The organism is Klebsiella sp. KP20-425-1 (assembly GCF_025813515.1).
GTDB classification, from domain to species: domain Bacteria; phylum Pseudomonadota; class Gammaproteobacteria; order Enterobacterales; family Enterobacteriaceae; genus Klebsiella; species Klebsiella pneumoniae.
The window spans coordinates 1,865,107-1,977,300 of record NZ_CP109614.1; the positions used below are offsets into that span (position 1 = coordinate 1,865,107).

112 protein-coding genes and 4 pseudogenes (2 of these 116 cut by a window edge) are annotated in these 112,194 nt (G+C 57.9%); 66 read left to right on the top strand and 50 right to left on the bottom strand.

Annotated elements, in window-relative coordinates; all coding sequences use genetic code 11:
- Positions 1 to 445, bottom strand: partial view of an MFS transporter gene (locus tag OHJ17_RS09070; protein ID WP_004148871.1) — the 5' end (the start) only. It extends 977 nt beyond the left edge of the window; only the first 445 of its 1,422 coding nucleotides appear in the window; it begins with the start codon at positions 443 to 445; its stop codon lies off the left edge, out of view.
- 150 nt (positions 446 to 595) lie between these two features.
- On the opposite strand from OHJ17_RS09070, the gene OHJ17_RS09075 reads away from it, so the two are divergent.
- On the top strand, positions 596 to 847 hold the full coding sequence (locus OHJ17_RS09075; RefSeq protein WP_002911524.1) for a DUF2766 family protein: 252 nt from the start codon (positions 596 to 598) through the stop codon (positions 845 to 847).
- Between the two features lie 37 nt (positions 848 to 884).
- Here OHJ17_RS09075 and OHJ17_RS09080 read toward each other — a convergent pair whose 3' ends face one another.
- A complete protein-coding gene (locus tag OHJ17_RS09080) occupies positions 885 to 2,396 on the bottom strand; it encodes an MFS transporter (RefSeq protein ID WP_002911522.1) in 1,512 nt (503 codons plus the stop codon).
- 65 nt (positions 2,397 to 2,461) lie between these two features.
- On the opposite strand from OHJ17_RS09080, the gene OHJ17_RS09085 reads away from it, so the two are divergent.
- Positions 2,462 to 2,620, top strand: coding sequence for a succinate dehydrogenase (locus OHJ17_RS09085; RefSeq protein WP_004148869.1), 159 nt, complete (start codon positions 2,462 to 2,464; stop codon positions 2,618 to 2,620).
- A gap of 70 nt (positions 2,621 to 2,690) precedes the next feature.
- Here OHJ17_RS09085 and OHJ17_RS09090 read toward each other — a convergent pair whose 3' ends face one another.
- Positions 2,691 to 3,200 (bottom strand): non-heme ferritin-like protein, encoded by a 510-nt coding sequence (locus OHJ17_RS09090; RefSeq protein WP_004175413.1) that lies wholly within the window; start codon positions 3,198 to 3,200, stop codon positions 2,691 to 2,693.
- A 386-nt stretch (positions 3,201 to 3,586) separates the two neighbouring features.
- Positions 3,587 to 3,730 carry a hypothetical protein gene (locus OHJ17_RS09095; protein WP_020956669.1) on the bottom strand — a complete coding sequence of 48 codons (144 nt, stop codon included), beginning with the start codon at positions 3,728 to 3,730 and terminating at the stop codon, positions 3,587 to 3,589.
- A 361-nt stretch (positions 3,731 to 4,091) separates the two neighbouring features.
- Here OHJ17_RS09095 and OHJ17_RS09100 point away from each other — a divergent pair, with 361 nt between their 5' ends.
- The 5 genes from OHJ17_RS09100 (at position 4,092) to otsA (ending at position 9,993) form a co-directional block, all read left to right on the top strand.
- Positions 4,092 to 5,072: an arabinose ABC transporter substrate-binding protein gene (locus OHJ17_RS09100; protein ID WP_002911518.1), complete on the top strand. Its 981-nt coding sequence runs from the start codon at positions 4,092 to 4,094 to the stop codon at positions 5,070 to 5,072.
- Between the two features lie 62 nt (positions 5,073 to 5,134).
- Entirely contained in the window at positions 5,135 to 6,649 is a 1,515-nt protein-coding gene (araG, locus tag OHJ17_RS09105) for an L-arabinose ABC transporter ATP-binding protein AraG (protein WP_002911516.1), read from the top strand.
- Between the two features lie 14 nt (positions 6,650 to 6,663).
- Positions 6,664 to 7,644, top strand: a complete 981-nt coding sequence (gene araH / locus OHJ17_RS09110; RefSeq protein ID WP_002911507.1) for an L-arabinose ABC transporter permease AraH — start codon at positions 6,664 to 6,666, stop codon at positions 7,642 to 7,644.
- 161 nt (positions 7,645 to 7,805) lie between these two features.
- The gene (gene otsB, locus OHJ17_RS09115; RefSeq protein WP_002911505.1) at positions 7,806 to 8,594 is read left to right on the top strand and encodes a trehalose-phosphatase; all 789 of its coding nucleotides are present in this window, start codon (positions 7,806 to 7,808) and stop codon (positions 8,592 to 8,594) included.
- Positions 8,569 to 9,993: an alpha,alpha-trehalose-phosphate synthase gene (gene otsA, locus OHJ17_RS09120; protein ID WP_004175414.1), complete on the top strand. Its 1,425-nt coding sequence runs from the start codon at positions 8,569 to 8,571 to the stop codon at positions 9,991 to 9,993. Before otsB ends, otsA begins: the two co-directional genes overlap by 26 nt.
- A 23-nt stretch (positions 9,994 to 10,016) precedes the next feature.
- Here otsA and uspC read toward each other — a convergent pair whose 3' ends face one another.
- A complete protein-coding gene (gene uspC, locus OHJ17_RS09125) occupies positions 10,017 to 10,445 on the bottom strand; it encodes a universal stress protein UspC (RefSeq protein WP_004175415.1) in 429 nt (142 codons plus the stop codon).
- Between the two features lie 352 nt (positions 10,446 to 10,797).
- Between uspC and OHJ17_RS09130 the strand changes: the two genes are divergently transcribed.
- Together OHJ17_RS09130 and OHJ17_RS09135 are read left to right on the top strand one after the other, a co-directional pair.
- Positions 10,798 to 12,381, top strand: coding sequence for an MFS transporter (locus OHJ17_RS09130; protein WP_002911499.1), 1,584 nt, complete (start codon positions 10,798 to 10,800; stop codon positions 12,379 to 12,381).
- A gap of 4 nt (positions 12,382 to 12,385) precedes the next feature.
- Positions 12,386 to 13,525 carry a beta-galactosidase BglB gene (locus OHJ17_RS09135; protein ID WP_004184668.1) on the top strand — a complete coding sequence of 380 codons (1,140 nt, stop codon included), beginning with the start codon at positions 12,386 to 12,388 and terminating at the stop codon, positions 13,523 to 13,525.
- A gap of 61 nt (positions 13,526 to 13,586) precedes the next feature.
- Here the strand turns inward: OHJ17_RS09135 and argS are convergent, their stop codons facing one another.
- The gene (gene argS / locus OHJ17_RS09140; RefSeq protein WP_023157960.1) at positions 13,587 to 15,320 is read right to left on the bottom strand and encodes an arginine--tRNA ligase; all 1,734 of its coding nucleotides are present in this window, start codon (positions 15,318 to 15,320) and stop codon (positions 13,587 to 13,589) included.
- A 235-nt stretch (positions 15,321 to 15,555) separates the two neighbouring features.
- Here argS and OHJ17_RS09145 point away from each other — a divergent pair, with 235 nt between their 5' ends.
- Both OHJ17_RS09145 and cutC read left to right on the top strand, forming a co-directional pair.
- Positions 15,556 to 16,125, top strand: a complete 570-nt coding sequence (locus OHJ17_RS09145) for a VOC family protein (protein ID WP_002911491.1) — start codon at positions 15,556 to 15,558, stop codon at positions 16,123 to 16,125.
- Between the two features lie 76 nt (positions 16,126 to 16,201).
- Positions 16,202 to 16,945 (top strand): copper homeostasis protein CutC, encoded by a 744-nt coding sequence (cutC, locus tag OHJ17_RS09150; RefSeq protein WP_032412571.1) that lies wholly within the window; start codon positions 16,202 to 16,204, stop codon positions 16,943 to 16,945.
- Positions 16,946 to 17,026: 81 nt separating this feature from the next.
- Here the strand turns inward: cutC and cmoB are convergent, their stop codons facing one another.
- The 5 genes from cmoB to OHJ17_RS09175 are packed head-to-tail and all read right to left on the bottom strand — an operon-like array spanning position 17,027 to position 20,640.
- Positions 17,027 to 18,031: a tRNA 5-methoxyuridine(34)/uridine 5-oxyacetic acid(34) synthase CmoB gene (cmoB, locus tag OHJ17_RS09155; RefSeq protein WP_039817831.1), complete on the bottom strand. Its 1,005-nt coding sequence runs from the start codon at positions 18,029 to 18,031 to the stop codon at positions 17,027 to 17,029.
- On the bottom strand, positions 18,028 to 18,771 hold the full coding sequence (cmoA, locus tag OHJ17_RS09160; protein ID WP_004175417.1) for a carboxy-S-adenosyl-L-methionine synthase CmoA: 744 nt from the start codon (positions 18,769 to 18,771) through the stop codon (positions 18,028 to 18,030). Before cmoA ends, cmoB begins: the two co-directional genes overlap by 4 nt.
- A 39-nt stretch (positions 18,772 to 18,810) precedes the next feature.
- On the bottom strand, positions 18,811 to 19,206 hold the full coding sequence (locus tag OHJ17_RS09165; RefSeq protein WP_002911484.1) for an MAPEG family protein: 396 nt from the start codon (positions 19,204 to 19,206) through the stop codon (positions 18,811 to 18,813).
- 52 nt (positions 19,207 to 19,258) lie between these two features.
- On the bottom strand, positions 19,259 to 20,077 hold the full coding sequence (locus tag OHJ17_RS09170) for a DUF72 domain-containing protein (RefSeq protein ID WP_002911483.1): 819 nt from the start codon (positions 20,075 to 20,077) through the stop codon (positions 19,259 to 19,261).
- On the bottom strand, positions 20,074 to 20,640 hold the full coding sequence (locus tag OHJ17_RS09175; RefSeq protein WP_004145564.1) for a hydrolase: 567 nt from the start codon (positions 20,638 to 20,640) through the stop codon (positions 20,074 to 20,076). The genes OHJ17_RS09170 and OHJ17_RS09175 overlap by 4 nt, the downstream gene beginning before the upstream one ends.
- A gap of 267 nt (positions 20,641 to 20,907) precedes the next feature.
- Between OHJ17_RS09175 and aspS the strand changes: the two genes are divergently transcribed.
- The 6 genes from aspS (at position 20,908) to ruvB (ending at position 26,174) form a co-directional block, all read left to right on the top strand.
- The gene (gene aspS / locus OHJ17_RS09180; protein ID WP_002911479.1) at positions 20,908 to 22,695 is read left to right on the top strand and encodes an aspartate--tRNA ligase; all 1,788 of its coding nucleotides are present in this window, start codon (positions 20,908 to 20,910) and stop codon (positions 22,693 to 22,695) included.
- A 1-nt stretch (position 22,696) separates the two neighbouring features.
- Positions 22,697 to 23,140 (top strand): dihydroneopterin triphosphate diphosphatase, encoded by a 444-nt coding sequence (gene nudB, locus OHJ17_RS09185; RefSeq protein WP_002911477.1) that lies wholly within the window; start codon positions 22,697 to 22,699, stop codon positions 23,138 to 23,140.
- A gap of 27 nt (positions 23,141 to 23,167) precedes the next feature.
- Complete coding sequence (locus OHJ17_RS09190; RefSeq protein ID WP_002911459.1) at positions 23,168 to 23,908, top strand: YebC/PmpR family DNA-binding transcriptional regulator; 741 nt, start codon at positions 23,168 to 23,170, stop codon at positions 23,906 to 23,908.
- A gap of 34 nt (positions 23,909 to 23,942) precedes the next feature.
- Positions 23,943 to 24,464 (top strand): crossover junction endodeoxyribonuclease RuvC, encoded by a 522-nt coding sequence (ruvC, locus tag OHJ17_RS09195; protein ID WP_002911456.1) that lies wholly within the window; start codon positions 23,943 to 23,945, stop codon positions 24,462 to 24,464.
- A 79-nt stretch (positions 24,465 to 24,543) separates the two neighbouring features.
- The gene (gene ruvA, locus OHJ17_RS09200; protein ID WP_002911454.1) at positions 24,544 to 25,155 is read left to right on the top strand and encodes a Holliday junction branch migration protein RuvA; all 612 of its coding nucleotides are present in this window, start codon (positions 24,544 to 24,546) and stop codon (positions 25,153 to 25,155) included.
- An 8-nt stretch (positions 25,156 to 25,163) separates the two neighbouring features.
- Positions 25,164 to 26,174 carry a Holliday junction branch migration DNA helicase RuvB gene (ruvB, locus tag OHJ17_RS09205; RefSeq protein ID WP_004148860.1) on the top strand — a complete coding sequence of 337 codons (1,011 nt, stop codon included), beginning with the start codon at positions 25,164 to 25,166 and terminating at the stop codon, positions 26,172 to 26,174.
- A 63-nt stretch (positions 26,175 to 26,237) separates the two neighbouring features.
- On the opposite strand, the gene znuB is transcribed toward ruvB, so the two are convergent.
- Complete coding sequence (gene znuB, locus OHJ17_RS09210; protein ID WP_002911451.1) at positions 26,238 to 27,023, bottom strand: zinc ABC transporter permease subunit ZnuB; 786 nt, start codon at positions 27,021 to 27,023, stop codon at positions 26,238 to 26,240.
- A complete protein-coding gene (znuC, locus tag OHJ17_RS09215) occupies positions 27,023 to 27,742 on the bottom strand; it encodes a zinc ABC transporter ATP-binding protein ZnuC (protein ID WP_004197828.1) in 720 nt (239 codons plus the stop codon). The genes znuB and znuC overlap by 1 nt, the downstream gene beginning before the upstream one ends.
- Before the next feature lie 111 nt (positions 27,743 to 27,853).
- Between znuC and znuA the strand changes: the two genes are divergently transcribed.
- The 3 genes from znuA to lpxM all read left to right on the top strand — a co-directional run bounded on the left by znuA (position 27,854) and on the right by lpxM (position 31,225).
- Positions 27,854 to 28,798, top strand: coding sequence for a zinc ABC transporter substrate-binding protein ZnuA (znuA, locus tag OHJ17_RS09220; protein WP_004180437.1), 945 nt, complete (start codon positions 27,854 to 27,856; stop codon positions 28,796 to 28,798).
- A gap of 15 nt (positions 28,799 to 28,813) precedes the next feature.
- On the top strand, positions 28,814 to 30,133 hold the full coding sequence (gene mepM / locus OHJ17_RS09225; protein ID WP_004148858.1) for a murein DD-endopeptidase MepM: 1,320 nt from the start codon (positions 28,814 to 28,816) through the stop codon (positions 30,131 to 30,133).
- A 117-nt stretch (positions 30,134 to 30,250) separates the two neighbouring features.
- Entirely contained in the window at positions 30,251 to 31,225 is a 975-nt protein-coding gene (gene lpxM / locus OHJ17_RS09230) for a lauroyl-Kdo(2)-lipid IV(A) myristoyltransferase (protein ID WP_004175421.1), read from the top strand.
- Between the two features lie 40 nt (positions 31,226 to 31,265).
- On the opposite strand, the gene pyk is transcribed toward lpxM, so the two are convergent.
- Both pyk and OHJ17_RS09240 read right to left on the bottom strand, forming a co-directional pair.
- Positions 31,266 to 32,708, bottom strand: coding sequence for a pyruvate kinase (gene pyk, locus OHJ17_RS09235; RefSeq protein ID WP_002911440.1), 1,443 nt, complete (start codon positions 32,706 to 32,708; stop codon positions 31,266 to 31,268).
- Positions 32,709 to 32,833: 125 nt separating this feature from the next.
- On the bottom strand, positions 32,834 to 33,739 hold the full coding sequence (locus OHJ17_RS09240) for a MurR/RpiR family transcriptional regulator (RefSeq protein ID WP_004145555.1): 906 nt from the start codon (positions 33,737 to 33,739) through the stop codon (positions 32,834 to 32,836).
- A gap of 159 nt (positions 33,740 to 33,898) precedes the next feature.
- Here OHJ17_RS09240 and OHJ17_RS09245 point away from each other — a divergent pair, with 159 nt between their 5' ends.
- The 4 genes from OHJ17_RS09245 (at position 33,899) to OHJ17_RS09260 (ending at position 38,248) form a co-directional block, all read left to right on the top strand.
- Positions 33,899 to 34,048, top strand: a complete 150-nt coding sequence (locus OHJ17_RS09245; protein WP_004145554.1) for a hypothetical protein — start codon at positions 33,899 to 33,901, stop codon at positions 34,046 to 34,048.
- Positions 34,049 to 34,058: 10 nt separating this feature from the next.
- Entirely contained in the window at positions 34,059 to 35,534 is a 1,476-nt protein-coding gene (gene zwf, locus OHJ17_RS09250; protein ID WP_002911427.1) for a glucose-6-phosphate dehydrogenase, read from the top strand.
- Positions 35,535 to 35,756: 222 nt separating this feature from the next.
- Complete coding sequence (gene edd / locus OHJ17_RS09255; protein WP_002911425.1) at positions 35,757 to 37,568, top strand: phosphogluconate dehydratase; 1,812 nt, start codon at positions 35,757 to 35,759, stop codon at positions 37,566 to 37,568.
- A 38-nt stretch (positions 37,569 to 37,606) separates the two neighbouring features.
- Complete coding sequence (locus OHJ17_RS09260) at positions 37,607 to 38,248, top strand: bifunctional 4-hydroxy-2-oxoglutarate aldolase/2-dehydro-3-deoxy-phosphogluconate aldolase (protein ID WP_002911423.1); 642 nt, start codon at positions 37,607 to 37,609, stop codon at positions 38,246 to 38,248.
- Between the two features lie 56 nt (positions 38,249 to 38,304).
- Here OHJ17_RS09260 and purT read toward each other — a convergent pair whose 3' ends face one another.
- A complete protein-coding gene (gene purT, locus OHJ17_RS09265) occupies positions 38,305 to 39,483 on the bottom strand; it encodes a formate-dependent phosphoribosylglycinamide formyltransferase (RefSeq protein WP_002911418.1) in 1,179 nt (392 codons plus the stop codon).
- A gap of 144 nt (positions 39,484 to 39,627) precedes the next feature.
- Between purT and OHJ17_RS09270 the strand changes: the two genes are divergently transcribed.
- The 3 genes from OHJ17_RS09270 to ptrB all read left to right on the top strand — a co-directional run bounded on the left by OHJ17_RS09270 (position 39,628) and on the right by ptrB (position 42,955).
- Positions 39,628 to 39,975, top strand: coding sequence for a YebG family protein (locus tag OHJ17_RS09270; RefSeq protein WP_002911410.1), 348 nt, complete (start codon positions 39,628 to 39,630; stop codon positions 39,973 to 39,975).
- 139 nt (positions 39,976 to 40,114) lie between these two features.
- The gene (locus tag OHJ17_RS09275) at positions 40,115 to 40,774 is read left to right on the top strand and encodes a tellurite resistance TerB family protein (protein ID WP_004145550.1); all 660 of its coding nucleotides are present in this window, start codon (positions 40,115 to 40,117) and stop codon (positions 40,772 to 40,774) included.
- Between the two features lie 120 nt (positions 40,775 to 40,894).
- Positions 40,895 to 42,955, top strand: coding sequence for an oligopeptidase B (ptrB, locus tag OHJ17_RS09280; protein ID WP_004151449.1), 2,061 nt, complete (start codon positions 40,895 to 40,897; stop codon positions 42,953 to 42,955).
- Positions 42,956 to 42,958: 3 nt separating this feature from the next.
- On the opposite strand, the gene exoX is transcribed toward ptrB, so the two are convergent.
- Both exoX and OHJ17_RS09290 read right to left on the bottom strand, forming a co-directional pair.
- Positions 42,959 to 43,618 (bottom strand): exodeoxyribonuclease X, encoded by a 660-nt coding sequence (gene exoX, locus OHJ17_RS09285; protein WP_002911407.1) that lies wholly within the window; start codon positions 43,616 to 43,618, stop codon positions 42,959 to 42,961.
- Positions 43,619 to 43,696: 78 nt separating this feature from the next.
- Positions 43,697 to 43,927 (bottom strand): DNA polymerase III subunit theta, encoded by a 231-nt coding sequence (locus OHJ17_RS09290; protein WP_002911406.1) that lies wholly within the window; start codon positions 43,925 to 43,927, stop codon positions 43,697 to 43,699.
- A gap of 112 nt (positions 43,928 to 44,039) precedes the next feature.
- Here OHJ17_RS09290 and yobA point away from each other — a divergent pair, with 112 nt between their 5' ends.
- From yobA to OHJ17_RS09305, 3 genes are read left to right on the top strand one after another with little or no spacing between them, the layout of a single operon-like run.
- Positions 44,040 to 44,414, top strand: a complete 375-nt coding sequence (gene yobA, locus OHJ17_RS09295) for a CopC domain-containing protein YobA (RefSeq protein WP_039819395.1) — start codon at positions 44,040 to 44,042, stop codon at positions 44,412 to 44,414.
- A gap of 3 nt (positions 44,415 to 44,417) precedes the next feature.
- Positions 44,418 to 45,287 carry a copper homeostasis membrane protein CopD gene (gene copD / locus OHJ17_RS09300; RefSeq protein ID WP_004175431.1) on the top strand — a complete coding sequence of 290 codons (870 nt, stop codon included), beginning with the start codon at positions 44,418 to 44,420 and terminating at the stop codon, positions 45,285 to 45,287.
- Between the two features lie 16 nt (positions 45,288 to 45,303).
- Complete coding sequence (locus OHJ17_RS09305) at positions 45,304 to 45,642, top strand: YebY family protein (protein ID WP_002911404.1); 339 nt, start codon at positions 45,304 to 45,306, stop codon at positions 45,640 to 45,642.
- 636 nt (positions 45,643 to 46,278) lie between these two features.
- Here the strand turns inward: OHJ17_RS09305 and OHJ17_RS09310 are convergent.
- Together OHJ17_RS09310 and OHJ17_RS09315 are read right to left on the bottom strand one after the other, a co-directional pair.
- Entirely contained in the window at positions 46,279 to 46,422 is a 144-nt protein-coding gene (locus tag OHJ17_RS09310; protein ID WP_038431282.1) for an Ecr family regulatory small membrane protein, read from the bottom strand.
- A gap of 104 nt (positions 46,423 to 46,526) precedes the next feature.
- On the bottom strand, positions 46,527 to 47,495 hold the full coding sequence (locus OHJ17_RS09315; RefSeq protein WP_014907334.1) for a VirK/YbjX family protein: 969 nt from the start codon (positions 47,493 to 47,495) through the stop codon (positions 46,527 to 46,529).
- Between the two features lie 156 nt (positions 47,496 to 47,651).
- Between OHJ17_RS09315 and pphA the strand changes: the two genes are divergently transcribed.
- Positions 47,652 to 48,305 (top strand): protein-serine/threonine phosphatase, encoded by a 654-nt coding sequence (gene pphA, locus OHJ17_RS09320; RefSeq protein WP_024622748.1) that lies wholly within the window; start codon positions 47,652 to 47,654, stop codon positions 48,303 to 48,305.
- Here pphA and OHJ17_RS09325 read toward each other — a convergent pair.
- The 5 genes from OHJ17_RS09325 to yebS form a co-directional block, all read right to left on the bottom strand.
- Positions 48,302 to 48,493, bottom strand: a complete 192-nt coding sequence (locus tag OHJ17_RS09325) for a YdfD/YebW family protein (protein ID WP_002911395.1) — start codon at positions 48,491 to 48,493, stop codon at positions 48,302 to 48,304. The genes pphA and OHJ17_RS09325 overlap by 4 nt on opposite strands.
- 97 nt (positions 48,494 to 48,590) lie before the next feature.
- Positions 48,591 to 48,830, bottom strand: a complete 240-nt coding sequence (locus tag OHJ17_RS09330; protein ID WP_002911393.1) for a YebV family protein — start codon at positions 48,828 to 48,830, stop codon at positions 48,591 to 48,593.
- A gap of 115 nt (positions 48,831 to 48,945) precedes the next feature.
- Positions 48,946 to 50,379, bottom strand: coding sequence for a 16S rRNA (cytosine(1407)-C(5))-methyltransferase RsmF (rsmF, locus tag OHJ17_RS09335; RefSeq protein WP_004148845.1), 1,434 nt, complete (start codon positions 50,377 to 50,379; stop codon positions 48,946 to 48,948).
- Positions 50,380 to 50,502: 123 nt separating this feature from the next.
- Positions 50,503 to 53,136: a PqiB family protein gene (locus tag OHJ17_RS09340; RefSeq protein ID WP_002911388.1), complete on the bottom strand. Its 2,634-nt coding sequence runs from the start codon at positions 53,134 to 53,136 to the stop codon at positions 50,503 to 50,505.
- Positions 53,105 to 54,388 (bottom strand): membrane integrity lipid transport subunit YebS, encoded by a 1,284-nt coding sequence (yebS, locus tag OHJ17_RS09345; RefSeq protein ID WP_002911387.1) that lies wholly within the window; start codon positions 54,386 to 54,388, stop codon positions 53,105 to 53,107. Before yebS ends, OHJ17_RS09340 begins: the two co-directional genes overlap by 32 nt.
- Positions 54,389 to 54,520: 132 nt before the next feature.
- Between yebS and OHJ17_RS09350 the strand changes: the two are divergent.
- The 4 genes and pseudogenes from OHJ17_RS09350 to htpX all read left to right on the top strand — a co-directional run bounded on the left by OHJ17_RS09350 (position 54,521) and on the right by htpX (position 58,981).
- Positions 54,521 to 55,034: pseudogene (locus tag OHJ17_RS09350) on the top strand (GAF domain-containing protein).
- An 81-nt stretch (positions 55,035 to 55,115) separates the two neighbouring features.
- Positions 55,116 to 55,793: an RNA chaperone ProQ gene (gene proQ, locus OHJ17_RS09355; RefSeq protein WP_002911385.1), complete on the top strand. Its 678-nt coding sequence runs from the start codon at positions 55,116 to 55,118 to the stop codon at positions 55,791 to 55,793.
- A 19-nt stretch (positions 55,794 to 55,812) separates the two neighbouring features.
- Positions 55,813 to 57,861, top strand: coding sequence for a carboxy terminal-processing peptidase (gene prc / locus OHJ17_RS09360; RefSeq protein ID WP_004145536.1), 2,049 nt, complete (start codon positions 55,813 to 55,815; stop codon positions 57,859 to 57,861).
- 235 nt (positions 57,862 to 58,096) lie between these two features.
- Positions 58,097 to 58,981, top strand: coding sequence for a protease HtpX (gene htpX / locus OHJ17_RS09365; RefSeq protein WP_002911381.1), 885 nt, complete (start codon positions 58,097 to 58,099; stop codon positions 58,979 to 58,981).
- A 65-nt stretch (positions 58,982 to 59,046) separates the two neighbouring features.
- On the opposite strand, the gene OHJ17_RS09370 is transcribed toward htpX, so the two are convergent.
- Positions 59,047 to 60,417 carry an MFS transporter gene (locus OHJ17_RS09370; protein ID WP_002911379.1) on the bottom strand — a complete coding sequence of 457 codons (1,371 nt, stop codon included), beginning with the start codon at positions 60,415 to 60,417 and terminating at the stop codon, positions 59,047 to 59,049.
- A 177-nt stretch (positions 60,418 to 60,594) separates the two neighbouring features.
- Between OHJ17_RS09370 and kdgR the strand changes: the two genes are divergently transcribed.
- Complete coding sequence (kdgR, locus tag OHJ17_RS09375; RefSeq protein WP_002911378.1) at positions 60,595 to 61,386, top strand: DNA-binding transcriptional regulator KdgR; 792 nt, start codon at positions 60,595 to 60,597, stop codon at positions 61,384 to 61,386.
- 57 nt (positions 61,387 to 61,443) lie between these two features.
- Here the strand turns inward: kdgR and OHJ17_RS09380 are convergent, their stop codons facing one another.
- A complete protein-coding gene (locus OHJ17_RS09380) occupies positions 61,444 to 61,683 on the bottom strand; it encodes a YobH family protein (protein ID WP_004145533.1) in 240 nt (79 codons plus the stop codon).
- 159 nt (positions 61,684 to 61,842) lie between these two features.
- On the opposite strand from OHJ17_RS09380, the gene mgrB reads away from it, so the two are divergent.
- The 6 genes and pseudogenes from mgrB (at position 61,843) to rlmA (ending at position 66,100) form a co-directional block, all read left to right on the top strand.
- On the top strand, positions 61,843 to 61,986 hold the full coding sequence (gene mgrB, locus OHJ17_RS09385; RefSeq protein ID WP_002911375.1) for a PhoP/PhoQ regulatory lipoprotein MgrB: 144 nt from the start codon (positions 61,843 to 61,845) through the stop codon (positions 61,984 to 61,986).
- 74 nt (positions 61,987 to 62,060) lie between these two features.
- Positions 62,061 to 62,351 (top strand): YebO family protein, encoded by a 291-nt coding sequence (locus OHJ17_RS09390; protein ID WP_002911374.1) that lies wholly within the window; start codon positions 62,061 to 62,063, stop codon positions 62,349 to 62,351.
- 590 nt (positions 62,352 to 62,941) lie between these two features.
- Positions 62,942 to 63,013, top strand: a pseudogene (locus OHJ17_RS09395) (DUF2627 domain-containing protein); the annotation flags it as partial.
- Between the two features lie 85 nt (positions 63,014 to 63,098).
- Complete coding sequence (gene cspE, locus OHJ17_RS09400; protein ID WP_001062678.1) at positions 63,099 to 63,308, top strand: transcription antiterminator/RNA stability regulator CspE; 210 nt, start codon at positions 63,099 to 63,101, stop codon at positions 63,306 to 63,308.
- 187 nt (positions 63,309 to 63,495) lie between these two features.
- Positions 63,496 to 65,244, top strand: a complete 1,749-nt coding sequence (ftsI, locus tag OHJ17_RS09405) for a peptidoglycan glycosyltransferase FtsI (RefSeq protein WP_002910924.1) — start codon at positions 63,496 to 63,498, stop codon at positions 65,242 to 65,244.
- Between the two features lie 61 nt (positions 65,245 to 65,305).
- Complete coding sequence (gene rlmA / locus OHJ17_RS09410; RefSeq protein ID WP_015958653.1) at positions 65,306 to 66,100, top strand: 23S rRNA (guanine(745)-N(1))-methyltransferase; 795 nt, start codon at positions 65,306 to 65,308, stop codon at positions 66,098 to 66,100.
- A gap of 3 nt (positions 66,101 to 66,103) precedes the next feature.
- On the opposite strand, the gene mntP is transcribed toward rlmA, so the two are convergent.
- The 5 genes from mntP to manX all read right to left on the bottom strand — a co-directional run bounded on the left by mntP (position 66,104) and on the right by manX (position 70,302).
- Positions 66,104 to 66,670 (bottom strand): manganese efflux pump MntP, encoded by a 567-nt coding sequence (gene mntP / locus OHJ17_RS09415; protein WP_002910921.1) that lies wholly within the window; start codon positions 66,668 to 66,670, stop codon positions 66,104 to 66,106.
- Positions 66,671 to 67,088: 418 nt separating this feature from the next.
- Complete coding sequence (locus OHJ17_RS09420; protein ID WP_020801810.1) at positions 67,089 to 67,547, bottom strand: DUF986 family protein; 459 nt, start codon at positions 67,545 to 67,547, stop codon at positions 67,089 to 67,091.
- Positions 67,548 to 67,609: 62 nt separating this feature from the next.
- Entirely contained in the window at positions 67,610 to 68,461 is an 852-nt protein-coding gene (locus OHJ17_RS09425; protein ID WP_004145526.1) for a PTS mannose transporter subunit IID, read from the bottom strand.
- A gap of 12 nt (positions 68,462 to 68,473) precedes the next feature.
- Entirely contained in the window at positions 68,474 to 69,274 is an 801-nt protein-coding gene (locus OHJ17_RS09430) for a PTS mannose/fructose/sorbose transporter subunit IIC (RefSeq protein WP_002910918.1), read from the bottom strand.
- Between the two features lie 56 nt (positions 69,275 to 69,330).
- Positions 69,331 to 70,302: a PTS mannose transporter subunit IIAB gene (gene manX, locus OHJ17_RS09435; protein ID WP_002910917.1), complete on the bottom strand. Its 972-nt coding sequence runs from the start codon at positions 70,300 to 70,302 to the stop codon at positions 69,331 to 69,333.
- A gap of 446 nt (positions 70,303 to 70,748) precedes the next feature.
- On the opposite strand from manX, the gene yoaE reads away from it, so the two are divergent.
- The gene (gene yoaE, locus OHJ17_RS09440; RefSeq protein WP_004145524.1) at positions 70,749 to 72,308 is read left to right on the top strand and encodes a CNNM family cation transport protein YoaE; all 1,560 of its coding nucleotides are present in this window, start codon (positions 70,749 to 70,751) and stop codon (positions 72,306 to 72,308) included.
- A gap of 33 nt (positions 72,309 to 72,341) precedes the next feature.
- Here the strand turns inward: yoaE and OHJ17_RS09445 are convergent, their stop codons facing one another.
- From OHJ17_RS09445 to pabB, 4 genes are all read right to left on the bottom strand, one after another.
- Complete coding sequence (locus OHJ17_RS09445) at positions 72,342 to 73,919, bottom strand: EAL domain-containing protein (protein WP_039819491.1); 1,578 nt, start codon at positions 73,917 to 73,919, stop codon at positions 72,342 to 72,344.
- A gap of 182 nt (positions 73,920 to 74,101) precedes the next feature.
- On the bottom strand, positions 74,102 to 75,466 hold the full coding sequence (gene sdaA / locus OHJ17_RS09450; RefSeq protein ID WP_004151445.1) for an L-serine ammonia-lyase: 1,365 nt from the start codon (positions 75,464 to 75,466) through the stop codon (positions 74,102 to 74,104).
- 162 nt (positions 75,467 to 75,628) lie between these two features.
- A complete protein-coding gene (locus OHJ17_RS09455) occupies positions 75,629 to 76,207 on the bottom strand; it encodes a CoA pyrophosphatase (RefSeq protein WP_032412549.1) in 579 nt (192 codons plus the stop codon).
- Positions 76,208 to 76,210: 3 nt separating this feature from the next.
- The gene (gene pabB / locus OHJ17_RS09460; RefSeq protein ID WP_032412547.1) at positions 76,211 to 77,566 is read right to left on the bottom strand and encodes an aminodeoxychorismate synthase component 1; all 1,356 of its coding nucleotides are present in this window, start codon (positions 77,564 to 77,566) and stop codon (positions 76,211 to 76,213) included.
- 88 nt (positions 77,567 to 77,654) lie between these two features.
- On the opposite strand from pabB, the gene OHJ17_RS09465 reads away from it, so the two are divergent.
- Positions 77,655 to 77,840, top strand: a complete 186-nt coding sequence (locus tag OHJ17_RS09465) for a YoaH family protein (RefSeq protein ID WP_004145519.1) — start codon at positions 77,655 to 77,657, stop codon at positions 77,838 to 77,840.
- Here the strand turns inward: OHJ17_RS09465 and OHJ17_RS09470 are convergent, their stop codons facing one another.
- Positions 77,841 to 78,185, bottom strand: a complete 345-nt coding sequence (locus OHJ17_RS09470) for a RidA family protein (protein WP_002910910.1) — start codon at positions 78,183 to 78,185, stop codon at positions 77,841 to 77,843. It lies immediately after the preceding gene.
- Positions 78,186 to 78,316: 131 nt separating this feature from the next.
- On the opposite strand from OHJ17_RS09470, the gene OHJ17_RS09475 reads away from it, so the two are divergent.
- From OHJ17_RS09475 to rnd, 5 genes are all read left to right on the top strand, one after another.
- Positions 78,317 to 80,227, top strand: coding sequence for an ATP-dependent DNA helicase (locus OHJ17_RS09475; RefSeq protein WP_004175456.1), 1,911 nt, complete (start codon positions 78,317 to 78,319; stop codon positions 80,225 to 80,227).
- Between the two features lie 145 nt (positions 80,228 to 80,372).
- The gene (gene tsaB, locus OHJ17_RS09480) at positions 80,373 to 81,068 is read left to right on the top strand and encodes a tRNA (adenosine(37)-N6)-threonylcarbamoyltransferase complex dimerization subunit type 1 TsaB (protein WP_004151443.1); all 696 of its coding nucleotides are present in this window, start codon (positions 80,373 to 80,375) and stop codon (positions 81,066 to 81,068) included.
- A 38-nt stretch (positions 81,069 to 81,106) separates the two neighbouring features.
- Positions 81,107 to 81,688, top strand: coding sequence for a Slp family lipoprotein (locus OHJ17_RS09485; RefSeq protein WP_002910905.1), 582 nt, complete (start codon positions 81,107 to 81,109; stop codon positions 81,686 to 81,688).
- Positions 81,689 to 81,893: 205 nt separating this feature from the next.
- The gene (gene fadD, locus OHJ17_RS09490; RefSeq protein WP_002910904.1) at positions 81,894 to 83,579 is read left to right on the top strand and encodes a long-chain-fatty-acid--CoA ligase FadD; all 1,686 of its coding nucleotides are present in this window, start codon (positions 81,894 to 81,896) and stop codon (positions 83,577 to 83,579) included.
- Positions 83,580 to 83,660: 81 nt separating this feature from the next.
- Positions 83,661 to 84,776: a ribonuclease D gene (rnd, locus tag OHJ17_RS09495; protein ID WP_072196991.1), complete on the top strand. Its 1,116-nt coding sequence runs from the start codon at positions 83,661 to 83,663 to the stop codon at positions 84,774 to 84,776.
- 77 nt (positions 84,777 to 84,853) lie between these two features.
- Here the strand turns inward: rnd and minE are convergent, their stop codons facing one another.
- Genes minE through minC form a run of 3 tightly spaced genes read right to left on the bottom strand, consistent with a single transcriptional unit; the run spans position 84,854 to position 86,661 of the window.
- Positions 84,854 to 85,123: a cell division topological specificity factor MinE gene (gene minE, locus OHJ17_RS09500; protein WP_002910902.1), complete on the bottom strand. Its 270-nt coding sequence runs from the start codon at positions 85,121 to 85,123 to the stop codon at positions 84,854 to 84,856.
- Between the two features lie 3 nt (positions 85,124 to 85,126).
- Positions 85,127 to 85,939 (bottom strand): septum site-determining protein MinD, encoded by an 813-nt coding sequence (gene minD / locus OHJ17_RS09505; protein ID WP_002910900.1) that lies wholly within the window; start codon positions 85,937 to 85,939, stop codon positions 85,127 to 85,129.
- 23 nt (positions 85,940 to 85,962) lie between these two features.
- Positions 85,963 to 86,661: a septum site-determining protein MinC gene (gene minC, locus OHJ17_RS09510; RefSeq protein ID WP_002910899.1), complete on the bottom strand. Its 699-nt coding sequence runs from the start codon at positions 86,659 to 86,661 to the stop codon at positions 85,963 to 85,965.
- 125 nt (positions 86,662 to 86,786) lie between these two features.
- Between minC and OHJ17_RS09515 the strand changes: the two genes are divergently transcribed.
- The 3 genes from OHJ17_RS09515 (at position 86,787) to OHJ17_RS09525 (ending at position 88,285) form a co-directional block, all read left to right on the top strand.
- Positions 86,787 to 87,068 carry a YcgL domain-containing protein gene (locus OHJ17_RS09515; protein ID WP_002910898.1) on the top strand — a complete coding sequence of 94 codons (282 nt, stop codon included), beginning with the start codon at positions 86,787 to 86,789 and terminating at the stop codon, positions 87,066 to 87,068.
- A gap of 16 nt (positions 87,069 to 87,084) precedes the next feature.
- Entirely contained in the window at positions 87,085 to 87,744 is a 660-nt protein-coding gene (locus OHJ17_RS09520) for a fumarylacetoacetate hydrolase family protein (RefSeq protein ID WP_004189297.1), read from the top strand.
- Between the two features lie 94 nt (positions 87,745 to 87,838).
- Positions 87,839 to 88,285 (top strand): YcgN family cysteine cluster protein, encoded by a 447-nt coding sequence (locus tag OHJ17_RS09525; protein ID WP_002910896.1) that lies wholly within the window; start codon positions 87,839 to 87,841, stop codon positions 88,283 to 88,285.
- Positions 88,286 to 88,291: 6 nt separating this feature from the next.
- Here the strand turns inward: OHJ17_RS09525 and OHJ17_RS09530 are convergent, their stop codons facing one another.
- The 3 genes from OHJ17_RS09530 to nhaB form a co-directional block, all read right to left on the bottom strand.
- Positions 88,292 to 88,636: a TehB family protein gene (locus tag OHJ17_RS09530; protein ID WP_002910895.1), complete on the bottom strand. Its 345-nt coding sequence runs from the start codon at positions 88,634 to 88,636 to the stop codon at positions 88,292 to 88,294.
- 150 nt (positions 88,637 to 88,786) lie between these two features.
- Positions 88,787 to 89,317 carry a disulfide bond formation protein DsbB gene (gene dsbB / locus OHJ17_RS09535; protein WP_039819489.1) on the bottom strand — a complete coding sequence of 177 codons (531 nt, stop codon included), beginning with the start codon at positions 89,315 to 89,317 and terminating at the stop codon, positions 88,787 to 88,789.
- Between the two features lie 128 nt (positions 89,318 to 89,445).
- The gene (gene nhaB, locus OHJ17_RS09540) at positions 89,446 to 90,996 is read right to left on the bottom strand and encodes a sodium/proton antiporter NhaB (protein ID WP_004151442.1); all 1,551 of its coding nucleotides are present in this window, start codon (positions 90,994 to 90,996) and stop codon (positions 89,446 to 89,448) included.
- A 36-nt stretch (positions 90,997 to 91,032) separates the two neighbouring features.
- On the opposite strand from nhaB, the gene OHJ17_RS09545 reads away from it, so the two are divergent.
- Complete coding sequence (locus OHJ17_RS09545) at positions 91,033 to 91,164, top strand: hypothetical protein (protein WP_004163532.1); 132 nt, start codon at positions 91,033 to 91,035, stop codon at positions 91,162 to 91,164.
- Positions 91,165 to 91,244: 80 nt separating this feature from the next.
- A complete protein-coding gene (gene fadR, locus OHJ17_RS09550; protein ID WP_002910890.1) occupies positions 91,245 to 91,964 on the top strand; it encodes a fatty acid metabolism transcriptional regulator FadR in 720 nt (239 codons plus the stop codon).
- A gap of 73 nt (positions 91,965 to 92,037) precedes the next feature.
- Here fadR and OHJ17_RS09555 read toward each other — a convergent pair whose 3' ends face one another.
- Positions 92,038 to 93,570 carry a SpoVR family protein gene (locus tag OHJ17_RS09555; protein WP_002910889.1) on the bottom strand — a complete coding sequence of 511 codons (1,533 nt, stop codon included), beginning with the start codon at positions 93,568 to 93,570 and terminating at the stop codon, positions 92,038 to 92,040.
- 76 nt (positions 93,571 to 93,646) lie between these two features.
- On the opposite strand from OHJ17_RS09555, the pseudogene OHJ17_RS09560 reads away from it, so the two are divergent.
- The 3 genes and pseudogenes from OHJ17_RS09560 to dadX all read left to right on the top strand — a co-directional run bounded on the left by OHJ17_RS09560 (position 93,647) and on the right by dadX (position 96,271).
- A pseudogene (locus OHJ17_RS09560) lies at positions 93,647 to 93,794 on the top strand (hypothetical protein).
- Between the two features lie 98 nt (positions 93,795 to 93,892).
- On the top strand, positions 93,893 to 95,191 hold the full coding sequence (locus OHJ17_RS09565) for a D-amino acid dehydrogenase (protein WP_004175465.1): 1,299 nt from the start codon (positions 93,893 to 93,895) through the stop codon (positions 95,189 to 95,191).
- Between the two features lie 9 nt (positions 95,192 to 95,200).
- Positions 95,201 to 96,271 carry a catabolic alanine racemase DadX gene (dadX, locus tag OHJ17_RS09570; RefSeq protein ID WP_039819488.1) on the top strand — a complete coding sequence of 357 codons (1,071 nt, stop codon included), beginning with the start codon at positions 95,201 to 95,203 and terminating at the stop codon, positions 96,269 to 96,271.
- Positions 96,272 to 96,287: 16 nt separating this feature from the next.
- Here the strand turns inward: dadX and OHJ17_RS09575 are convergent, their stop codons facing one another.
- On the bottom strand, positions 96,288 to 98,021 hold the full coding sequence (locus OHJ17_RS09575) for a potassium/proton antiporter (RefSeq protein WP_002910885.1): 1,734 nt from the start codon (positions 98,019 to 98,021) through the stop codon (positions 96,288 to 96,290).
- 92 nt (positions 98,022 to 98,113) lie between these two features.
- On the bottom strand, positions 98,114 to 99,028 hold the full coding sequence (gene ldcA / locus OHJ17_RS09580; RefSeq protein ID WP_002910883.1) for a muramoyltetrapeptide carboxypeptidase: 915 nt from the start codon (positions 99,026 to 99,028) through the stop codon (positions 98,114 to 98,116).
- 175 nt (positions 99,029 to 99,203) lie between these two features.
- On the opposite strand from ldcA, the gene emtA reads away from it, so the two are divergent.
- Positions 99,204 to 99,815, top strand: a complete 612-nt coding sequence (gene emtA / locus OHJ17_RS09585; protein WP_002910846.1) for a membrane-bound lytic murein transglycosylase EmtA — start codon at positions 99,204 to 99,206, stop codon at positions 99,813 to 99,815.
- 41 nt (positions 99,816 to 99,856) lie between these two features.
- Here emtA and OHJ17_RS09590 read toward each other — a convergent pair whose 3' ends face one another.
- Both OHJ17_RS09590 and OHJ17_RS09595 read right to left on the bottom strand, forming a co-directional pair.
- On the bottom strand, positions 99,857 to 101,977 hold the full coding sequence (locus OHJ17_RS09590; protein WP_014907348.1) for a TonB-dependent siderophore receptor: 2,121 nt from the start codon (positions 101,975 to 101,977) through the stop codon (positions 99,857 to 99,859).
- 251 nt (positions 101,978 to 102,228) lie between these two features.
- Positions 102,229 to 103,974, bottom strand: coding sequence for an alpha,alpha-trehalase (locus tag OHJ17_RS09595; protein ID WP_039819486.1), 1,746 nt, complete (start codon positions 103,972 to 103,974; stop codon positions 102,229 to 102,231).
- A gap of 184 nt (positions 103,975 to 104,158) precedes the next feature.
- Between OHJ17_RS09595 and OHJ17_RS09600 the strand changes: the two are divergent.
- From OHJ17_RS09600 to OHJ17_RS09630, 7 genes and pseudogenes are all read left to right on the top strand, one after another.
- Positions 104,159 to 104,287, top strand: a pseudogene (locus OHJ17_RS09600) (biopolymer transporter TonB); the annotation flags it as partial.
- A gap of 71 nt (positions 104,288 to 104,358) precedes the next feature.
- Positions 104,359 to 105,798, top strand: a complete 1,440-nt coding sequence (locus tag OHJ17_RS09605; RefSeq protein WP_004180417.1) for a circularly permuted type 2 ATP-grasp protein — start codon at positions 104,359 to 104,361, stop codon at positions 105,796 to 105,798.
- Positions 105,792 to 106,721: an alpha-E domain-containing protein gene (locus tag OHJ17_RS09610; protein WP_004184646.1), complete on the top strand. Its 930-nt coding sequence runs from the start codon at positions 105,792 to 105,794 to the stop codon at positions 106,719 to 106,721. The genes OHJ17_RS09605 and OHJ17_RS09610 overlap by 7 nt, the downstream gene beginning before the upstream one ends.
- Entirely contained in the window at positions 106,718 to 107,533 is an 816-nt protein-coding gene (locus OHJ17_RS09615; protein WP_002910832.1) for a transglutaminase family protein, read from the top strand. Before OHJ17_RS09610 ends, OHJ17_RS09615 begins: the two co-directional genes overlap by 4 nt.
- A gap of 16 nt (positions 107,534 to 107,549) precedes the next feature.
- Positions 107,550 to 108,296, top strand: coding sequence for a proteasome-type protease (locus tag OHJ17_RS09620; protein ID WP_002910830.1), 747 nt, complete (start codon positions 107,550 to 107,552; stop codon positions 108,294 to 108,296).
- Positions 108,297 to 108,734: 438 nt separating this feature from the next.
- On the top strand, positions 108,735 to 109,721 hold the full coding sequence (locus OHJ17_RS09625; protein ID WP_004211065.1) for a fatty acid desaturase: 987 nt from the start codon (positions 108,735 to 108,737) through the stop codon (positions 109,719 to 109,721).
- The gene (locus tag OHJ17_RS09630) at positions 109,714 to 110,514 is read left to right on the top strand and encodes a phosphate/phosphite/phosphonate ABC transporter substrate-binding protein (protein WP_029602073.1); all 801 of its coding nucleotides are present in this window, start codon (positions 109,714 to 109,716) and stop codon (positions 110,512 to 110,514) included. The genes OHJ17_RS09625 and OHJ17_RS09630 overlap by 8 nt, the downstream gene beginning before the upstream one ends.
- A 37-nt stretch (positions 110,515 to 110,551) precedes the next feature.
- Here OHJ17_RS09630 and OHJ17_RS09635 read toward each other — a convergent pair whose 3' ends face one another.
- Complete coding sequence (locus OHJ17_RS09635) at positions 110,552 to 110,674, bottom strand: nitrilotriacetate monooxygenase component A (protein WP_004211068.1); 123 nt, start codon at positions 110,672 to 110,674, stop codon at positions 110,552 to 110,554.
- Between the two features lie 297 nt (positions 110,675 to 110,971).
- On the bottom strand, positions 110,972 to 111,115 hold the full coding sequence (locus OHJ17_RS09640; RefSeq protein WP_004219597.1) for a hypothetical protein: 144 nt from the start codon (positions 111,113 to 111,115) through the stop codon (positions 110,972 to 110,974).
- A gap of 176 nt (positions 111,116 to 111,291) precedes the next feature.
- Here OHJ17_RS09640 and tdcA point away from each other — a divergent pair, with 176 nt between their 5' ends.
- Positions 111,292 to 112,194: the 5' portion of a transcriptional regulator TdcA gene (gene tdcA / locus OHJ17_RS09645; RefSeq protein WP_023287775.1), read on the top strand. The gene runs 39 nt beyond the window's last position; 903 of the gene's 942 nt are visible here — the first part of the coding sequence; its start codon is at positions 111,292 to 111,294; its stop codon lies off the right edge, out of view.

Genomic DNA, 112,194 nt, shown 5'->3' on the forward strand with positions numbered 1-112,194 from the left:
GCGCCGGCCAGGTCAGGGTGGCGATGGCCTTGATCAGCTGGTGTTTCGGCGTGGTGCGTAGCACCGCAAGGCGACCAACGGGGACCATCAGCGCGCCGCCGACTCCCTGAAGGATACGCATGGCGACAAAGATATGCACCTCGGTGGAGAGGCCGCAGAAGACCGAGGCAAGGGTAAAGATCGCCAGGGCGAGAGTAAAAATAGCCCGGGCGCCGAAGCGATCGGCGATCCAGCCGCTGGCCGGGATCAGGACCGCCAGGGTAATCAGATAGGCGCTGATGCCGATATTCAGTTCGACCGCGGTGACGCCAAAATCCCTCGCCATATCGGGCAGGGCGGTGGCGATCACCGTCCCGTCGAGAAACTCCATAAAAAAGGCACCGGCCACCAGCAGCGCCGGCGCTGAAAAAGCACGTTCATCGCGGGAAGAGATCGCGGTATTCATGTTGTCACTGCCATCAAGAGTGTGATCCTGTGCAAAGCGGCAGGAGACGACCCGCCAGCCAGTAGGGTAGATAAAAAAACCTGCGACGGCAGGTTTTATTATCGTTAACGATTTAGGGTACTATTACGCTCCTGAAAAAAGGAGTAATTAATGTCTCAACATCTTACCGAACACGACGAGCTGGTATCCGATGTGGTTGCCTGCCAGCTGGTTATCAAACAGATCCTCGATGTCATTGACGTCATTGCGCCGGTGGAAGTGCGTGAAAAAATGACCACTCAGCTGAAAGCTATCGACTTCGCCAGCCATCCGGCTTCTGCCGATCCGGTGACCCTTCGCGCGGTGCAAAAAGCGATCGCGTTGATTGAGCTGAAGTTTACTCCACAGGAAGAAACGCATTAATACCAGGCCTCGCCGGATACCGGCGGGGCCTTCTTCTTTAATGGGAAACGACGGTCTGCGCAGGCGCAGGGGCAGCATCTTTGAACAATTTGCTGTTGCCCCAGCACTCTTCGTAGCGATGGCCGACCAGATCCTCCACGATAACCCGCACGTCCGGCGCAATATCGCTAATTTTGCCGCCCGCTTTTATCCGCGCGACTTCCTGCAGCACCACCAGATGGGCCTTCCGGTCCAGCTTCATCTGCTTGCTGAAGACGATGGCGGCCAGGGCTAATGCGATCACCCCGACGCAGAATACCACTGCGATAGCGGTCACCGCGCTTTCCGGTTGGCTGTGCGCTTTTGACTGGAAACCGTAGAAGCTCAGGATCGCCCCCATCGAGAACACCACAATCGAGCGCAGAATTTTTCCTGAGAAGGTCATGGCGCCGGCATAGATCCCTTCCCGCCGGCGTCCGGTGTAGATCTCATCGACATCGGCCAGGAAGGTGTAAACGGTCCAGGGTATATAGTAAACCCCGCCGGTACCCAGGCCGAACAGCACGGTAATGCCGAACATCAGCACTGTCGCCAGGCCGGACGGTAGATGGAAAAACCACAGCGAGGTATACAGCAGAACCGCGAAAATCACGATCCCCAGCGCCAGGATATAGGGTTTGCTGAAGCCCTTTTTCACGCACAGGCCGATAAACAGCGCCGTAGAGATCAGCTGCAGAATCGAGTTCAGGCTGTTCAGCCCGGCCACCATCGCTGGATCGTGTTGTAGAACGAAGATCACGAAATAGGTGAAGATGGAGGCAAACAGCCATTCCGCGCCAAAGCCGCACAGGTACATACCAAGATGTTTGCGGAATACGCGTAGATAAAAAGTCGAACGCATATCTTTCGCCAGCGACAGCAGGGTGCTCAGCAGTCCTTTTTTCGCGCTGGTTTCCACCTCTTCCCCGCGCTCACGCTCCCAGCTGCACAACCACAGGCAGGAAATAGCGACGATCAGGATCGCGCCATAGGTCAGACCGGTGAGGAAGAAAGGGGTGGCAGAATCTTTGCCATACAGCAGAATGAACTGGCCGGGAATAAACGCCGCGAGGAAGTTGGCCAGCTTACCAAAGATAGCTTTATAGCCGGTCAGTTTTGAACGCAGTGAGAAATCATCGGTCATCTCTGTCGCCAGCGTTTCATAAGGCACCATGATAGAGGTGTAGATGATCTCAAACACCACATAGGTGCTAAGGTAGTACCAGAAACTCAGGCCTTCCACCCACAGCAGCGGGTAGAACATCATCAGCGGAATACCGATTAGCAGAAAGAAACGCCGGCGGCCGAAGCGCTTGCCCAGGCGCGTTTTGCCAAAATTATCCGTCAGATAGCCCATCAACGGGTTGCTGATAGCGTCAATGATGCTGGCGACGGAGAAGATAAATGAGGCCTCGATCAGCGTCAGGCCGCAAAAGGTCGTATAAAAATAGAGTAGCCATGCGCCGCTTATCGCCAGTGCGCCGCTCCCTAACAGATTTCCGCCGCCGTAGGCTAACTGATGGCGTAACAAGATCGGTCTTCCCTGCAGCCCTTCAGAGGCTGAAGCCGTGTATCTAGCCATAAAAAATAAACCTCGTGTTTTATATTTTTGAAACACTGTTTTTATATTTCTTTATGGTCCGTCAAAAAGTGACCGCGCTCACTAATCCCCCTTATGGGGTAACGGTGATGAGGGAATGGGATCGAGTTAAAACTTTTTTATTCTTGAAAGGAATAATAGGGGAGAAAAAATAGACGTAATGGATTAATAAACCGGGCGGGGCAGCGCAGACGCGCTCCCCCTGGCAGAGCGATAAAGGCTTGATTAATGCGCTTTCTGCGCTTCTCCAACGATAGCCATCAGACGCCGATCGGTCTGCTCCATCCCGAGACCGGCTTTATCGGCATTACGAATTTCCTCAAGCACGCTTTGCAATAGCAGGCCATCCTGCTGCTGCTCTTCCGCCAACAGCGTGAGAAACCGCCAGGTACTGTCATCGCTTTGCGCTTTGGCTTCCTGAGCGAGACCGCTCAGCAGACGACTGCGCTGTTGGTAATCGCTCAGGGTTTGGGTAAACAGATCTTCCAGCGAGGTGCACTCAGGGTTACAGGCGTGGTCGGGATTGACGATCGGCCAGCTGCCGGCTTTTTTCAGGTAGTCAAATACGCGCATGGTGAGGGTGATGCTGCTTTGCGCGCGGGTGCGCAGAAACGTCGCGGCGCCGTCGAAGCGATGCCGGGCGCACCACTCACTTAAGTTTAGGTAAACGTTAGAGGCGTGAAACTCAAGATTCATTTGGGTGTTTAGCTTTTGTGCCATTCCTGGAACTGCCATAAAAAATATCCTTATTAACCGGGAAGGGGTTACTGGTGCGCGTCAGCGGATCCTGCGGATAACTACAAGATAAAATAGTGACACGCGGCACTGTTGCAGAATAATAAAACTCTACACATTCCGTATGAGTCGGGTATTTTTTCCATTTGCCGACGATTTAAGAATACTCGCTCAACGAAATTAAGAAAACTCTCAAGCGCGGTAATTTACGTTTTGTTACACCATTATTTGTGCAAACTACCAGGGCTGAGATTGTGCGCCGTTGGCAGGGGCTCGCTGGTTTCAGATTGGTTATAAGATATAAGTATTTGACTACGAGATTCGTCGTAGAAGAGAACGGAATAAGTTATTTCATTAGTAATGTTTCAGGTTGATGATCATTATTTTTATTTTTTGTTGCAGGCGCTTTTATCAAGAGGAATATATTTTTTCTTTTCGGAATAAATTACGCCAAAGATCCGTTTTTTCGCGATATTAAGCGGGCCATGTGGCTCAGCGGTGCGAGGTGGGTTGCCATTTGAGTGGCGCACAGGCGATCGCCCGTAGCAACGCCGTCAATCGCTGATGATAACAGTGCTGTAACCCACCGTTAAACATCCTCTGACAACACAAGGATAAGCCTGCTGATGGTATAGATGATCCTGCTATGCCCCGGTAAAATTGTATGACAATTGTGTCATTTTTTATGTCATTTTTTGCTAAATGTATGTACGCAATTACTGTAATTCCGCGATGTGATAATGCTCTCGTATGGAGAAATAATTTCCGGGTATTACTACTCTAACAACGGCAGTGGGGAATGCGATTTTTCTAATGCCTTGTTTTGATGCCGATTAAATTGTTAATTCCGATTTTTCCCTACATGAAAGCGAATTAAAGCTGGAGTTTACCATGCACAAATTTACTAAAGCGCTGGCGGCCATTGGTCTCGCTGCGGTTATGTCACAATCAGCTATGGCGGAAAATCTTAAACTGGGTTTTCTGGTGAAACAGCCGGAAGAGCCATGGTTTCAGACTGAGTGGAAATTTGCTGATAAAGCAGGAAAAGATTTAGGCTTTGACGTTATTAAAATTGCGGTCCCGGATGGGGAGAAAACCCTGAATGCCATTGACAGCCTGGCGGCCAGCGGCGCGAAGGGCTTTGTCATCTGTACCCCCGATCCCAAGCTCGGGTCGGCGATTGTCGCCAAAGCGCGTGGCTATGACATGAAGGTGATTACCGTCGATGACCAGTTCGTCAATGCGAAGGGCAAACCGATGGAGAGCGTACCGCTGGTGATGATGGCGGCGAGCGAAATTGGCGCCCGTCAGGGGCAGGAACTCTATAAAGAGATGCAAAAGCGCGGCTGGGATGTCAAAGACACCGCCGTAATGGCGATCACCGCCGATGAGCTGGATACCGCGCGCCGTCGCACCACCGGCTCCATCGATGCCCTGAAGGCGGCCGGCTTCCCGGACGCGCAAATCTACCGCGTGCCGACAAAATCCAACGATATCCCGGGAGCGTTCGACGCCGGTAACTCGATGCTGGTCCAGCATCCGCAGGTTAAACACTGGCTGATCGTCGGGATGAACGACAACACCGTCCTCGGCGGCGTGCGCGCGACCGAAGGTCAGGGCTTTAAAGCTCCCGATGTGATTGGCATCGGCATCAACGGCGTGGATGCCGTCAACGAACTGTCGAAGGCGCAGCCGACCGGCTTCTATGGCTCTCTGCTGCCAAGCCCGGATATCCACGGCTACAAAACCAGCGAAATGCTCTACAACTGGGTCACCAAGGGCGTCGAGCCGCCGAAGTTCACGGCGGTGACCGATGTGGTGCTGATTACCCGCGATAACTTCAAAGAAGAGCTGGCGAAAAAAGGGCTGTAACAGCCTGATTAAACTGGCCCCCGCCGCGGCGCGGGGGCTGAGTGCAGAAGAGCGGAGTCGTTATGCAACAGTCTACCCCTTATCTCTCATTTCGCGGCATCACCATGACGTTCCCTGGCGTAAAGGCCTTGTCCGATATCAGTTTTGACTGCTACCCGGGACAGATCCACGCGCTGATGGGCGAAAATGGCGCAGGCAAATCGACGCTGTTGAAAATTCTCAGCGGCAACTATATCCCGACCGCGGGCCATTTGCAGATCGGCGGCCAGCAGATGGCATTCGCCAATACCATGGAGGCGCTGAACGCCGGCGTGGCAATTATCTACCAGGAGCTGCATCTGATCCCGGAGATGACCGTCGCCGAAAATATCTATCTCGGTCAGCTGCCGCACAGAGGCGGCATCGTCAATCGCTCGCTGCTCAACTATGAGGCCCGCCTGCAGCTGGAGCATCTGGGTCTGGATATCGACCCGGAGACGCCGCTGAAATATCTCTCCATTGGTCAATGGCAGATGGTGGAGATTGCCAAAGCGCTGGCGCGTAACGCCAAGATTATCGCGTTCGATGAGCCGACCAGCTCGCTCTCCGCCAGAGAGATCGACAACCTGTTTCGCGTCATCCGCGAGTTGCGGGAGGAGGGAAGGGTCATCATCTATGTTTCACACCGGATGGAAGAGATTTTTGCCCTCAGCGATGCCATCACCGTCTTTAAAGATGGCCGCTACGTTTGCACCTTTGACGATATGCCGAGCGTCAGCCACGACGCCCTGGTCCAGGCAATGGTAGGCCGCAATCTGGGCGATATTTATGGCTGGAAGCCTCGCCCCTATGGCGAGGAGCGGCTGCGCCTGGAGGAGGTCAAAGCGCCGGGCGTGCGCACGCCGGTTAGTCTCTCGGTGCGCAGCGGTGAAATTGTCGGTTTGTTCGGACTGGTGGGTGCCGGGCGCAGCGAACTAATGAAAGGCCTGTTTGGCGGCACGCAGATAACCGGCGGTCAGGTGTATATCGATGGCCAGCCCGTCTCCATTCGCAAACCGGCCCAGGCCATCCAGGCCGGGATGATGCTGTGCCCGGAGGATCGTAAAGCGGAGGGGATTATTCCGGTGCATTCCGTGCGCGATAACATCAATATCAGCGCCCGGCGCAAGCATATTCACGCTGGCTGCCTGATCAACAACGCCTGGGAGGCGGACAACGCCGATCAACATATCCAGTCGCTGAATATTAAAACGCCGGGCCCGGAACAGCTGATTATGAACCTGTCGGGCGGCAACCAGCAGAAAGCGATCCTTGGCCGCTGGCTGTCGGAAGAGATGAAGGTGATCCTGCTTGATGAGCCAACCCGCGGCATCGACGTCGGCGCCAAACATGAAATTTACAATGTGATCTATGGCCTCGCCGCCTCCGGTGTCGCCGTGGTGTTTGCCTCCAGCGACCTGCCGGAAGTGCTGGGCGTCGCTGACCGCATCGTGGTGATGCGCGAAGGACAAATCGCCGGCGAACTGCTGCATGAAGAAGCCAATGAACAGCAGGCGTTAAGCCTTGCGATGCCAACAGTGAGCCAGGCTGTCGCCTGAGTAAGGAGTAAATGATGTCATCAGTGACTACGTCCGGGGCTACCCGCTCAACCTTTAGCTTTGCCCGCATCTGGGATCAGTTTGGCATGCTGGTGGTGTTTGCGGTGCTGTTTATCGGCTGTGTGATTTTTGTGCCCAACTTTGCTTCATTCGTCAATATGAAAGGGCTGGGGCTGGCGATCTCGATGTCCGGGATGGTGGCCTGCGGCATGCTGTTTTGCCTGGCCTCCGGCGATTTTGACCTGTCGGTGGCGTCGGTTATCGCCTGCGCCGGGGTCACCACCGCGGTGGTGATTAATCTCAGCGAAAGCCTGTGGCTGGGGATCGCCGCAGGCCTGTTGCTGGGGGCGCTTAGTGGCCTGGTTAACGGCTTTGTCATTGCGCGCCTTAAGATCAACGCGCTGATCACCACGCTGGCCACCATGCAGATTGTCCGCGGCCTGGCCTATATTATCTCCGACGGCAAAGCGGTGGGGATCGAAGATGAACGTTTCTTCACCCTCGGCTACGCCAATTGGTTTGGTTTGCCGGCGCCGATCTGGCTGACCGTCGCCTGCCTGGTGGTTTTCGGATTATTACTAAACAAAACCACCTTTGGCCGTAATACGCTGGCTATTGGCGGCAATGAAGAGGCGGCGCGCCTGGCCGGCGTCCCGGTGGTGCGCACCAAGATTATTATCTTTGTGCTCTCCGGTCTGGTATCTGCCGCAGCGGGGATCATTCTGGCGTCGCGCATGACCAGCGGCCAGCCGATGACCTCGATTGGCTATGAGCTGATTGTTATTTCGGCCTGCGTGCTGGGCGGGGTGTCGCTGAAGGGCGGGATCGGCAAGATCTCCTACGTGGTGGCCGGGATCCTGATCCTCGGAACCGTGGAAAATGCGATGAACCTGCTGAATATCTCGCCATTCTCACAATACGTCGTGCGCGGGGTGATCCTGCTGGCGGCGGTGATCTTCGACCGCTACAAACAAAAAGCCAAACGTGCGGCCTGAATTTAAACCGAACTTTTTAGTTTACAGAGTAATTGCCGCCAGCGCCCGTTTCGCTGGCGGTAACTATCAAAAATGGCGAGGTTGGTCACACTGTCTATACTTACATGGCTCACATATAATTAACAACCAGCTTCGGCTGGCCATGATAAGGAGGAAACAGGGTGGATAACCAGATATCTGTACCGCCTGCGCTAACCGGAAACTACGCTTTTTTCTTTGACCTCGACGGTACTCTTGCCGATATCCAGCCGCACCCCGATCAGGTGGTGATACCCGACAGCACGCTGCAGGCGCTCAATGCGCTGGCTCAGCAGCAGGGGGGCGCGGTGGCATTGATTTCAGGGCGCTCAATGGCTGAACTTGACGCGCTAACCCATCCCTGGCGGCTACCGCTGGCCGGCGTTCACGGGGCCGAGCGCCGTGATATCAATGGTAAAACCTACATCGTCTCTCTGCCGACAGCGCTGCGCGATGAGATCGCGGCTGAGCTGACGTCGGCGCTGGAAGCGCTCCCGGGATGTGAGCTGGAGAGTAAAGAGATGGCTTTCGCGCTCCACTATCGCCAGGCCCCGCAGCAGCAGAGCGCCGTGCTGGAGCTGGCGCAGCGGATTGTTCAGCGCTATCCGCTGCTGGCGTTACAGCTTGGCAAGTGCGTGGTGGAGATTAAACCCCGCGGCGTCAACAAAGGGGAGGCGATTACCGCGTTCATGCAGGAGGCGCCATTCGCCGGCCGCGAACCGGTTTTTGTCGGCGATGATTTGACCGACGAGGCGGGATTCAGCGTCGTTAATCAACTGCAGGGAATGTCGGTAAAAGTTGGCGCCGGGGAAACTCAGGCGCACTGGCGGTTGGCGGATGCCGCCGCTGTAAGGACGTGGTTGCAACATCTGGCGTATGACGCGCAAACCGAAAGGAGGGATGACCATGAGTCGTTTAGTCGTAGTCTCTAACCGTATCGCCTTACCGGACGATAAAAAATCGAGCGCTGGCGGTCTGGCCGTCGGCATCCTGGGGGCACTGAGAGCGGCGGGGGGTCTGTGGTTTGGCTGGAGCGGCGAGATTGGCGATGACCAGCAGCCGCTCAAGCAGGTCTCCCGCGGGAATATTTCCTGGGCGTCGTTCAACCTTAATGAACGGGACCATGATGAATACTACAACCAGTTCTCTAACGCCGTGCTGTGGCCGGCTTTCCACTATCGCCTTGATCTGGTCAGCTTTCAGCGCGAAGCCTGGGAGGGATATCTGCGGGTTAACGCCATGCTGGCGGACAAGCTTCTGCCGCTGATTGAGCCAGACGATACGCTGTGGATCCATGATTACCATCTTCTGCCCTTCGCCAGCGAGCTGCGCAAGCGCGGGGTGAACAATCGCATCGGGTTTTTCTTACATATTCCGTTCCCGACGCCGGAGATTTTTAACGCTCTGCCGCCGCACGCTGAGCTGCTGGAGCAACTGTGCGATTACGATCTGCTGGGCTTCCAGACCGAAAGCGACAGAACCGCTTTTCTCGACAGCATTGCTATGCAGACTCGCCTATCCGACCTCGGCGATAAACGCTATCAGGCATGGGGTAAGGCGTTCAGTACCGAGGTTTATCCGATAGGGATCGATCCGGACGAAATTACGCGCAACGCTAAAGGTCCGCTGCCGCCGAAGCTGGCCCAGCTGAAGAACGAGCTGAAAAATGTGAAGAATATCTTCTCCGTGGAGCGTCTTGACTATTCGAAAGGGTTGCCGGAGCGATTCCTCGCCTACGAGACGCTGCTCGAGAAGTACCCTCAGCACCACGGCAAAATCCGTTATACCCAGATCGCGCCGACCTCCCGCGGCGATGTGCAGGCCTATCAGGATATCCGCCACCAGCTGGAAACCGCAGCCGGACGCATCAACGGACAGTTTGGTCAGCTTGGCTGGACACCGCTCTACTATCTGAATCAGCATTTTGATCGTAAGCTGCTGATGAAGGTCTTCCGCTACTCTGACGTCGGGCTGGTGACGCCGCTACGCGATGGTATGAATCTGGTGGCGAAGGAGTACGTCGCGGCGCAGGATCCGGATAACCCTGGCGTACTGGTCCTGTCGCAGTTTGCCGGGGCGGCGCAGGAGCTGACCAGCGCCCTGATCGTCAATCCTTACGATCGCGACGAGGTTGCCGCCGCGCTGGATCGCGCGCTCAGCATGCCGCTGGCGGAACGTATCGCCCGTCATTCAGCGATGCTGGACGTGATCAGAGAAAATGATATTCATAACTGGCAGGCGCGCTTTGTCGAGGATCTGCAGCATATTTCACCGCGCAGCGAGGAGAGCCGTCTGCGGGGGAAGATAGCCACCTTCCCTAAACTGGCCTAGTTCAGGAAAAGGGCTAACCGGCGTTAGCCCTTTTCAAGGGAAACCAACAGGACATCAACGCCGCAGCTGCCGACGATATTTTTCGCCGAGCAGGTGGCGCGTGAGAAGAGGGAATGGTTGTGATTGCCGCAGATCACCAGATCAACACGGTGTGACCGGCAGAAGTCCTTAATATGATGGCCTAGCTCGCCGCAGGCGATGGTCATTCTTTCTATTGGGTAGTCCGCGTGGCGAGCCAGCTCATTGAGAAACTCCCGCGTCTCTTCCTGCATCACTTCGCGCAGATTTTCCATCATCGGTGCGGCGAACTGGTTATACAGCTCCGGATCCGTAGCGAGAGTGATTAAGCTCACTTTCGCGTTAACGGGGCGGGCTATCGACACCGCTTTTTTAATTAATACCTGACTCTCCGGCGTTGGCGCGACGGCAACCAGCAGATGGGTATAAGGCATCTGGCCTCCTTGAGATACGCGGAATAACCCTTTCTTCCATTCTTTACTCCTGTTTCCCCGACTGCGCAAGGGCCGATCCCGGGATTTGCGAGCCTGTTCGTCAGTCGGCGACCTTCCAGCCAGATCACATCAATGAACCTGTCTTTTGATTAAAAAGAAATGCTGTTTTATAAATGAGTGAAGTGGCGACGTCATCTCTTTGTCATTTTGCCACCGGCGACTGTTCCGTGGCAAAAGTACAAAGGTAACCTCCTTTCACAGCTTTTAGTGTAGCCAGGTACCCACTCCCTTCCGGTGGCAAATCCGGAACGATTGTCGGCGTTCTTTTAAAAAAAGACACAGGATCACGGCGATGAAAACACGAAAAATTGGACTGGCTAACTATCTGGCCTACGGCGCGGGCGATTTTCTCGGCGCCGGCACGACGGCGCTAACCGCCGCATGGCTGCTCTACTTTTACACGACCTTTTGCGGACTGACCCCGATTGAGGCCACGCTTATTTTTGCTGCCGCCCGCGTGCTGGACGCGGTGGTAAGCCCGCTGATGGGCTTTCTCACCGATAACTTTGGCACCACCTGGCTTGGTAAGCGCTTCGGCCGCAGAAAATTCTTTATTCTGCTCGGCATCCCCTGCGTATTCAGCTATTCAGCGATGTGGGTCGGCGAGATGGGCTTCTGGTACTACCTGGCGACCTATCTGCTGTTTGATATGGTCTATACCATGATTCTGGTGCCCTATGAGACGCTGGTGCCGGAGATGACCGATGACTTTAAACAGAAAACCAAATTCTCCGGCGCGCGCATTTCGATGGCGCAGATGTCGGCGATTTTAGCCTCCTTCCTGCCGGGGATCCTCCTCTCCTGGCTCGGCAAAGATAATGCCAGCTCGTTCTTCTATGCCAGCCTGGTGTTCTCGGTGCTGTGCGCGGTGATGCTGACTCTGGTCTGGTGTTTCACCTGGGAACGACCGCGGGAGGCGTGGTCGGAAGCGGCCCTGCGGGCGGAAGCGGAAAAACAAAACTTAACCCTTGCTCAGAGCCTCAATCGCCTGGTGATTGAGCTGAGTTCTACGCTGCGGATAAAAATTTTCCGCCAGCACCTCGGCATGTATCTGGGGGGCTATATCGCCCAGGACGTCTTCAATGCCGTGTTTACCTATTACGTGGTCTTTGTTTTGATGCAGGAAGCCGCCGTCGCCTCGAACCTGCTGGGGACGATGGCCATCTTCCAGTTTATTGCGGTAATCGCCATGATCCCGCTGTGCATTCGTTTTGGCCCCGCGCCGTCGTACCGCATGGTGGTGGTCCTGTTTGGCCTGAGCTCACTCTCCTACGCGCTGCTCTATTACGCCGGACTGAGCGACGTCTATTCCTTATTGCTGCTCATCTCTGCTGTCGCCGGACTGGGACGCGGCGGGATAAATTACGTACCGTGGAATACCTACACCTATATTGCCGACGTCGACGAAGCGATCACCGGCCAGCGCCGGGAGGGGATTTTTGCCGGCATCATGACTCTGACCCGCAAAGCCTCGCAGGCGGGGGCGGTGATGCTGGTGGGGATCATTATGCAGTTGTCGGGGTTTGTTTCCGGGCAAAAAATACAGCCTGAAGGGGTCAGCCATACCATTCTGCTGATCCTCAGCGTCGGCACTCTGGTGGTGTTAGCCTGCGGCTTCCTCGTCTCGCTGCGCTTCAAACTCAACCTGCACACCCACAGCGTCCTGCGCAGCGAGACCCTCAGAATGCGCGAGCTCGGCTACGCTCAGTCGGAACAGACCAGTGCGGAACACCGTGCGGTGGTCGAGCTGCTGGCGGGGATGCCTTACGACTGTCTGTGGGGCAATAACAATATTGGCTATCTGAATCGTCATAAACCTGCTGCCCCGGCGCTCATTAAGGGCGGCGCTTTGAATTCGACATATACCCGAGGTTAACAACATGAAAGTTTGGCCGGTCAAACATAGCCCATTACTGCGTCAGCCTGAACGTTTTATCGCCCGCAGCGAACTGCAGGCGCTGATCCGCAACGTGACGCAAAACCTGGTGAATATTAAGGATGAGAGCGGGCAATTTTTACTACGCCTGGATGACGGGCGCGTGATCGATACCAAAGGCTGGGCCGGCTGGGAGTGGACCCACGGCGTTGGGCTGTACGGCATCTATCAGTATTACCAGCAAACCGGCGATATCGAGATGCGTGATATCATCGATCGCTGGTTTGCCGACCGCTTCGCCGAGGGGGCAACGACCAAAAACGTCAATACTATGGCCCCGTTTCTGACCCTGGCTTACCGCTTTGAAGAGACCGGCCGTATGGCGTATCTGCCGTGGCTGGAGAGCTGGGCGGAGTGGGCGATGCACGAGATGCCGCGCACCGAGCAGGGCGGTATGCAGCACATGACTCTGGCGGAGGAGAACCATCAGCAAATGTGGGATGACACGCTGATGATGACCGTGTTGCCGTTAGCCAAAATTGGCAAGCTGCTTAACCGCCCGCAGTATGTGGAGGAGGCAACCTACCAGTTCCTGCTCCATGTGCAGAACCTGATGGACCGGGAGACCGGGCTGTGGTTTCACGGCTGGAACTATGAGGGGCGGCATAACTTTGCCCGGGCGCGTTGGGCGCGGGGCAACAGCTGGCTCACCATGGTGATCCCGGATTTTCTGGAACTGGTGGATCTCCCCGAGGGGAACGCGGTACGGCGCTATCTGATTACAGTCCTCGACGCACAGATTGCCGCCTTGGCAAAATGCCAGGACGACAGCGGCCTGTGGCATACCTTGCTGGACGACCCGCACTCTTATCTTGAGGCCTCGGCGACCGCCGGCTTTGCCTACGGCATTCTCAAAGCGGTGCGCAAGCGTTACGTCGGGCAGCACTACGCCGGGGTGGCTGAAAAAGCGATTCGCGGGATTGTGCAGAATATTTCGCCGCAGGGGGAGCTGCTGCAGACCTCATTTGGCACCGGGATGGGGTCAGACCTCGACTTTTATCGCCAGATCCCGCTTACCTCGATGCCCTACGGTCAGGCGATGGCGATCCTTTGTCTGACGGAGTATCTACGCAAGTACTTCTGAGCAGGGCGCCCCGCTGGCGAGGCGCCGAATAAAACTAACCCGGCTTTCGCCGGGTTGCTTGTTACATACGCTCGACGGTTTCGATACCGAGGGTATCAAGACCCAGCTTGAGGGTTTTCGCCGTGAGCAGCGCCAGCTTCAGACGGCTGTTGCGGGTCTCTTCGCTTTCCGCGCTGAGGATCGGGCAGTGCTCGTAGAAGCCGGAGAACAGGCCCGCCAGATCGTAGAGGTAGGCGCACATCACGTGCGGCGTCCCTTCGCGAGCGACCACGGAGAGGGTCTCTTCAAACTGCAGCAGGCGCGCGGCCAGCTGAGCTTCGCGATCTTCGGCGATGACCACCGGCGCGTCGATCATCGCGTTTTCGTTGATGCCGGCTTTGCGGAACACGGAGAGCACGCGGGTATAGGCATACTGCATATACGGCGCGGTGTTGCCTTCGAACGCCAGCATATTATCCCAGTCGAAGACGTAGTCGGTGGTGCGGTTTTTCGACAGGTCGGCATATTTAACCGCGCCGATACCCACCACTTTCGCCAGATTTTCCAGCTCGTCAGCCGACATATCCGGGTTCTTCTCGGCCACCAGGCGACGGGCGCGCTCCAGCGCTTCGTCCAGCAGATCCGCCAGCTTCACGGTACCGCCGGCGCGGGTTTTAAACGGCTTGCCGTCTTTCCCCAGCATCATACCGAACATATGGTGCTCCAGCGGCACGGAGTCCGGCACGTAGCCTGCCTTGCGCACGATGGTCCACGCCTGCATCAGGTGCTGGTGCTGACGAGAGTCGATGTAGTAGAGCACGCGGTCGGCGTGCAGCGTTTCATAGCGATACTTCGCACAGGCGATATCGGTGGTGGTATAGAGGTAGCCGCCATCCTTTTTCTGGATGATGACGCCCATCGGTTCGCCTTCCTTGTTTTTGTACTCATCAAGGAAGACCACGGTAGCGCCTTCGCTCTCAACCGCCAGCCCTTTGGCTTTCAGATCGGCGACGATCCCCGGCAGCATCGGGTTGTACAGGCTCTCACCCATCACGTCATCGCGGGTCAGGGTGACGTTCAGGCGATCGTAGGTGATCTGGTTCTGCGACATGGTGATGTCGACCAGCTTACGCCACATCTGCAGGAAGTACTCATCACCGCCCTGCAGCTTAACCACGTAGCTGCGCGCGCGCTCGGCGAAGGCTTCGTCTTCGTCATAGTGCTTTTTCGCTTCGCGATAGAAACCTTCGAGGTCGGCCAGGGCCATTTCGCCGGCGTTTTCCTGCTGCTGTTTTTCCAGATACGCGATCAGCATCCCGAACTGGGTGCCCCAGTCGCCGACGTGGTTGGCGCGGATCACCTTATGACCCAGGAACTCCAGGGTACGGACTGAAGCATCGCCAATGATGGTCGAACGCAGATGGCCGACGTGCATCTCTTTCGCTACGTTGGGTGCCGAGTAGTCGACGACGATAGTCTGCGCCTGCGGTTTCGTGACGCCCAGGCGCTCAGACTGCAGCGCGCGGTTGACGTTGTCCGCCAGAAACGCGGGGTCGAGGAAAATATTGATAAAGCCCGGCCCGGCGATTTCAACCTTGTTGGCAATGCCGTTGAGGTCAAGATGAGACAGTACCTGCTCTGCAAGTTGTCGCGGCGCCATACCCAGCTTTTTGGCGACAGCCATCACGCCGTTGGCCTGATAGTCGCCGAACTGAACTTTTGCTGACTGGCGGACCTGGGGTTCGCAATCGGCAGGCGCGCCTGCCGCGATCAGGGCCTGGCTGACTTTTTCTGAGAGAAGAGCCTGAATATTCACCGGAATACCTTACGTGTAATGCGCCTGCCCCCGAGGGAGGCGGCGCCATAATGTGGACAAATTAGGGCGGGAGTATACTGCATTTGTCCCCGTCCGTCAGCATTGCGCGCGGCGCGGCGGCGTGCGCAATCCATCGCCGGTCAGTTGCCCATCAGCGGGGCGGCGGTTGGTCCGCAGGCCGAAACACGGTAAATTACCTTTTCATTACTGACGAGCATTATTGACGAGCAAACCCATGGCAAACTGGCAGCAAAATGAACAACTGGCCGATATTACGGCGGATCTCCCGCGATTTTCCGATGCGCTTCAGCGCTTCACTGCGCGACTGGGACTGGAGATCGCCGGGCTCGACGCCGACCATATCTCCCTGCGCTGTCATCAGAATACCACTGCGGAACGCTGGCGCCGCGGTCTGGAGCAGTGCGGCACCCTGCTGTCGGAGAATATGATCAACGGCCGGCCCATTTGCCTGTTCAAACTGGCGGAGCCGGTCTGCGTGGCGCACTGGCGCTTCCATATCGTTGAGCTGCCGTGGCCGGGTGAAAAGCGTTATCCCCATGAAGGCTGGGAGCATATCGAAATCGTCCTGCCCGGCGATCCGGCAACCTTAAATGCCCGCGCGCTGGCGCTGCTGGCCGATGACGGACTCAGCCAGCCGGGGATCGTGGTCAAAACCAGCTCGCCGAAAGGGGAGCATGAGCGCCTGCCGAACCCCACCCTGGCGGTGACCGACGGCAGCGTGACGGTCAAATTTCATCCGTGGTCTATTGAACAAATCGTCGCCAGCGAGCAAGCCGATACGTAACAGTGTGAAGCCGCGCGGCGTCTGCCGCGTGAAATCGTGCCATGCTGCAAAGGTTGTCTGGATCAGGGAGAGAGGAATGGCGGTACTGGAAGTGTGTTGCTACAGCGTGGCGTGCGCCCGGGAGGCTGAGCGCTGCGGCGCCGATCGTATTGAACTCTGCGCCGCGCCGCAGGAAGGGGGATTAACCCCCTCTTATGGGGTGCTGGTCTCGGCCCGCGAGGCGATTACCCTCCCGGTGCATCCGATCGTTCGCCCGCGCGGCGGCGATTTCTGCTACACCGAGGAAGAGTTCGCCGCGATGCTTAACGATATTCGCATGGTGCGGGATCTGGGCTTTCCCGGGCTGGTGACCGGCGTGCTGGATGCTGATGGCCAGGTCGATATCCCGCGGATGAAAAAAATAATGGCCGCGGCCGGGCCGCTGGCGGTGACCTTTCATCGCGCGTTCGATCTGTGCGCTGACCCGCGTCAGGCCTGGAAAACGCTGGGGACGCTGGGGGTCAAACGTATCCTGACTTCCGGTCAGCAATCCTCGGCGGAGAAAGGTATTTCATTAATTACGGAACTTATTGCCGCAGGGGATACTCCAATCATTATGGCCGGTGCGGGAGTCCGCGCCGCGAACCTGCCGCTGTTTCTGCAGGCGGGGGTGAAAGAGGTCCATAGCTCGGCTGGTCACTGGTTGCCGTCGGAAATGCGCTTTCGTCATCCGGGCGTTTCGATGTCAGCCGATCCCGATGCCGATGAATACAGACGCTACGCCGTGAATGGCGCAGCGGTGGCGGAGATGAAAAGGATTATCTCCGCCAGGAGAAGTTAAACGGTTTTTTGCTGCACATCATGTCGCCCAATATGATGATTGCCCGTACCAGGCCCCTGCCCATTAAACAGGGGCCTTTTTTTATCTCGCCTTTTTCGCCAGCGACTGCTGGGTTTCCGGTTTGGTGGCAATGATCACAGCTCGTAATGGCGCCGGATGGCCTTCCACCGTTTTGCGCTGATCCTGTGGGTCGAGGAAATCGGCCAGCGATTCGGTCGTCATCCATTCGGTGCGTCGCTGCTCCTCTGTCGAGGTGACGCAGGCGTCGACGATGCGCACGTCAATAAACCCGCACTTCTCCAGCCACATTTTCAGGGCCGCCGCCGAGGGGATAAAATAGACGTTGCGCATTTGCGCATAGCGGTCGCCCGGTACCAGGACCGTATTTTCATCTCCTTCAACCACCAGCGTCTCCAGCACCAGCTCGCCCCCTGGCGCCAGCTGATCTTTCAGCTGCCACAGATGGTCCAGCGGCGAGCGGCGGTGGTAGAGCACCCCCATCGAGAACACGGTGTCGAAGGCCTCCAGCGCCGGCAGCTGCTCGATGCCCAGCGGCAGCAAATGCGCCCGCTGGTCGTTACCGAGCAGCTTACGCACCGCTTCAAACTGGCACAGGAACAGCTGGGTGGGATCGATACCGACCGCCAGATGTGCGCCGGCGCCGATCATCCGCCACATGTGATAGCCGCTGCCGCAGCCCACGTCGAGGATAGTCCGGCCAGTGAGATCGGACAGGTGCGGCAGAACGCGCTCCCATTTCCAGTCGGATCGCCATTCGGTATCGATATTGATGCCGTACAGCGAATAAGGGCCTTTGCGCCACGGCATCAGGTTTTTAAGCAGATTTTCGATCCGCCGCTGATGGCCTTCGCTGAGCGGCGTTTCGCTCTCGGCGGTGACGCTGTGCAGAAGATCCAGACGCCAGGGCGTTAGCTCCGGCAGAAATTCTACGGCGCGCTCCCATTCACGAAACTTGCCGTGCAGGGCATCGCGCTGCCAGGCGGCTACCTGGGCAGGCAGCGTCTCCAGCCAGTGAGACTGCGGGCTTTTGGCGATCAGCTGATAGAAGTTACTGAAGTCGATCATGCCTGCTCCCCGGCTTTCACGGCCACCAGCGAGCCAAAGTTAAAGCACTGGAACCACAGTTCGGCATGTTCAAACCCAGCCTGACGCAGGCGGGCTTTATGGGTTTCGACAGAGTCCGTCAGCATCACATTTTCCAGCATGCTGCGTTTCTGGCTGATCTCCAGTTCGCTGTAGCCGTTGGCGCGCTTAAAGTCATGATGCATATTGAACAACAGTTCGCCAACGTGGGCGTCTTCGAAGCTGAATTTTTCCGAGAGCACCAGCGCGCCGCCCGGATTCAGCCCCTGATAGACTTTATTGAGGATCGCCTGGCGATCGCCCGGCTCAAGGAACTGAATAGTAAAGTTCAGGATCACCAGCGAGGCGTTTTCAATGGTCACGTCGCGGATATCCCCTTCAATCACTTCGACCGGCGTCGGCGCTTTATAAGCGTCAATATGGCGACGGCAGCGCTCCACCATCGCGGGCGAGTTATCGATGGCGATAATGCGACAGTCCGGATGGCTAATATTGCGGCGCACGGAGAGGGTGGCGGCGCCCAGCGAACAGCCAAGATCGTAAACCTGAGTGTTGGGCTGAACGAAGCGCTCGGCCAGCATGCCGATCATCGAGATGATATTGGAGTAGCCGGGCACAGAACGCTGGATCATATCGGGGAAGACTTCAGCAACCCGTTCATCAAAGGTCCAGTCGCCGAGGCTGGCAATCGGCGCGGAAAAAAGCGTATCGCGGTGAGACATAACGTTAAACCCGAAAAAACGAAAACGGCGTATTGTGCGCTAACGGAGGGAGAAAACCAACTCCCAGGGCATATACCAGAGATTGGCCAGCACCATTAGCAACAACGCGCACCAGGTGGCGCTCATGCCGGAGCGGCGCCAGTAGTAGACGCGGTGATGAAAGCCCCAGGAGTGCATCAGTCGCCCGACAATCAATAAAATCCCGCAAACGTGCACCATCCAGGTCTGAGCGCCGTTCATCTCCATAAATAACAGCAAAATGAGGCCAATCGGCACATATTCGACGGCATTGCCGTGAACGCGGATGGCAACCTGCAGCTCGCTAAAGCCGCCGTCACCGTAGCCTACATGGTATTGGGTGCGCAGACGCACCACGTCAAATGAGAACTTCACTAACAATAACGCACCTAAAACGGCATACAGCGCGCTGACCATACGAAAACTCCCTTTAACTCTGGCAGATGGCTCCGGATATGATAGCAGGATATCAGAAAAGAGAAGATTGCTGCGGAATCGACGGCGCATTTCCTGCCGCCGGCAGGGCAGCGCGCAGGTCACCCCACAGGGTATCCACCAGCGCCGGGGCGAAAGCAATGTCCGGGGTATGCAGGAACAACCACGGGGTCCCCGACTGATGCCACTTCGCCAGGGTCTGCAGCCAGACGCGAAACAGTTCCCGGTTATGGGCCATATCGTCACCGCCGATAAAGCGCACCATTGGCTGCCGGGCGGTCATCACCGCATGTACCGGCACCTTCGGTTTCTTTTGTTGGGCATCGATCATCGCCGGACTGGTGGCCGCAGCGCTATGGACCGGGCGGCTGTCGAGGATCACGCGGTTGACGTTACGCTCGTGCAGCCCGCGGTTGAGCTGCTGTTCCGCTTCCCCTTTGGCGAAAAACTCGGGATGACGAACTTCGACGCCGTAGGTGAAATCCTTCGGCAGTCCGTCGAGAAAATGCCATAGCGCGGGGAGATCGCGAGGACCGAACGTCGCCGGCAGCTGCAGCCAGTACTGGCCGATGCGCGAGGCCAGCGGCGCCAGGCGGGCAAAAAATTCACTGCTTAACTCGTCGCAATGGCGCAGGGCGGCCTGGTGCGAGATGGTGGCCGGAAATTTGAAGCAGAAGCGGAAGTCATCGTGAGTCTGTTCGTACCAGCGGGCGACAATCTCCGGCTTTGGTAGCGCATACAGGGTGGTGTTGCCCTCCACACAGTTAAAGTGGCGGGCGTACTCTTCAAGGCTGGTGATGCCAAGGCGCACCCATTTCGGGTGCGACCACTGGGGAAGCCCAATATAAATCATAGCGCCGTGAGGATCTCCTCGGTACTGCGCACCCGGCCGATGCGCGGGAAAATATGCGTCATACTGCCCTGATGCTGCTCGGCGGAGGCGGCGCTGCAGGCATCTTCGGCGATGACCAGGTTAAAACCCAGCTCCCAGGCATTGCGGGCGGTGGATTCGACGCCGATGTTGGTGGAGATGCCGCAGAGAATAATGGTGTCGATCCCGCGGCGGCGCAGCTGAAGCTCAAGGTCGGTGCCATAGAACGCGCCCCACTGGCGTTTGGTCACTTCGATATCGCTCTCCTGCTTACCCAGCGTGGCCGGGTAGGTCCACCAGTTTTCGGGCAGCGTATGCGCCCCGGCCTGAGCGTCGACAGGCTGTTTCAGCGCTTCGGCGAAATCGGCCGACCAGCCAACGCGGACCATGATGACCGGCGAACCCTGTTGCCGGCACTTGTCTGCCAGGCGAGCGGCGCGCGCCACCACCTCGTCAGCCCGATGCGGGCCGCCGGCGAAAGGCAGAATGCCTTCCTGCAGATCGATTACCACCAGCGCCGTGTTTTTTGCATTGAGTTCTAACATGGTATCCCCGTATCTTCATCTGTTGTCAGGCGGCTACAATACCTTTGCGGCTTCAGCAAAAGAGTAACAAATTTTGTTAATTTATGTGAGTGTGGACGTTAAGCGCGCAGCAAAGCAGCGTACATCGTGCGTCGGACTTATCGAACGACAGAATTTCCAGTATAATAGCCGCCTTTTTTCATTCAGTTGTGACATCAGCTAAAGCTGCGACCTCGTCGCCTGCAGGGCAGACGACAATCCGCCGACGGCTAAGTTAAGGGATATCTCATGCGTACAGAATATTGCGGACAGCTTCGACAGTCCCACGTTGGGCAGCAGGTGACTCTGTGTGGTTGGGTCAACCGCCGTCGCGATCTCGGTAGCCTCATTTTTATCGATATGCGCGACCGCGAAGGCATCGTTCAGGTGTTTTTCGATCCGGATCGTGCGGATGCGTTGAAGTTAGCCTCTGAACTGCGTAATGAGTTCTGCATTCAGGTCACTGGCACCGTTCGCGCGCGTGAAGAGAAAAACATCAACGCGGACATGGCCACCGGCGCTATCGAAGTGCTGGCTTCCGATCTGACGATCATTAACCGCTCAGAATCGCTGCCGCTGGACTCCAATCACGTCAACACCGAAGAAGCGCGTCTGAAATACCGCTACCTCGACCTGCGTCGTCCGGAGATGGCGCAGCGCCTGAAAACCCGCGCGAAAATTACCAGCTTTGTGCGCCGCTTTATGGACGACCATGGCTTCCTCGACATCGAAACCCCGATGCTGACTAAAGCCACCCCGGAAGGCGCCCGCGATTACCTCGTGCCTTCCCGCGTGCACAAAGGCAAATTCTACGCGTTGCCGCAGTCGCCGCAGCTGTTCAAACAGCTGCTGATGATGTCCGGCTTCGATCGCTACTATCAGATCGTCAAATGCTTCCGCGATGAAGACCTGCGTGCCGACCGTCAGCCTGAATTCACCCAGATCGACGTGGAAACCTCCTTTATGACCGCGCCGCAGGTGCGTGAGATCATGGAGGCGATGGTGCGTCAGCTGTGGCTGGAAGTGAAAGGCGTCGACCTGGGCGAGTTCCCGATCATGACCTTCGCCGAAGCCGAACGTCGCTATGGCTCCGATAAACCGGATCTGCGTAACCCGATGGAGCTGGTGGACGTCGCCGACCTGCTGAAGTCTGTGGAATTCGCGGTCTTTGCCGGCCCGGCCAACGATCCGAAAGGGCGCGTGGCGGCCCTGCGCGTCCCGGGCGGGGCCTCTCTGACCCGCAAGCTGATTGACGAATACGGCAACTTTGTGAAGATCTACGGCGCGAAAGGGCTGGCCTATATTAAAGTGACCGAGCGTGCCAAAGGCATGGACGGGATCAACAGCCCGGTGGCCAAATTCCTGACCGCTGAAATCGTGGAAGCGATCCTTGACCGCACCGGCGCGCAGGATGGAGACATGATCTTCTTCGGCGCCGACAACAAGAAAGTAGTGGCCGACGCGCTGGGCGCGCTGCGTCTGAAGCTGGGTAAAGACCTGAGCCTGACTGACGAGAGCAAATGGGCGCCGCTGTGGGTGATCGACTTCCCGATGTTCGAAGACGACGGCGAAGGCGGCCTGACGGCGATGCACCATCCGTTCACCTCGCCGAAAGATATGACCGCGGATGAGCTGAAAGCCGCCCCGGAAGAGGCCGTGGCCAACGCCTACGATATGGTCATTAACGGTTATGAAGTCGGCGGCGGTTCGGTGCGTATCCACCGCGGCGAGATGCAGCAGACCGTATTTGGTATTCTGGGCATTAACGAACAGGAACAGCGTGAGAAATTCGGCTTCCTGCTGGATGCGCTGAAGTACGGTACGCCGCCGCATGCAGGTCTGGCCTTCGGTCTTGACCGTCTGACCATGCTGCTGACCGGTACCGATAACATCCGCGACGTTATCGCTTTCCCGAAAACCACCGCGGCCGCCTGCCTGATGACCGAAGCGCCAAGCTTCGCCAATCCTGCGGCGCTCGGTGAACTGGGTATTCAGGTTGTGGAGAAAGAGGCAAAAGCGTCTCTGGAGAACAAGTAATATGTCATTTAAGCTGCCCGTTTCGGTGCTGGTGGTGATTTACGCCGAAGATACGAAACGGGTGCTGATGTTGCAGCGGCGCGACGATCCCGCGTTCTGGCAGTCGGTCACCGGCAGCCTGGAAGCTGGAGAGACCGCGCTGCAGGCCGCCGCGCGTGAAGTAAAGGAAGAGGTCGCCATTGACGTTGCCTGCGAGCAACTGACCTTAATCGACTGTCAGCGCACGGTGGAGTTCGAGATATTTTCTCATTTGCGTCATCGCTATGCGCCGGGTGTAGAGCGCAATACGGAATTCTGGTTCTGTCTTGCGCTGCCTCATGAGCGGGAGATTACTTTCACCGAACATCTGGCCTATCGCTGGGTCAGCGCGACGGAAGCCGCTGCGCTGACCAAGTCGTGGAGCAACCGGCAGGCGATTGAAGAATTTGTAATTAACGCCGCCTGAAAGGGCGCGCTTTTTGGAGAGTTTTTTATGGCAGGTCATAGTAAATGGGCCAACACCAAACACCGCAAAGCGGCACAGGATGCCAAACGCGGTAAAATCTTTACGAAAATCATTCGCGAGCTGGTCACCGCCGCGCGTCTGGGCGGCGGCGATCCGGCTTCCAACCCGCGTCTGCGTGCGGCCGTTGATAAAGCGCTGTCTAACAACATGACTCGCGACACCCTGAACCGCGCCATCGCGCGCGGCGTCGGCGGCGATGAAGACGCGAACATGGAAACCATCATTTATGAAGGCTACGGTCCTGGCGGCACCGCGGTGATGGTGGAATGTCTGTCCGACAACCGTAACCGTACCGTTGCGGAAGTGCGTCACGCCTTCACCAAAACCGGGGGTAACCTCGGCACCGATGGTTCCGTCTCCTACCTGTTCAGCAAGAAAGGCGTTATCTCCTTCGAGAAAGGCGATGAAGACACTATCATGGAAGCGGCGCTGGAAGCAGGCGCAGAAGACGTGGTGACCTATGACGACGGCGCCATCGACGTCTACACCGCCTGGGAAGAGATGGGCGCTGTGCGCGACGCGCTGGAAGCCGCCGGCCTGAAAGCCGACGCTGCCGAAGTCTCAATGATTCCGTCCACCAAAGCGGATATGGATGCCGAGACGGCGCCGAAGCTGCTGCGTCTGATCGATATGCTCGAAGACTGCGACGACGTGCAGGAAGTGTACCATAACGGCGAGATCTCCGACGAGGTCGCAGCCACCCTGTGATGCAGCCGCATCCACGGTTAACCGGAGGCGCGTGATGGCTATTATTCTCGGCATTGACCCGGGGTCGCGCGTTACCGGTTATGGCGTGATCCGCCAGGTTGGGCGGCAGCTGAGCTACCTGGGCAGCGGATGCATCCGCACCAAAGTGGACGATCTGCCGTCGCGGCTGAAGCTGATCTACGCCGGGGTGACGGAGATCATCACCCAGTTCCAGCCCGACTATTTCGCCATTGAGCAGGTCTTTATGGCCAAGAATGCCGACTCGGCGTTAAAGCTCGGGCAGGCGCGCGGGGTGGCGATCGTCGCAGCGACCAATCAGGCGCTGCCGGTGTTTGAATACGCCGCCCGTCAGGTCAAGCAGACCGTGGTCGGGATTGGCAGCGCCGAAAAGAGCCAGGTCCAGCATATGGTGCGCACCTTGCTCAAGCTGCCCGCCAATCCGCAGGCGGATGCGGCGGATGCGCTGGCGATTGCCATCACCCATTGCCATGTCAGCCAGAATGCCGCTCAGATCAGCGAGACCCGGCTCAATCTGGCGCGGGGGCGCTTACGATAATCGCAAATCAGGCTGGATATCTATCCAGCCTTTTTTTATGATACCGCCAGATACTTAGACCATAACGCAGGAGCCCCACGTGATAGGCAGACTCAGAGGCATCATTCTCGAAAAACAACCCCCGCTGGTGTTGCTGGAAACGGCGGGCGTCGGCTATGAAGTGCATATGCCAATGACCTGCTTCTATGAGCTGCCGGAGGCCGGGCAGGAGGCGATCGTCTTCACCCACTTTGTGGTGCGTGAAGATGCCCAGCTGCTGTATGGGTTTAACAACAAACAGGAACGTACCCTGTTTAAAGAGTTGATTAAAACCAACGGCGTGGGGCCCAAGCTGGCGCTGGCGATCCTCTCCGGCATGTCGGCGCAGCAGTTCGTCAACGCCGTTGAACGGGAAGAGGTCGCCTCGCTGGTGAAGCTGCCGGGGATTGGCAAAAAAACCGCTGAACGTCTGATCGTTGAGATGAAAGATCGCTTCAAAGGGCTGCACGGCGACCTGTTCACCCCGGCGGCCGATCTGGTGCTGACCTCGCCGGCAGGCCCAACGGCGGACGATGCCGAGCAGGAAGCGGTTGCCGCGCTGGTCGCGCTGGGCTATAAACCGCAGGAGGCCAGCCGGATGGTCAGCAAGATCGCGCGTCCGGACGCCAACAGTGAAACGCTAATTCGCGAAGCGCTGCGCGCTGCGTTGTGAGGTAAGGGATGATTGAAGCAGACCGGCTGGTATCGGCAGACAGCAGCGGCTTTGAAGAGGCCGCTGACCGCGCCATCCGCCCAAAATTGCTGGCAGAGTATGTCGGCCAGCCGCAGGTGCGTTCGCAGATGGAGATCTTTATCCAGGCGGCGAAGCTGCGCGGCGACGCCCTCGATCACCTGCTGATTTTTGGCCCGCCAGGGTTGGGGAAAACCACCCTGGCCAATATCGTCGCCAATGAAATGGGGGTGAATCTGCGTACCACCTCCGGCCCGGTGCTGGAGAAGGCGGGCGATCTCGCCGCGATGCTCACCAACCTCGAACCGCACGATGTTCTGTTTATCGATGAGATCCATCGCCTCTCGCCGGTGGTGGAAGAGGTGCTCTATCCGGCAATGGAAGATTACCAGCTGGATATTATGATTGGCGAAGGTCCCGCGGCGCGTTCCATCAAGATCGATCTGCCGCCGTTTACCCTGATCGGCGCCACCACCCGCGCCGGTTCGTTGACCTCGCCGCTGCGCGACCGCTTTGGCATCGTGCAGCGTCTGGAGTTCTATCAGATCCCCGATCTGCAGCATATTGTCAGCCGCAGCGCCCGCCATATGGGGCTGGAGATGAGCGACGAGGGCGCGCTGGAAGTAGCCCGCCGTTCACGCGGCACGCCGCGTATTGCCAACCGTCTGCTGCGCCGGGTGCGTGACTTTGCGGAAGTGCGCCACGACGGCACCATCTCCGCCGATATTGCCGCCCAGGCGCTGGATATGCTTAACGTCGATGCGGAAGGGTTCGACTATATGGACCGTAAGCTGCTGCTGGCGGTGATAGATAAGTTCTTTGGCGGCCCGGTGGGGCTGGATAACCTCGCCGCCGCGATTGGCGAAGAGCGGGAAACCATTGAAGATGTACTGGAGCCCTACTTAATTCAGCAGGGCTTTCTGCAGCGTACGCCGCGGGGAAGAATGGCGACGGTGCGCGCCTGGAATCATTTCGGGATTACGCCGCCGGAAATGCCGTAGCGCGTTGCGGTTGAGCAGTTCATGGTGAAGCCCGGTCAGCAGCGTGACCGGGCTTTTTCATTTTCAGCTGGCGGCTTTTTTCGTCATGCTGAGAATAAACAGCACCGCGGCGCAGAGCACCACCGACGGCCCGGCCGGGGTATCATAGAAAGCCGAGAAGGTTAACCCGCCGGTAACGGCCAGCATGCCCACGCCCACCGCCACGGCGGCCATCTGCTCCGGCGTACGGGCAAAACGGCGGGCGGTGGCGGCCGGGATAATCAGCAGGGAAGTAATGATCAGCGCCCCGACGAACTTCATCGCCACGCCGATAGTCAGGGCGGTGACCAGCATCAACAGCAGCTTGACCCGCTGCAGCTTCACGCCGTCGACAAACGCCAGGTCCGGACTGATGGTCATCGCCAGCAGATTCCGCCACTGCCAGAGCAGAATGCCAATCACAATCACCACGCCAGTGGCAATGGCGATCAGGTCCTGCGGCGTAACCGCCAGCAGATCGCCGAACAGATACGCCATCAGATCGACGCGGACGTTAGACATCAGACTGACCACCACCAGCCCCAGGGACAGCGCGCTGTGCGCCATGATGCCCAGCAGGGTATCGATCGCCAGATGCGGTCGTTTTTCCAGCCACACCAGCCCGCCAGCCAGCAGCAGGGTCACGGCGATCACCGCATAGAACGGATTGACGTTAAGCAATAAACCGAAAGCGACGCCGAGCAGAGACGCATGCGCCAGCGTGTCGCCGAAATAAGACATGCGGCGCCAGACCACAAAGGAGCCCAGCGGACCAGCGGCGCAGGCCAGCATCATCCCGGCAAGCCAGCCAGGTAACAGAAGTTCAATCATTAGCGGCTGTTTCCCCGACGCAGTACAATTCGCCCCTGAAGGTCGTGGCGGTGATTATGGTGGTGGCGGTATATCCCCAGCTGTTCCGCGCCGCGCGGGCCGAACATGGAGATAAACTCCGGGTGCATGGAGACCACCTCCGGTGCGCCAGAGCAGCAGATATGCTGGTTCAGGCACAAAACTTCGTCGGTTTTGGCCATCACCAGATGCAGATCGTGGGATACCATTAGCACCGCGCAGTCCAGTTCATGGCGCAGCTGGTTGATAAGATCGTAGAGCGCCACCTGGCCGTTGACGTCAACACCCTGGGTCGGTTCATCCAGCACCAGCAGCTGCGGACGGTTGAGCAGGGCGCGGGCCAGCAGTACGCGCTGCGTTTCGCCGCCGGAGAGCTTTTGCATCGGCGCATCGATCAGATGCCCCGCCTGCACGCGCTTCAGCGCCGGCAGGATGTCGTCTTTACGGGTGCCCGGGCGCAAACGCAGGAAGCGGCTAACGGTCAGCGGCAGCGTGGCGTCCAGATGCAGTTTCTGCGGCACATAGCCGATGCGCAGGCGTGCGTCACGCTTGATAACACCCTCTGTCGGTGCTACCAGCCCGAGAACCACCCGCACAAGGGTCGATTTGCCGGCGCCGTTGGGGCCCAGCAGGGTTAAGATTTTGCCTGGCGTGAGAGCCAGCGAGATGTCAGACAACACGCGGCGTTGGCCAAAGGCCACCGAGACATTTTCCAGCGTTACAAGGTTTGTCATAGTAATTTAGGGGTTGCACAAGCTAGTGAATGTTATAATATCACATCACACTCACTTATTTCGATGACTAGACGCATTATGTTACATAAAAATACGCTTCTTTGCGCTGGACTTGGCGCTGTTTTTTTGTTCGCGCAGGTACCGCTGGCCAGCGCCGCCGTGGTGACTTCTATGAAACCGCTGGGCTTTATCGCGGCGGCCATCGCCGATGGGGTGACCGAGACCCAGGTGCTGCTGCCCGATGGCGCCTCCGAGCATGATTATTCCCTCCGTCCTTCTGATGTAAAACGCTTACAGAACGCAGACTTAGTGGTGTGGATTGGTCCGGAAATGGAAGCCTTTATGGATAAGTCGACGCAAAGCATTGCGGCGAATAAAAAGGTGACGATTGCCGAGCTGGATGGGGTCAAACCGCTGCTCATCACCGGGGCGGACGACGATGACGATCACCATGGTCATGACCATGGCGCAGCAGAAAAAGGTGACGGCGATCACCATCACGGTATTTACAATATGCATCTGTGGTTATCCCCAGAGATAGCGCGGCTTTCGGCGGTTGCAATCCACGATAAATTATTGGAACTTATGCCGCAGAGTCGAGCCAAACTCGACAGCAACCTGCAGCAGTTCGAGACCGCGCTGGCGGCGACCGACAAGCAGGTGAGCAATGAGCTGGCACCGCTGAAAGGGAAGGGCTATTTCGTTTTTCATGACGCCTACGGTTACTTTGAAAAACACTACGGTTTGACCTCGCTGGGGCACTTTACCGTCAACCCTGAAATACAGCCCGGTGCGCAGCGTTTACACGAAATCAGAACACAACTGGTTGAGCAGAAAGCCACTTGCGTTTTTGCTGAGCCACAGTTCAGGCCAGCGGTTATCGAAGCTGTTGCCCGGGGCACGTCTGTGCGCATGGGGACCCTGGATCCACTGGGGACAGGAATTACGCTGGGTAAAACGAGTTACCCGCAATTCCTCACCCAACTGGCGAATCAGTATTCGAGCTGCCTGAAAGGAGATTAACGAGGAAGTGAATACGTGCAACAGATAGCCCGCGCTGTCACTCAGGCATTCAACAATTTGCCACGACCTCATCGCGTCATGCTGGGGTCGCTTAGCGTTCTTACCTTAGCGGTCGCCGTCTGGCGACCCTACATTTACCACCCGGAATCCGCCCCCATCGTCAGAACCATTGAACTGGAAAAAAGCGAGATCCGCTCCCTGCTGCCGGAAGCCTCCGAGCCGATCGATCAGGCCCCACAGGAAGAAGAAGCCATTCCTCAGGATGAGCTCGACGAAAAAGCCGATAGCGATGCCGGCGGGCACGAATACGTGGTGTCGACCGGCGATACGCTCAGCAGCATCCTGAACCAGTACGGTATCGATATGGGCGATATCGCCCAGCTTTCCTCCGCCGATAAAGAGTTGCGCAACCTGAAGATTGGCCAGCAGCTCTCCTGGACCCTGACCGCCGACGGCGATCTGCAGAGCCTGACCTGGGAGATGTCCCGCCGCGAGACCCGCACCTATACCCGTGTGGATAACGGTTTTAAAATGAGCAGCGAGCTGCAGAAAGGCGATTGGGTCAACAGCGTGCTGAAGGGCACCGTCGGCGCCAGCTTTGTCTCCAGCGCGCGTGATGCCGGGCTGACCAGCACGGAAATCAGCGCGGTGATCAAGGCCATGCAGTGGCAGATGGATTTCCGTAAGCTGAAGAAAGGCGACGAATTCTCGGTATTGATGTCGCGCGAAATGCTCGACGGCAAACGTGAGCAAAGCCAGTTACTCGGCGTGCGTCTTCGCTCTGACGGTAAGGATTACTATGCCATCCGCGCCGAAGACGGCAAATTCTACGACCGCAACGGGACGGGTCTGGCGAAGGGCTTTATGCGCTTCCCAACGGCGCGTCAGTTCCGCGTCTCCTCTAACTTTAATCCGCGTCGTCTGAACCCGGTCACCGGCCGCGTCGCGCCGCACCGTGGCGTCGATTTCGCGATGCCGCAGGGAACGCCAGTGCTGGCGGTGGGCGATGGTGAAGTAGTCGTGGCCAAACGCAGCGGCGCTGCCGGGTATTACGTCGCGATCCGCCACGGCCGCACCTATACCACTCGCTACATGCACCTGCGTAAGCTGTTAGTGAAGCCGGGGCAGAAAGTGAAGCGCGGGGATCGCATTGCGCTGTCGGGGAATACCGGACGCTCTACCGGGCCACACCTGCACTACGAAGTGTGGATCAACCAGCAGGCGGTCAACCCGCTGACGGCTAAGCTGCCGCGTACCGAAGGGCTGAGCGGTTCTGACCGGACCGACTATCTGGCGCAGGTCAAAGAGGTCGTTCCGCAGCTGCGGTTTGACTAACCACCGGTCAGTGGAAAGCCGGTGCCCCAGGGCGCCGGCTTTTTCTTTTGTAGGATACCCGACGTCTCGCTACACTATCCCATTATCTTGATTAAGCAGTCGATCTGCGGATTGGGCATGGAAACGAAAAAAAATAATATTGAGTTTATCCCTAAGTTTGAAAAATCCTTTTTACTGCCGCGCTACTGGGGCGCCTGGCTGGGGGTCTTTGCCTTCGCCGGTATTGCGCTGACGCCGCCATCCTTTCGCGATCCGCTCCTCGGCAAACTCGGTCGTCTGGTAGGGCGTCTGGCGAAAAGCTCGCGCCGCCGGGCGCAGATTAATTTGCTGTACTGCTTCCCGGAAAAAAGCGAGTACGAGCGGGAAGCGATTATCGACGCCATGTATGCCTCGGCGCCGCAGGCGATGGTGATGATGGCCGAGCTGGGCCTGCGCGATCCGCAGAAAATCCTTGCCCGCGTCGACTGGCAGGGGAAAGCGATCATCGACGAGATGCAGCGCAATAATGAGAAGGTGATTTTTCTCGTTCCGCATGCATGGGGTGTGGATATCCCGGCGATGCTGATGGCCTCCGGCGGGCAGAAGATGGCGGCGATGTTCCATAACCAGGGTAACCCGGTGTTCGATTACGTGTGGAATACCGTGCGTCGTCGTTTTGGCGGGCGTATGCACGCGCGCAACGATGGGATCAAACCGTTTATTCAGTCGGTGCGCCAGGGCTACTGGGGCTACTATCTGCCCGATCAGGATCACGGCGCCGAACACAGCGAGTTTGTGGATTTCTTTGCTACCTACAAGGCCACGCTGCCGGCGATTGGCCGCTTAATGAAAGTGTGCCGCGCCCGCGTCGTACCGCTGTTCCCGGTCTACGATGGTAAGACGCACCGCCTGACGGTGCTGGTGCGCCCGCCGATGGACGATCTGCTGGACGCTGACGATACGACCATCGCCCGGCGGATGAACGAAGAAGTGGAAGTGTTTGTTAAGCCGCACACCGAGCAGTATACCTGGATCCTGAAGCTGCTGAAAACGCGCAAGCCGGGTGAAATTGAGCCCTACAAACGCAAAGAGCTGTTCCCGAAAAAGAAATAAAAAAAGCCTCCGTCAGGAGGCTTTTTTATCTCTACCGTGCTTACTCGACGGTGAGGATACGGGTGGTGTTGGTGCTGCCGATGGTGCTCATCACGTCACCCTGGGTCACGACCACGAGGTCGCCGGAGACCAGATAGCCTTTGTCCCGCAGCAGATTGACGGCGTCGTGCGCGGCGGCCACCCCGTCATTCTGGCTGTCGAAGAACACCGGCGTCACCCCGCGGTAGAGGGCGGTCAGGTTCAGGGTGCGCTCGTGGCGGGAGAGGGCGAAAATCGGCAGACCGGAGCTAATGCGCGAAGTCATCAGCGCGGTACGGCCCGATTCGGTCATGGTGATGATGGCGGTGATGCCTTTCAGGTGGTTGGCGGCATACATCGCCGACATGGCAATCGCTTCTTCCACGTTGTCGAACTGGACGTCCAGACGGTGTTTGGAGACGTTGAGGCTAGGGATTTTTTCCGCGCCCAGACACACGCGCGCCATCGCGGCCACGGTTTCCGAAGGATACTGACCGGCAGCGGTCTCCGCGGAGAGCATCACCGCATCGGTACCATCCAGCACGGCGTTGGCCACGTCCATCACTTCCGCGCGAGTCGGCATCGGGTTGGTGATCATCGACTCCATCATCTGGGTGGCGGTAATGACGGAACGGTTCAGCTGACGGGCACGACGGATCAGCGCTTTCTGGATGCCCACCAGCTCAGGATCGCCGATCTCGACGCCGAGGTCGCCACGGGCAACCATTACCACATCGGAGGCGAGGATCACGTCGTCCATCGCATCCTGATCGCAAACCGCTTCGGCACGCTCAACTTTGGCGACGATTTTCGCATCGCAGCCGGCATCGCGCGCCAGGCGACGGGCGTAGTTCAGGTCTTCGCCGCAGCGCGGGAAAGAGACGGCCAGGTAGTCGACGCCGATTTTAGCGGCGGTGACGATATCAGCTTTATCTTTGTCGGTCAGCGCTTCGGCAGACAGGCCGCCGCCCAGCTTGTTGATCCCTTTGTTGTTGGACAACGGGCCGCCGACGGTCACTTCAGTGAACACTTTCATCCCCTGAACTTCGAGGACTTTCAGCTGCACGCGACCATCGTCGAGCAATAAGATATCGCCCGGCACGACGTCCGCCGGCAGGCCTTTATAGTCGATCCCGACTTTCTCTTTGTCGCCTTCGCCTTTGCCAAGGTTTGCGTCGAGCAGGAATTTATCGCCGACGTTGAGGAAAATTTTGCCTTCTTTGAAGGTCGATACGCGAATTTTTGGTCCCTGGAGGTCGCCGAGGATGGCCACATGACGGCCCAGTTTTGCCGCAATCTCACGCACTTTGTCGGCACGGAGCTGATGATCTTCCGGGGTGCCGTGAGAGAAGTTCATACGTACTACGTTTGCGCCCGCGGCGATAACCTTTTCCAGGTTGTTATCGCGGTCAGTTGCCGGGCCTAAGGTAGTAACGATTTTGGTTCTGCGAAGCCTTCTGGACATGTAATACTCCGTTGACTGATACAACTTTGGTGTTGCGTGAACATGGATTCGGTAGCGCCAGCCTGCAACGTCGCACAGCCGGATCGTTATCGAAGGTGTAATGGGGTACTGCTTGTTATCAACTTTTATTGATTATCACTGGGTACGAATGGTTCTTTATCAAAACGCGATTCCTTCAGCGCTTCCTTGACCCTCTTCAAGTTATCTCTGAATTTTGCCCCCCGACGCAAGGTAAAGCCAGTCGCCAACACGTCAATGACGGTCAACTGGGCCAAACGGGAGACCATCGGCATATAGATGTCGGTATCTTCCGGCACATCAAGGGTAATGGCGAGCGTGGCTTCCCTGGCTAGCGGCGTACCGGCGGAGGTGAGCGCGATCACCATGGCATCGTTTTCACGAGCCAGCTGCGCCAGCTCCACCAGGCTCTTGGTTCTTCCGGTATGCGAGATAATCACCACCACATCATCGTCATCGCAATTCATACAGCTCATCCGTTGCAGGACAATGTCGTCGGAATAGATGACCGGCACGTTAAAGCGGAAAAATTTGTTCATCGCGTCGTGAGCGACCGCCGCTGAGGAGCCGAGGCCGAAAAAGGCGATTTTTTTGGCCTGAGTCAGCAGATCCACCGCGCGATTTACCGCCGACATGTCGAGAGAATGGTGCACCTGATCTAAACTCGCCATGGCCGATTCGAATATTTTTCCCGTGTATGACTCAACGCTGTCGTCTTCATCGACATTCCGGTTAACATAGAGCGTGCCGTGCGCAAGGCTCTGGGCCAGATGCAGTTTGAAGTCAGGGAATCCGCGGGTTTCGAGACTACGGCAGAAGCGATTGACGGTCGGTTCGCTAACCCCGGCCTCAAGGGCGAGGGCGGCGATGCTCGAATGAATGGCCTGCTCGGGGGTGGCGAGGATCACTTCCGCCACTTTGCGTTCAGATTTGCTAAGGTGTTCCAGTCGGGACTGGATTTTTTCCAGCATGTTCATTAGTAACAGGGCGCTCATCAATGGAAACGATTTCATTAATGGGTGAAATCATTGGGCGTTTTAGCAAGAATATACCCCTCCGCAAGCGCAAGCGGTGAGGAATGACGTGAAATGATGTTGTTTTTTTTCATTACATGATCAGGGTCGTATTTTACTGACCTGAACCAGGTACAAACAACGAACAATAACGGCCGAATGCCCAAATCATCGCCGAATGTTTTCACCCTGTGCGGTTTTACCGCCGCAAACGAAGGGGAAGGCTTTCGGGAAATACGTAAACACAGTACAGTGCAGTGTAAGAAAATTACAAATATAGCCTGGCAAAAGCACCAGACTATCAACTGAGGAGAATGACATGGCGGTAACGCAAACGGCCCAGGCATGCGACCTGGTCATTTTCGGCGCGAAGGGCGACCTGGCGCGGCGTAAATTGTTGCCTTCCCTGTATCAGCTTGAAAAGGCGGGCCAGATCCACGCTGACACCAGAATCATTGGCGTCGGCCGTGCGGACTGGGATAAAGCGGCTTATACCAAAGTCGTGCGCGAAGCGCTGGAAACCTTCATGAAGGAAAAAATTGATGAAGGTTTGTGGGATACCCTGAGCGGACGCCTGGAGTTCTGTAATCTTGACGTCAATGACACCAGCGGCTTCACCCGCCTGGGTGAGATGCTGGATCAAAAGAACCGTGTCACCATCAACTATTTCGCTATGCCGCCGAGCACCTTTGGCGCGATCTGTAAAGGGCTGGGCGAAGCGAAGCTTAATGCCAAGCCTGCGCGCGTAGTCATGGAAAAACCGCTCGGCACCTCGCTGGAAACCTCCCGTGAAATCAACGACCAGGTCGGCGAGTTTTTTGAAGAGTGTCAGGTCTACCGTATCGACCACTATCTCGGTAAAGAGACGGTCCTCAACCTGCTGGCGCTGCGCTTCGCCAACTCCCTGTTCGTCAATAACTGGGACTGCCGCACCATCGATCACGTCGAAATCACCGTCGCGGAAGAGGTGGGTATTGAAGGGCGCTGGGGTTACTTCGACCAGGCCGGGCAGATGCGCGACATGATCCAGAACCACCTGCTGCAGATCCTGTGCATGATTGCCATGTCACCGCCGTCCGATCTCAGCGCCGACAGCATCCGTGATGAAAAGGTCAAGGTGCTGAAATCCCTGCGCCGTATTGACCGCTCCAACGTGCGCGAGAAAACCGTTCGCGGCCAGTATACCGCCGGCTTTGCCCAGGGCAAAAAAGTGCCTGGCTATCTCGAAGAGGAGGGGGCCAACAAGACCAGCAACACCGAAACCTTCGTGGCGATCCGCGTCGATATCGATAACTGGCGCTGGGCTGGCGTACCGTTCTATCTGCGCACCGGCAAACGTCTGCCGACCAAATGCTCAGAGGTAGTGGTTTACTTCAAAACCCCGGAACTGAATCTGTTTAAAGAGACCTGGCAGGAGCTGCCGCAGAACAAGCTGACCATTCGCCTGCAGCCGGACGAAGGGGTAGATATCCAGGTACTGAACAAAGTGCCGGGCCTCGATCATAAACATAACCTGCAGATCACTAAACTGGATCTGAGCTACTCCGAAACCTTCAACCAGACGCATCTGGCCGATGCCTATGAACGTCTGCTGCTGGAGACCATGCGTGGCATCCAGGCGCTGTTCGTTCGCCGCGACGAAGTAGAAGAGGCGTGGAAATGGGTTGACTCCATTACCGAAGCCTGGGCAGCCGACCGCGATGCGCCGAAACCGTATCAGGCCGGGACCTGGGGACCGGTTGCGTCGGTGGCCATGATCACTCGCGACGGTCGTTCATGGAACGAGTTCGAGTAAGGCTGGAGGCTAATCCGTCAGGGTTATTTTACCGGTAACATGATCTGACGCAGAAAGTCGCACGCTTTTTAATCTTTTAAGCCCCGTGAGGATTCACCCACGGGGCTTTTTTTATTACACTGCCTGCAGACATTTTGCCCCTGAGCGCTGGTGTTTGTGGCCTTTACCACGTCAACACGTCATCACGCAGCGGCCGGACAGATAAAAATTTGAGGAGCCTTTATGAATTCGACAATGTTACGGGTAACAAATCGCATTATCGAACGGTCGCGTGACACCCGCGCGGCTTACCTCGCAAGGATTAACCAGGCCAAAACCGACACCGTGCATCGTGCGCAACTGGCCTGCGGCAATCTGGCTCACGGATTCGCGGCCTGCCAGGCTGACGACAAAGCCTCCCTGAAGAGCATGTTGCGCAACAACATTGCCATCATCACCTCCTACAACGACATGTTGTCCGCTCACCAGCCCTATGAACACTACCCGGAGATCATCCGCAAAGCGCTGCACAGCGCCAATGCGGTCGGCCAGGTCGCCGGCGGCGTGCCGGCGATGTGCGACGGCGTAACGCAGGGGCAGGACGGGATGGAGCTTTCACTCCTGAGCCGCGAGGTGATCGCTATGTCCGCCGCCATCGGCCTGTCGCATAACATGTTCGACGGGGCCCTGTATCTCGGGGTCTGCGATAAAATTGTTCCCGGTCTGACCATGGCGGCGCTCTCATTTGGCCATCTGCCGTCGGTCTTTATTCCCTCCGGTCCGATGGCCAGCGGCCTGCCGAATAAAGAGAAGGTTCGCATTCGCCAGCTGTATGCAGAAGGGAAAGTTGACCGTATGGCGCTCCTGGAGTCCGAAGCCGCCTCTTATCACGCGCCGGGGACCTGTACTTTCTACGGAACGGCAAACACCAACCAGATGGTGGTCGAATTTATGGGCATGCAGCTGCCGGGCTCGTCCTTTGTCCATCCGGATGCTCCGCTGCGGGAAGCGCTGACCGCCGCCGCCGCGCGCCAGGTCACCCGCATGACCGGCAACGGCAATGAGTGGATGCCGCTGGGCAAAATGTTTGACGAAAAAGTGGTGGTCAACGGCATCGTGGCGCTGCTGGCGACCGGTGGCTCCACCAACCACACTATGCACCTGGTGGCGATGGCCCGCGCGGCGGGAATTATCATTAACTGGGACGATTTCTCCGACCTGTCAGACGTGGTGCCGCTGCTGGCGCGCCTCTATCCCAACGGCCCGGCGGATATCAACCACTTCCAGGCGGCAGGCGGCGTTCCGGTACTGGTGCGCGAGCTGCTGAAAGGCGGCCTGCTGCATGAGGATGTTCACACCGTGGCCGGCTTTGGCCTGTCGCGCTACACCCTGGAGCCATGGCTGAATAACGGCGAGCTGGACTGGCGCGAAGGGGCGACAGCGCCATTGGACGACCAGGTCATCGCGACCTTTGAAAAACCATTCTCCCGCCACGGCGGCACCAAGGTGCTGAGCGGCAACCTGGGACGCGCGGTAATGAAAACTTCGGCGGTCCCGGTGGAGAACCAGGTGATTGAAGCGCCGGCGGTGGTATTCGAGAGCCAGCACGACGTGTTGCCGGCCTTTGAAGCGGGGCTGCTGGACAAAGACTGCGTGGTGGTGGTCCGTCATCAGGGGCCAAAAGCGAACGGGATGCCAGAATTACATAAACTTATGCCGCCACTTGGTGTATTATTGGACCGCCGTTTCAAAATAGCGCTGGTGACCGATGGCCGACTCTCTGGCGCCTCCGGTAAAGTCCCGTCAGCCATTCACGTCACGCCTGAAGCGTATGATGGCGGCTTGCTGGCGAAAGTGCGCGATGGCGATCTTATTCGCGTGAACGGACAGACGGGGGAACTGACGCTGCTGGTGGATGAGGCCGAACTGGCGGCGCGTCAGCCGCATATCCCTGACCTCAGCGCATCGCGCGTGGGAACCGGTCGGGAGATGTTTGGGGCGCTGCGTGAGAAGCTCTCTGGCGCGGAGCAGGGCGCAACCTGCATCACTTTTTAAGACGATTTAATTTCTAGATCTGGCGAGAGAAAATCCTGATGAAAAACTGGAAAACAACAGCAGAAGCAATCCTCACCTCCGGTCCGGTTGTCCCGGTTATCGTAGTGAAAAAGCTGGAACACGCGGTACCGATGGCGAAAGCGCTGGTGGCGGGCGGCGTTCGCGTGCTGGAAGTTACCCTGCGCACCGAGTGCGCCCTGGAGGCGATCCGCGCGATTGCCAAAGAAGTTCCGGACGCGATTGTCGGCGCGGGCACGGTTACCAACGTTGAGCAGTTGAAAGCGGTAACGGAAGCCGGCGCGCAGTTCGCTATCAGCCCGGGTCTGACCGAATCCCTGCTGAAAGCGGCGACCGAAGACGGCACCATCCCGCTGATCCCGGGGATCAGCACGGTATCTGAGCTGATGCTGGGTATGCAGTATGGCCTGAAAGAGTTTAAATTCTTCCCGGCGGAAGCCAACGGCGGCGTGAAAGCCTTGCAGGCGATTGCGGGTCCGTTCGGCCACATTCGTTTCTGCCCGACCGGCGGTATCTCTCCGGCCAACTACCGTGACTACCTGGCACTGAACAGCGTACTGTGCATCGGCGGTTCCTGGCTGGTGCCAGCCGACGCCCTCGAAGCCGGCGACTACGATCGCATCACCACCCTCGCGCGAGAAGCGGTGGAAGGCGCGAAATAAACCACGCCTCCAGGTCAACAACCCGGTCTGCGGCAACGCGACCGGGTTTTTTGTCTTTACCCTTCGACGATGACCGCCGCGGCGGCGGCTTTAGCGCGCGCCACGGCCTCCTCAACCGAATCGGCGACGGCGAGGGTTACCCCCAGGCGGCGGGTACCGTCAATCTCCGGCTTGCCGAACAGACGCAGCTGCAGGCCAGCCCCGACGGCCGACTGCAGCTGGCCAAAGCTGACGTTCTGGCTGGACAACTGCGGAAGGATCACCGCGGAGGCGGCCGGACCATACTGGCGGATAGCGCCGACGGGTAGCCCGAGGAAGGCGCGAACGTGCAGGGCGAATTCCGAGAGATCCTGGGAGATAAGCGTCACCATCCCGGTGTCGTGTGGTCGCGGGGAGACTTCGCTGAAGATCACCTCGTCGCCGCATACGAACAGCTCCACGCCAAACAGACCATAACCTCCCAGCGCCAGCACCACCTCGCGGGCGATGGCCTGGGCACGCTCGAGGGCCAGGTCGCTCATCTGCTGCGGCTGCCAGGACTCGCGGTAATCGCCGTCTTCCTGACGATGGCCAACCGGAGCGCAGAAATGCACGCCATCGACAGCGCTGACGGTGAGCAGGGTGATTTCGAAATCGAAGTTCACCACCCCCTCGACGATCACCCGTCCGGCGCCAGCGCGGCCGCCCTGCTGCGCATAGCGCCAGGCTTCGCTGAGCTGGTCAGCCGAGCGGATAAAGCTCTGGCCTTTGCCGGAGGAGCTCATCACCGGTTTAACGATGCATGGCAAACCGATCTCGGTAACCGCCGCGCGGAAGCCTTCTTCGCTGTCGGCAAAACGATAGCGGGAGGTGGGAAGCTGCAGCTCTTCCGCCGCCAGGCGGCGAATGCCTTCGCGGTTCATGGTGAGCTTTGCCGCCCGCGCCGTGGGGACCACTTTCTGCCCGGCCTGTTCCAGTTCGACCAGGGTGTCGGTAGCGATAGCTTCGATCTCCGGCACGATATAATCAGGTTTTTCCTGTTCAATCAGGGCGCGCAGGCTCTCGCCGTGCAGCATATTGATGACGTGGGCGCGGTGGGCGACCTGCATCGCCGGGGCATCGGGGTAGCGGTCTACGGCGATGGTTTCAATGCCCAGACGCTGACATTCAATAGCGACTTCTTTACCCAACTCGCCGGAACCTAACAGCATAACTTTGGTGGCTGCCGGGCGCAGCGCGGTGCCTAATACAGTCATAACTCTCATCCGCAGTAAAAAAAGATGGCAGCGATTATAAACGAAAACGTTTGCGTATGTCTTTACGCGCGTAACGCGCGTGAGTTGAGTCCGGGAGGGAAATTTGCTATACTGTATAAAAATACAGTGTTGAGAGGCTGCAGTATGGCGGTTGAAATTAAATATGTGGTGATCCGCGAAGGTGAGGAAAAAATGTCTTTTGCCAGCAAAAAAGAGGCCGACGCTTACGACAAAATGCTCGATCTGGCAGAGGTGCTGAATGACTGGCTGGTGGCATCGCCGCTGGAGATGGATGACGTCCAGCGCGATACCATGGCGATGTGGCTGGCGGAGCGTAAAGAAGCGCTGCAGCATATCCTGCGAGTTGGCCGACTGCCGGAGCAAGAGACGCCCGCACAGGACGCCTCCGCGCCGTCGGCTACCGCCGAGACTTCTCCGGCGGGTGATGACGCCGTGCCGGCGGCCAAAGCGCGCAAAGCCAGGGCAGCCTGAACGCTGGCGGTCAGTCACTGGTCGGTCGGCTCCGATGCTGCCGTCGCACGTACCTTTGCGCATCTTTAGCCATATCTAACATTTCCTGACATCGCGTCGTTTAGGCTGATAACAGTGTTTGTCACCTGAGAGGAAAACCATGGCTAACTGGCTACATCAACTGCAGTCGCTGCTCGGGCAGCAGGGTGCGTCACCGTCCGGCGAGTCGTCAAAAGGGAGCGGCCTGCTGCCCGGCGCCATCGGTGGGCTGGCCGGATTGCTGGTGGCCAGCAAATCGTCACGCAAATTGTTGGCGAAATATGGCACTAGCGCGCTGCTGGCAGGCGGCGGGGCGGTGGCGGGCACGGTGTTATGGAACAAGTATCAGCAGAAAATGCGCGCGCAGAATACGTCCGCCCAGGCGCCTGAGACGGCAGCGGCGCCGACGGATGTCGATCCGCGCAGCGTGCGGCTGATCACGGCCCTGGTATTTGCCGCGAAAAGCGACGGTCATATTGATGACCACGAGCGGGCAAATATTGAAACTCAGCTGCGGGCGGCCAATATTGACGTTCAGGCCCGGGTGCTAATTGACCAGGCGCTAGCCCAGCCGCTGGATCCGCAGCGTCTCGCCGAGGGCATCATCGACCCGCAGGAGGCGCTGGAGATCTACTACGTCAGCTGCGCGGTGATTGATATCGACCATTTTATGGAGCGTAGCTACCTTAATGCGCTGGGAGACGCCCTGGCGCTGCCGAAAGATGTCCGGGCCGATATAGAACAGGATATCCAGTCACAAAAACAAGCGCTAAGCGTCTAAATCATCACGTTTCGCTTGCATCGCTCGCGTCTTTTGCCACCCTTATAGACACGTCATCATTCAGGCGCCACCCTGCGGCCTGAATGCTCTTGTGTCACGATTAAGCAGCAGAAGAATAACATGCCACCTAAAGCTAAACGGATCCCTCACGCCATGACCTTGCATGGCGATACACGCATCGATAATTATTACTGGCTGCGCGACGATGAGCGCGCGCGACCTGACGTGCTGGAGTATCTGCACGCGGAGAACGCTTACGGCAAGCAAGTGATGGATTCGCAGCTCAGCCTGCAGGAGCGTCTGCTGAAGGAGATTATCGACCGCATTCCGCAGCGGGAAGTCTCTGCCCCCTACAGTAAAAACGGCTTTCGCTACCGTCAGGTGTATGAGCCGGGCTGCGAATACGCTATCTACCAGCGGCAGTCGGTGCTGAAAGAAGAGTGGGATGAGTGGGAGATCCTGCTCGATGCCAACCAGCGGGCGGCGAAGAGCGAGTTCTACACCCTGGGCGGACTGGGCATTGCGCCCAACAACCAGCTAATGGCGGTGGCGGAAGATTACCTTTCCCGCCGCCAGTACGGCCTGCGCTTTTGCGACCTCAGCAACGGCGAGTGGTACCCGGAAATCCTCGAAAATGTCACCTCCGGCTTTGCCTGGAGCAACGATTCACGCTTTGTTTGGTATGTGCGTAAACATCCCACCACGCTGCTCCCTTATCAGGTCTGGCGCCACACCGTCGGGACACCGGCGCAGAGCGACGCGCTGGTCTACGAGGAAAAAGATGAGACCTTCTACGTCAGCGTGCATAAAACCACCTCCCAGCAGTTCGTGGTAATTTATCTCTCCAGCGCCACCACCAGCGAAGTGCTGCTGCTCAACGCCGAACTGCCAGACGCCGAGCCGGTCTGCTTTCTGCCACGGCGTAAAGATCATGAATACAGTCTTGATCACTATCAGCACGCTTTCTATCTTCGTTCCAACCGGGAGGGGAAGAATTTCGGCCTCTACCGTACCGTGCTGCGTGATGAAGAACAGTGGACCACGCTGATCCCGCCGCGTCACGACGTGATGCTCGAAGGATTTACCCTGTTTACCGACTGGCTGGTTGTGGAAGAGCGCCAGCGTGGCCTGACCAGTCTGCGGCAAATTAACCGCAAGACCCGGGAGGTGGTGGGGATCGCTTTTGACGATCCGGCCTATGTCACCTGGCTTGCCTATAATCCGGAGCCCGAAACGTCGCGACTGCGCTACGGCTATTCCTCCATGACTACGCCGGATACGCTGTTTGAACTGGATATGGATACCGGCGAACGAAGAGTGATCAAACAGCAGGAGGTAAAGGGGCTGGATACGAGCTGCTACCAGAGCGAACACCTGTGGGTGACTGCCCGCGATGGCGTCGAAGTCCCGGTCTCTCTGGTCTACCATCGCGAACATTTTCGCAAAGGGAGCAACCCGCTGCTGGTCTATGGCTATGGCTCATATGGCGAGAGTATCGATGCCGATTTCAGCGCCAGCCGGCTGAGCCTGCTCAACCGCGGCTTTGTCTACGCCATCGCCCACGTCCGCGGCGGCGGCGAGCTGGGTCAGCAATGGTATGAAGACGGTAAATTCCTGTGTAAGAAAAATACCTTCAACGACTATCTGGACGTCTGTGACGCGCTGCTTGCCCAGGGGTACGGCGATCCGCGGCTTTGCTACGGCATGGGGGGCAGCGCCGGCGGAATGCTGATGGGCGTGGCCGTGAATGAACGGCCAGAGCTGTTCCATGGCGTGATAGCCCAGGTGCCGTTCGTCGATGTGGTGACCACCATGCTGGATGAAACTATTCCGCTGACCACCGGTGAATTTGAAGAGTGGGGAAATCCGCAGGATGAAACCTATTATCATTATATGAAAAGCTACAGTCCCTATGACGGCGTGAGGGCGCAGGCGTATCCCCACATGCTGGTGACTACCGGTCTGCATGATTCCCAGGTGCAATACTGGGAGCCGGCTAAATGGGTGGCGAAACTGCGGGAACTAAAAACCGACGATAACCTGCTGCTGCTCTGCACCGATATGGATTCCGGACATGGCGGAAAATCCGGGCGCTTCAAAAGCTATGAAGGGGTGGCGCTGGAGTACGCCTTTTTCATCGCCCTGGCGCAGGGGACACTGCCGGGAAAAGCGGCAGTGTAGGGGCTATTCCCCGAGGTAATGCCTGAGCGTCAGGCGCAGTTCGGGGCTCATGCGGTCGAGATTGTTGAATAACCAGCGCAGATAGCCTGGATCGTTTTCAGCAATCTCGGCGACGGCCTTACCCCGGTATTTGCCGAAGGTAAAAGTAGTCAGCAGCGCCGGCCGACCGGTGATATCGGCCATTTCGTCAGGGGTCCAGCCGGAAACATTGATGATATCCAGCAGTAGCGCGGCGGTGATATAGCAGTCATACAGCGCCCGGTGGTGATGCAGTCCCGGCGGCGTAGTCACGTTCAGCTTACGTGATTTATATAACCCCATATTGCTGTATTTGATTCCCGGCCACAGGCGTCGGGCCAGCTTCATCGTACAGATCCACTCGCCGTGCATCTCCGGCAACACCCGGCGATCGAAGCTGGCGTTATGCGCGACGTACCACGGGCTGCCATGATAGTGCGGAATAATCTCCTCAATCCACGGCTTATCGGCGACCATCTCTTCCGTGATCCGGTGGATAGCCATTGCCTGCGGGCTGATGGGCCGATCGGGACGCACCAGATGGCTCATGGGATTGGTAATTTGCCCGTCGACTATATCGACCGAGGCGATTTCAACGATGCCCCCCTGCAGGCCGCAGGTTTCGGTATCAATGACGCGCAGCATGGCTCGCTCCAGAGCAAAACAATAAGCGTAATGGAATTGGCCGGGCTTGCCAACCGACGGGGAGGAGGCGAGCGCGCATTATTTCTGTTTCGGCTCCCACGGTAGTCGCGAAAGGGAGACGGAGGCCAGCCGATGGGCGATCAGTCGTTCACGGAACCAGTCGCGCAGATGTGCAGGCTGTTCACGCTCGACTAAATCAGCGACCACCGGCATATTGTACCGCTCCTTAAAAGCAACGCCGGCGGCGGCGAGATCGACATTGACTTTATCCATCTCATCTTGCGAAATTTTGGCCAGATTTCTTTCCATCATCCACTCCACTCTGCTTATAAATCCGGTCAGGGCCAGATGCCTGGCTCGACTCTGGCATTATACAGGGTTATTCTCTGTGCTACAGACATAACAAAAGGGAATGACGAATATGCGACTTCTTGCTGGACGCGCGTTGCGTCTCTCCGTTGCGCTTGCCGGGATGTTAACCGCGGCGGGCGCCTTCGCCCACGCTCACCTGCAGCAGCAGATCCCGACCGCCGGGGCGCAGCTTTCAGCTTCCCCACAGACGTTGACGCTCAGTTTTTCCGAAGGTATTGAACTCGCATTCAGCGGCGTGACCGTCACCGGTCCGCAGCAGCATGCGGTGGCTACCGGAAAACTGACCCGCAGCGCCGATAATCCGGCCGAGGTCACGTTACCTTTGGCGGAAGCCTTGCCGCCGGGAGAGTACACCGTGGCATGGCATGTGGTCTCGGTGGATGGTCATAAAACCAAAGGGCAATATACCTTTAGCGTGAAGTAAGCGATGCTGACCGGGCTCTATATTACCCTGCGCTTTGGGCACTTTATCTCCCTGATGCTGGCTTTTGGCTGCGTGCTGTATGGCGCCTGGTGGGCGCCGGTACCGCTGAGACGCGTGCTGATGCTGCGCTTTTATCCACTACTGCGCCCGCTGCTGCTGATCGGCGCGATCTCTACGCTGGCGCTGTATCTCCTGCAGGGAGGAATGATGGGCGAGGGCTGGACGGATGTCTGGCGACCCGCCGTGTGGCAGGCGGTGGCCGGGACCCGCTTTGGTGGAGTGTGGATCTGGCAGATCCTACTGGCGTGGATCGCACTCGCGGTAGTGTGGATCCGTCCCCGTCACGGCGCCCGCCAGCTGGTGGCCCTGCTGGCGGCACAGCTGCTGCTTTCCGCCGGGGTAGGGCACGCCGCTATGCACGATGGTCTCACCGGCGTACTGCAGCGGACAAACCACGCTGTGCATCTCTTCTGCGTCGCCAGCTGGTTCGGCGGTCTGTTGCCCTTTATCTATTGCCTGCGCCTGGCGCAGGGGCGCTGGCGGCCGGCCGCGGTCTATACCATGGCGCGCTTTTCACGTTACGGGCATCTGGCCGTCGCCGGCACGATTGCCAGCGGAGCGCTCAATGCGCTGTTGATCCAGGGAGGATTGATTGGCGCATCGCCGTGGGGACGCATGTTGTTGATCAAATGTGCGCTGGTCGCCGGGATGGTGGTAATTGCGTTAGTGAACAGGTATGTTCTGGTACCGCGCATGTCGGCAAGCGGTTCGCGGGCGGAAAGCCTGATCCTGCGAACCACGCAGGCTGAAATAGGGCTGGGCGCGCTGGCGCTGCTGGCCGTCAGTCTGTTTGCCACCTGGGAACCTTATTGAATTAACTGGCAAAATCATGAAAAAAATTGTTCTGACCATGTTGTTACTGGCAAGCTCCGGGGCTGCTCTGGCAGCGCCGCAAATTATCACCGTGAGCCGTTTTGAGGTGGGGAAGGAGAGCTGGGCGTTCAACCGGGAAGAGGTTATGTTGACCTGTCGACCGGGTAACGCGCTTTACGCCATCAACCCGAGCACGCTGGTTCAGTATCCGCTCAATGAGGTGGCTGAGCAGCAGGTCAAAGCCGGCAAAACCACCGCGCAGCCGATCTCAGTGATCCAGATCGACGATCCGCAGCATCCGGGACAAAAAATGAGCCTCGCGCCCTTTATCGAGCGAGCGCAGAAGCTCTGCTAAACTTTCTCGCTATCCTGCTGTAATAACATTAAAAAAACCGCCCTTGCCGGACAACGGCAGTGGCGGTTTTTTCGCTGGCAGGGGCCCCCTTTCCAGGAATTATGCAGCCACTTTGGCCGCGGACTGGAAAAGCTGACGCGTTAAACTATTCTTATAGTGCAAGGCGACTTAGCCTGCATTAATGCCAACTTTTAGCGCACGGCTCTCTCCCAAGAGCCATTTCCCTGGACCGAATACAGGAATCGTATTCGGTCTCTTTTTATCTTTATCTGTCTTCTTTCCCAAGAGCCAGCGACATCCTGTCAGTCAAACACCCGCTGGCCTCTGGATGTCCCGTTATAGCACACCGTTTTTAGCATACACAATTCATTTACACATAAATCGCATCCTGTGGAAGGGGGAGGTGGCAAAGGTGGAACCGTAAACGAGGGCGGAGAAAAGAAAAAACCTGCACCTAAACAGGCCCGGCGTGCAGGTTAACTGGCGGGCCAACATCGGAAGCCTGCTAGTATACATATTTGTATGATAAATAAAATAAGCAAAATCTAAACGATTTGGCAATTCATGCGATTACACCTCGCCGGCTGACGAGGTGGCATAAATAATAAGCACGAGCACTTTTGCGGGCGGCAAATATTATTGCGGAACGCTGAATGTAGGGTATATCTGTCTTTCCAGATAGCAGAGCAATAGCCAAATTTCATCGCTGAAAATAAACCATATGCTCCCGAGCAGAATGACCGCCAGAATAATCAGCAGAAAAATTTCGGTTTTACTCATTATGCAAGCGACTATCCGGTGGCCTTCAGGGACCCTGATAGTAGCGAAATATTGACATAATAAGCAAACGCCATGTTGTAATTCGGCTTCACCGACAGCGCAATTTAGTCACCGGCATGCCGCTGCGTCAATATTGCCACCTGCTCCGTCAGCTGATCCAGCAGCTGGAATCGCCGCCGATATTCAGCCCGTTTTTTACTGGCGATACTCTCCAGCGATTTTCTTTCCAGGCATAGCGGTAGCCGCCAGCGCCAGGGGCTTTCCGGGTGGCCGTCGATAGACTGCCAGAACTCGTCGTAGCTGGCGTGGAAATGGCGGCCTTTGCTCAGGCGATAGCGCAGGGCGCGGAACACGTGACCATTATCGCTGACGCCGTAAATAGCCGCGATTTGGCTGCGCGCGGCCAGCTGCCAGATAAACTCCAGCAGCAGGCGCTTCGGAAACAGGCCGTAGCAGGCGCGAGTCGCCTGCTTAATCACCTCATGAGAAACGTGACGTCGTGGCCCCTGCAGACCGCCGATAACCAGCTGCCAGGCATCGTGATCACGGGTTACGCTGAAGGTGGCGCTGGCCAGCAGGGTGTGGTCGCTGTCGCGCAGCCACAGAGTGGTTTCACCCTCACGTTCGGCTTTGCCTGCCGAGGAGGCATAAAGAGTAAACCGGCGGTCCTCTTTTCCGTTTAACGTCAGCAGCGGGACCTCAGACACCGCGGTCATAGCGTGCGCCAGCCGCGATCCGCGTAGGGTGTCGATATAGCGATAATGGTTGATTACCGCCACCGCCCGCTGCCAGGCGTTGAGATCGCGGGTCAGATATTGACGGTGTACTTTGCCCGGCAGCGTAGCCTGCGCGGCCAGCAGCTGATTAAAATCATCCCGAGCGCTGAGCGCTTCCAGCATCGCTCTGGTGGCGTTATAAAATAGGGCCGTGCGCAGCAAAAACTTAAAGCGGTAATTTTTTTGCCGCCAGATGGGGGCAGGTGTCAATCTGCCCATCACCAGATCGGCAATAAGATGCGAGCGCGGCGCTAGCACGCCGGATGAATGCAGGCTATTGTCTGTCACGATAAACACCTCGTTGTGATTTCCCCCTATTTTAAAGCGAGCCACTGACAAGCTTAATCCTCTGGCGGACTATATTTGCCGTCTGTTTAAAATTGATTGAGGTGTAAATTAAATTCCGTGGACCTTTGCTGGAATTACCTATAATTACCGCTGAGAGGTAATTATATGTATCAACGTATTAACGGCAGCGACTGGCGTAATATCTGGCTGATGGGCGATCTGCATGGCTGCTTTGCGCTGCTGATGAATCGCCTGCGTCAGCTGCGTTTTGATCCCTGGGCCGATCTGCTGATCTCGGTGGGCGATCTGATCGATCGCGGGCCGCAGAGCGCCGATTGTCTTGGCCTGTTGCGCTGTCGCTGGTTCAGGGCCGTTCGGGGGAATCATGAGCAGATGGCGCTGGAGGCGCTGGAGAGCGGAGATATGCGGCTCTGGCAGATGAACGGTGGCGACTGGTACGTCAAGGGCGATGCGCGGCAGCGGGCCGACGTCGATCGGCTGCTGGCGCACTGTCGGCGGCTACCGTTGATTATTGAAGTGGAATGCGGGAAAGCGCGGCATGTGATCGCCCACGCCGATTACCCGGCGCCGGTCTATCGCTGGCAGCAGCCGGTGGATCCCCAACGGGTACTATGGAGCCGCCATCGTCTGAGTGAACACCTGGCGGGGCGCCATGGCGCTATTGGCGGCGCAGACCATTTCTGGTTTGGCCATACGCCGCTTCAGGCGCGTTATGACCACGATAATCAACACTATATTGATACGGGCGCTGTGTTTGGTGGGACGCTGACGCTGGTGGCGCTGCAGTCGGCAGGCTAAAAGTCGCTGTATTCGCTGGCGGGTTGCCAGAAGCCATCAATAAAATCTTCTATCGGGTAGCAGCCACCGTGGCGGATCCGCTGATCCTCCATCGCCACTAAGCACTGCGTTTCCTCGCGGTAGACGTCAACCACAATGTCCTCGCAGCCGCCATCCAGATAGCAAATAAACAACACTAAGGCAAACATCCTGGCCTCATGCTCGGGTTCACATACTATTTAGTGTAGGGGATGACGGCGGGACGGGGAAATAAATAACCCGTCTCAGGCGACGGGTTCATTGGTGTCAGGCAAGGCGCATGACCCAGGCATCGGACTGGCGGTCGTAATGTTTACGGTAGAGAACGGAATGTTCGCCATTGAGAATCGCGGGCACGCTGGTGTCGGCATCCCAGGCGTCAAGCTGCATACATAAGTCTGGATCGGATTTGCAGGGTATGCTTAACGTTCGCTCACCCTGATGCTCACCGTGCAGTTCGGCATCGTCTATTTCGAACGCGCCGATGCGGACATTGGTTTTACTCATCGCTTCACCCCATTTTTCAGCTGAGTTGTGGTACGACCAGTTATGGCCGTCATTTTTCAGCGTAGTCAATGGGGCGAAAAGCGCCAGTCAAAAAGTGCGCATTTTTTGCGCGGCCTCACACCTTGCCGGCAAAAAGTTTTCCATCGCGCACCAGTTCGCGCGGATAGCTGTTCTTCAGTCGGGAGCCGACGCGCTTCGCCAGGCCCAGCGGAACGCCCTGGAAGGTCACAATGGTTTCATCCTGCCCAGGCGCGGTTTGCGGATAGACGTCGCGCCCGCGATACCATTCCTCCGCTTCCTCCTGCGACAGCTCGAAGGCGCGCTGCGGCGCGGCAAAGGCGATAACCGCCTCATGCTGCCAGCGGTACCCCTTATTGTGCAGTTCCGCCAGGCGCACGCCGATGCGAGAAAAGCGCACCTTGCCGAACAGGGGCTCCAAAGCCAGCGGAAACAGCCACAGCTCTTTATCCCGCTGCCACAGCGTATGGCCTGCGTCCCACTCCAGGCCAACAGCCCTGGCGGCGGCAGTTACCGCGGCGGCCTCCCGGTCCTTCAGCGGCGTAAACGGGAATTTACCGACCTTATAGCCTGGCGCCGGGAGCGGATCGATCGCCGCAGTTTTGCGCAACCTCGCGACAAAGAAGCCTTCGCAATCGTAAATTTGCGGAAAAACGTGCAGAAAACCTTCCGCGGTTAGGGCGTCGGCTGCGCCGGGAAACAACTCTCCCAGCGGCAGGATCTCCACCGCTTGCGGATAGCGGGACAGCAGCCACTCAATGACCGATTGATTTTCTTCACGATTCAGGGTGCAGGTGGAATACACCAGCGTCCCGCCAGGGCGCAGAGCATGGAAGGCGCTGTCGATAAGCTCGCGCTGAGTGGCGGCGATGTCGAGGTTGCTCTCCGGCGACCAGTTTTTCAGCGCGTCGGCGTCTTTACGTACAACCCCTTCGCCGGAGCAAGGGGCGTCAAGCAGGATGGCATCGAAGGTTTCGGGCAAGGCCGCGCCAAAAACCCGGCCGTCGAAGTGGGTCAGAGCGACGTTGCTGATGCCGCAGCGGCTGATGTTAGCATGCAGCACCTTCACCCGGCTGGCGGAGAATTCATTGGCGAGAATGCCGCCCGCGTTGCCCATTCGGGCTGCAATTTGGGTGGTTTTCGATCCCGGGGCGGCGGCAACGTCCATCACCCGTTCGGGCTGCCGGTTATCGGCGAACAGGGCGGCGACCGGCAGCATCGAACTGGCTTCCTGAATATAGAACAGTCCGCTGAGATGTTCGGCGGTACTGCCCAGCGGCAGCGCGTCGTCATCCTCTCGCTCGATCCAGAATCCCTCTGCGCACCAGGGCACCGGCGCGAGCTGCCAGCCGTAGGGGGCAACCAGAGAGAGGAAATCATCGACGCTAATCTTCAGCGTATTGACGCGAATACTGCGGCGTAGCGGGCGCTGACAGGCGGCGATAAAGTCGTCGAAAGAGAGATGCGCTGGCATCGCCGCGCGCATTTGAGCGAGAAACGCTTCAGGGAAATAGACAGTATTTTCAGCCACGGGCAGCGCACCACAGAAAAAAAGGGTGCGCAGTTTAGCACAAACGCCCCGGCGCGTGACACCGGGGCGTGCGGTTTACCCTCTCCCCGCGCCCGGCGTTGCCCGGGGCGGGAGAAGGGGGCATTACTGCGGCAGAGCGGTGCCCCACTCCCGCCACTCTTTCGGCTCGCTCTCCTGCAGCAGGAAGTGCTTGCCATCCTGGGCCTTCGGCGCCAGCGGCGTGCCCGGCGGCGTGGCAAAGGCGATCCCGCCGCGGATAAACTGATTGAAGGTACCGGTTTTCACCACCCCGCCAATCAGGCCGAAGTCGAGGCTGTAACCCGAGGCCAGCCAGAACACCGAGTTATTACGTACCAGGTACTGGTAGCGCTTACTGATGCGCAGCTTAACCATCACCCGGTCAGACATCGACCCCAGCGACAGTCCGGTAACCGTCCCGACTTCCAGTCCGCGGAACAGGACCGGCGTACCGATGCCAAGCGACCCCGCCTCCGGCGCTTCCACCACGATGTTCAGGCCGTCGATATAACGCGAATCGCTGATCGTCGTATCCTGGATCTCAAAATCGCGTCGTGCCGGGCCGCGGCCGGGCTCAACGTTGATGTAGGCCTGGAACAGGGTGTCGAGATGTTCCACGCCCGCGGCGGAGATTTGCGGGGTGATCACCGAGAAGCGGGTCCCGGCGCGGGCGAAAGTGCCGACGTATTCCGGATAGAGCACCGCTTTCGCCTGCACTTCGTTTTTGGCGGTGATTAGCTCCAGCGACTGGATTTGACCGATGTCGATGCCGAGATAACGAATCGGCATCCCGGCCGCCATCTTCCCGGCGTCGTACGCGTGCAGGGTGATTTGGCCGCCCACGGCGCGCGCCGCCGTTTCAGATGCATAAAGGATACGTTTGTTATTCAGCCGTGCTCCGGCGCTGCTGCCATTGAGGTTATCGAAACTGATCGCCCCTTTGATCGCGCGCGCCAGCGGCGAGGCCTGCACGGTGAGTCCGTTACCGTCAAGCTTGACCTTCGCACCGCCTTCCGCCCAGAAGACGCTGTTGTTGGTCAGCAGGTAGCGGTACTCCGGCTTGATATGCAGATCGATATCGAATGCATCCTTGCGCGGTTTGACGGCGATGATCTCGCCGACGGCGAATTTACGATACAGCACCACCGAGCCGGCCTGAACGTCAGGCAGCGTCTCAGCAGACAGGCTCAGGGTAGTGGTCGGCACTTCGCTCAGGCTATTTTCCTGCGCCTTTTCAAGGTTAGCGTACAGCGGATAGCTGCTTTGCATTTTGCCTTTTTCGCCCGGGATCACCCTGATCCCGCCGTTCACCCATTCGCTGGCGCTGGCGCCCAGCACCTGCACGCCGTCGAGCCCCACTTTGACGTCCAGACGACTGTTAACCACAAATTTGCTGTCGCCGTGAATTAGATCGCGGTATTCAGGGTCAATGGCAACCTGAAAGGTTACCCCTTTGGCCGTCAGTTTACGCTCCAGCACCTGGCCGACTTTTACTCCGTGCAGCACCAGCGGCTGACCGCCGTCGATGCCGTAGCTCTCCGGCGCCGAGAGGGTAACGGTGGCGACGTTGGGCTCATCCAGCAGCGCTTTATCCGCCGGCATTACCGAGAAGTGATTGCGTGGCTCGCCTTCGCCGGGCACCAGCTCAAAGGTATTGCCGGTGAGCAGGGTGCTAATGCTGGGGTTATCGAGGGAGAGCTTCGGCTTCTTCATCTGAATCAGCGTTTTCTCCCGCAGCAGCGTCACCACGCTCGGGTCGACGGTCATCTCGCCAGTAACTTTGCCGCCGGGGTTTAGATTCAGTTTGCTTAACTGGCCCACCTCCAGCCCCTGATACATGAGCGGCGTCGAGCCCGCTTTCAGTCCATCGCCATCAGGCAGATCGAGGGTCACTACCACGCCGCGCTGGCTATGCGCCAGATCTTCATACAGGTGATATTCATCGTTTTGCGAGGCGACATGCGAATCGGCGGGGGAGTCAAAGGCGATGGCGCCGTTCACCAGCGCGGACAGGTTCTCCAGTTGCACTTTGGCCCCGCTCAGGCCGACGTCGGCCTTGACGCCTGAGACGTTCCAGAAGCGGCTGCCTTTTTTCACCAGATTGGTAAACCGGCGCTCAATTAGCACATCGATGGTCACCCCCTGATTATTGGCATTCAGGGAATAGTCATACACCCGCCCGACCGGGATTTTTCGGAAGTAGACCAGCGAGCCGCTGTTCAGAGAGCCAAGATCCGGCGCCTGCAGGTGGATCATTAGCTCGCCGTTGTTGATGCGGTATTTAGGTTGGGTGTCGAGGGCGACAAAGTGATCTTCGGGTTCACCCTTGCCCGGCATCATGCCGATGTAGTTCCCGCCCACCAGCGCATCGAGGCCCGATACGCCGGCCAGAGAGGCTTTCGGCGTGACCAGCCAGAACTGGGTCTCTTTGCGCAGCGCATCTTTCATATCGCGTTTGATGCTGGCTGAAACCTCAATCTTACTCAGATCTTTACTGAGGCTAATATCCTGGACGGTGCCGACTTCAACCCCCTGATAGCGGATCGGCGTCCGTCCCGGCACGATGCCGTTCGCGGACTGGAAATCAATCGTAATCGTCGATCCGCGGTCGTCAAAGCTGGTCCAGATTAGCCAGGCGGCAATCAGCAACGCGATGACCGGCAGCAGCCAGAATGGCGAAATACGGCGTTTAGTTTTTATTCTGGCTTCAGTCTGCGAAGCGGGCGTTTCCTGACTCATGTGCGTCCCAAAGTAAGCGGCTGTCCAGCCATTCAACTGCAAGAATAGTTAAAATTACCGCGCCGCCAAAGTAAACCGCAGCCGGCCCCATGGTGAAGGCGAGGAGCTGATCGCGATTTATTAGCGACATGGTGAGTGAGATAACAAACAGATCCAGCATCGACCAACGGCCAATCCAGGTGATTAGCCGCAGCAGCAGGATGCGGGTGCGCAATCCCTGCTCGCACTTGAATTGTATGCTGAGCAGCAGGGTAAATAACACTATAACTTTGGTGAATGGCACCAAAATACTGGCGATAAACACGACCCCGGCAATGGCGATATTGCTGCTGGCCAGGGAGATGATCCCCGAGAGGATCGTGTCGTCCTGGCGCGCGCCGTTGACGTAGATGATGGAGATTGGCAACAGGTTGGCCGGAAAGAGGAAAACCAGCGAGGCAATCAGCGCCGCCCAGCTGCGCTGCAGGCTCTGCGGTCGGCGATGATGCAGCGGCGTGTGGCAGCGTCGGCAGCGGCCGCGCGCGTCGCGATAGCCGGTGTAATGGCAGCCGGTGCACACCTGCAGATTATTATCGGCGCGGGTCGCCGGACGCTCGGGATAGAAACGCTCCCATAGCTCTTCGACGTTCATATGAATAAGCGTCAGGATGCTCAACAACGTCAGGGAGATAAACGCCACCAGACCGATGCCCGGCTGCAGGAAGGCGTAATCCTGCACCTTGATGGAGGCGACGCCGATGCCCACCAGATAGATATCCAGCATCACCCACTCTTTAAGCTTGCCGAGCATCAGCAGCACCGGCCGCAGGTTCATCCCCAGCACATTGCCCAGCCAGAGATAGCTGATGGAGACCACCAGCAGCACCGGGGCGACCACCGCGCAAAACAGTACCATGGCGGCGGTAATCGGATCGCCCTGCGCGGTCATCTGCCAGATCCCCTGCAGGACGTTGGCGTCGATGCGTACGCCCAACAGATGCAGGCGCAGCAGAGGTTCAGACCAGGCGAAAGGCATGAGCAATAGCATCGCGAGGGCCATGCTGCCCAGGCGGGTCAGCGACCAGTCGCGACCATCGCGCACCTTCGCGTTACAGCGCGGACACCAGGCGCTTTGGTTGCGTTTGAGCACCGGTAAGCGGAAGAGCATGTCACACTGCGTACAGCGCTGATAATGCGCATAGGGAAGCGGCGTGCTGACGGTATGCACGACCATCTTTTTCGCAGGTTTGAGGGTGGGTGTTTTTATCGGCATTTATTACGTACAGGAATGAATGTATCTCACTATCTTAACCTATGAATGAATTCATCTTGAGCCCAAGCGCATTTAATGCTTATTTTAGTAGGCTGTACGTATCAGGCAGTAAGACAACAAAGTGAAGATATAATGAGCAAAACAGAATTTTACGCGGATCTGAACCGCGATTTCCAGGCATTAATGGCAGGTGAAACCAGTTTTCTGGCGATGATCGCCAATACCAGCGCGCTGCTGTTCGAGCGGCTGAGCGAGGTCAACTGGGCCGGTTTCTACCTTCTGGAAGGCGATACCCTGGTGTTGGGACCGTTCCAGGGCAAACTGGCCTGCGTGCGGATCCCGGTCGGGCGAGGCGTATGCGGCGCGGCGGTGGCGCAGGCTCAGGTCCAGCGTGTCGAGGACGTCCACGCCTTTGACGGCCACATTGCCTGCGATGCCGCCAGTAATTCGGAAATTGTCTTCCCTCTGCGCGTGAATGGCCAGATTATCGGCGTGCTGGATATCGATAGTCCGGCTTACGGGCGCTTCACCGCTGAAGATGAGCAGGGGTTGCGCACGCTGGTCGAGCATCTGGAAAAACTCATTGCGGCCACGGATTATCAAAAAATCTTTACCCGTGTCGTGGGATAATCAACGGATAACGTAGCATTTAGCGAGGACGTCATTATAATGTCGCCTGTTCATGCCTGCGGCTTGTTGGCTACGTCCGTTGTAATCAGGAAATTTCATGGAAAATCAACCTAAGTTGAATAGCAGTAAAGAAGTTATCGCCTTTCTGGCCGAACGTTTCCCGCAGTGCTTTAGCGCTGAAGGTGAAGCGCGCCCCCTGAAAATCGGAATTTTTCAGGATCTCGTTGAGCGAGTGGGTGGTGAGATGAATCTCAGCAAGACCCAGCTTCGCGCTGCATTACGTCTCTACACGTCCAGCTGGCGTTATCTGTACGGCGTAAAAGCCGGCGCTATTCGCGTTGACCTGGATGGCAATCCGTGCGGCGAACTGGAAGAGCAGCACATTGCCCATGCGCGTCAGCAGCTGGAAGAAGCGAAAGCTCGCGTTCAGGCGCAGCGCGCAGCCCAGCAGGCGAAAAAACGCGAAGCCGCTGCGGCCGCAGGCCAGCAGGATGAAGGCGTTCGCCGCGAGCGTAAACCGCGTCCTCAGCAGCCGCGTCGTAAAGAAGGCGCTGAACAGCGTAAACCGCGTCCTGTTGCGGCCAAAGCCCCGCGTGAAGAGCGTCTTACTCCGGTATCGGATGTTTCCGTTCTGACCGTCGGCCAGGCGCTGAAGGTAAAAGCAGGCAATAACGCCATGGACGCCACCGTTCTGGAAATCACCAAAGATGGCGTTCGTGTACAGCTGACTTCTGGTATGTCAATGATTGTACGCGCAGAACACCTGGTGTTCTGAAACGGAGGCCGGGCCAGGCATGAACACATTTTTTAAAATCACCGCGCTTGCGGGCCTGCTGGCAATAGCAGGCCATGCATTCGCTGTTGATGACATAACCCGCGCAGATCAAATCCCCGTGCTGAAAGAAGAGCCGCAGCACGCGACGGTAAGCGAGCGCGTGACGTCGCGCTTTACCCGCTCTCATTACCGTCAGTTTGATCTCGACAACGCCTTCTCGGCAAAGATTTTTGACCGTTACCTGAACCTGCTGGACTACAGCCACAATGTGCTGCTGGCCAGCGATGTGGCGAAGTTCGCGGCTAAAAAAGACCAAATTGGCGATGAGCTGCGCAGCGGGAAACTGGACGTCTTTTACGACCTCTACAACCTGGGGCAGCAGCGCCGCTTCGAGCGCTATCAGTATGCGCTGAAGGTGCTTGAACGTCCGATGGACTTTACCGGCAATGATAATTTCAACCTTGACCGCTCCAAAGCGCCGTGGCCAAAAGACGAGGCCGAGCTGAACAAGCTGTGGGACGCTAAGGTTAAGTTTGACCAGTTAAGCCTGAAGCTGGCGGGTAAAGACGATAAAGAGATCCGCGACACCTTAACCCGTCGCTATAAGTTTGCTATCCGTCGCCTGGCGCAAACCAACAGCGAAGATGTCTTCTCGCTGGCGATGACCGCCTTCGCTCGCGAAATCGATCCGCACACAAATTATCTGTCGCCGCGTAATACCGAGCAGTTCAACACCGAAATGAGCCTCTCACTCGAGGGGATCGGCGCCGTGCTGCAGATGGATGATGACTATACCGTCATTAATTCGCTGGTGGCGGGCGGTCCAGCCGCGAAAAGCAAAGCGATCAGCGTCGGCGATCGCATCGTTGGCGTTGGCCAGACCGGGAAGTCGATGGTTGATGTCATCGGCTGGCGTCTGGATGACGTCGTGGCGCTGATTAAAGGGCCGAAGGGCAGCAAGGTTCGTCTTGAAATCCTGCCGGCCGGTAAAGGAGCCAAGACGCGTATTGTAACGCTGACCCGCGAGCGCATTCGTCTGGAAGACCGTGCGGTGAAGATGTCGGTGAAAACCGTCGGGAAAGAAAAAGTCGGCGTGCTGGATATTCCAGGCTTTTACGTTGGCCTGACCGATGACGTGAAAGTGCAGCTGCAGAAGCTGGAAAAACAGAACGTCAGCAGCATCATCATTGACCTGCGCAGCAACGGCGGCGGAGCGCTGACAGAGGCGGTATCGCTCTCGGGTCTGTTTATTCCGTCCGGTCCGGTGGTGCAGGTGCGGGATAATAATGGCAAAGTGCGCGAAGACAGCGACAACGATGGCGTGGTTTATTACAAAGGGCCGCTGGTGGTGCTGGTTGACCGCTTTAGCGCCTCGGCGTCTGAGATCTTCGCCGCAGCGATGCAGGACTATGGCCGCGCGCTGATCGTTGGCGAACCGACCTTCGGTAAAGGGACGGTACAGCAGTATCGCTCGTTGAATCGTATTTACGATCAAATGCTGCGTCCGGAGTGGCCGGCGTTGGGTTCCGTCCAGTACACCATCCAGAAGTTCTATCGTATTAACGGCGGCAGTACGCAGCGCAAAGGCGTGACGCCGGATATCATGATGCCAACCGGCAATGAAGATCGCGAAACCGGCGAGCAGTATGAAGACAACGCGCTGCCGTGGGATAGCATCAACGCGGCCACCTATGTGAAGTCCGGGGATCTGACCCCGTTTGGACCGGAGCTGCTCAAGCGCCACGACGAGCGTATTGCGCAGGATCCTGAATTCCAGTACATCATGAAGGATATTGCCCGTTATAACGCGATGAAGGACAAACGTAACATCGTCTCTCTGAACTACGCCCAGCGTGAGAAAGAGAACGAAGAAGATGATGCGATTCGTCTGGCGCGGATTAACGATCGCCTGAAACGCGAAGGCAAGCCGCCGCTGAAAAAACTGGACGATCTGCCGAAGGATTACCAGGAGCCGGATCCGTATCTTGATGAAACGGTCCATATCGCGGTAGACCTGGCGCATCTGGAGAAAGCGCGCCCGGCGGTGGAACCGCCGGCCAGCAAATAAGTTGCTAACGGGCACCCTGAGAGGTGCCCGTTTTTTTTGTGCGCGTTGTCATCGCCATTCAGCTTATCTAACAAAATGTCAACCTGCGCTGCCGCTGTCAGCAAGATGCTACAAAATGTAAAGTTGTGTTTTTATCGTGACTTAGCGGGGGCTGATGGTTGAAAATTGCAGCCTGACCCATACGATGTGGGTAATCGCATAGTGCGTTTTGTTAAATTGAGGTAAAAAGAAAATTATGATGCGAATCGCGCTTTTCCTGCTGACGAACCTGGCAGTGATGGTCGTGTTCGGGCTGGTGTTAAGCCTCACGGGGATCCAATCCAGCAGCATGACCGGTCTTCTGATTATGGCCCTGCTGTTCGGCTTCGGTGGTTCTATCGTTTCGCTGATGATGTCGAAGTGGATGGCGCTGAAGTCAGTGGGTGGGGAAGTGATCGAGCAGCCGCGCAACGAAACGGAACGCTGGCTGATGAATACCGTTGCCCAGCAGGCGCAGCAGGTAGGTATTGCCATGCCGCAGGTAGCTATCTATCACGCGCCTGACATTAACGCCTTCGCCACCGGCGCGCGTCGTGACGCCTCGCTGGTCGCCGTCAGCACCGGGCTGTTGCAAAACATGAGCCGTGATGAAGCGGAAGCGGTCATTGCCCATGAAATCAGCCACATCGCCAATGGCGATATGGTTACCATGACCCTGATCCAGGGGGTGGTGAACACCTTCGTTATCTTTATCTCCCGCGTTATCGCGCAGATTGCGGCCGGTTTCCTCGGCGGCAACCGGGAAGATGAAGGGGAGAGCAGCAATGGCAACCCGCTGATCTACTTCGCCGTCGCCACGGTGCTTGAGCTGGTGTTCGGTATTCTGGCCAGCATAATCACCATGTGGTTCTCGCGTTACCGTGAGTTCCATGCTGACGCCGGCTCGGCGCGTCTGGTAGGCCGCGAGAAGATGATTGCAGCCCTGCAGCGTCTGAAAACCAGCTATGAGCCGCAGGAAGCCAGCAGCATGATGGCGTTCTGCATTAACGGTAAAGCGAAATCCATGAGCGAACTGTTTATGACTCACCCGCCGCTGGATAAGCGTATTGAAGCCCTGCGTAGCGGTGAATATCTGAAATAATCTATCTTCTGACGCTGAAAACGAAAATCCGCAGCCCGCAAGCTGCGGATTTTTTTTACCGTCCGTCAGGCTGCGCGCGGCTGAGTGACCCGCAGACCGCTAATTAGCGCGGCGACGATAGCCAGGGTGCCGGCCAGCAGCAGGGCGGTGTGGGTGCCGTTGTTACCGAGCAAATTGAATAGCAGCGCCACCAGCGCCGCGCCGGTGCTCTGTCCGAGCAGGCGAGCGGTGCCCAGCATGCCGCTGGCGCCGCCGCTACGATGGCTCGGAGCCGAGGCGACGATGGTATGGTTGTTCGGCGACTGAAACAGCCCGAAGCCGGCGCCGCACAGCGCCATGCGCCAGATGATATCCAGATCGGAGGGCGACGAGGGCAGCAGCGCCAGGCCGAACAGGCCGCAGGCCATAATCAGCAGGCCGATAGCCCCCAGCAGCCCGGCATGACATTTCTCGATCAAATAGCCGGCCAGCGGCGCCATCACCATGGTCGCTAACGGCCACGGCGTTAGCAGCAGACCGGTCTCCACTTCGCTGCGCCCCATCATCGACTGCAGAAAAAAGGGCAGGGAGACCATCGCCAGCATCTGCGCGCAGAAGGAGCAGATGGAAGTGCAGATAGAGAGAGAGAAGAGTGGGATACGCAGCAGGTCGACCGGCAGCAGGGGGACGGGCATCGTGAGCTGGCGGCGAACGAAGAAGAACCCCACCACCAGCATAGCGGCGACCTCCGCCAGCACCAGCTGAGTGGACTGCCCCTGGGCGAAACCGCTCAGGGCGGTGATTAGCAGCCCGAAGGTAAGGGCGTTCATAATGGCGCTCGGCAGATCGAAGCGGATGATTTTGCTGCGCGCGCTGTTGGGCGGCAGAAAGCGCATGGCCAGAACAAAGGCGACGATGCCGAGAGGCACGTTAATTAAAAACAGCCATTGCCATGAGGCGAGGGAGAGGATCGCTGCGGCGATAGTCGGGCCGGCCGCCGAAGAGACGGCAACGACAAAGGAGTTAATGCCCATGCCGCGACCAAGAAAGCGCTGCGGATAAATCAGACGGATCAGCGCGGTGTTGACGCTCATCAGCGCGGCGCCGCCCAATCCCTGCGCGACGCGAGCGAAGGTTAGCATTTCGAGGCTACGCGACAGCGCGCAGGCCAGCGAGGTAAAGATAAACACCACCAGGCCTATCTTATAGATACGCCGATAGCCGACCATGTCGCCGAGGAAGGAGAGCGGCAGCAGGGCGATGACAATGGCGATTTGGTAGGCGTTAACGATCCAGATTGAAGCCGCCGGTGAGGCGTTGAGATCGCTGGCGATAGTCGGCAGCGCGACGTTGGCGATAGCCCCGTCGAGCACGGCCATGGTCAGCCCAAGCACGATGGTCAGAATGGCGCCATAGCGTTGCGGCAACGGCACGCCATCAGAAGAATTTTTATCCATGGTGAATATGAGTCTTAAATGAAACGGTTTTTTGAATGATGAGTTTAGCATTGATTAATTCGCAGTATGTCGCAGATTTGTAACGAAGTGGCAGAAGAATGATTGCGGCTCAGAGGCGGCGAATTTATAATAAAAACCGGTTCTAATTTTTATAAAACAGTTACGACGAGGTGATAAATGGCAGGTGCAGATTTGGATAAACAGCCAGATTCTGTCTCTTCGGTATTGAAGGTTTTCGGCATCCTACAGGCGCTGGGTGAAGAGCGTGAAATTGGCATTACCGAACTGTCCCAGCGCGTCATGATGTCGAAAAGCACCGTTTATCGCTTTTTACAGACCATGAAATCACTGGGCTATGTGGCACAGGAAGGAGAGTCTGAGAAATACTCTCTCACCCTCAAGCTGTTCGAACTGGGCGCGCGCGCGCTGCAGAACGTCGACCTGGTGCGCAGCGCCGATATTCAGATGCGCGAACTTTCGCGACTGACGAAAGAGACCATCCATCTTGGGGCGCTGGATGAAGACAGTATCGTCTACATCCATAAAATTGACTCGATGTATAACCTGCGGATGTACTCGCGTATTGGCCGCCGCAACCCGCTGTACAGTACCGCGATTGGCAAGGTGCTGCTGGCATGGCGCGATCGCAGCGAAGTGGAGCAGATCCTCGACGGCGTGGAGTATAAGCGCAGCACCGAGCGGACCATTACCAGCACCGAGGAGTTGCTAAAAGTGCTGGATGGCGTTCGCGAGCAGGGCTATGGCGAGGATAATGAGGAACAGGAAGAGGGGCTGCGCTGCATTGGCGTGCCGGTGTTTGACCGTTTCGGCGTGGTCATCGCCGGGCTGAGCATCTCTTTCCCAACGCTACGTTTCTCTGAAGAACGCTTGCATGAATACGTGGCGATGCTCCACCAGGCGGCGCGTAAGATTTCTGAACAAATGGGATACAACGACTATCCGTTCTGAGGCGGCGGATAACGGGGTTGGCGACCGCGGCGCTACGTCGCGATCGCCGGTTCGATGTTAGCCGTTATCAACCACGGTTGTGCTTTTACGCAGCAGAGGGCAACTGCTGACGCCGATCACTCCGCTGTCGGAATGAACATAAAGTGCGGTGCTGACTCCGCGGGCGGTGAGATATTGGCACTTAAGACCCAGACCGCCGACGTTTTCCTCACTGTGGAATAACACCCCATAACCGCTCAATAATACGCCAATCCATAAGATAGCCACCAAGATAATAGTACGAATGATTAATCGCATTGATGCCTCATTATTTGTATGATCCCTGGCTTGATTTTGACACGAACACGTTTTGAAACAAGTCGATGATTCCTAAACTTACCTTTCGTAATACAGTTAGCCGCGGTTTAAGAAGGCCGTGCTATCCTGGCGACATTGCGTACTGATGCGGAGAGTGGAGTGAAAAAATTACGGTGGGTTTTACTGATAGTCATCATAGCAGGCTGCCTGTTGCTGTGGACTCAGATGCTTAACGTAATGTGCGACCAGGATGTTCAGTTTTTCAGCGGCATTTGCACTATTAATAAATTTATTCCGTGGTAAGACATTTTTCTGCCGACTGATTTCCTTCTGCGCCGCGGGTGGTAGAATGAACGCCTTCTCTTTGAGGTGGTGAAATGAGTGAGTTACTAAATCCTGGGATTTTAAATCTGGCATCGCTGGCTGTGTCCGTGGCGCTGCTGCTTGTTGGTCTGTTGTTATGGTTCTTCGTCAACCGCGCCAGTTCGCGGGCGAATGAGCAGATAGAGCTGCTGCAAGCGCTGCTGGATCAGCAAAAGCGGCAGAATGCGCTGTTACGTCGCCTGTGCGAAGCTAATGCGCCAGAGAAAGAGGATGTGGCTGAGCCGACCGTCGCCGGCAAGGCGAAAGGGGAGGATGAGTTTATCCGCCTGGTAGCTGAACGTTAAGGCGCCCGACAGGTGTGCATCATAAGATGCGCACCTGCATGATAGCGGGCGGTAATATCTTATTCTTATTCCATTATTCCTTTCTTAGTGCAATATCCTCTTTATTACACGCTGTAAATAAAGTCATTCTCGCCGCGTTTATTGTTGGGTAACGTGACACTGTCATCTTTTTTTCATTATTAAGGTGCAGAATTAGCACTATTTTTAGCGTGACGACTAACAGGTTTTATTATCACTACACTGGCACGGCTTAGCGATTTTTAGCCTGGAGTTATAACGAATTATGCGCATCAATATTCACCGTTGCCCACCAGACGCTTACATCACAGCAGTTCGTGTACGGACATACCTGGACGAAGCGAAGTTGTTGAGCTATGGTAAAAAAGTTGCAGTAATGAGGCAGCGAATGGGCGATATTGGCTTATGCTGTAGCGCCTTGCCAGGGGCGGCAAAGACGCATAAATGTGCAGGCGATCAAATGATTACCTTATAATTTGTGCGAACGATCGAGACACGTTTAAAAATGGCTTGCCATTATTTACGTAGTGTGTGATAACACGTTTCGGGTTAAACGAGGTACAGTTCTGTTTATGTGTGGCATTTTCAGTAAAGAAGTCCTGAGTAAACACGTTGTCGTTGAATACCGCTTCTCTGCCGAACCTTAAATTAGTGCCTCATGCAGTTATGTGTCAGTTTTATCTAGGTAAACGCCAGCAGGCGAAGAAAACAGTCTAAGGAATTTTGCAAATGGCAAAGATTAAAGGTCAAGTTAAGTGGTTCAACGAGTCTAAAGGTTTTGGTTTCATTACTCCGGCTGATGGCAGCAAAGACGTGTTCGTACACTTCTCCGCTATCCAGGGTAACGGCTTCAAAACTCTGGCTGAAGGCCAGAACGTTGAGTTCGAAATTCAGGACGGCCAGAAAGGTCCGGCTGCAGTTAACGTAACTGCTATCTGATACAAGACCACTCTTCTTGTATAAAAGCCTCGCCTGCGCGGGGCTTTTGCATTTTTATTGCAAAGCATGTCATTTTTCCCCCTCCCGTCGCGTCTTGTTGCAAATACTCATCTTTATTAGCATTGTGTAGCAGTCTGTTTTGCTAATTTTCTGTTAAATCAGTTGGTTGCAAAACAATGCCGGAGCTATGGTGCTAAAGAAAAAAACGAAGTCCGCCGCCAGTTTCACCCCGATTCGCTTCGGGTTACTGTGTGTGGCCATTCTCGGTTGTCTGGGGCTGCTGCTGGTCCGCGTGGGCTGGCTACAAATTATCTCCCCCGATAACCTGGTAAAACAAGAAGATATGCGCTCCCTGCGCGAAGAACCCGTAGCGGTTGAGCGGGGGATGATCAGCGACCGGGAAGGACGGCCGCTGGCGGTGAGCGTTCCGGTCAGTGCTATCTGGATCGACCCGCAGACCACTATGGAGAAGGGCGGTGTGGGCTATGGACCCCGCTGGCAGGCGATGGCCGAAGCGCTGCACCTCAACCTCGGAGAGCTGGCCCAGCGGGTACAGAGTCATCCCCACGCTCGCTTTCTCTATCTGGCGCGTCAGATCAATCCCGAGCAGGCAGAGTGGATTGATAAACTGCATCTGCCGGGCGTCTACCTGCGCGATGAATCGCGACGGTTCTACCCGGCGGGCCACGTGGCTGCCAATCTGCTGGGCTTTACCAATGTTGATAATCAGGGCATCGAAGGGGTGGAGAAAAGCTTTAACGCCCAGTTGACCGGTAAACCCGGGCGACGTCTGGTGCGTAAAGATAAACATGGCAATGTCATTGAGAACATTACCGAAGTGCCGCCGGTTCCGGCGCATAATCTGCAGCTGAGTATTGATGAACGCCTGCAGACGGTGACGGAAGACGCCCTCGACAACGCCGTCCGCTGGAACAAAGCAGAGTCCGGGGCGGCGGTATTGATCAAAATTGATACCGGCGAGATCCTGGCGATGGCCAGCTATCCGGACTTCAATCCGAACAATCGCGATAGCGCGACGCTGGATGATTTTCGCAACCGGGCCATCAGCGACACCTTCGAGCCCGGGTCGACGGTCAAACCGCTGGTGATCATGACTGCGCTACAGCAGGGGATTGTCCAGCCAGACAGCGTGGTGGATACCCATCCGTTCGTCCTCGATGGCCATCGTATTCGCGATGTGGGCTATTATCCGGAGCTGAGCCTGACCGGGATCCTGCAGAAATCCAGCGATACCGGCGTGTCCCACCTCTCGCTCGCCATGCCGGTGCAGCATCTGATCGATACCTATAAAGCTTTCGGCTTTGGCGAACCGACGGGGCTGGGGTTGACCGGCGAAAGCGCCGGGCTGATGCCGCATCGCCGCTACTGGGGGCAACTGGATCGCGCCACCTTCGCCTTCGGCTATGGTTTGATGGTCACCCCGCTCCAGCTCGCCCACGTCTACGCCACCATCGGCGGCTTCGGCATTGCGCGACCACTGTCGATTACCCGCATCGATCCGCCGGTGATGGGCACGCGGGTGATGCCGGAGAGTATTGTGCATAGCGTGGAACATATGATGGAGAGCGTGGCGCTCCCGGGCGGGGGCGGTACCAAAGCGGCGGTACGCGACTACCGGGTGGCGGTAAAAACCGGCACGGCGAAGAAAATCGGCCCGGACGGCAAATATATCGATAAGTATGTGGCCTATACCGCCGGCGTGGCGCCCGCCAGTCGACCACAGTTCGCGCTGGTGGTGGTGATGAACGATCCGAGCAATGGTTCCTATTACGGCGGCGCTGTGTCCGCGCCGGTCTTCAGCCAGATCATGGGCGATGTCCTGCGGCTGGAGAACGTCATGCCGGACGGCATGCCGCAAGGGGCGGAGAATCTGATCGTAATGCACGATAGCCACCCACAGGGGCCGGCGCTGTAACAGTGGTCTGCAGGGGCGAATAGCGCTACACTTTCGCCCTTTCAGCAACACCGGAGCCGTCATGTCATACAGTTGCCCCCTTTGTCACGCGCCGCTCAGCCGTAGCGACAACCACTATTCCTGCCCGCAGCGGCACCAGTTCGATCTGGCGAAAGAGGGGTACGTCAATCTGCTACCGGTGCAGTTCAAGCGGTCGCGCGATCCCGGCGATAGCGCCGAAATGATGCAGGCCCGGCGGGCGTTCCTCGACGCCGGACATTATCAGCCGCTACGGGATGCTATCGCTGAGCGGCTGCGACATTACGCCCCTACGGATTTACTGGATATCGGCTGTGGCGAGGGGTATTACACCCACGCGTTTGCCGCCATCGCCAGCTGCAGCTGGGGGCTGGACGTGTCGAAGCCGGCGATCCGCGCGGCGGCAAAACGCTACCCGCAGGTGAATTTTTGCGTGGCCTCCAGCCAGCGCCTGCCATTTTCCGACGCTAGCTTCGACGCGGTAGTGCGCATTTACGCGCCCTGCAACGCCGAAGAGCTGGCGCGGGTGGTGCGTCCCGGTGGTTGGGTGATCACCGCCACGCCGGGTCCCCGTCACCTACTGGAGCTGAAAGGGCTGATTTACGATGAAGTTCGCCTGCATGAGCTGAAGACGGAAGCGATGCCGGGGTTCCGCCTGGAGGCTCAGCAGCAGCTGGCTTATCCGATGATCCTGACGGGAAGTGAAGCGCAGGCCCTGCTGCAGATGACGCCGTTCGCATGGCGGGCTAAAGCCGAAGTGCACGCCGCGCTGCGTCAGCAGCCGACCTTTGGTTGCCAGACCGATTTTATGATCCACTGCTGGCAGCGCGAAGCGTAAAGCTTAACCGGCGAAATGGCTCCAGAGGATTTCGCTGCCGATGCCAATCAGCACGATACCGCCGAGAATTTCGGCTCGTTTGCCAAGCAGCGGGCCGATAAAGCGACCGACCATCATCCCCAGCGTCGACATGATAAAGGTGGCGCAGCCGATCGCCAGCGCGGTGGTCACAATGCTGACCTGCAGGAAGGCCAGACCGACGCCGACGGCCATCGCGTCAAGGCTGGTGGCGAAGGCGGTGGTGACCAGAAGCCAGAAACCATGTCGGTGAGGCGCCTCGCACGCCTCGTCGCTGTCGCCGCGAAAACCTTCGACGATCATTCGCCCGCCGAGAAACACCAGTAAAATAAAGGCAATCCAGTGATTCCACTCGAGGATAAACTGGCTGGCCAGCATGCCAAGCCCCCAGCCGACCAGCGGCGTCAGGGTTTCAATGGCGCCAAAAATCAGCCCGGTGCGTACTGCCTCTGAAAATTTGGGTTTATGCAGGGTGGCGCCTTTGCCGATGGAGGCTGCGAAGGCGTCCATGGACATGCCGAAAGCGAGAAGAATGGTAGCGGATAAATTCATGTGCGTGTCCTGACCGGGGATAATCCATATGACACATCGCTGCCCCCAGTAAACATACGCGGAGCCGCTCAATGGCTGAGCAATACGTACAGCAGTGATGTATCTATGGTCTCGCCTGATTGAATCTCTTCAACCCGTACGTGCCACGTTTTGCAACGAGTATGTTGACACGTACATTTCCTGGCGGGCAGGAAATCGGCTACTCCCCAACGACGGGCGCAACCTTAACATATTTTTAGAATATAAAACAATAACAGAAGAGGGCTATTTTAATAACCAAATGATAACGATTTTCATTTAAATTTATAAGTGAAAAAATAGTTAATAAAAAAGATAAGGTTAGGCGGGAAATATAGCCGTGGCTATAATATTTCTCCGCTGCTAACGGGAATAATATAGCGCTGGCTATATTTTTAAGTCATTGAGTTGTAATGAGAAGTTTGTATATCTTCTCCAGATCGTCGATATTTCGTACGCGTATCAGCAGCCGCCGTTGCTCTAATTGCATCACCAGCACACCGTCCTCGGATAAATTCATCTCTTTAATCCGCTGATATTCTATCCACACGTTGGCGAAGAAAAAGCCGTGCGGTTTAAAAATGATTTTCGGCGTACGGATCCAGAATAAATAGAGCCCCATCAGCGCCAGCGCAGATAATAGCCAGGTGGTGATCGCCGTGCCGTGCTGGGTGATGTTGTTATAGATCAGAATGGCGGTGAGGCCGACAAAGATCATGCCGTCAACGCGACTGCGGCGAAGCAGGGGGATGGCCAGCAGTACCGGGCCGTTTCGCCTCGGCATAATAAACTGGTCATATATCGCGTAGGCCAGTAGCGCAAGGATAAACAGGATGATCACCAGGTCCGTGAAGGTCATTGCTTTGCGTTTCTCCTGATAAAAAAAAGCCGGGGGCAAGCCCCCGGCGTACAGCCTGGAAATTACAGACCCAGCAGGCCGACCGCGTAGCCGGCGATACCGATGACGAAGAAGCCAACGATGATCCACAGCGGGTTAACTTTCTTACGCAGCAGCCACATACAGGCGAAGGTCAACAGCAGCGGCACCAGACCCGGCATCAGCTGATCAAGGATAGTCTGCACCGTGGTGACGTGAACCTGTCCGTCAGAGCCGGTGATTTTTGACACCACCATCGGAATGTTCACATGCGTCCACTTGTTAACCAGCGCCCCCATGACAAACAGGCCGAGGATTGACGCCCCCTCAGTCAGTTTCTGCAGGAAGCCGCCGCCCATATCTTTAACGATATCCACGCCTTTGCGATAACCATAGGCGACGCCGTAGTAACGGGTCAGCAGACGCACCGCGTTGAACAGGATAAAGAACAGCAAAGGACCGAGCAGGCTACCGCTCATCGCGATCCCGGCGCCTAAGGCTGCAAACACCGGACGCACGGTACCCCAGAAGATCGGGTCGCCAACGCCGGCCAGCGGTCCCATCAGACCGACTTTGATGCCGTTGATAGCGCCATCGTCAATCTCTGCGCCATTGGCGCGCTGCTCTTCCATCGCCAGCGTTACGCCCAGTACCGGAGCGGCAACGTAAGGGTGGGTGTTGAAAAACTCAAGGTGACGCTTAATCGCCTGCTTACGCGCATCGTTGTTCTCCGGGTACAGACGACGAATCGCCGGAACCATAGAGAAGCAGAACCCCAGCGCCTGCATACGTTCGAAGTTCCATGAACCCTGGAACAGGTTAGAACGAATGAACACGCCACGAATATCACTCTGTGTGAGTTTTTTCTCGGTGGTATTTTTAGTCATATCAACCATTTCGCTCACCTGTTAGTCCAGTTCGTTATCGAGATCGTTGTTACCAGCCGCCTGAGCCGGCGCACCGGCGACGCGGTTATATTTCGGGCTCAGCTGGATGTAGAGGATTGCCATGACCGCACCAATCACACCCAGGGCCACCAGGTTGAAGTTGGTGAAGGCGGCGGTGACGAAGCCGAGGTAGAAGAACGGCATCAGATAGCCTGCGCGCATCATGTTGATGACCATTGCATAACCGACAACCACGATCATACCGCCGGCGATGTTCAGACCGCTGGTGACCACTTCCGGGATAGCATTCAGCAGGCCCTGAACTTCGCTGGTGCCGACGGAAATCGCCACGATAACGGCCGGGATAGCGATACGCATCGCCTGCAGGAACAGGGACGAGACGTGCAGCCACGACAGGGCGGTCAGGTTGCCATTCTCCGCCGCTTTATCCGCCGCGTGCTGGAAGGCCACGGTGATGGTGCGCACGATGATGGTCAGCACCTGGCCTGCCGCCGCCAGCGGGATAGCCAGCGCGATACCGGCGCCGATGCTCTGATGGCCGGCAATAACCAGGACGGTGGAAATAATGGACGCCAGCGCGGCATCAGGGGCTACCGCCGCACCGATGTTCATCCAGCCCAGGGCTATCATCTCCAGCGTACCGCCGATGATAATACCGGTTTTCATATCGCCGAGAACGGCGCCGATCAGCGTACAGGCGATCAGAGGACGGTGGAACTGAAATTCATCAAGTACCGACTCCATACCCGCAATACACGCGACGATGAACACCAGCACAATCTGAAGAAGGGTAATCTCCATTGTACTTCTCCTGTTGATTAAGTCTTAAAGTGAAAACTGGGGCGCGATCCGCCGGGTTATTTATCAACCTTAGCGATCAGATCCATCATTTTCAGTTTCGGGTCGGTGGACACTTTACGTGCCTCCAGCTCGATACCGCGGGCGTTCAGCTTTTTAAACGCCTCAATATCTTTGGCATCGACTGAAATCGCGTTGTTAACCTGGGTTTTACCCTGGCGGAACGCCATACCGCCGATGTTGACGCTGGTGATTTTCACGCCGCCCTCGACGATACGTTCAACGTCGGTCGGGTTAGTAAACAGCAGCATAACGCGCTGTCCGGCATACTTGGGGTTGTTGTAGACGCGGATCATTTTGGCCACATCCACCACGTGAGCGGTGACGCCCGGCGGCGCAACCTGGGTCAGCAGAGTTTTACGCACGGTATCCGCGGCCACTTCATCACTGACAACGATGATGCGGGTAACGTTGGTCTCTTTGGTCCAGCGGGTGGCGACCTGACCATGGATCAGACGGTCGTCTATACGCGCAAGGCCAATTACCATGTAGTCGTTCGGGCCCATGGGTTTGGCCGGTGCGGCGGCTTTTGGCGCTGCGGCAGGCGCGGGCGCAGGGGCCGCTTTTTCCACCGGTTTGGCTTTAAGCGCTTTCACGCCTTCGCTGCCGGTTTCAACCGCTAAGGCGACCAGTTCATCAAAGGAAGGATCGTCGTCGCGGGCCATGAAGGTTTCTACCAGCATCGGGATATTGACGCCGGCGATAACTTCGTAATGCTCTTTATCGACGACAATGCGGCTCGCAGCGTTGAAAGGGCTGCCTCCCCATGTATCGACGAGAAATAGCACGCCTTTACTGGTATCCAGTTTTGCCAACTGGGCGTTGTATTTCTCGATCAACGTTTCGGCATTTTCACCCGGAACGAAATCGATCCAGCCAACGTTTTCCTGCTCGCCCAACAGCATTTCTGCTGTTTTCAGCAGCTGTTCTGCAGCCCAACCATGTGTGCCTATTACAATAGCAATCGTCACTTGCTACCTCCTTTATTATCGTGAATGCATCATCTGCTTTGATACATCCTGAATCACTCTTGAGGACAAAATCGATTCAGTTAGGGTGTAAGATAGAAAATAGTTACTACCGCGAATTATTTTAGACAGTGAAAAAATAATTAATGTGATGAAGATCCGTTAATCACGTATCGTCTGCGAATAATTTTGCAGCGCAAAAAATAGCCTTAGTTATTGCAAATTCAGGTAAATTATTTCCAATTTCGATCTATATTTTGCTATGTTTAACTTCCGTTTAATTACTCAGGAGTATAGGGCATAGCCCGCAGTATGGACCGTCATCGACGTCTTTTCACTTTCTGGCATCTGATTGCCACCTCTACGTATCCCGCATTTCTTTCAGCACCTGGTGTCGCGCCCCTGCATGGCATGGCGATGACTGACCTTGCCGCAAACCGGAGTCGTACATGGAATTGTTAATGGATCCCTCAATCTGGGCCGGCCTGTTGACGCTTATCGTTCTGGAAATTGTGCTCGGTATCGACAACCTGGTGTTTATTGCCATCCTGGCGGACAAACTGCCGCCGAAGCAGCGCGATAAAGCGCGTCTGATCGGCCTGTCACTGGCGCTGGTGATGCGCCTGGGGCTGCTGTCGGTCATCTCCTGGATGGTGACGCTGACGAAACCACTGATTACCATCGCCGATTTCTCCTTTTCCGGGCGCGATCTCATCATGCTGCTTGGCGGGATCTTCTTGTTGTTTAAGGCGACAACCGAGCTGCATGAACGGCTGGAAAACCGCCAGCACGATGCCGGTCACGGTAAAGGCTATGCCAGTTTCTGGGTAGTAGTATTGCAGATAGTGGTGCTGGATGCCGTCTTCTCCCTGGACGCCGTGATCACGGCGGTCGGGATGGTTAACCATCTGCCGGTGATGATGGCGGCGGTGGTGATCGCGATGATCTTGATGCTGCTGGCCTCCAAGCCGTTGACGCGCTTTGTCAACCAGCACCCGACGGTGGTCGTGCTCTGTCTGAGCTTCCTGTTGATGATTGGCCTTAGCCTGGTGGCGGAAGGGTTTGGCTTCCATATTCCGAAAGGGTATCTGTACGCGGCGATCGGTTTCTCGATCATTATCGAGTTCTTTAACCAGGTGGCGCGCCGTAACTTTGTTCGCCACCAGTCGACGCTGCCGCTGCGCGCTCGTACCGCGGATGCCATCCTGCGCCTGATGGGCGGCCGCAAACAGGCCTCCGTCAGCCATGACGCAGACAGTCCAGCCGCGGTGCCCGTTCCTGAGGGCGCCTTTGCGGAAGAAGAGCGCTACATGATTAACGGCGTGCTGACCCTGGCCCAGCGCTCCCTGCGCAGCATCATGACCCCGCGCGGAGAAATCAGCTGGGTCGACGCTGAGCAGAGTGAAGATGAAATTCGTCGTCAGCTGCTGTCGTCGCCGCACAGCCTCTTCCCGGTCTGCCGCGGAGAGCTGGATGAAATCATTGGTATCGTGCGGGCGAAAGAGATGCTGGTGGCCCTGGAGTCGGGGGAAAACGTCGCGGCGCTGGCTTCTGCCTCCCCGGCAATTGTCGTTCCGGAAACGCTGGACCCGATAAATCTGCTCGGGGTCCTGCGTCGGGCGCGCGGCAGCTTCGTCATCGTAACTAATGAATTTGGCGTGGTGCAGGGGCTGGTCACGCCGCTGGACGTCCTTGAAGCCATCGCCGGTGAATTCCCGGACGCTGATGAGACACCAGAGATTGTCATTGATGGCGATGGCTGGCTTATTAAGGGGTCGACCGACCTGCATGCGCTGCAGCAGGCGCTGGGGCTGGATCCACTGATCAATGACGATGAGGATATTGCCACCGTTGCCGGGCTGGTGATCTCCGCCAATGGTCATATCCCGCGCATTGGCGACGTCGTGTCGCTTCCGCCGCTGCATTTTACCGTAGTGGAAGCGAATGATTACCGGGTCGATCTGGTGCGCGCGGTGGTCACTCGTCCGCCGAGCGACGAAGAAGAGTAATCGCCAGGCTCGCCGGCCGCTGCGGCCGGCGAGTTATTCTGTCGTCTCGCTCTCATTTTCACTCTCCTCCCTGCTGGACAGCCACGCCGGGAACGCCTCCACCGGCATCGGCCGCGCATAATAAAACCCCTGCAGCACATCGACGCCGTGGCTACGCAGGTAGTTTTCCTGCTCCAGCGTCTCCACCCCTTCGGCAACGGTAACAATATGCAGGCGGTTGGCGAGGGCGATAATAATATCTGTCACCGTCGCGTTCACGCTATCTATGCCGACCGAGCTGGTGAACGAGCGGTCGATCTTCAAAACATCCGGGCGCAGCTTTTCCAGCCATGAGAGCGAAGTATTGCCGGTACCAAAATCATCGATCGCCAGCTGTACGCCCTTAAAGTGCAGATGTTCGGCCATATGCTGGTCGCCATCCTGCAGGACATCGCGTTCGGTTAGCTCGACCACCAGCTGCTGCACCGGATCCACGCTGAACCAGTAATTGTGCAGGTCGCGCAGCAGGAGTCCGTTAGCGAAATGGCGCGCGGCGACATTGATCGCGATGTGAAAATGGCGGTCGCGAGGAAAAGCGTCCAGGCGGCGAGCGGTTTCGGCAATCACATAGCGGGTGAGAGGGATGATCAGATTATTGCCTTCGGCGATGGGAATAAATACCTCCGGCGAAATCGTCCCACGGCGGGGATTATTCCAGCGCAGCAGGATCTCCACCCCGCAGCAGCGGCCGCTGCGCGCATCCTGCAGCGGCTGGCACCAGAGGGCAAACTCCCGGGCCGAAATGCCAAGGCTTATTTCCCGCGAGAAACTCATTCTGCCGGCGGTGGCCAGCCAGGCGATGCCGGTCATTAGCAGGCTAAAAATCAGCGCCAGCGGCAGCTCGCCGGGCAGCTCCTCAAGCGCAATCGCCGAGGCGCCAGGGCCGTTAATATTGACAGTAAACGGAAACTCCGTAGAGCGCTGGCGATAAATCACCGTGCCCTGCGGGACATGCGCTTTTTCGAGAAGCCCATGGCGGCTGCTAAAATAACGATCGCCAACCTGCAGGCTGACGTCGCTGATCAGGGCCGATTTTTCATTAAGAATTAAGGTTCCCAGCAGCTCAATATTCACCACCAGCATCACGCCGTCCAGGCCGTTCTCCGCGGCTGGATACCATTGGATCAGTACCGGCGAGCCTTTGAGCAAGGAGCTGTCGTTCGAGAAGAGCAGCAGAGGGCGGGGCGCAGGAAGCGCGGGCTGCAGGCGATGTAAGTCTGCCTGTCGCGGGCCAAAAATACTGGAACAGTAAACGATACCTGACGTGACGAGGGCGACGGAACGAATGGTTTGCAACGAGGCCGCCATTTTGCGCAGCGTCAGATGGATATCAGGGCAGGGTTTGCCCACCAGAGGGAGCAGGGTGGCTCGCTGCGCGCTTAGCGGGCGCAAGATGTCATTGAGCGCCGCCACCCGTTGGCTGGCGGCCGTGCGAATATAATCTTCATTTACGCTGCGCTGCGAAATAAATCGGATGGCTAATGTGGCGCCCAGGGTCGCCAGGGCTACCAGCAGGCAGACAATAATGCGTTTGTGACGATAGGCCGTAATGACTTTTTGTGCAGTCTGCATGTGCGACACCCTGTCGACAGGACGAGTGGTTAAGCGTGGCTTATTTGATAGAGCAAGTGTAGTGGCAGAATATCGCCAGGTATAGAAAAAAGAAAATGCGCCGTTGAAGGCGCATCAGGGAGATTTCAGTCACCAGGGTTATCCCCCTGCGCGCTTTGCGGGCGCAGAGGGGCACGAAAAGTTTAGTCACACTGAACTTTAATCGCCAGGCCGCCGCGCGAGGTTTCGCGGTACTTGGCGTTCATGTCTTTACCGGTTTCATACATGGTCTCGATCACCTTATCGAGCGAGACGCGCGGTTCGCTGGTGCGGCGCATCGCCATTCGCGCGGCGTTGATCGCCTTGACGGAGGCGATGGCGTTACGTTCAATGCATGGCACCTGCACCTGACCGGCGACCGGATCACAGGTCAGGCCGAGGTTGTGTTCCATGCCGATCTCCGCTGCCACGCAAACCTGTTCCGGGCTGGCGCCGAGCAGTTCAGCCAGTCCCGCCGCCGCCATCGAGCAGGCGACGCCCACCTCGCCCTGACAGCCGACTTCCGCGCCGGAAATGGACGCATTCATCTTATACAGCGCGCCGATCGCCCCGCAGGCCATAAAGTAGCGAATATAGATCTCCGGGCTGACGGACTCGATAAAGTGATCGTAATAGGCGAGTACCGCCGGAACGATGCCGCAGGCGCCGTTGGTCGGCGCGGTTACCACGCGACCGCCGGCGGCGTTCTCTTCATTGACCGCCAGCGCGAACATATTGACCCAGTCAACAACGTTCATTGGATCGCTGGAGAGCTTATCGCTGGCCACCAGCAGACGACGCAGCGCCGAGGCGCGACGCGGTACGCGCAGCGGGCCAGGCAGCACGCCCTCGGTGTTCATCCCGCGGTCGATACAGGCGCGCATGGTCTGCCAGACGTTGGCGAAATAATCCTCGATCTCTTTTTTGCTGTGCAGAGCCAACTCGTTCTGCATCACCATCCCGGAGAGCGACAGGCCAGTCTCTTTGCAGTAGGCCAGCATTTCCTGCGCCGATTTAAATGGGTAGGGCACCTGCAGTTCGTTGGCGTTTTCCTTGCCGAAGTGCTCTTCGTCGACAATAAAGCCGCCGCCGATCGAGTAGTAGGTCTTGCAGTAGATCTCTTTCTCGCCGGCCCAGGCGTGAATGGTCATGCCGTTTTCGTGCAGCGGCAGGTTGTCGCTACGAAAACGCATGCCGTCATCCGCCGGGAAGTCGACCTCGTGCTGGCCGTTGGCCAGCAGCAGACGACCGCGCGCTTCGACGTCACGGATAAAAGCCGGGATCGCGTCAATATCGACCGTATCGGGCTGATTGCCCGCCAGTCCCATGATAATGGCGATGTCCGTATGGTGGCCTTTGCCGGTTAATGACAGTGAACCGTAGACGTCAACCGCCACACGAGTCACTGCATTAAGCAATCCTTTTTCGACCAGGTCATCGACGAACTGTTTTCCGGCCTTCATCGGGCCAACAGTGTGGGAAGATGAGGGACCAATCCCCACCTTGAACATGTCGAATAGACTAATCACGATAATACTCCTGACAGGGTTACCGCGGGTGCGGTAACGATGTAATAACTGCGCATAGTGTAAGAGGGAAGCGCCCTGTCAGTTCAACTATTCACATGAATTAAACTAATGGCTAACCGCGATTTTACTAATAATGAGAGCGCCCTCTCATTATCAGTATAGCTAAGGACGTGCGCCAATTTGCAGCGCCAGCTCGCGAATGATCCCGGCGGTCATTCCCCAGACAAAATAATGCTGGTACCAGGAGAGCCAGACGCGGTGGTCGTTGCCCCGGCGGTGGATATCGAGCGGATGGTAGCGCCCAAGGCGCAGGGCTACGGCGAGCGGCATTTCAAATACCGCGGAGACTTCGTCCTGGCTGGCGTGATAGTGCAGATCCGGGGGAATAATGCCCACCACCGGCGTCACCTGAAAGCCGGTGACGCTGTCCACCGGCGGCAGGACGCCGATTACCTCGACCGCCTCCGGCGGGATCGCCACCTCTTCCTGAGCTTCGCGCAGGGCGGCGGCGATAAGCGTCGCGTCGGTATTATCTACTGCGCCGCCGGGAAAGGCGACCTGGCCGGCGTGCTTGCGTAGCAGCGGCGAACGCTGGGTCAGCAGCAGGCCGGGCTGCGGCCGACGCACGATCGGCACCAGCACCGCCGCCTGCCGCTGATTGAGCGCATGGCGCGAAGGCTGCGGGCGCAGAAGCTGAAAGCGGGACAGAAAATCATCCAGATTAAGGGCGCGATCCGCCATGGTCTAGTTCTCCAGTTGCTGCAGGATACGATTAACTTTATCAAAAGTTTCCTGATATTCCGCCGCTTCCTCGCTATCCGCCACAATTCCGCCGCCGGCGGAGCAGTACAGCTGTCCCTGCCATGCCGTCAGGGTGCGAATGGTGATGCTGGTATCCATATTGCCGCAATAGCTCAGGTAGCCAATGCTCCCACACCAGGCGTTGCGACGCTGGGGCTCCAGTTCATCGATAATCTCCATCGCCCGCACTTTCGGCGCGCCGGTGATCGAGCCGCCGGGAAAGGCGGCGCGCAGCAGGTCGCTGGCGTGCAGCGTCATTGGCAGGCGGGCGGTGATGGTGCTGACCAGATGATGGACCGCCGGGAACGGCTCCACCACGAACAGCTCGGGGACCCGGACGCTGCCCGGGACGGCGACGCGGCCGATGTCGTTGCGCATCAGGTCAACAATCATTAAATTCTCGGCGCGATCTTTCGGCGAATTCGCCAGCTTCTCAGCCTGCTGCGCATCTTCCGGCGGTGAATCGAGCCGCGGTAGGGTGCCTTTTATCGGCCGCGTCTGGATCTCCCCCTGGCGCAGCTGGATAAAGCGCTCCGGCGACAGGCTTAAAATCGCCCCTTCATCGAGGCGAATAAAGGCGCTAAAGGGGGCGCGGTTGACGGCGTTCAGCTGGCGGAAGGCCTGCCATTCATCACCGACGTAGCTGGCCTGAAAACGCTGGGCGAGGTTGACCTGATAGCAGTCGCCGCTGTGCAGATAGGCCTGTACCTGGCGAAATTTTTCGCCGTACTGCTGGCGGCTCATATTTGACTGCCAGGCAGAGGTCAGGGCGAAGGTTTCACCCGGCGTCGGCGTTTGCGCCTCCAGCCACTGTAGACGCTGCTGCGGGTCGTCATAGCTGAGCAGCGATATCTGTTGGCGCTGGTGGTCGACGATAAGCGCCCAGTCATAGATCCCCACCGCCATATCCGCCAGCGCGATATCGGCCTGCGCGTGGGAAGGGAGACGCTCAAAGCGACGGCCCAGGTCGTAACCGAATAATCCCAGCGCGCCGCCGAGAAACGGCAGATCGTCATGGGGTTGCGGCGTGAACGGCTGACGATCCAACTGCTGCTGCAGGAGCTGCAGCGGATCTTCCGCTGAGACAACAACGGCTTCGCCGTCGTCGACCCACGTCTGTTCATCGCGCGTCAGTAGCGTGGCGCGCGGGGCAGCCACCAGAATATCAAAGCGGTTATGCGGATGGTCGGCAAAGCCGGAATGCAGCAGCATCGCCCAGGGCAGGGCGCTTAACGGCGCAAAATAGTGTTCGGCCGCATCCGGGCGCCAGGGCAGGGTAATAATCGCGGGGGACAACATCTTTCTCGATCCTGAACGTTGCCGCCCCTCTGGCGTAGTCGGGGACGGCGTGAAATAATTACGCCCCACAATGTAGCAGGAGTAAAAGATGTTTGCAGGTTTACCTTCGCTGAGCCACGAGCAACAGCAAAAAGCGGTCGAACGTATCCATGAGCTAATGGCTCAGGGGATAAGCAGCGGCCAGGCGATTGCCCTGGTGGCGGAAGAGCTGCGCGCAACGCATACCGGCGAGCAGATCGTCGCGCGCTTTGAAGATGAGGATGAGGACGAGTAATTACACCGCGGCGATAATTTTGATCTCAACTTTATACTGCGGGTTCATCAGCGTCGCTTCCACCGTGCAGCGCACCGGGGCGTGACCAGCCACCACCCACGCGTCCCAGGCTTTATTCATCGCCGCAAAGTCGCTTTTATCGGCGAGGAAGATGGTGGCGTCAAGAATACGCGACTTGTCGCTGCCCTGTTTTTCCAGCACCGCGTCAATCTGCGCCAGGGTATTGGCGGTCTGCTCGAAAGCGTCGGCATCGAGATTTGCCGGCACGCCGGTGTAGTACAGGGTCTGGTTGTGGATCACCACGTCTGACCAACGGGCTTCGGCATCAATACGCGTAATTGTCATTGCTTTTTCCTCTTTAAGCATTCCATTCGGCTGCGGCAAGACTGCCATAATGTGCCGCTCGCGTCACTACCCGGACTGGCGAAACGCCGTCCTCCCTGACATAATCACTGTCCAAATAACCAGGGGGCAATGTGATCGACGATTTTGCAGCAGACGGCCAGCTAGCCAAAGCCATACCGGGATTTAAACCGCGCGAGCCGCAGCGCCAGATGGCGGTGGCGGTCAGCGAAGCGATTGAGGCCTCCCGGCCGCTGGTGGTGGAAGCGGGGACCGGAACCGGTAAAACCTACGCTTACCTGGCGCCTGCGCTGCGGGCGAAAAAAAAGGTGATTATCTCCACCGGCTCGAAAGCGCTGCAGGATCAGCTTTACAGCCGCGATCTGCCCACCGTCGCCAAAGCGCTCAAATTCACCGGGAAACTGGCGCTGCTCAAAGGGCGCTCCAACTACCTGTGTCTCGAACGTCTTGAGCAGCAGGCGCTGGCGGGCGGCGATCTGCCGGTGCAAACCCTCAGCGATGTGATCCTCCTGCGCTCCTGGTCGAATCAAACCCAGGATGGCGATATCAGCACCTGCGCCAGCGTCGCGGAAGACTCTCAGGCCTGGCCGCTGGTCACCAGCACCAACGATAACTGTCTCGGTAGCGACTGCCCACTGTATAAAGATTGCTTCGTGGTGAAGGCGCGTAAAAAAGCGATGGACGCCGACGTGGTGGTGGTCAACCATCACCTGTTCCTGGCCGATATGGTGGTCAAAGAGAGCGGCTTTGCCGAGCTGATCCCCGAGGCGGAAGTGATGATCTTCGATGAAGCCCATCAGCTGCCGGATATCGCCAGTCAGTACTTTGGCCAGTCGCTCTCCAGCCGCCAGCTGCTGGACCTGGCGAAAGACATCACCATTGCCTACCGCACCGAACTGAAAGACACTCAGCAGCTGCAAAAATGCGCCGACCGCCTGGCGCAAAGCGCGCAGGATTTCCGCCTGCAGCTGGGAGACCCGGGCTACCGCGGCAATCTGCGCGAGCTGCTGGCGGACAGCCACATTCAGCGAGCGCTGCTGCTGCTCGATGACGCGCTTGAGCTATGCTATGACGTCGCCAAACTTTCGCTGGGCCGCTCGGCGCTGCTCGACGCCGCTTTTGAGCGCGCCACCCTCTATCGCGGGCGCCTGAAGCGGTTGAAAGAGATCAACCAGCCGGGCTACAGCTACTGGTATGAGTGTACCTCGCGCCACTTTACTCTCGCGCTGACGCCGCTGACCGTGGCCGAGAAGTTTAAAGAGGTGATGGCGCAGAAGTCGGGGAGTTGGATCTTTACCTCGGCGACGCTGTCGGTGAACGACGATCTGCATCACTTTACCGCCCGGCTGGGGATCGACGAGGCGCAGACTCTGCTGCTGCCGAGTCCCTTTGACTATCAGCACCAGGCGCTGCTCTGCGTGCCGCGCAACCTACCCCTGCCGAACCAGCCCGGCGCGGCGCGACACCTGGCGGCGATGCTCAAGCCGCTGATCGAGGCCAACGATGGTCGCTGCTTTATGTTGTGCACCTCGCACGCCATGATGCGCGATCTGGCGGAGCAGTTCCGCGCCACCATGACGCTACCGGTGCTGCTGCAGGGCGAGACCAGCAAAGGCCAACTGCTGCAGCAGTTCGTCAGCGCCGGCAACGCGCTGCTGGTGGCTACCAGCAGCTTCTGGGAGGGAGTCGATGTGCGCGGCGACGCGCTGTCGCTGGTGATTATCGATAAGCTACCGTTCACCTCGCCGGACGATCCGCTGCTAAAAGCGCGAATGGAAGATTGCCGGCTGCGCGGCGGCGATCCCTTCGATGAAGTGCAGCTCCCGGATGCGGTGATCACCCTCAAGCAGGGGGTGGGTCGCCTGATCCGCGATATCGACGACCGCGGGGTGCTGGTGATCTGCGACAACCGGCTGGTGATGCGCCCCTACGGCGCGGTGTTCCTGGCCAGTCTGCCGCCGGCGCCGCGAACCCGCGATATCCGTCGGGCGGTGCGCTTTCTCGCCGTACCGCCGGCAAGGTAATCCGCACTAAAATGTGTTAAGCTGCGCGCCATTTTGTTAATTAGCGGTTCCCAATAGACTTCGGGCGGCATGGCGGCGGGTTGGCCGTTTGCCGGAAATCAGGCTGCCTGAAGGCCTGAACTATGTAACGAGAGCGTGACCACCCATGCGAATTTTGGCTATCGATACCGCCACAGAGGCCTGCTCCGCGGCTCTGTGGAATGATGGCACCCTTAGTGCTCATTTCGAAATTTGTCCCCGCGAACATACCCAACGTATCCTGCCGCTGGTGCAGGAGGTCCTCACCGAGAGCGGCACCACGCTGAGCGAGCTGGACGCGCTGGCCTTTGGTCGCGGTCCGGGCAGCTTTACCGGCGTGCGCATCGGCATCGGTATCGCCCAGGGGCTGGCGCTGGGCGCCGAACTGCCAATGATTGGCGTTTCCACGCTGGCCACCATGGCGCAGGGCGCCTGGCGCAAAACCGGCGCCACCCGTGTGCTGGCGGCCATTGATGCGCGTATGGGCGAAGTCTACTGGGCCGAGTACCAGCGCGACGAGCAGGGCGTCTGGCATGGCGAAGAGACGGAAGCGGTGCTCAAACCGGACGCGGTAGCCGAACGACTGGCACAGCTTTCCGGCGAATGGGCCACCGTCGGCACCGGATGGCAGGCGTGGCCGGATCTGGCGAAAGCGAGCGGACTGACCTTAAGCAGCGGCGAAATTGAATTGCCGGCGGCGGAGGATATGCTGCCGTTAGCCTGTTACCTGCTGGCGGCGGGGAAAACCGTGGCCGTGGAGAAAGCGGAGCCGGTTTATTTGCGAAACGAGGTGGCGTGGAAGAAACTTCCAGGCCGCGAGTGAATCTCAGTAACAAGAAGACTGAGAAAAGGAGTCGCATCATGGCGGGTCAAAAACAGGGCGTTCGCTGGCTGCTGGCCGCAGCGGTTGCCGTTGCGCTAAGCGGCTGCGTATCGGTGCCGGATGCCATCAAAGGCACCAGCCCGACGCCGCAGCAGGATTTGGTGCGGGTGATGAACGCCCCGCAGCTGTACGTTGGCCAGGAAGCGCGCTTTGGCGGTAAGGTGGTCAATGTGCAAAACCAGCAGGGGAAAACCCGCTTAGAAATCGCCACCGTACCGCTGGACAGCGGCGCGCGGCCAGTGCTGGGCGAGCCGTCCCGCGGAAGGATTTTTGCTGACGTCAATGGCTTCCTCGATCCGGTGGATTTCCGCGGTCAACTAGTGACCGTGGTCGGACCGATCGCCGGGGTGGTTGACGGCAAGGTGGGCAGCACGCCGTATAAATTTATGCTGATGAACGCCACCGGCTACAAGCGCTGGAACGTAGTGCAGCAGGTGGTGATGCCTCCGCAACCTATCGACCCGTGGATGCTGGGTCCGCGCCCCTGGGGCTACGGCTATGGCGGCTGGGGCTGGTACAATCCCGGCCCTGCTGAGGTGAGAAACGTTGTAACCGAATGATTTTGTTGTTTATGTTAGTTCAAAGAAACAGCGGCCGGTCCGCTGTTTCTTTGTTTTCAGTCGAATAAGAAAAAAAATAGTGACGCGCTTCGCAACCTGCTCATTGCCTAATTAATAAACTGGTACGCTGAGTTAATATAATGTTAACAAAATGTATTATCCAGGGGCTGTGATGACGACGAATAACTATTTCAGAGGTGATGCAGTGAAAAAGGTTTGGCTAAACCGTTATCCCGCAGATGTTCCGGCGGAGATAAATCCTGACCGCTATCAATCCCTGGTTGAACTGTTTGAACATGCCACCACCCGTTACGCCGACCAACCGGCGTTTATCAATATGGGTGAAGTGATGACCTACCGTAAGCTGGAGGAGCGTAGTCGCGCCTTCGCCGCTTATCTTCAGGAGGGGTTGGGGTTACAGAAGGGCGATCGCGTGGCCCTGATGATGCCTAACCTGCTGCAGTATCCGGTGGCTCTGTTTGGCATCCTGCGCGCCGGGATGATCGTGGTTAACGTCAACCCCTTATATACCCCGCGCGAACTGGAGCATCAGCTCAACGACAGCGGCGCGGCGGCGATCGTCATAGTCTCCAACTTTGCCCATACCCTGGAAAAAGTGGTGGCGAAAACTCAGGTCCAGCATGTGATCCTGACGCGCATGGGCGACCAGCTTTCCACCGCCAAAGGCACGCTGGTGAACTTTGTGGTCAAGTACATTAAGCGCCTGGTGCCGAAGTACCATCTGCCGGACGCCATCTCGTTTCGCAGCGCGTTGCAGCACGGCTATCGCATGCAGTACGTCAAGCCGGAGATCGTTGCGGAAGATCTGGCGTTTCTGCAGTACACCGGGGGCACCACCGGCGTGGCCAAAGGTGCGATGCTCACCCACCGCAATATGCTGGCTAACCTCGAGCAGGTCAATGCCACCTACGGCCCGCTGCTGCATCGCGGCAAAGAGTTCGTGGTGACCGCGCTGCCGCTGTATCACATTTTCGCCCTGACCATGAACTGCCTGCTGTTTATCGAACTGGGCGGGCAAAATTTGCTGATCACCAACCCACGCGATATCCCCGGGCTGGTGAAGGAGCTGGCGAAGTATCCTTTTACCGCCATGACCGGGGTCAATACCCTGTTCAACGCCTTGCTGAACAACAAAGAGTTCCAGCAGCTTGATTTCTCCTCGCTGCATTTGTCCGCCGGCGGTGGGATGCCGGTGCAGCAGGCGGTGGCCGAGCGCTGGGTAAAACTGACCGGGCAATATCTGCTGGAGGGCTACGGCCTGACAGAGTGTTCCCCGCTGGTCAGCGTTAACCCGCACGATATTGACTACCACAGCGGCAGCATTGGCCTGCCGGTGCCCTCCACCGAAGCCAAACTGGTGGATGATGATGATAACGAAGTGGCGCCGGGTCAGCCGGGCGAGCTCTGTATTAAAGGGCCGCAGGTGATGCTGGGCTACTGGCAGCGCCCTGACGCGACGGATGAGATTATCAAAGACGGCTGGCTGCACACCGGGGATATCGCGGTGATGGATGAAGAGGGGTTCCTGCGCATCGTCGATCGCAAAAAAGATATGATCCTGGTGTCGGGTTTTAACGTCTATCCGAACGAAATCGAAGATGTGGTCATGCAGCATAGCGGGGTGCTGGAAGTGGCGGCCATCGGCGTGCCGTCCGGCAGCAGCGGCGAAGCGGTGAAGATTTTCGTAGTCAAGAAAGATGCTGCGTTAACCGAAGAGGCGCTGATTACGTTCTGCCGTCGCCATTTGACCGGATACAAGGTGCCGAAGCTGGTGGAATTCCGTGACGAACTGCCGAAATCCAACGTCGGGAAAATTTTGCGGCGAGAACTGCGTGACGAAGCGCGCGCTAAAGTGGACAATAAAGGCTAAGTAACGAATGAGTCGCCTGACGCCGGCTACGCCGGCGTTTTTTATGGGCGCAAGTTAAGAGAGTATGCTTTGAACTATCAGATGATCACCACCGACAATGGCCTGCGCGCTGTCTGCGAAGCGGCAAGCACGGCCTCCGCCGTCGCTCTGGATACGGAATTTGTCCGCACCCGCACCTATTACCCGCAGCTGGGCCTGCTGCAGCTGTTCGACGGCCAGCAGGTCTCTCTGATCGACCCCTTGACGATTAACGACTGGGCGCCGATGCGCGACCTGCTGCTCAACCAGGATGTGACTAAATACCTGCATGCCGGCAGCGAAGATTTAGAAGTCTTCCTTAATGCATTTAACCTGATGCCGCAGCCGCTGATTGACACCCAGATCCTGGCGGCCTTCTGCGGCCGCCCAATGTCCTGGGGCTTCGCCTCGATGGTGGAAGAGTATTCCGGGGTAGCGCTGGATAAAAGCGAATCCCGCACCGACTGGCTGGCGCGCCCGCTGACTGAGCGTCAGTGTGAATATGCCGCGGCCGACGTCTGGTATCTGCTGCCGATCGCCAGCCAGTTAATGGCGGAGACCGATCGCGCTGGCTGGCTGCCGGCGGCGCTCGACGAGTGCCGCGTGATGCAGCAGCGTCGTCAGGAGGTGGTCGACCCGGCCGAGGCCTGGCGCGATATCGGCAACGCCTGGCAGCTGCGTACCCGCCAGCTGGGTTGTCTGCAGCTGTTGGCGGAGTGGCGCCTGCGCAAAGCGCGCGAGCGCGACCTGGCGGTAAACTTTGTGGTGCGGGAAGAGCATCTGTGGAGCGTGGCGCGCTATATGCCCACCAGCCTGGGCGAGCTCGACAGCCTCGGGTTGTCCGGTAGCGAAATTCGCTTCCACGGCAAAACGCTGATTAGCCTGGTCGAAAAAGCGCAGGCGCTGCCGGAGTCGGCCCTGCCGGCGCCGCTGCAGAACCTGATCGACATGCCGGGCTACCGCAAAGTCTTTAAAGATATTAAAGCGCTGGTGCAGGAAGTGAGCACGGAGAAGGGCGTAAGCGCGGAGCTGCTGGCGTCGCGTCGGCAGATCAACCAGTTGCTGAACTGGCACTGGCAGCTGAAAACGCAAGCCGGTGAACCTGAGCTGATTTCCGGTTGGCGCGGGGAGCTGATGGCCGAGCGGCTGAAGAGGCTGTTAAACGACTATCCGCGCTAGTTCGCGGCCAGGTTCAGAGCATTAAAAAACCGGCGGCGCGTGGCGTAGCCGGTTTTTTTTCGCGATAGCGCGACAGGTCAGGATTTCGACTCTTCCGTTTCGGGTAGGGTCACGTTCAGCTCAAGAATGGATATATCCCCGTCCCGCTGCTCCAGCTGCACGCTGACCATCTCCGGGTCGATCTGTACGTATTTACAGATCACTTCCAGGATATCTTTGCGTAACTGCGGCAGGTAATGCGGCTCCGCGTCTCCGCGGCGGCGCTCGGCGACGATGATTTGCAGGCGTTCTTTCGCAATATTAGCCGTGTTCTTTTTTCGCGAGAGAAAAAAGTCGAGTAAAGCCATAATTTATCCTCCGAACAGGCGTTTGAGGAATCCTTTCTTCTCTTCTTCAATGAAGCGGAAAGGGCGTTCTTCTCCGAGCAGACGTTCAACGGTATCGGCATAGGCTTTGCCTGCGTCCGAGGCGGCATCGAGGATCACCGGCTCACCCTGGTTGGATGCGCGCAGGACTGACTGGTCTTCCGGGATCACGCCTACCAGGTTGATGCGCAGAATTTCCAGCACGTCTTCCATGCTCAGCATATCGCCTTTATTAACGCGGCCTGGATTGTAGCGGGTCAGCAGCAGATGCTCTTTGATTGGCTCTTCGCCATTTTCCGCGCGGCGGGATTTAGAGGCGAGAATGCCAAGGATACGGTCGGAGTCGCGAACGGAGGAGACTTCCGGGTTAGTGGTGATGATGGCTTCATCAGCAAAGTAAAGCGCCATCAGCGCACCGGTTTCAATGCCTGCCGGGGAATCACAGACGATGAAATCGAATTCCATTTTCTTCAGTTCTTCGAGAACCTTGTCGACGCCTTCGCGAGTCAGAGCGTCTTTATCCCGGGTCTGGGAAGCCGGGAGAATGTAGAGATTTTCCGTGCGCTTATCTTTAATCAGCGCCTGGTTCAGTGTGGCATCGCCCTGAATGACGTTGACGAAATCATAAACGACGCGACGTTCGCAGCCCATAATCAGGTCGAGGTTACGCAGGCCGATGTCGAAGTCGATAACGACGGTTTTCTTTCCCTTCTGGGCCAAACCTGTAGCGATGGCCGCGCTGGAGGTGGTCTTGCCAACGCCCCCTTTACCCGAAGTCACAACAATAATGCGTGCCATAGAAATTCCTTGTTAAAAAGGGATTAATTTAACGGTTGAATTGCCAAAGCGCTTTCACCTAAACGCAGGCGCGCCGCTTTGCCATAAAATTCGGCCGGGATGTTATCGCTCAGCCAATATTCCCCGGCGATGGAGACCAGCTCCGCCGCAAGGTGGGTACAAAATATCTGGGCGTCTCTGTCGCCACCGGCGCCTGCCAGCGCGCGTCCTCGCATCATGCCATATACATGGATATTTCCGTCAGCGATAAGTTCCGCACCGGCACTCACATGATTTGTAACAATAAGATCACAGTGTGGCGCATAAATGCGCTGACCGGAACGTACCGGCTGATCAATCAAACGCGTTTTTGTGATCTGACTAGCAACTGGCGGCGGCGGGGTGGGTTCGGACGGTGCCGGACGAGAGGCTTTTTCTTTCCCTTCGGTTAATAACGGGATGCCGGCGCGGTCGATTTCGGTTTTCAGGCGCGGAATTTTGCATCCGCTAACGCCCATAATACGTAAACCGGTCGCGGCGATAGCCTCGTTGATGGCGCGCCATTCTACCTCCTCCTCGATGCTGGCGATATTCACCACCACCGGAGCATGACGTAAAAAGGCGGGAGCCTGGGCGATTTTGTCTTCTAACGCCTGACGAATAACCTCGGGATTTGCATCGTGCAAATGAACGACAGATAACGTGAAGCTACTGCCTTTAAGTTCGATTGGCGTATTTGACATCCTGGCCTTACTCAATTTGCTGTTTATCAACCGCCAAGTGCGGTGATATTCCGAAGACTAAAAGGCATGTTATAGTCACTCATATATTGAGGCAAGTGACCACGGGTCTAATTCCGAGTAAAACTATGTTTTGTGTGATCTATCGAAGTACTAAACGTGAACAAACCTATTTATACGTCGAAAAAAAGGACGATTTCTCGCGCGTTCCTGACGAGCTAATGCGCAGCTTTGGCACGCCGCAAATGGCGATGCTGCTGCCGCTGGATGGGCGCAAAAAACTGGTTAACGCCGATCTGGAAAAAGTGAAACAGGCGTTAAGCGAACAGGGCTATTACCTGCAACTGCCTCCGCCGTCTGAAAATCTACTAAAGAAACACCTGGCGGAACAGGGGAAACAATCCGATTAACCCACGAGGGAAAATAATGTACCAACATCATAACTGGCAGGGTGCGCTTCTGGATTATCCAGTAAGCAAAGTAGTGTGCGTCGGCAGTAATTATGCGAAACACATCAAGGAAATGGGCAGTGCGACGCCGGAAGAGCCGGTGCTGTTTATTAAACCTGAGACTGCGCTGTGCGATCTTCGTCAGCCGTTGGTGCTTCCTGAGGGGCTGGGCTCGGTGCATCACGAAGTCGAGCTGGCGGTGCTTATCGGCAGCACGCTGCGTCAGGCGACGGAAGAGCATGTGCTGAAAGGGATTGCCGGCTATGGCGTCGCGCTGGATCTCACGCTGCGCGACCTGCAGGCGAAAATGAAAAAAGCGGGACAACCCTGGGAGAAGGCCAAAGGCTTCGATAACGCCTGTCCGATCTCCGGCTTTATCCCGGCCGCTGAGTTCCACGGCGACCCGCAGAATACGTCGTTAAGCCTGAAGATTAATGGCGAAGTGCGCCAGCAGGGCACCACTGCCGACATGATCCATAAGATTGTGCCGCTGATCGCCTATATGTCGCGCTTCTTTACCCTCAAAGCCGGGGATGTGATCCTCACCGGCACCCCGGAAGGCGTGGGGCCGCTGCACAGCGGTGACGAGCTGGAGGTCGGCTTCAACGGCCTGGCGCTCACTACCCGCGTGCTGTAAGCGCTATTTGCCGCCTTTTGGGGCGGCAAAACTTGCATCGGCGTGCCAGACTGGTTATAAGGTGCACCCTTAACTGGCAACGACGGACACTCCGATGAGCGAACAACCTTTCTGGCAACAAAAAACACTGGATGACATGAGCGACGCGGAGTGGGAATCGCTGTGTGACGGCTGCGGCCAGTGCTGCCTGCACAAGCTGATGGATGAAGACACTGACGAGATCTACTTCACCAACGTCGCCTGTCGTCAGCTCAATATCAAAACCTGCCAGTGTCGTAACTACGCGCGTCGTTTTGAGTATGAGCCGGACTGCATCAAGCTTACCCGCGAAAATCTGCCGACCTTCGAATGGCTGCCGCCGACCTGTGCCTATCGCCTGCTGGCGGAAGGCAAGCCTCTGCCGGCCTGGCACCCGCTGCTGACTGGCTCAAAAGCGGCGATGCACGGCGAACGCATCTCCGTTCGCCATATTGCGGTGCCTGAGTCCACGGTGGTCGACTGGCAGGACCATATCCTTAATCTGCCTGACAGGGCGCGCTAAACGCCGTCACGCTTTCTTCGCGTGGAACAGCCCGTTTTCACCGTCGGTTTCTTCCGCCACCCAGAAGTGAATATTGAAGCGGGCGTCGTCACTGAGTTCGACGCGGTGCCAGTACTGCGGCGGACTGGTAGCAAACTGCCCGGCATGAATCACGACTTTTTTCTCCGGCTCCGTCGCTTGTTCATTGGCAAAACCGTAATAGGTGACCGTGCCCTCCATGACGCACAGCTGGCCGAAGACGCCAGCCGCGGTGTTGTGGTGGCTCAGCAGGGCGGCAGGGACATTCTCTTTGGTAAAGAATGGGGTGGAGCGTTTAACTTTCCAGTCTGCGGGGATCAGTAAAGATGACATGTGAGCTCCTGTGGGGTTTTAAAAGATGTATTTAATATGCACTTTTTGGCGGCTGTGGTCAACCATAGACATGAAACGATTCAGTGATGCGCAGGAGGCATAAAAAAACGCCCCGCAGGGCGTTTCATTGTGGGCTGTACTCGCCGCGGCTTAACGACCAAACAGATCGAGTTTTTTCGCTTTGAAAGGCTGGGCAACGATCACCAGAATAGCGACCAGCAGATAGGCGGCGAAAATCCCCACCAGCCATTGCGGCATCTCCAGCGACAGGAACTGCCACTGACGTACTGAACAGTCTCCGGACGCAACGAAAACCTGCGGCAGCCATTTATCCAGCGGCAGCCAGGTTGGGAAGCGGGCGGCGAAATCGCAGGTCTGGAACGGTGAAGGGTGCAGCTGGATCATCGTATGCTCCCACGCCAGCTGTAGTCCGCGTATCGCGCTGTACAACCAGATTGCCATGGCGACATAGCGCAGCGGCGTTTTGGGGGCGATAGCGCCCACCAGTCCCGCGCCCATGATGCCGAACAGCGCGCAGCGTTCGTAAATACACATGACACACGGCTGCAGCAGCATCACGTGCTGGAACCACAGCGCGACTAGTTCGAGAATAAAAGCGGTCAACGCCATCAGGAGCCAGGCACCGCGTCCTCTTGAGCACTGGTTTAAATATTGCAACATAATCATTTCCCTGGAAGATGCTAAATCATGGCAGTGTAAACGAAAACCGAACCGACGCCAGAGGCGCGGCGGAAAATATTCCGTAACGGGTTATTGATGCGCCCGGGCGAACCCGGGCAAAAACTGACTCAGGGCAGGGTGGGCGTCACCAGCCAGCCGTGCGCCAGCAGCCAGTCGGTGACTGGCATCAGGGTGAACTCGACGCATAACAGGCCGACCAGCGTCAGTACGATGGTGTAGGGCAGCGCCATCCACACCATACGGCCATAGGAGAGCCTAATAAGCGGCGCCAGGGCGGAAGTCAGCAGGAAGAGAAACGCCGCCTGGCCGTTTGGGGTGGCCACCGAGGGCAGGTTGGTGCCGGTGTTGATCGCTACCGCCAGCATCTCAAACTGGGGCAGGCTGATGGCGCCATGTTCGAGCGCCGCTTTCGCTTCGTTGATGTAGACCGTGCCGACAAACACGTTATCCGAAATGGACGACAGCAGGCCGTTGAACAGATAAAACAGCGACAGCTGCGCGTGCGGCGAGGCCTGCAGGACAAACTCGATCACCGGCGTGAACAGCTGCTGATCGATGATAACCGCGACGATGGAGAAGAAGACCGTCAGCAGCGCGGTAAAGGGCAGCGCCTCGGTGAACGCCTTGCCAATGGCGTGCTCATCGGTAACGCCGGTAAAGGTGGTGGCGAGGATGATCACCGACAGGCCAATCAGGCCGACCTCAGCCAGGTGAAAAGCCAGGGCCACGATCAGCCAAACGCCAATGAGCGCCTGGGCAATCAGCCGCAGTCGCTCCTGACGGCTGCGCTGGGCGCGGCTGCGATCGTCAAACTCCTGCAGCACCTTGCGCACCGTCGGCGGTAGCGGTTCGCCGTAGCCAAACAGGCGATACTTTTCGACCAGCAGACAGGTTAATAGACCGCAGACCATCACCGGCAGGGTCACGGGCGCCATGCGAAGAAAGAACTCGCCAAAATGCCAGCCCGCGGCTTTGGCGATAATCAGGTTTTGCGGCTCGCCGACCATGGTCATGACGCCGCCGAGCGCGGTCCCGACGCCGGCGTGCATCATCAGGCTGCGCAGAAAGCCGCGGAACTGCTCCAGCACCTCACGGTAGTGCTGCTCGATATGGCTGTCATCGAGCAGGTCGCTATCGTCCGGGCGCGCCGAGGCGACGCGGTGATAGATGCCGTAGAACCCGACGGCGACGCTGATCACTACCGCCACCACCGTCAGCGCATCGAGAAAGGCCGAGAGGAAGGCGGCCGCCAGGCAGAACGCCAGCGATAGCAGCATTTTGCTGCGGATCCCCAGCAGCAGGCGCGTAAACACGAACAGCAAAAGCTGTTTCATAAAGTAGATACCCGCCACCATGAACATCAGCAGGAGCAGCACCTCCAGATTGCCGGCGATCTCGTCCCGGACGTGCGCCGGGCTGGTCATGCCGATCAGCAGCGCCTCGATAGCCAGCAGACCCCCCGGCAGCAGCGGATAGCACTTCAGCGCCATGGCGAGGGTAAAGATAAACTCGACCACCAGCAGCCAGCCGGCGACAAACGGCGCCACGGCGAACACCAGCGGATTTACGATTAAGAAAATGATTAATGCCAGCTTGTACCAGTCCGGCGACTGGCCAAGAAAATTGCGCCACAGCGCGCGGCCATAAGAAATTTCCACGACAGAATCCTTCCCCGTCAATGAGTGCATGGTTTTGTGCATAACGATTGGCAAGAGTACCAGTTGAGCAAAATGAGAAGCAACTTTCTTCGCGCCGCGCTGGCGGTTTGTGAAGATAAGGAAAAGCGCAAAGTAAAAGCGGAAAATGAAACGGCGATCCCTTTTTAATTCACTTGCCATGCTATCTGCGCTATAGCGGCTCTGGTATGATGAGTGCAATTGTAACGCTGTGTAATGGAAATCTTATTATGGTCATTAAGGCGCAGAGCCCTGCGGGTTTCGCGGAAGAGTACATCATTGAGAGTATCTGGAATAACCGCTTCCCTCCCGGATCGATTCTCCCCGCTGAACGCGAGCTTTCTGAGCTGATCGGTGTCACCCGCACAACCCTGCGCGAAGTATTGCAGCGTCTGGCCCGTGACGGCTGGCTGACCATTCAGCATGGTAAGCCCACTAAAGTGAATAACTTTTGGGAAACCTCCGGCCTGAATATCCTCGAAACGCTGGCGCGCCTCGATCACGACAGCGTACCGCAGTTGATTGATAATCTGCTCTCCGTGCGCACCAACATTTCCACGATTTTTATCCGCACCGCGTTTCGCCAGCATCCGGATAAAGCACTGGCGGTCCTGGACAGCGCCCGGGAGGTGGAGGATCACGCCGACGCCTTCGCCGAGCTTGATTATAATATTTTCCGTGGTCTGGCGTTCGCCTCCGGCAACCCGATCTACGGTCTGATCCTCAACGGCATGAAGGGGTTGTATACCCGCATCGGCCGCCACTATTTCTCCAGCCCGGAAGCGCGCAGCCTGGCGCTCGGTTTCTATCATCAGCTGGCAAAAGTGTGTGAGGCCGGTCTGCATGACCAGGTTTACGAGCTGGTTCGTCGCTACGGCCATGACAGCGGCGAGATCTGGCACCGGATGCAGAAATCGCTGCCCGGTGATTTAGCCATGAATATGCGTTAAGCAGGCTTTTCGCGATCGATAAACAGAACAAGGGGGCCAATGGCCCCCTTGTTATTTTACTCGCCCCGCAATGCTATAGCGCGTTCGGCCGCGCCGGGCAGCGGTCCAACAGCTCAATGCTGCCGTCGGCGTTCTGCTGCTCCAGCAGCACATCGAACCCCCACAGACGATGCACATGCTTCAGCACTTCGCGCCGGCCTTTGTCCAGCGGGACGCGGTTGTGCGGCACATAGCGCAAGGTCAGCGATCGGTCGCCGCGCAGGTCAACGTTCCACACCTGGATGTTCGGCTCAAGATTGCTGAGGTTATACTGCGCGGAGAGCTTATTGCGGATCTCGCGATAACCCTCTTCGTTGTGAATCGCCGAGATCTCCAGATAATTGTTGTGATCGTCGTCGAGCACGGTAAAGAAGCGGAAATCGCGCATGATCTTCGGCGACAGGAACTGACTGATAAAGCTTTCATCCTTAAAGTCGCGCATGGCGAAATGCAGCGTTTCCAGCCAGTCAGAACCGGCGATATCGGGGAACCAGTACTTATCCTCTTCCGTGGGCGACTGACAGATGCGCTTGATGTCCTGGAACATGGCGAAGCCCAGCGCGTAGGGGTTAATCCCGCTGTACCACGGACTGTTGTACGGCGGCTGGAACACCACGTTGGTATGGCTGTGGAGAAACTCCAGCATAAAGCGCTCAGTCACTTTCCCTTCATCGTAGAGATGGTTGAGGATGGTGTAGTGCCAGAAGGTGGCCCACCCCTCGTTCATCACCTGGGTCTGTTTCTGCGGGTAGAAATACTGGCTGACTTTACGCACGATGCGCAGGATCTCGCGCTGCCACGGTTCGAGCAGCGGGGCGTTCTTCTCCATAAAGTACAGCAGGTTCTCCTGCGGTTCGGAAGGGTAGCGACGAGCGGATTCAATCGCTTTTTCTTCCTCGCGCTTCGGCAGGGTGCGCCACAGCATATTCACCTGGCTTTGCAGATACTCTTCCCGGCTTTTCTGCCGCGCTTTCTCCTCCTGCAGAGAGATTTTTTGCGGACGTTTATAGCGGTCGACGCCGTAGTTCATCAGCGCGTGGCAGGAGTCGAGCAGTTTCTCTACTTCGTCGACGCCATAGCGCTCTTCGCACTCGGTGATGTACTTACGGGCAAAGATCAGATAGTCGATGATCGAGCTGGCGTCGGTCCAGCTGCGAAACAGATAGTTATTTTTAAAAAACGAGTTATGCCCGTAGCAGGCATGGGCCATCACCAGCGCCTGCATGGTGATGGTGTTTTCCTCCATCAGGTAGGCGATACAGGGGTTGGAGTTGATGACTATCTCATACGCCAGACCCTGCTGACCGTGCTTATAGGCCTGCTCGGTCTCAATAAATTTTTTGCCAAACGACCAGTGCGGATAGTTGATGGGCATGCCGACGCTGGAGTAGGCGTCCATCATCTGCTCGGAAGTAATGACTTCGATCTGGTGCGGGTAGGTGTCAAGACGATAGAGCTTGGCGACCCGGTCCACTTCGGCCAGGTAGGTTTCCAGTAACTCGAACGTCCAGTCGGGTCCATCGCTTAAACGGGTGGTGTCCCTGTTCATGGAGTCAATCGTAGCCATTAGCGCGCCCTCGTTGTTGTTGGTTTTCTCTGAACGGAAAACCTCTAAACAAGCATAGAACACGGTGCAGCAAACTGTGCTGTACGCCAATCGCTTTTCTTCGCGATTTCCCCATCTAAAAGCCGTTTTTTTTGCCTTGTTTGCAGAATTTAATGCTGGGTAAAAATAAAGCGCAGCATGAGATCGTAAATCTCACAGCGCAGGGCTGGTGCGGTTTGCTGTGAGTTAAGTCACCATAAATAAAGCGTATGTTGAATAATATTTTCAACTGAGTTATCAATTTGTAATTAGATGATTGTTCTTTAACTGTTACGGAGTCACTATGCGTGTCGTCATACTGGGAAGTGGGGTGGTTGGGGTAGCCAGCGCGTGGTATTTGAGTCAGGCGGGTCATGACGTGACGGTCATCGACCGTCAGCCCGGTCCGGCAGAGGAGACCAGCGCGGCCAACGCCGGGCAGATTTCTCCCGGCTATGCGGCGCCCTGGGCGGCGCCGGGGGTGCCGCTGAAGGCGATCAAATGGATGTTTCAGCGCCATGCGCCGCTGGCGATCGGTCTTGACGGCACCTCGTTCCAGTTGAAGTGGATGTGGCAGATGCTGCGCAACTGCGACACCCGCCACTATATGGAGAACAAAGGCCGTATGGTGCGCCTGGCGGAGTACAGCCGCGACTGCCTGAAGGCGCTGCGCGACACCACCGGCATTCAGTATGAAGGGCGCCAGGGCGGGACGCTGCAGCTGTTCCGTACCGCCAAACAGTATGAAAATGCCACCCGCGACATCGCGGTGCTGGAGGACGCCGGCGTGCCATATCAGCTGCTGGAAGCGAAGCGGTTGGCGGAAGTGGAGCCGGCGCTGGCGGAGGTCAGCCACAAACTGACCGGCGGCCTGCGTCTGCCAAATGATGAAACCGGCGACTGCCAGCTGTTTACCACCCGTCTGGCGGCGATGGCGGAGCAGGCCGGCGTGACCTTCCGCTTCAACACCGCAGTGGATGCGCTGCTGCACGAGGGCGATCGCATTGCCGGGGTGAAATGCGGCGATGAGATTATCAAGGGCGATGCCTATGTGATGGCCTTCGGCTCCTACTCGACGGCGATGCTTAAAGGGCTGGTGGATATACCGGTCTACCCGCTGAAAGGCTACTCATTAACTATTCCGATCGCTCAGGAGGACGGCGCGCCGGTTTCAACTATCCTTGATGAGACTTACAAAATCGCCATCACCCGCTTCGATCAGCGCATTCGGGTCGGCGGCATGGCGGAGATCGTCGGTTTTAACAAAGCGCTGCTGCAGCCGCGTCGCGAAACCCTGGAGATGGTGGTGCGCGATCTGTTCCCGCGCGGCGGCCACGTGGAGCAGGCGACGTTCTGGACGGGCCTGCGGCCGATGACGCCGGACGGCACGCCGGTGGTCGGCCGCACAGCGTATAAAAATCTGTGGCTCAACACCGGCCACGGCACGCTTGGCTGGACCATGGCCTGCGGCTCCGGGCAGCTTATCAGCGATCTGATCTCCGGCCGCACGCCGGCGATCCCTTACGACGATCTGGCGGTTGCCCGCTACAGCCCCGGTTTTACCCCGGCGCGCCCGCAGCACCTGCACGGCGCACACAACTAAGGAGCTTGCATGACCCGTCCGGTAGTGGCCAGCATCGACCTGCTGGCCTTGCGGCAGAATTTACAGATAGTGCGTCGCGCGGCCCCCGGGTCGCGCCTGTGGGCGGTGGTCAAGGCCAACGCCTACGGCCACGGCGTGGGGCGCGTATGGAGTGCGTTAAGCGCGGCGGATGGTTTCGCCTTGCTCAACCTGGAAGAGGCGATCCTGCTGCGCGAGCAGGGCTGGAAAGGCCCGATCCTGCTGCTGGAGGGCTTCTTCCATGCCGATGAGCTGGCGGTGCTGGATCAATATCGTTTAACCACCAGCGTCCACAGCAACTGGCAGATTAAGGCCCTGCAGCAGGCGAAGCTGCGCGCGCCGCTGGATATCTATCTCAAGGTGAACAGCGGCATGAACCGGCTGGGCTTTATGCCTGAGCGGGTCCACACCGTCTGGCAGCAGCTGCGGGCGATAAGCAACGTCGGCGAGATGACGCTGATGTCGCACTTCGCGGAGGCGGAGAACCCGCAGGGAATTGTCGAGCCGATGCGCCGTATCGAACAGGCGGCGGAGGGGCTGGATTGCCCGCGCTCGCTGGCCAACTCGGCGGCGACCCTCTGGCATCCGGAAGCGCATTTTGACTGGGTTCGTCCAGGCATCGTGCTGTATGGCGCGTCGCCTTCCGGGCAGTGGCAGGACATCGCCAACACCGGGCTGAAGCCGGTCATGACGCTGCGCAGCGAGATTATCGGCGTGCAGAACCTGCGCCCCGGCGAGGCGATTGGCTATGGCGGCCTGTACCGCACCACCCAGGAGCAGCGGATCGGCATCGTCGCCTGCGGCTATGCCGATGGCTATCCGCGGGTGGCGCCGAGCGGCACGCCGGTGCTGGTGGATGGCGTACGCACCACCACCGTTGGACGCGTATCGATGGATATGCTGGCGGTCGATTTAACGCCTTGTCCGCAGGCCGGGATCGGCGCGCCGGTCGAGCTGTGGGGCAAAGAGATTAAAATCGACGACGTGGCGGCCAGCAGCGGCACCGTCGGCTATGAGCTGATGTGCGCCCTGGCGCCGCGGGTGCCAGTTGTGACCCTGTAACCTATTCCGGGGCGGATCACTCCGCCTCGTCTTCCGCGACCCGCACCCCAACCTTCAGCACGTGATCGTTCTCTTTTTCAGCTACCGTCCACACCATCCCGGCGAACTCCACCTGGTCGCCCACCACCGGCGCCGCGCCCAGCAGCTGCTGCACCACTTCCCCGAGCGACTGCTGATGCTCGCGGAACTCCTCACCGCCGTCGAGACCGTAGATTTGCGCCACATCGGCGAAGCGGGCCTCAGCATCAAGAATGAAGTCGCCGAAAAAGCGCTGATCGAGCGCCACCGGCGGCGACTGGCTGAACATTTTGCCCAGCGCCGGCAGGTCGTGCTCTCGACCAATAACGCACAGGATATCGCCTTCCCGCAGGCGGGTGCTGCCGGTGGGGTGCAGCAGGACATTGTTGCGAAACAGCGCGGCAATCCGCGTCTCCGGTGGCATGTGCAAGTCGCGCAGCGCCGCGCCGATGCACCACTTATCGGCCCCCAGCTGGTAGACAAACTGCTCCCACGGGTTTTCCGGGTGAATATCCAGCCCGACGCGGGAGATGGGCCAGCTGATGGGCGGAACCACCACTTTGGCTTTTTTCGCCGCCCACGACAGCGAAGTGCCCTGCAGCAGCAGCGACACCAGCACCACGAAGAAGGCGACATTGAAGAACAGGCGGGCGTTGTCCAGGCCGGCCATCATCGGGAACACCGCGAGAATAATGGGCACCGCGCCGCGCAGGCCAACCCAGCTGATAAACACCCGTTCGCGCAGGTTAAAGCCGCGAAACGGCAGCAGGCCGGCAAACACCGACAGGGGCCGGGCAATGAATATCATCCACATCGACAGCAGCAGCGCCGGGATAGCGATCGGCAGCAGGTCGGAGGGCGTCACCAGCAGGCCCAGCACCAGGAACATGGCGATCTGCGCCAGCCACGCCAGGCCGTCGAAGTTCTGCAGGATGCCGTGCCGGTTGCGGATCGGCCGGTTGCCCAGCAGAAAGCCGCAGAGATAGACGGCGAGGATACCGCTGCCGTCGAGGGAGGTGGTGACGGCAAAAATCATGATCCCGCCGCTCAGCGCCAGCAGCGGATAGAGGCCGGCGGGCAGCACGATGCGGTTAATCATCTGCAGCAGCAGGTAGCCGCCGCCGAGGCCGATGGCGATCCCGAGGCCGAACTGCTGAATGATATGCACGGCGAACATCCAGCTGAGGCCGGTTTGGTGCTGCTGGATCATTTCGATCAGGGTGATGGTCAGGAAGACCGCCATCGGGTCGTTACTGCCTGACTCTATCTCCAGCGTCGAGCCGACGCGCTCGTTGAGCCCCTTGCCGCCGAGCAGCGAGAAGACCGCCGCGGCGTCGGTGGAGCCGACAATGGCGCCGATCAGCAGGCCTTCGATCAGATCCAGCTTGAACAACCAGGCCGCCATCATCCCGGTCAGCGCCGAGGTGATCAGCACCCCAACCGTCGCCAGCGACAGCGCGGGCCACAGCGCGACGCGAAAGGAGCTGGCCTGGGTGCGCATCCCGCCATCCAGCAGGATCACCGCCAGCGCCAGGTTACTCACCATATAGGCGAAGGGGTAGTTGTCGAAGGGGATGCCGCCGATGCCGTCAATGCCTGCCAGCATCCCGATGGCCAGAAAGATGACCAGAATCGGGATGCCAAGGCGCGAAGAAAAGGAGCTCAATAAGATACTGCAGGTTACTAAAACAGAACCCAGAATAAACAGACTAATGACCGCAGCGGCGTCCAATGTTCACGTACTCCCTGACTGGCGTGAAAAAATGGCTAAAAGTGACACTATTTTAACAATTCGCAGGGGATCCGCCTATGCGTTCGGGAAATTTATTCTGTCAGCACCGGATGGCCGCCGATCGTCAGGGTGGTGGCCGCCGCCTGATTCACCAGGCGCGCGCGGGCGCCCAGCGGCAGGGTCACCGTGCGCTGCTCGTGGCCAAACTCCAGTCCGCTAATCAGCGGCAGGGATAGCTGCTGGCGCAGATAATCAAAGACCTGCGGCAAATCGTATCCCGCGTCATAGTCGTTCGGCGCGCTGCCGGTGAAGCTGCCGAAGATCACCGCTTTCTGCGCCGCCAGCACGCCGCTGTGCAACAGCTGAAGCAGCATGCGCTCGACGCGGAACGGGTGCTCATTGATATCCTCCACCACCAGGATGCCGTCGCGGATCGCCGGCAGCCACGGCGTGCCGATAAGCGAGGTCAGCATCGCCAGATTTCCCCCCCACAGGGTGCCTTCCACCCGGCAGTTCGGCCCTTCGCCCGGCCATTCGAGGGTGAATTCCGGCTGGCGTAGCGCCTGCCAGAAATGGTGCTCGGTAAACGGGTCGAGGGTCTCCGCGCCGAAGTTGCCGGCGAGCATTGGCCCGCTGAAGGTGATGACGTTGCCCATGGCCAGCAGGCCCGACTGGATAGCGGTGAAATCGCTGTGGCCGCAAATCAGCAGCGGGTCGCGCTGCTGGCGGGCAACCAGCCCCTGCCAGTCGATATGCGGCAGCAGGCGACTGGCGCCGTAGCCGCCGCGTACGGCGAGGACGATCCGGTTGCGGCCGGGCAACTGGGCCAGCTGGTTAATATCGGCCAGCCGTTCATGTTCAGTCCCGGCGAAACGCTGCTGCCGGCGGGGAATGACCTGCTGGTGGGCCACCTCGTGTCCGGCCTGCTGCAGACGCTCGACGCCGCGGGCTGCCGCCTGCTGGTTGATGCAATACCCGGATGGCGCGACCAGATAAAACTGAGACATGATAATTCCTTGCTATGAATGAAAGGGTTATGATGCCGCCTGGAATGGCGATTGTCATCTCCAGGTGGCTAACTTCAGTCCGCACCCGTCATCCTTCAGGTTGTCGGCAGGCGGGAGACGTACCGCGGCCGTCGTTCTGTAGCATGATGGCGTTTGGGTAGATAAGGATAGATGTGTGAAATTGAGATGGTTGCTTATTTTAGTCGTTTTTCTGGCCGGTTGTAGTTCGAAACATGATTACACTAACCCGCCGTGGAACCCCGAGGTCCCGGTGAAGCGGGCGATGCAGTGGATGCCGATCAGTGAAAAAGCCGGCGCCGCCTGGGGCGTGGATCCGCAGCTGATCACGGCGATCATCGCCATCGAGTCGGGTGGTAATCCTGCGGTGGTGAGTAAATCCGGCGCCGTCGGGCTGATGCAGCTCAAGCCGTCGACCTCCGGACGCGATGTCTATCGGCGGATGGGGTGGCGCGGCGAGCCGTCGGTCAGTGAGCTGAAAAACCCGGAACGTAATATCTCGATGGGGGCCGCCTATCTGAGCATTCTGGAGAACGGTCCGCTGGCGGGGATCAAAGACCCGCAGGTGATGCGCTATGCGGTGGTGGTCTCCTATGCCAACGGCGCTGGCGCGCTGCTGCGTACCTTCTCCTCGAACCGCCAGGACGCCATCGAGGAGATTAACGATCTCGACGCCGATGAGTTCTTCGAACATGTGGTGAAAAAACACCCGGCACCGCAGGCGCCGCGCTATATCTGGAAACTCCAGAAAGCGCTGGACGCCATGTAATCCCTCGTTTGGCCTCCGGTAGTCTCCCGGAGGCCACGTCCTCAGAAATCGTAGCCCACGGTGGCTATAACGCTGCGCTCTGCTCCCCAGTAACAGTTGCCGGTGCCATAGCAGCCGGAAATATACTCGCGGTCGCCGATATTGTTGGCGTTAACCTGCACATAAGCGCCTTTCAGCGTTGGCGACCAGACGCCGAGGTCGGCCCGCATCATGGCGTCCATCAGCGTGACCGACGGCAGCCGCGCGGTGTTGGCATCATCCGCCCACTGTTTACCGATGTAGCGGACGCCGGCGCCAACGGAGATCCCCGCCGGGAACTGATAGCGCGCCCAGAAGGAGGCCATCTGATCCGGGGTCAGCTGCGGCGTGTTATTGTCGGTCCCGTCTTTGGTGTCCTGGAAACGCAGACGATTCCAGGTATACGAGGCGATAGTACTCAGCTGCGGGGTGATCTGGTGGTGCGCTTCCAGCTCAACGCCCTGGGAATGGACCTTACCCGCCGGAATATAGGTGGCGGTGGCGATGTTCGGGTCGCGAGTGGCGACATCCTTTTGCGTCAGGTCGTAAATCGCGATGCTATAGAGATCGCTGCTGCCCGGCGGCTGGAACTTCAGGCCGGCTTCAACCTGTTCGGCGGTGGTCGGTTTCAACGGTTTGCCGTCCGCGCCCGGCAGCATCGCCGGGGTGATCGCCTGGCTGTAGCTCAGGTAGGGCGACAGACCGTTGTCCAGGGCGTACAACAGCGAGGCGCGGCCGCTGATATGGTCGTCTGAACGGCGGTTTGAGGTCCCCTGGGTATCGCTGACCTGCTGGGAAACGATGCGGTCGTAGCGGGCGGAAACATCCACATGCCAGCGGTTCCAGACCATCTCATCCTGCAGATACAGCCCGGTCTGGTAATAGCGGCGATTATTGTCGTCGCTGTAGGTAACGGTATGTCCGGTCTGCGCGGTATAGCCGCTAAACGGGTTAAGGGGCGCCGCGCCGCCGGCGCCGGTCCACAGGTCGTTACGGAAGCGATGATATTCGGCGCCGAGGATCAGGGTGTGCGCCAGGTCGCCTGTATTGAAATCGGCGCGCAGGCGGTTATCGGTTGACCAGCCGTCCAGCGAACCGCGCGAACCGCTGTAGCCGCGGGCCAGCATGTCGCTGTCATCTATCCAGCCGACCTGGTAGACCTGATCGAGGGAGACGTTGGTATGGGTGTAGCTCCCGGCGGAATAGACCGACCAGACGTCGGTGAACTGGTGGTCAAACTCATAGCTGTAGATCTGCTGGCGGCGTTGATAGCCATCTCCCGGATCGCCTTCGTTGGTGCTGGGGGAGAGCTTACGGCCATTGTGCGCGTAGCGGGTGCCGTCCAGCGGCAAAGAGCCGTGGTAGCCGCCGGAAGGATCTTTTTGCAGATAGGCGCGCAGCAGCAGCGAGGTGTCGCTGTCCGGCTGCCACAGCAGGGAAGGCGAAATCGCGTAGCGCTCTTCGCGGGTATGGTCATACTGCGTGTCGCTGCTGCGGGTCATCCCGATCAGCCGCCATGCCCACTGGTCATTGATGGCGTCGGTGTAATCGAAGGCCGCGCCTTTGGTATTTTGCGTGCCGCCGGTCAGGCGGATGTGGCCCTGCTGACTGAACTGCGGACGTTTGGAAGTCAGGTTGACCACGCCGCCCGGCACGCTCTGCCCGTAGAGCGCGGAGGAGGGGCCGCGGATCACATCCACGCGTTCGATAAACCACGGGTCGATTTGCAATACGTTATGGCTGCCGCCGTCGCTCATCAGGCGCATGCCGTCGAGGAACAGGTTATCGACGTCGCCGCCGTGGTAGCCGCGCAGGGAGATGGCGTCGAACCGGGTGGCGCCGCCGCCGAAGCTGGAGTAGACCCCCGGGGTATATTCCAGCGCCTGGCTGATGGTATTCGCCCCCTGATCCGCCATCTGCTGGCGGGTGACCACCGACACCGACTGGGCGGTAGTGATTAACGGTTGGTCGGTTTTCGTCGCCCCGAGCGAGGTGCTGGCGCTGTAGCCCTCCGTCGGCGCGCTGGCGGACGCCGGCGGGGTGGCAGTGACCACCACCGTCTCTTCGGCTTGCGCGGTGAAGGGGAGTGCGACCGCAAGGGCATACAGCAGCCCCGGGCGTTTTCGAGAAATAGCCACGTTCATAAGATCATCCTGAACCAACGCGGTCTGGTACTCCTGTACGCCGCCGCGTGAAAAACGAATCTGTCATTATTCGTTAAAAAGTAATGCGAATTATTATTGTTTGTATTTGTGCGATCAAGCGAAAAGGTGACCTGTTCAACGCGAGGGGGTGGGGATGTGTTTCCCGCGAGCCGCAGAATGGGTCTGCGCGGGACGGTAGTGACCAGGGAGACCGCTTCCCCCTACCGATTTTGGTAGGGGGCGGCGAAGCGTCAGGAGCCGGTCTTTTGCGGTTCCGCAGGGGCGGGGTCGTTAGCCGCGGGCGCCGCAACAGGTTTGTCCTGCGGTGAAGGGGTTGTCGCCGGACGGGTAGCGGGCAGCGCATCGCAGGGTTTCTCCTGCGGGCAGATCAGATCCAACATCTTCAGGGTGACGCCGTTGGTCCAGCCAAAGCCGTCCTGCAGCGGATATTCCCCGCCGCCGCCGCCGGTGCCGGTCGAGCTCACGTCATACTTCTCCACCAGCTTTTGCTTACTGTCATAGGTATGCTGCACGTTGGTCAGGAAGCGCCAGGTGACCTCCATGGCGATCTTCTGCTGACCATAGTTTTGCAGCCCCTCGACCGCCACCCACTGCAGCGGCGCCCAGCCGTTGGGGGCGTCCCACTGCTGGCCGCTGTTGACGGTGGTGGTGGTCAGCCCGCCGGGTTTAAGCAGGCGCGACTCGGCGGCGGCGGCCACTTTCGTCGCCCGCTCGCGTGACGCGGCATTGACGTACAGCGGGAACAGCGCCGCCGCGGTCAGCTGATTGCGCACCTTGTGGCTTTTCAGATCGTAGTCGGCGTACCATCCCTCTTTATCATTCCACAGGTATTTCTCGATGGCCTGCTGGCGGGCGTTAGCCAGCGCATCGTACTGCGTAGCGCCAGCGCTGTCCCCGGATGCCTTGCTGGCGCGGGCGAGGGTTTTCTCCAGATGGAACATCAGGGCATTGAGATCGACCGGGACAATCGAGGTGGTGCGAATGGTGGCGAGCTGCTGCGGATTGTCCATCCAGCGGGAGCTGAAATCCCAGCCGGAGGCGGCGGCGGAGCGCAGGTCGCGATAGATCTCGGTTGCCGGACGATTCGGGTTGCTTTTGGCGGTTTTGACGTCGTCAAGCCAGGACTCGGGACGCGGGGTGTCGCTATCGTCCCAGTAGCGGTTGAGCAGCGCGCCGTCCGCCATCCGCACCGCCCGTTTGTCGGCGCTGCCGGGAGCCAGCGCGTCCGCTCCGGCCATCCAGTAGCGATACTCTTTCTCCAGCTGCGGCTGGTAGGTTTTCAGCACCTGGTCGCCATCATGCGTCGCCAGCAGGCTCACCATAAAGGAGAAGAAGGGGGGCTGCGAACGGCTGAGATAATAGGTGCGGTTGCCGTTGGGGATATGGCCCCAGGCGTCAATTTCTGCGGCGAAGTTGGCGACCATATCCTCGACTTTATCCCAGTGACCGCTTTCGGCAAGACCCAGCATCGTGAAATAGCTGTCCCAGTAATAGACTTCGCGGAAACGTCCTCCGGGCACCACGTAGGGCTTAGGCAGCGGCAGCAGCGAGTCCCATTTTTCCACCTCGACGGTGCTGCGGGTCAGGACCGGCCACAGGCCATCGATATGTTGACGCAGAGTTTGCCCTTTGGGCGGCACATAGGTGTCGTTCTCTTTCGGCAGCGTGAAGTTCAGTTCGACGAAGTGGCGCAGGTCGAAGCTGGCCTGGTTTTTTTGCATCCGGTAATCGGCAAGGATCATCAGCGGATCGCTGTTAGGGATAGCGTCGGCGAAGGTTTTCTGATCAGAAAACAGTTTCGCGCTTTGCACATCATTAAACAGCGGGCCCAGCAGAATATCCGGCGAGGGGGGCGGCGCGGTTTTGCCGTCTTCCGCCTGAGCGTTCAGGCTCATCAGGGCGATCAGAGCGCCGCCGATCGCCAGGCGCAGGGAACAGGGCAAAGCAGCGGGACGACGTGCATCAGTACTCGTCATGGGGAGTTCTCCTTATCATTATCGACTGCGGGCCACGACGTTTGGCCATCCAAAAACCTTAGACGAATATCTGCCGCTGCGCGTGTCAGGGGTAACATTTTGCGCGAAAACAGAGGATTTACCTGCCAGGTCTCCTGAGACCGCCGCGGGCTGGGACGCCTGGCTGAGGGCGCTGGCGTCCACGATGGCGCAAAAAACGTCGCCCTGCCTCACGACGGTGCAGCCGCCGCCGGGCGCGGGCGGCTGTTTTGGCGATTTTTTGCACAACCAGACGGCGGGGCTGAACCGATTTGCACAACGCCGCGGCGGCAGAGGACCTGGCATAATTAATGCTTATCTCTTAGCGGGATTACCACAAAGTGAGTACAACCGGAGGGGATAGCCATGATTAAAATTACGCTACCTGACGGGCATTATTATGACGAGATGCTGACCGCGCAGGGTGAACAGCGGCCGCACTATAATGCCTGGTGGCAATGGTTTCGCAACACCGATCAATTCTCTATCCGGCAGAAAAAAGCGCAAGCGGAACTGCTTTTTCACCGTATCGGCATCACCTTTAACGTGTACGGCGAGGATGAGGGGACCGAGCGGCTGATCCCGTTTGACAGCGTGCCGCGGATCATACCCGCCGGGGAGTGGCAGCGCATTGACCGCGGCATACGCCAGCGGGTGAAAGCGCTGAACGCCTTCCTCTATGACATCTATCATGAGCAGAATATCCTGCGCGCGGGGCTGATCCCGGCCGAGCAGGTGCTGGCCAACGAGCAGTATCAGCCGTGCATGCAGGGCATCAACCTGCCAAACAACACCTATGCCCATATCACCGGCGTCGATATGGTGCGCAATAACGACGGTCAGTACTACGTGCTGGAGGATAATCTGCGCACGCCGTCCGGCGTCTCCTACATGCTCGAAAACCGTAAGATGATGATGCGCCTCTATCCGGAGATGTTCGAGCAGCATCACATTGCGCCGGTGGAGCGCTACCCGAGCTACCTCCTGCAGACCCTGCGCGAAAGCTCGCTGGTGGATGATCCCTGCGTCGTGGTGATGACCCCGGGTCGCTTCAACAGCGCCTACTTCGAGCACAGCTTCCTGGCGCAGCAGATGGGGGTCGAGCTGGTGGAGAGCGCCGATCTGTTTATTAAAAACGGCGCGGTGTATATGCGCACCACCGAGGGGCCGCGGCGGGTGGATGTGATTTATCGCCGCATCGATGACGCCTGGCTCGACCCGCTGGCCTTCCGCGCCGATTCGATGCTCGGCGTCCCGGGGCTGCTGTCCGTCTATCGCGCCGGCGGCGTAGTGCTGGCCAACGCCATCGGCACCGGGGTGGCTGACGACAAATCGATCTATCCGTACGTCCCGGAGATGATCCGCTTTTACCTCGGCGAACAGCCGATCCTCAGCAATATCCCCACCTGGCAGTGCCGGAAAGCGGAGGACCTGCGCTACGTGCTGAGCAATCTCGAGCTGATGGTGGTCAAGGAGGTCCATGGCGCCGGGGGCTACGGCATGCTGGTCGGCCCGCGTTCCACCAAAGAGGAGCGGGAGGCCTTCCGCCAGCGCCTGCTGGCCAATCCGGCCAACTATATCGCCCAGGACACCCTCGCGCTGTCGACCTGCCCCACCTTCGTTGATGAAGGGCTGTCGCCGCGGCATATCGATTTACGGCCCTACGTGCTGTCCGGGCAGGAGATGCGGCTGGTGCCCGGCGGCCTGACCCGCGTGGCCCTCACCGAAGGGTCGCTGGTGGTCAACTCGTCGCAGGGCGGCGGAACCAAGGATACCTGGGTGATGGAGGATGACGCATCATGCTAAGTCGTACGGCGAGTGAACTGTTCTGGATGGCCCGCTATCTCGAGCGGGCGGAGAGCTACGCCCGGGTGCTGGACGTGACCTGGAAATTATCGATGATCCCCCGTCACAGCCAGCAGTCGCGGGATCTGGCGCTGCCGCTGAATTTGTCGATGACCCACGAGTTGTTTCAGGCGCGCCATGCCCGCTTTACCATGAGCAATCTGCTCAACTTTTTTGCCCTTGATGGCAACAACCCCTGCAGTATTTACAGCTGCGTGGAGATGGCGTGGAACAATGCGCACGCCGTGCGCGGCAGTCTGTCGGCCGAAGTGTGGGAGAGCATCAATGCCACCCGCATTGAGCTGCGAAGCCTGCGCCAGCAGGGGCTGGGCGAGCTGGGGAGCGACGGCTTTTTTGAGTGGGTGAAAGAGCGGGTGCATCTGTTTCGCGGGGCAGTGATCGGCACGCTGCTGCGTAACGACGCCCTGAGTTTTATCGGTATCGGCACCCTGATTGAGCGCGCCTTCGCCACCACCCAGCTGCTGCTGATTAAGGATCAACAGCTGACCAACGACCCGGATCCGGTGCGGGAATACTACCGGCTGGATACCCTGCTCAATGCGGTCAGCGCCCGCGAAGCCTACAACAGCCTCTACCGCCAGCCGGTCAGTCGTGAAACGGTGATGGAGCTGCTGATCCTGCGCAACGATATTCCGCGTTCGCTGCGCGCCAGCATTGCCGACCTGGTGGGCGAGCTGGAGAAGATCGCTAACGACCGCTCCTATCAACCGCTGCGCCTCGCCCATCAGCTTAACGTTGATCTGCGCTTCAGCACCCGTGACGACCTGGCGCAGGCGGACCTGCAGACCACCCTTAACGGGCTGCTGGCGAGAATTAACGCGCTGTCCGACAGCATCAGACAAACCTACCTGGAGGCCTTATGAAACTGGTCATCGATCATCTCACCCGCTATGGCTACGATGAAGAAGTGAAGTTTTCCACCCAGTATCTGCGCCTGACGCCGCGCAGTACCGCCCGGCAGACGATCACCGCCTGGACGCTGACCCTGCCGGACGGCGCGGCGGTGACCACTACCGACGGCTGGGGCAATGTGCTACATGTGCTGACGCTGGATAACCCGCACAAGGAGATCACCATCCGCGCCAGCGGGATTGTCGATATCGCCGACGAAGGGGAGGAGACGCGTGATGAAGAGGCCGAGCTGCTGTCGCCGCTGGTTTTTCTGCGCTGTACGCCGCTAACCCGCGCCGATACGGCGATCCGTGAGTTTGCCCAGCGCCTCTATCGTCCCGATGCGGCGGAAGAGAGTCTGAATCAACTGATGGCGGATCTGCTGTTAAGAATGCCATACTCCCCCGGCGCGACCCAGGTGCAGGACTCCGCCGCCGACGCCTTCGCCCGCGCGAAGGGGGTGTGCCAGGATCATACCCATGTTTTTCTCGCCTGCTGCCGCGCGCTGGAGATCCCGGCGCGCTACGTCAGCGGCTATGTCTACAGCGATAACGCCCAGCATGTGGCGATGCATGCCTGGGCGGAAGTCTGGCTCGACGGCCGCTGGCTGTCGTTTGATATCACCAATAATACCCGTCGCCTGAATCAGCATTTACGGCTGGCGACCGGGCTGGATTATCTCGATGCCTGCCCGGTACGGGGCACCCGGCTGGGCGGCGGCGGGGAGATTATGTTAACTAACGCTGAAGTGCGCGAACACAGCCAGCAGGCGCAGCAGCAATAATACGGGAATAACCGCAATGACCTACTGTGTGGCCATGTGCCTGGCGGATGGACTGGTGTTTGCTTCCGACTCCCGCACCAATGCGGGCGTCGACCATATTGCCACTTTTAAAAAGCTGCACGTTTTCCATCAGGAGGGGGAACGGGTGCTGGTGCTGCAATCCGCCGGCAATCTGGCCACCACCCAGAGCGTGATAAGCCTGCTCAGCGCGCGCATCCGTACCCAGCAGGAGCCGAATCTGATGCAGGTCACTTCCCTCTACGACGCCGCGATGCTGATCGGTAAAACGCTGCTGGAGGTGATCCAGCGCGACAGCAGCAACCAGCAGACCTGCAGTAACACCAACTTCAACTGCAACCTGCTGCTTGGCGGCCAGATCGCCGGCGAAACCCATCGTCTGTTCCATATTTATCCGGAGGGCAACTTTATTGAAGCCACCCGCGACACGCCTTATTTCCAGATTGGCGAAAGCAAATACGGCAAACCGATCATCGATCGGGTGCTGACCATCGACACGCCGCTGGAGCAGGCGATGTGCTGCGCGTTGATCTCCATTGACTCGACGCTGCGCAGTAACCTGTCCGTCGGCCTGCCGCTGGATACGCTGCTCTACCGCAGCGGCAGCTTCAGCAGTGCCGGGCAGCATCGCATCACCGACAGCGATCCCTACTTCAACCGCATTCGCAAGGCGTGGTCCGAAGGGCTGTTGCACACCTTCCAGACTCTGCCGACCTGGACGCCAGCGGAGCGGGAAGAGGAGTAGCCTCTGTGACGCTCCGCCGATATCGTCGGCAAGAAGGCGGGTAAGGCGCTGGAGTCCTTAAGTATCCTCGACCTGGCGGTAAAATTTCAGCAACAGCGGTAAATAAATTAACGACAGGCCGCACGGATCGTAGGCCGGGCAAGGCGTCGCCGCCGCCCGGCACAAAAGCGGCGCCGCTGTTCTTGTCCGGCGGCGCTGCGCCTGCACCGGCCTGGATGGCCCGGGGAGGGGTTATCCCGTAGGCCCGGCAAGCGCAGCGCCGCCGGGCGATGGACCGGTTTAAACACCGCCAACCTGTTGCGCCATGGACGGTATTCTCTTTGCCCTGTTGAACACAAACGCGCTTTTTGGCAAAGCTAAGTCAATTAAATACTTTGTTATTTAACGTGTTATCTCACATCTTCGGAGGGAATGAGGCAACACGGCAAGGTATCGGAAGTGACGGAAAAGAAGACGGCTGTCTATGTGGATGACCAACAGCGCATCCTGATCCGCCAGCTGGCGCGCGGCTGGCTGTGGCGCAGCGAGCTGCCGACCTGGCTGCTGATTGTGACGGTTTACGGCGGCTGGTTTGCCTGCGTGGCGGGCTGGCGGACGCTGGGACTGTTTCCGGCCACGCTGCTGTTGATCTGGTTTACCGCCTGGTATATGTCCTTACAGCATGAGCTGATCCATGGGCATCCCACCCGGCTGGCATGGTTTAACCAGCTGTTGGGGACGCTGCCGCTGGCGGTCTGGTATCCCTATGGCGTCTACCGCGACAGCCACCTGGCGCACCATCGCAACCATCTGCTGACGCACCCTGAGGATGACCCCGAATCGTACTACGTAACGGCGGAAAGCTGGCAGCGCTTCTCAGCCTGGCAGCGCCGCCTTATCCACCTGCGCAACACCTTCTGGGGGCGTCTGCTGCTGGCGCCGATGATGGATATTATTCACACCCTGAACAGCGCGCTGCGGGCTTTCCGCGAGGGCGACCGCCGCGCTATCGCCATGTGGAGTCTGCATCTGTTGCTGCTGACGGGTCTGCTGACCTGGATGGCGGCGCAGGGTTTTTCTCCGCTGTGGTTTGTGCTGGCGGTGAGCTACCCGGCGCTGGCCCTGACCAAAGTACGCTCTTTTCTCGAACACCGCGCCGCGGATGACCCGCTGGCCCGCTCGGTGATCAACGAGGCCGGGCTCCCCTGGCGGGCGCTGTTCCTCAATCTCAACTACCATGCGGTGCATCATGATCTGCCAGGGGTCCCCTGGTACGCTTTACGTCAACTGTATCTGCATCGCCAGGCGGCGTATCTGCAGCGTAATCAGGGGTTCCTGGTGCGCGGGTACGGCGAGTGGCGACGCCATTTTAGCCGCCGGGCGGTAGCGGTGAACGCCCATCCGGGCTTTGGCGAGCAGGCGCAGGCGGGAGGAGAACATGGCTGAACGCATGACCTTTCCGATGTATGCCATCCACCGTCAACAGACCCAGGCCCTGTGGCAGACGGTGCAGTCGCTGCTGGACGAACGCGGCGTGATGGTGGCGGGGGACCCTCCGGCGGCTGACCCCGGGGATCTGCTGGCTCACTGGCGCCAGCCGACGCTGTTGCTGAGCCAGACCTGTGGCTACCCGCTGGTGACCCAATTGCCGGAGGTGCAGACGGTGGGCTGCTTCCACTACGCTGCGCCCGGTTGCGAAGGGCGCCGCTATCGCAGCCTGCTGGTGGTCCGCGAAGCGGATAGTCACCGGATGCTGGGGGACTTTTTTGGCCGTCGGGCGGTGTGCAATGCCGAGCACTCGCAGTCCGGCTACAACGTACTGCGTAAAATGGTCGCGCCGCTCTCCCGGGAGGGGCGTTTTTTTTCAGCGGTGATGTTCAGCGGCAGCCATCGGCAGTCGCTGCGTGAGCTGCAGCAGGAAAACGCCGATATCGCCGCCATCGACTGCGTGACCTACGCGCTGCTGCAGCGCCATCAGCCGCAGGCTCTGGCTGGCCTGGTGGCGATCGGCTGGAGCCCGGCCGCGCCAGGGCTGCCGCTGATCACCGCCGGCGCCACCCCGGCGGCGACGCTGAATAGCCTGCGCGAGGCGCTCCAGCAGTTAGTGAGCGATGCGCGCTATCGTTCCCTGTGCGACGCCTTGCTGATCTGCGGCTATAGCGATATGTCGCGGGAGGCCTATGCGCCGCTGCTGGCGTGGCGGGATGAGGCTGCGGCGCTGGGGGTCAGCCAGCTATAGGCGAAATGCCCGGGCCAGCTATCTGCGCCGGGGCGGGCTATAGCGGCTGGTCCCACGGCTGGGCGCTGAGATCCATTCGCAGATAGGAAGAGAGCAGGTCGACAGCCATCTGGTCGCTCATCAGCTGCTCGTTAAGCTGCTGGCGCAGCCGCGGGATCATCTCTTCACGATAGGCCGGGTCGTTGTTTTATGGATTTGTGATCGGCAACACAAATGACTCTCCAATGGCCGTCGTAAAAGATAAATTACCAGGGTTGATTTTAATCAAAGTATGACCAACTGCGCTATGGCGGAAAAAAGATCGCTGCCTATCGCGACCCAAAAGAAAAATTGTGAATTTAATGTTTCTTTGGTGTAAATAATGACCGTGCATTTTCCCCAACCGCCGGGGATAAAATGTGATGCCCGACCGGCTTGTCGTTAAATAATGGCGTTTATTACGTCTGCTTTTTATTCTTTACAGCATTAATTTAATTTTCGGCTTTCTTCTCACCCTGATAGCGCGGGTCGAATAACGTACAAAAGGCGTATTTTTTATCGCCATTTCGCCGTCGATGTTATCGCCATCAATTATTTTTATCCCCGCATTCGGCCACGGCAAAAGGCGCGCAAATAGCGGTCATGATGCTTTTAATATATTGATTTTACTTTACTTATTCTGGCTCGTGGATCCTGCTTATCCGCCGCGGCGGAGCCTTTGTGAGAGCTCTCACATAACCCGGCAATTGCGATTTGTTACACTTTCCGCCGTCAACAAAGGAATGAAAGTGAGACGTGATGAATACTTTTTCTCTGCCTAAAACACAGCATCTGATAGTTTTCCAGGAAGTGATCCGCAGCGGGTCAATCGGGGCCGGAGCAAAAGCGTTAGGACTCACTCAGCCGGCGGTCAGTAAAATTATTGGCGACATGGAGAGTTATTTTGGCAGCGAATTAATCGTCCGGCGAAATACCGGCGTCTCGCTCACCGAGGCCGGGCAGGTATTTCTCAACTGGTCAGAAGCGATCACCCGTGAAATGAAAAATATGGTCAATGAAATGAATGCTCTGACCAACAGCGCGGTGGTGGATGTCTCCTTTGGTTTCCCTTCGCTGGTCGGGTTTACCTTTATGTCGGAGATGGTGCATCAGTTTAAAATGACTTTCCCCAAGGCGCGGGTCTCGATGTATGAGGCGCAGCTCTCCGCCTTTTTGCCGGCAATCCGCGACGGGCGCCTCGACTTCGCCATCGGGACGCTGAGCGATGAGATGAAACTGCAGGACCTGCACGTCGAGCCGCTGTTTGAGTCTGAGTTTGTGCTGGTGGCGAACCGGGCGCGGATCGGCAACGGCACCGTCCGCCTGGCCTCGCTCCAGCACGAGCAGTGGGTGCTGCCGGAGACCAATATGGGCTACTACAGCGAACTGCTGACCACCCTGCAGCGCAGCGGTATCCGCCGTGAAAATATCGTTAATACCGATTCGGTGGTGACGATCTATAACCTGGTGCTCAATGCCGATTTTCTGACGGTGATCCCCTGCGACATGACCACGCCGTTTGGCTCGAGCCAGTTTGTCACCATCCCCATTAAAGAGGCCTTGCCGGTGGCGCGCTATGCGGCGGTATGGTCGAAAAATTACCGGTTAAAAACCGCCGCGGCGTCGCTGGTGGAGATGGCGAAACACTATTCCTCGGGGCAG

Bases quoted from the DNA above. Each gene is read 5' to 3' on its own strand.
- dadX (WP_039819488.1), top strand. From the start codon at position 95,201: ATGACCCGTCCGGTAGTGGCCAGCATCGACCTGCTGGCCTTGCGGCAG.
- OHJ17_RS09525 (WP_002910896.1), top strand. From the start codon at position 87,839: ATGAGCGAACAACCTTTCTGGCAACAAAAAACACTGGATGACATGAGC.
- OHJ17_RS09630 (WP_029602073.1), top strand. From the start codon at position 109,714: ATGGCTGAACGCATGACCTTTCCGATGTATGCCATCCACCGTCAACAG.
- araH (WP_002911507.1), top strand. From the start codon at position 6,664: ATGTCATCAGTGACTACGTCCGGGGCTACCCGCTCAACCTTTAGCTTT.
- minE (WP_002910902.1), bottom strand. From the start codon at position 85,123: ATGGCTTTACTCGACTTTTTTCTCTCGCGAAAAAAGAACACGGCTAAT.
- edd (WP_002911425.1), top strand. From the start codon at position 35,757: ATGAATTCGACAATGTTACGGGTAACAAATCGCATTATCGAACGGTCG.
- ruvB (WP_004148860.1), top strand. From the start codon at position 25,164: ATGATTGAAGCAGACCGGCTGGTATCGGCAGACAGCAGCGGCTTTGAA.
- lpxM (WP_004175421.1), top strand. From the start codon at position 30,251: ATGGAAACGAAAAAAAATAATATTGAGTTTATCCCTAAGTTTGAAAAA.
- OHJ17_RS09275 (WP_004145550.1), top strand. From the start codon at position 40,115: ATGGCTAACTGGCTACATCAACTGCAGTCGCTGCTCGGGCAGCAGGGT.
- araG (WP_002911516.1), top strand. From the start codon at position 5,135: ATGCAACAGTCTACCCCTTATCTCTCATTTCGCGGCATCACCATGACG.
- yebS (WP_002911387.1), bottom strand. From the start codon at position 54,388: ATGCCGATAAAAACACCCACCCTCAAACCTGCGAAAAAGATGGTCGTG.
- OHJ17_RS09340 (WP_002911388.1), bottom strand. From the start codon at position 53,136: ATGAGTCAGGAAACGCCCGCTTCGCAGACTGAAGCCAGAATAAAAACT.
- kdgR (WP_002911378.1), top strand. From the start codon at position 60,595: ATGGCAGGTGCAGATTTGGATAAACAGCCAGATTCTGTCTCTTCGGTA.
- mntP (WP_002910921.1), bottom strand. From the start codon at position 66,670: ATGAATTTATCCGCTACCATTCTTCTCGCTTTCGGCATGTCCATGGAC.
- OHJ17_RS09380 (WP_004145533.1), bottom strand. From the start codon at position 61,683: ATGCGATTAATCATTCGTACTATTATCTTGGTGGCTATCTTATGGATT.
- uspC (WP_004175415.1), bottom strand. From the start codon at position 10,445: ATGCCTTATACCCATCTGCTGGTTGCCGTCGCGCCAACGCCGGAGAGT.
- OHJ17_RS09130 (WP_002911499.1), top strand. From the start codon at position 10,798: ATGAAAACACGAAAAATTGGACTGGCTAACTATCTGGCCTACGGCGCG.
- OHJ17_RS09090 (WP_004175413.1), bottom strand. From the start codon at position 3,200: ATGGCAGTTCCAGGAATGGCACAAAAGCTAAACACCCAAATGAATCTT.
- ldcA (WP_002910883.1), bottom strand. From the start codon at position 99,028: ATGTCTCAGTTTTATCTGGTCGCGCCATCCGGGTATTGCATCAACCAG.
- OHJ17_RS09590 (WP_014907348.1), bottom strand. From the start codon at position 101,977: ATGAACGTGGCTATTTCTCGAAAACGCCCGGGGCTGCTGTATGCCCTT.
- OHJ17_RS09310 (WP_038431282.1), bottom strand. From the start codon at position 46,422: ATGAGTAAAACCGAAATTTTTCTGCTGATTATTCTGGCGGTCATTCTG.
- OHJ17_RS09445 (WP_039819491.1), bottom strand. From the start codon at position 73,919: ATGCAGACTGCACAAAAAGTCATTACGGCCTATCGTCACAAACGCATT.
- OHJ17_RS09485 (WP_002910905.1), top strand. From the start codon at position 81,107: ATGGCGGGTCAAAAACAGGGCGTTCGCTGGCTGCTGGCCGCAGCGGTT.
- OHJ17_RS09145 (WP_002911491.1), top strand. From the start codon at position 15,556: ATGGCAAACTGGCAGCAAAATGAACAACTGGCCGATATTACGGCGGAT.
- OHJ17_RS09565 (WP_004175465.1), top strand. From the start codon at position 93,893: ATGCGTGTCGTCATACTGGGAAGTGGGGTGGTTGGGGTAGCCAGCGCG.
- dsbB (WP_039819489.1), bottom strand. From the start codon at position 89,317: ATGTTGCAATATTTAAACCAGTGCTCAAGAGGACGCGGTGCCTGGCTC.
- cutC (WP_032412571.1), top strand. From the start codon at position 16,202: ATGGCGGTACTGGAAGTGTGTTGCTACAGCGTGGCGTGCGCCCGGGAG.
- cspE (WP_001062678.1), top strand. From the start codon at position 63,099: ATGGCAAAGATTAAAGGTCAAGTTAAGTGGTTCAACGAGTCTAAAGGT.
- OHJ17_RS09305 (WP_002911404.1), top strand. From the start codon at position 45,304: ATGAAAAAAATTGTTCTGACCATGTTGTTACTGGCAAGCTCCGGGGCT.
- OHJ17_RS09470 (WP_002910910.1), bottom strand. From the start codon at position 78,185: ATGACAATTACGCGTATTGATGCCGAAGCCCGTTGGTCAGACGTGGTG.
- OHJ17_RS09515 (WP_002910898.1), top strand. From the start codon at position 86,787: ATGTTTTGTGTGATCTATCGAAGTACTAAACGTGAACAAACCTATTTA.
- OHJ17_RS09330 (WP_002911393.1), bottom strand. From the start codon at position 48,830: ATGAGTAAAACCAATGTCCGCATCGGCGCGTTCGAAATAGACGATGCC.
- OHJ17_RS09390 (WP_002911374.1), top strand. From the start codon at position 62,061: ATGAGTGAGTTACTAAATCCTGGGATTTTAAATCTGGCATCGCTGGCT.
- OHJ17_RS09595 (WP_039819486.1), bottom strand. From the start codon at position 103,974: ATGACGAGTACTGATGCACGTCGTCCCGCTGCTTTGCCCTGTTCCCTG.
- yobA (WP_039819395.1), top strand. From the start codon at position 44,040: ATGCGACTTCTTGCTGGACGCGCGTTGCGTCTCTCCGTTGCGCTTGCC.
- purT (WP_002911418.1), bottom strand. From the start codon at position 39,483: ATGACTGTATTAGGCACCGCGCTGCGCCCGGCAGCCACCAAAGTTATG.
- OHJ17_RS09555 (WP_002910889.1), bottom strand. From the start codon at position 93,570: ATGGCTACGATTGACTCCATGAACAGGGACACCACCCGTTTAAGCGAT.
- htpX (WP_002911381.1), top strand. From the start codon at position 58,097: ATGATGCGAATCGCGCTTTTCCTGCTGACGAACCTGGCAGTGATGGTC.
- OHJ17_RS09605 (WP_004180417.1), top strand. From the start codon at position 104,359: ATGATTAAAATTACGCTACCTGACGGGCATTATTATGACGAGATGCTG.
- OHJ17_RS09370 (WP_002911379.1), bottom strand. From the start codon at position 60,417: ATGGATAAAAATTCTTCTGATGGCGTGCCGTTGCCGCAACGCTATGGC.
- OHJ17_RS09190 (WP_002911459.1), top strand. From the start codon at position 23,168: ATGGCAGGTCATAGTAAATGGGCCAACACCAAACACCGCAAAGCGGCA.
- OHJ17_RS09610 (WP_004184646.1), top strand. From the start codon at position 105,792: ATGCTAAGTCGTACGGCGAGTGAACTGTTCTGGATGGCCCGCTATCTC.
- OHJ17_RS09420 (WP_020801810.1), bottom strand. From the start codon at position 67,547: ATGACCTTCACGGACCTGGTGATCATCCTGTTTATCCTTGCGCTACTG.
- pyk (WP_002911440.1), bottom strand. From the start codon at position 32,708: ATGTCCAGAAGGCTTCGCAGAACCAAAATCGTTACTACCTTAGGCCCG.
- zwf (WP_002911427.1), top strand. From the start codon at position 34,059: ATGGCGGTAACGCAAACGGCCCAGGCATGCGACCTGGTCATTTTCGGC.
- otsA (WP_004175414.1), top strand. From the start codon at position 8,569: ATGAGTCGTTTAGTCGTAGTCTCTAACCGTATCGCCTTACCGGACGAT.
- OHJ17_RS09170 (WP_002911483.1), bottom strand. From the start codon at position 20,077: ATGATTTATATTGGGCTTCCCCAGTGGTCGCACCCGAAATGGGTGCGC.
- aspS (WP_002911479.1), top strand. From the start codon at position 20,908: ATGCGTACAGAATATTGCGGACAGCTTCGACAGTCCCACGTTGGGCAG.
- rnd (WP_072196991.1), top strand. From the start codon at position 83,661: ATGATCACCACCGACAATGGCCTGCGCGCTGTCTGCGAAGCGGCAAGC.
- OHJ17_RS09165 (WP_002911484.1), bottom strand. From the start codon at position 19,206: ATGGTCAGCGCGCTGTATGCCGTTTTAGGTGCGTTATTGTTAGTGAAG.
- proQ (WP_002911385.1), top strand. From the start codon at position 55,116: ATGGAAAATCAACCTAAGTTGAATAGCAGTAAAGAAGTTATCGCCTTT.
- OHJ17_RS09245 (WP_004145554.1), top strand. From the start codon at position 33,899: ATGCCCAAATCATCGCCGAATGTTTTCACCCTGTGCGGTTTTACCGCC.
- OHJ17_RS09635 (WP_004211068.1), bottom strand. From the start codon at position 110,674: ATGATCCCGCGGCTGCGCCAGCAGCTTAACGAGCAGCTGATGAGCGAC.
- prc (WP_004145536.1), top strand. From the start codon at position 55,813: ATGAACACATTTTTTAAAATCACCGCGCTTGCGGGCCTGCTGGCAATA.
- OHJ17_RS09260 (WP_002911423.1), top strand. From the start codon at position 37,607: ATGAAAAACTGGAAAACAACAGCAGAAGCAATCCTCACCTCCGGTCCG.
- OHJ17_RS09075 (WP_002911524.1), top strand. From the start codon at position 596: ATGTCTCAACATCTTACCGAACACGACGAGCTGGTATCCGATGTGGTT.
- OHJ17_RS09290 (WP_002911406.1), bottom strand. From the start codon at position 43,927: ATGGAAAGAAATCTGGCCAAAATTTCGCAAGATGAGATGGATAAAGTC.
- cmoA (WP_004175417.1), bottom strand. From the start codon at position 18,771: ATGTCTCACCGCGATACGCTTTTTTCCGCGCCGATTGCCAGCCTCGGC.
- OHJ17_RS09425 (WP_004145526.1), bottom strand. From the start codon at position 68,461: ATGGTTGATATGACTAAAAATACCACCGAGAAAAAACTCACACAGAGT.
- tsaB (WP_004151443.1), top strand. From the start codon at position 80,373: ATGCGAATTTTGGCTATCGATACCGCCACAGAGGCCTGCTCCGCGGCT.
- fadR (WP_002910890.1), top strand. From the start codon at position 91,245: ATGGTCATTAAGGCGCAGAGCCCTGCGGGTTTCGCGGAAGAGTACATC.
- OHJ17_RS09620 (WP_002910830.1), top strand. From the start codon at position 107,550: ATGACCTACTGTGTGGCCATGTGCCTGGCGGATGGACTGGTGTTTGCT.
- OHJ17_RS09430 (WP_002910918.1), bottom strand. From the start codon at position 69,274: ATGGAGATTACCCTTCTTCAGATTGTGCTGGTGTTCATCGTCGCGTGT.
- OHJ17_RS09520 (WP_004189297.1), top strand. From the start codon at position 87,085: ATGTACCAACATCATAACTGGCAGGGTGCGCTTCTGGATTATCCAGTA.
- minC (WP_002910899.1), bottom strand. From the start codon at position 86,661: ATGTCAAATACGCCAATCGAACTTAAAGGCAGTAGCTTCACGTTATCT.
- OHJ17_RS09615 (WP_002910832.1), top strand. From the start codon at position 106,718: ATGAAACTGGTCATCGATCATCTCACCCGCTATGGCTACGATGAAGAA.
- ruvC (WP_002911456.1), top strand. From the start codon at position 23,943: ATGGCTATTATTCTCGGCATTGACCCGGGGTCGCGCGTTACCGGTTAT.
- znuA (WP_004180437.1), top strand. From the start codon at position 27,854: ATGTTACATAAAAATACGCTTCTTTGCGCTGGACTTGGCGCTGTTTTT.
- copD (WP_004175431.1), top strand. From the start codon at position 44,418: ATGCTGACCGGGCTCTATATTACCCTGCGCTTTGGGCACTTTATCTCC.
- yoaE (WP_004145524.1), top strand. From the start codon at position 70,749: ATGGAATTGTTAATGGATCCCTCAATCTGGGCCGGCCTGTTGACGCTT.
- nudB (WP_002911477.1), top strand. From the start codon at position 22,697: ATGTCATTTAAGCTGCCCGTTTCGGTGCTGGTGGTGATTTACGCCGAA.
- minD (WP_002910900.1), bottom strand. From the start codon at position 85,939: ATGGCACGCATTATTGTTGTGACTTCGGGTAAAGGGGGCGTTGGCAAG.
- OHJ17_RS09100 (WP_002911518.1), top strand. From the start codon at position 4,092: ATGCACAAATTTACTAAAGCGCTGGCGGCCATTGGTCTCGCTGCGGTT.
- OHJ17_RS09270 (WP_002911410.1), top strand. From the start codon at position 39,628: ATGGCGGTTGAAATTAAATATGTGGTGATCCGCGAAGGTGAGGAAAAA.
- OHJ17_RS09175 (WP_004145564.1), bottom strand. From the start codon at position 20,640: ATGTTAGAACTCAATGCAAAAAACACGGCGCTGGTGGTAATCGATCTG.
- exoX (WP_002911407.1), bottom strand. From the start codon at position 43,618: ATGCTGCGCGTCATTGATACCGAAACCTGCGGCCTGCAGGGGGGCATC.
- znuB (WP_002911451.1), bottom strand. From the start codon at position 27,023: ATGATTGAACTTCTGTTACCTGGCTGGCTTGCCGGGATGATGCTGGCC.
- ftsI (WP_002910924.1), top strand. From the start codon at position 63,496: ATGGTGCTAAAGAAAAAAACGAAGTCCGCCGCCAGTTTCACCCCGATT.
- OHJ17_RS09135 (WP_004184668.1), top strand. From the start codon at position 12,386: ATGAAAGTTTGGCCGGTCAAACATAGCCCATTACTGCGTCAGCCTGAA.
- ptrB (WP_004151449.1), top strand. From the start codon at position 40,895: ATGCCACCTAAAGCTAAACGGATCCCTCACGCCATGACCTTGCATGGC.
- pphA (WP_024622748.1), top strand. From the start codon at position 47,652: ATGTATCAACGTATTAACGGCAGCGACTGGCGTAATATCTGGCTGATG.
- OHJ17_RS09455 (WP_032412549.1), bottom strand. From the start codon at position 76,207: ATGGCGGATCGCGCCCTTAATCTGGATGATTTTCTGTCCCGCTTTCAG.
- pabB (WP_032412547.1), bottom strand. From the start codon at position 77,566: ATGTTGTCCCCCGCGATTATTACCCTGCCCTGGCGCCCGGATGCGGCC.
- OHJ17_RS09530 (WP_002910895.1), bottom strand. From the start codon at position 88,636: ATGTCATCTTTACTGATCCCCGCAGACTGGAAAGTTAAACGCTCCACC.
- OHJ17_RS09325 (WP_002911395.1), bottom strand. From the start codon at position 48,493: ATGTTTGCCTTAGTGTTGTTTATTTGCTATCTGGATGGCGGCTGCGAG.
- rlmA (WP_015958653.1), top strand. From the start codon at position 65,306: ATGTCATACAGTTGCCCCCTTTGTCACGCGCCGCTCAGCCGTAGCGAC.
- cmoB (WP_039817831.1), bottom strand. From the start codon at position 18,031: ATGATCGACTTCAGTAACTTCTATCAGCTGATCGCCAAAAGCCCGCAG.
- OHJ17_RS09465 (WP_004145519.1), top strand. From the start codon at position 77,655: ATGTTTGCAGGTTTACCTTCGCTGAGCCACGAGCAACAGCAAAAAGCG.
- OHJ17_RS09240 (WP_004145555.1), bottom strand. From the start codon at position 33,739: ATGAAATCGTTTCCATTGATGAGCGCCCTGTTACTAATGAACATGCTG.